Below are 114,680 nucleotides of genomic sequence, written 5' to 3' on the forward strand. Positions count from 1 at the left end.
CGCCGGGGCTCTTCCGGGCGTGAGCTGGTGTCGGCCGTGCTTGCCTGGCGGTCGGTGTGGTGGGGGTTGTGTGTGATGGGGGGTGCCGCGTGACCGCCTCGCGTTCTCGTCTTCTCGTGCTGCGTGCCCTCGGGCTCGGGGACCTCCTCGCCGGGGTGCCCGCACTGCGCGCGCTGCGGTGCGGCTTTCCGGGTCACGAACTCGTGCTGGCAGCGCCCGCCGAACTGGGGCCGGTCGCGTCGGCCAACGGTGTCGTCGACCGGCTACTGCCCGCGTCGGCACCCGGCAGGGCCGTCCCCCACCGCATCGACTGGACCGGGCCGCCCCCCGACATCGCGGTCGACCTGCACGGCAACGGCCCCCCCAGCCACCGTCTGCTGATGGAGCTGCGCCCGCCGAGGCTGCTGGCCTTCGCGCACCCCGAGACGCCCGAGGTCGACGGCCCGCGGTGGTTCCCCCAGGAGCACGAGCGGGACCGCTGGTGCCGGCTGGTGCGGTGGTACGGCATCGACGCCGACTCCGCCGACCTGCGGCTGCCGCGTCCGCCGGGGCCGTCCCCGGCTCCGGGTGCCGTCGTCCTGCACCCCGGTGCGGGCGCACCCTCCCGCTGCTGGCCCACGGAGCGTTACGCGGAGGTCGCCCAGGCGCTGCGCGAGCGCGGGCAGCGGGTGGTGGTCACCGGGGGAGCGGACGAGGGCGACCTGGTGGCCGACCTCGCCAAGCGCGCCGATGTGCCCGACACGGACGTCTTCGGCGGCGGCCTTCCCTTCGACCGGCTCTCCGCGCTGGTCGCCGACGCCCGCGCCGTGGTCAGCGGCGACACCGGCATCGCCCACCTCGCGGTCGCCCACGCCACCCCGTCCGTCACCCTCTTCGGCCCGGTCCCGCCGAGCCGTTGGGGCCCGCCCGCGCACCCGCGCCACCGCGCCCTGTGGCATCCCGGCCCGGAGGGCGACCCGCACGCCGGCACACCCGACCCCGCCCTGCTGCGCATCCGCCCGGACGACGTACTCACCGCCGTCCACGAGCTACGAGGCACCCCTTGACCATGACCCAGGCCCCCGTCGGCGTCGTCATCGCCACCCGAAACCGCTCGGCCGGCCTCGCCGAGACGCTCGGCCGTCTTGGCGCCCTCCCCGAACGCCCCCCGGTTGTCGTCGTCGACAACGCCTCCACGGACGACACCCGCACCATGGTCGCCCGCGACTTCCCCGACGTCCGCGTGCTGGCCCTGCTGTTCAACCGCGGAGCCCTCGCCCGCACGCACGGCGTCCGCGCCCTCGACACCCCGTACGTGGCGTTCAGCGACGACGACTCGTGGTGGGCGCCGGGCGCGCTGAGCCGGGCGGCCGGCCTGTTCGACGGGCACCCGAGGCTCGGACTGCTCGCCGCCCGCACCCTCGTCGGCCCCGCCGGGGCCCCCGACCCGCTCAACGAGGTGCTCGCCGACTCCCCGCTCGGCCAGGCCGCCGACCTCCCCGGCACCCTGGTCCTCGGCTTCCTCGCCTGCGCCTGCGTCGTCCGCCGCAGCGCCTACCTCGACGCGGGCGGCTTCCACCGGATCCTGCTCATCGGCGGCGAGGAGACCCTGCTCGCCTACGACCTCGCCGCCCGCGGCTGGGGCGTCAGCCACAGCCCGGACGTGATCGCCCCCACCACCCGGACCCGGCGCCCCGCGTCCACCGCCGGGCCGTCATGCGCCGCAACGAACTCCTCACCGCCTGGCTGCGCCGCCCCCTGCCGTTACGCGCTGGCCCGCACCCGCGACCTGGCCGCCGACGCCGGCCACGACGGCCAGGCCCGGCGCGCCCTGCGCGAGGCGCTGGTCCGCCTGCCCACCGCACTGCACGCCCGCAGGACCCTGCCCCCGCAGGTCGAACACGCCGCCCGCCTGCTGGACGGCGCCCCGGGAGTCGCCGCATGACCGACCCGCGCACCACCGTCGTCGTCATCACCCACAACCGGTGCCCCGAACTCCTGCGCACCCTCGACCGACTCACACGATGCGGTCGTACGCGGGCACGGCGGCCTGCGCGGCGGGGCCCGGGCCGGCCAGACAGGCCGCGAGGGCGGCCGGCCCGGCCAGGAGCAGGCGTACGGCGTCGCGTCTCAAGAGGTCTCTCCTGATCACGGGGTGCGGGGCGGGGAGGCAGGTCAGGTCGTGGGCACGAGCCGCCACTGCTGGCAGTCGTTGTTCAGCCAGGTCCACAGCCGTACGTCGGTCCCGTTCGCGGTGCCGCAGTTCGCGACGTCGGCGACCTTCCCGCTGTTCTCGTTGACGATCCGCACGTAGTCACCGGTGGTCGTGTGGACGAGGCGGAACTTCTGGCAGTTGTTGTTCAGCCAGGACCACTGCCTGATGTCCGTGCCGTCGGCCGTCGCGCAGCTCGTGGTGTCCATGACCTTGCCGGTCGCGACGTTGACCAGCCGGCTGGTGTCGTTGCCGAGGTCCTCGACGCGCCACTTCTGGTTGGCGCCGCCGGTGCAGCTCCACTGGAAGATGTTCGTGCCGTCCGCGGTGTTGCCGCCCTCGACGTCCAGGCACTTGCCGCTGTTGCGGTTCACCAGGGTGTACGCGGTCGGGGTCGCCGCCGTCTCGCCCGCGGGGCCGGGCAGTGTCGTGCCGAGCGCGACCGGGGTGCCGAAGTTCGGCGTGCCGTCCGCGTTCCAGGTGAACTTCTGCGCCCGCGTCGTACGGGCGTTGCCGCAGCCGCCGGCCGCGGAGTTGTTGGCGTGGTAGACGATCCAGTTCTCGGTGCCGTCCGGCGAGCTGAAGAAGCCGTTGTGGCCGGGACCGTAGACGCCTGCCGCGTCGTTGCGCTGGAAGACCGGCGTGGACTTCTTCGTCCAGGAGGCCGGGTTCAGCGGGTCGGTGCCGGTCAGTTCCAGCTGGCCCAGCTTGTAGTCCGCGGTCCCGCAGGCACTGGCGGAGAAGGTGAGGAAGGTGCGGCCGCCGTGGTAGAGCGGTTCCGGTCCCTCGTTGACCGCGCCGCCCGAGGTCTCCCAGCTCGCGGTGGGGCTGGAGATGATCGTGAAGGTGCTGCTCGCCAGTGTGTACGGGTTGCTCATCGGCGCGATGACCAGGCTCTGCGTGCTGCCGTTGATGAAGCCGCTGCCGATCATGTACAGGCTGTTGTTCGCCTTCAGGACGGTGGCGTCGATGAGCCAGCCGCCGGGGGTGAGGTTGGAGCCGCTGAGCTGGTTCTTGTAGGTGTACGGGCCCATCGGGTCGGTGCCCGCGCTCTCCAGGACATGGGTGCGCTGGGAGTCGCAGCAGGCGACGCCGCTCTGTCCGGCGGAGTAGTACAGGTACCAGCGGCCGTCGAGGAAGTGCAGCTCGGGCGCCCAGATGTTGGTGTTGCGGGTGGCGGTGGTGTCGCTCCAGACCTGGACGCTGGGGGCCGTGGAGAGTCCGGCGAGGGTCGGCGACTTCCGCATGGTCAGGACGCCGGTGAAGGACGTGGTGACCAGGTAGTAGTTGCCGTCGTAGTACTCGAGCCAGGGGTCGGCGCCCTTGGTCGACTTGATCGGGTTGGTGTACGGGCGGCCCTCGGCGGCGGTGGCCGGGGTCGTCGCCGACACCATGGCGATCAGGACGGCGAGCACGCACAGGAGCAGGGATCTGCGGCGTCTGGCGGGGGGTATGGCGGGGGACTGCTCTGACATCTGCGGCATGCGCGGGACCGTCCCTGTCCGTGATTTCGAACGTGGTTCGTGAATTCGGTCAGAAGATAAGTGGGGGGCCTACCTGCGTCAACGGTTTGGTCACATCCGCTTTACACGCGCGACGCTCAGCGCGATCGCGACGACGACCGCACCGATGCCACCGATGCCCGCAGGTCACGTGGCGCGGCGCCGCGCACCCGGCCCCGGGGCCGTGATCGACCTGCCCCAGGCGTCCGTCGCCGGCCCAGGCGGCGCCGGCCCTGGCCGCCCGACGCGCCACGGAACGGCACCGGTTCGGCCGCCCGCTGTCCGGCTCGCCGACGGGCGCCGGTACGGGAGGCGTGACGCGGGTCAGGGCCCGCGGCGCACCGCGGGCCCTTCTTTCGTCGGCCTGCCGGCGAAGGCCGGCTCGCCAGGGAGGCCGGCTCCCGGACCGCCTCGGGGTGAGTGGCAGGCCGGTCCGGTCGCGCTTGAACCGCGCGGCCGTCTCCTCGACGCGTCCGGCAGGGTGCGCCGGGGGCCGCGAAACCGCGGAAGGGGGGCGAGCAGTACTCCCGCGACAGGCCCGCGACAGGCCCGCGGCGCTCCAGCGGCCCTCCCGGTGGGCAGGCGCCGCTGCTACCAGGAGGCCAGTGAGCCGTCGGTGTTGCGCCAGACGGGGTTGCGCCAGCGGTGTCCGCGTTCGGCGGCCGCGCGGACCGCGTCCTCGTCGATGGTGATGCCCAGTCCGGGAGCGGTCAGGCGGTCGATGTAGCCGTCGCGGAAGGTGAAGGGCTCGGTGTCGACGAGGTAGTCCAGCAGCCCGCTGCTGTCGCCGTACCCGATGCCGAGCGCCTGCTCCTGGATGAGGAAGTTGGGGGCGGCGAAGTCCAGTTGGAGACTTGCGGCCAGGGCGATCGGGCCGAGCGGGCAGTGCGGGGCGACCAGGACGTCGTACGTCTCCGCCATCGCCGCGATGCGCCGGGTCTCCGAGATGCCTCCGGCGTGGCTGATGTCCGGCTGCGCCACGGCGATGCCGTCCGCCAGCACGGAACGGAAGTCCCAGCGGGAGTAGAGCCGTTCACCGGTGGCGATGGGGATCGAGGTGGAGCGCACCACGGCGCCGAGGTCCCGGGTGAACTCCGGCAGCACGGGTTCCTCGACGAACATCGGCAGCAGGGGCTCCAGCAGCGGCAGGACGCGACGGGACATCGCCCCGCTGAAGCGGCCGTGGAAGTCCAGCGCGAGGTCGCGGTCCGGGCCGATCGCCTCGCGCACCGCGGCCACCTGCTCCACGATGGCGTTGATCGCGGCGGGCGTGTCGAGCGGTTCCAGCTGACCGCAGGGGTTCAGCTTGACCGCGGTCAGCCCCTTGGCGACCTGCTCGGCCGCCGACTCGCCTATCTCCTGGGGGGTTTCGCCGCCCACCCAGCCGTAGATGCGCACCCGGTCGCGGACATGGCCGCCGAGGAGTTGGTGCACCGGGACGCCGTGGGTCTTGCCCGCGATGTCCCACAGGGCCTGGTCGATGCCGGCGAGGGCACTGCTGAGAACCGGGCCGCCGCGGTAGAAGCCGCTCTTGGCGAGCACCTGCCAGTGCTCCTCGATGCGGGCCGGGTCCTGCCCCACGAGGTGGTCGAACATCTCCTCCACGCAGCGGGCGACGGTGTGTGCCTTGCCCTCGACGATGGGCTCGCCCCAGCCGGAGATGCCCTCGTCGGTGTCGACGCGCAGGAAGACCCAGCGCGGCTCGACGAGAAAGAGTTCGTACCCAGTGATCTTCATGGTGTGGACCTCCGGTCCTGGTGCACGGCCCGGAGGCCGACGGTGATGGTGTCGCGGGGGAGGGGGCGGGAGGGGAACGCGTGGGGGAGTGCCGGGCGGCCTACTCCTGGGAGCTGATGCCGCGGCCGCCGTCCACGAGCAGGTTCTGGCCGGTGATGAAGGAGGCGTCGTCGGAGGCGAAGAAGGCCACCGCGGCCGCGATGTCCTCGGGGGAACCGAGCCTGCCGACCGGTGTCCGCCCGATGGTCAGGGCCTTGTACTCCGGCGGGGTGTCCGCCCACAGGGCGGTGACGACGGCTCCGGGCAGGACGGCGTTGAACCGGATCTCCCCGCCGTACTCGACGGCGAGCTGGCGCACCAGGGCGCCGATCCCGCCCTTGGCCGCCGCGTACGCGGGGAAGCCGCGGAAGCCGAGGGCGGCGTGCACGGACGAGGTCACCACCACCGACCCCCGGGCGGCTCTGAGCAGCGGCACCGTGGCCCGGACGCCGTAGAACACCGAGTCGAGGGAGAGCCGCAGCTGGTCGTGCCAGGCGGCGTCGTCCAGCTCGTGGGCCGGGCCGGGCAGGTTCCGGCCGGCGTTGAGGTGCAGGACGTCGAGGCGTCCGGTCCAGGACGCCACCTCCTCGACGGCCGCGGTCCACTCCTCGGGCGAGGTGGCGTCGAGCCGGCGGGCCCGGGCGTGTCCCTGCTCGGCGCGGATCTCCTCGGCCACCCGGTGGGCGCCCTCGCCGTCCACGTCGGTGACGAGGACCGACGCTCCCTCCGCGGCCAGGCGGTGGGCGGTGGCCGCTCCGATCCCGGAGGCGGCCGCGGTGAGCAGGGCCGTACGGCCCGCGAAGCGGGCCGGCCCGGGTGCTGTCATGGCGTTCCTCCGGGTCTCGCGGTGGAGCCGCGCCGGACCAGACGCGGCCCGGTGGGCACCAGGACGTCCCCCACGGGCGCCCCCTGGATGGCGGCCACCAGGGCGTCCACGGCCGCGGTGCCCAGTTCGTACAGGGGCATCGCCACGGTCGTCAGCGGCGGGGAGAGGTGGGCGGCGACGGGCAGGTCGTCGTTGCCGACGATGGAGATGTCCTCGGGGATGCGCAGGCCGAGTCCACGGACCGCCGCCATCGCTCCTATCGCCTGCGCGAGCGAGCTGGTGTAGAGGGCGGTGACCGGCGGGCGGGTGCCGGCGTGGGGGCGGAGCAGTTCCAGGGCCGCTCTCACGCCGCCGTCCTCGGTGAAGTCCCCGGACGCGACCGGGGCGGCCAAGAGCCCCAGCGCGTCGGCGTGCCGCAGGAACGCGTGCTTGCGGGCATCACTGGGAGTGATGCCGGACGGGCCCGCGACATGTCCGATCGCCCGGTGGCCCAGCCCGTGCAGATGGTCGAGGGCGGTGACGCTGGACCGGGCCACGTCCATGGTGACGTTCCGTCCGGAGCCCTCGACCGACCGGTTGAGGAAGACATGCGGGATCGGGCTGCGGCTCAAAACGTCCAGCAGGGGGTGTCCGGGACGGGCCGAGGCGATCAGCAGTCCGTCGACCCGGCCCTCCTGCACCAGGTCGTTGAAGGACTCGTCGGCCTCCTGCCCCTCGAAGTCCTCGGCGAGCAGGGAGAGATAGCCCAGCTCGCGCGCCCGCCGGTAGGCGCCGCGGGCGATGGTGACGTAGGTGGGGTTGGCGAGGGCGGGCACCAGCAGGGCGAAGGCGTGCGTGCTGGCGCCCGCCAGGGCCCGCGCGCCGGAGTGGGGGCGGTAGCCGAGCGCGGTGGCGGCCTCGTGCACGCGCCGCCGGGTCTCCGGCCGTACGGACAGGTCCTCCCGACCGTTGAGCACCTTGGACACGGTGGCCTTGGAGACCCCCGCCTCCCGGGCGACGTCCACCAGCCTGGCCCGCACGGGCTGTTCCGGCACCGGGGCCCCCTCTCTCTTCGTATGACCGGAGATGGCTTGTTCCCGGCCTCTTGACACTGTCTGGCGGTGCAACCTAACGTTCGCGAAAGTTTCAGTCAACCGGTTTCCTCAGGCGGAAATAAGCGACATGTCTGAGCAGAGGCCTGGAAATCGGTCAGGCCACCCGCGGAAGTTTTCAGCCAACGCTGACGGCGGGTGACGTGTGCGCTGAAGCACCTTCACACGCCGACCGCGGACGCGACCACCGTCGCAACCGCGATCTCGTCATACGAGTGCCGACGTCCGCGTACGGAGACGGGTCCACACGTCCCGGTCCGGACGCCGCCTCCCGCCCGCCCTCCGCTCCGCACTCCTCGCTGTCCCGGCATGCCGGGACATCCGTCCGAAAGGCCGTGAACGTGCCCATCCCGGTACGGCCGCGGCCGGGTGCTGCGCGTCGAGGTGGACAGCCCCACGTACGCCACGGCGAGGTTCGGCGAGGTGCCGCTGCTGCACGCCACCGCCGTGATCGACGACGAGAGCGGCGACGTCACCGTCTTCGCCGTGAACCGCAGCCAGACCGACGTCCTGCCGCTGGAGATCGACCTGCGCGGGGTCGACGCCCACACCCTCGTGGAGCACCTGGTCCTGGCCGACGAAGACCCGGAAGCCACCAACACCGCCGACCGGCCCGACCGTGTCGTCCCGCACGCGCCGTGACCGGCACCCGCGTCACCGGGGGAGTCCTGCGCGCGGACCTCGAGCCCATGTCCTGGAACATGGTCCGGCTGTCCCGTCCGCAGAACTGACGCGTCGTCAGAGGCGCGGTGCGGTCCCGGAGGTGGGGCTTGCCGGTGTGACACGCCGCCGGATGGCTCATCCGGCCCGTCCGCGGGACCCCGGACGTAATGTCCAGAATATGACGAAATGCCATATTCTGCGCCTGGCGTGCTCCGTAACGGTCGTCGGGGCGGTGCTCGGGGCCGCTCCGCCGGCCGTCGGTCACACGACCCACGTGGTCCGCCCGGGCGAATCGATCCAGCAGGCGGTGGACGCCGCCGGACCCGGCGACACCGTCCTCGTCACCCCCGGCACGTACCACGAGAGCGTCAAGGTGAGCACGCCCGGGCTGACCCTGCGCGGCGTGGGCCGCCACACGGTGATCGCACCGGGCACGGACAAGGCCGCCAACAGCTGCGCCGAGGCAGGCAACGGCATCTGTGTGGCCGGGACGGAGGACCGCAACGTCGAGGGCGTCACCGTCGCCTCCCTGACCGTGTCCGGCTTCGCCAGGTCCGGAGTGTTCGCCACCGAGGCGGACGGGCTGACCGTGCGGAACGTGACGGCCGTGAACAACGGCGTGTGGGGCATCGCCCAGGAGGAGTCGGTCCGGGCGGTGTTCCGGGGGAACACCGCCCGGGACAACGGCGACGCGGGCCTGTTCCTCGCCAACACCATCAGCAAGGAGCGGGGCGCCGAGGACACCGAAGGCACGGTGGTCGAAGGCAACCGACTGGAGGGCAACCGCATCGGCGTCACCGTCCGGCGCCTGCGGAATCTCGTCGTCGAGGACAACTACCTCACCGGCAACTGCGCCGGGGTGTTCGTCGTCGGTGACGAGAACAAGCCGCGGGCCGGGAACCTGGCCGTGCGGGACAACCGCATCACGCGCAACAACAAGTCCTGCCCGAAGACCGCCCGGCTGGCCGCCCTTCAGGGCTCGGGCATCGTCCTGACCGGCGCCGAGGACACCCTGGTGACCCGGAACCTGATCACGGACAACGTCGGCACCTCCCCGCTCTCGGGCGGCATCGTCCTGTTCAAGAGCATGGTGGGCACCGCCAGCGAGCGGAACCGCATCAGCGACAACGAGCTGGCGGGCAACGCCCCGGCCGACCTCGTCAACACGGACACCGCCACGAACAACGTCTTCGAAGGCAACCGTTGCGGGGCGTCGAAGCCCCAGGGCCTGTGCTGACCGACCGGCCGTGACGACCCGTGGACCCGAGAAGGCCAAGAAGGAAGGAAGGCGGCACATGACGACCGCTCAGACCACCCCACCGCCGCCCATGCGGCTCAGGGAGCTCGTGTTCGGGGCGGCGTGTGCCGCCGCCCTCCGCGCGGCCGCCCGGCTGGGGGTCGCCGACGCGCTCGGCGACGGCCCCATGACCGTGGAGGACCTCGCGGCCGCGGTGAAGACCGAACCCCGGCCCACGCGACGGCTGCTGAGGGCCCTGTCCTGCTACGGCGTCTTCGCCGAGCAGCAGGACGGGACGTTCACGCACACCGAGATGTCCCGGCTGCTGCGCGAGGACGACCCGCACAGCCTGCGTGACATCACGCTGTGGTGCACCGAACCGTGGACCTGGGACGTGTGGCCGAAGCTGGACGAGGCGATGCGCACCGGCCGCAACGTCGTCCAGGACCTGTACGGCAAGGAGTTCTTCGCGTACCTCAACGAGGACGCCCCCGAGTCGGCCGCGGTCTTCAACCGTGCCATGACGACCTCCAGCGAGCAGTCTGCGCGGGACGTCGCGGCGTTCCTGGACCTGTCCGGCAGCGCGTCGGTCGCCGACATCGGCGGCGGCCAGGGCCACGTGGTGGCGAGCCTGCTGGACAAGTACCCCGCCATGCACGGCTCCCTGCTCGACCTGCCCCGCGTCGTCGAGAACGCCGTGCCACGGCTGCGCGGCTCAGGCGACCTCGCGGACCGCGTACGCATCGTCCCCGGCGACGTCCGCGTGGCCGTCCCGGTCAGGGCCGACACCTACATCATCAAGAACATCCTCGAGTGGGACGACGAGAGCACCGCCCGGACCCTGCGCAACGTCATCGAGGCGGGCGGACCGCAGACGCGGATCGTGGTCGTCGAGAACCTGGTCGACGACACGCCTTCCATGCGGTTCAGCACCGCCATGGACCTGCTGCTGCTCCTCAACGTGGGCGGGGCGAAGCACACCACCGAGAGCATGGCCGCCCGGCTCACCGACGCCGGCCTGGTCATCGAGGACGTCAGCCCGGTCAACCCCTACCTGCACGCGTTCGACTGCGTCGTCCCCGGCTGATCACCCCGGAGCGCGTCCCACCGCGGAATCCCACCGCAGACCGGTCGCCGGGCCCGAGACACTCGCGGGCCCGGCGACCGGTGGCCGGGGGAGGGGAGGCCGGTTCAGCCGGTGGAGTCCCGCTCCCAGCGGTAGAAGCAGTGCGCCATCGCGTCCTTAGGCGAACGCCAGGTCGAGGGGTCGTACGCCGTGACGTACGCCGACAACCGCTCGCTGATGTCGCGGAACTCGGGGTGTCCGGCCATCTTGGCGATGGCGGGCCCGGGATCCCGCTCGGACTCGATGAGATGCAGGTACACGTCACCGAACTCGAAGAGACTGCGCCGGGAGACGCCCACGAGGTGCGGGAGTTCCCCCCGGTCCGACTCCTCGAACAGTTTGGCGATGTCCGGGGCCGACCCCGGAGACATCCGGGCGACGATCAGGGCTTGGTGCATGATCCCGTCCTCCGTCCCGCTCAGTCGGTCAGCGTCGGCACGTGACCGCGTTCCGCGGCGGCCTTTTCGAGACGGTCCCGGATCAGGGCCATCTGGGTCTTGGAGTTCCGGTTGATGTTGTCCGTCATCCAGGCGTCGTCGACCGGTGCGTCCGGCTTCATCTCGAAGTCCTGCGTCCACACCATCCGGGTGCCGCCCGGCACCTCCTCGTACTGCCACCGGATGTCCATGTGGGCGAAGGGCCCGGTCTCCACACGGCGGGCCTTGACGCTGAGCGTGTCGCGGTCCGGCTCCCGTTCCGAGACCCAGCTCCACACGGTGCCGTTCTCGTCCGGGTGCATGGTCAGCCGGAAGGTGGTCTTGTTCCCCTCCCGCGACAGGACCTCGACGGACGCGTACTCGCTGAACAGCTGCGTCCAGTTCTCGAGGTCGTTGGTCATGTCCCAGACCAGGTCCAGCGGAGCGGCGACGGTGATCTCGTTCTGCGTGTGTCCGGCCATGTCACGCTCCTGCCGGCAGGGCGCCGTTGACGAGATCGAGGAACTGCCGCGGGGTCTTGCAGCGCTCCGCGTCGGGAGGCATCGGCGCGCCGTACCGGTTCTCCAACTCGCCCACGATGCCCAGCAGGCCCAGCGAGTCGATGCCGAGGCCGTCGAAGCCGGAGTCGCGCTGCTGCTCCAGTTCCTGTGGGGCGACGGTGACTCCCGCGGCCTTCTTCATCAGCTCGGCCAGTTCTTCCACGGTGATGCGGTCACTCATGCGGTTCCTCTCCTTTGTTCCGGGGCGCCCCGCTAGCTACGAGGCGTCGACGGCGCCGTGCCGCAGCACCAGCGCCGAGTTGGAGCCCATGAGCCCCCGGCTGAGGACCAGCGCCGTGCGCGGCTCGGCGGCACGGGCGCGTCCGGTCACCAGATCGAGGTCATGGCAGACGTCGAAAACATTGGGGGTGGGCGGGATCAGACCGTGCTCCATCGCGAGCACCGCCGCCGCGGCGTCCAGCACGGGCGCCGCGCAGTAGCCGCGGCCGATGCCGGTCTTCGGGGCGGTGACCGGCACCCGCCTGCCGTGCGCGCCGAGGGCGTCGGCGATCGCCAGCGCCTCGGCACGGTCCGCCTCCGGTACGCCGAGGGCGTCGGCGAAGACCACGTCGATCTCCTCGGGGGCACAGCCGGCTTCGTCCAGCGCCCCGCGGATGGCCTGCGCCAGGCCCTCCCGCGACTGCTCCCAGCGCGAGGCGCCGGTGAACGTCGCCGCATGCCCGGCGAGCGTGGCCCGCACGCGCGCGCCCCGTTCCCGGGCCGAGGTCTCCTCCTCCACCACGAGCATCGCGCCGCCCTCGGCCGGCACGAATCCACACGCTCCGTCGGTGAACGGGCGGTAGGCGCGCGCCGGGTCGTCGGCGGTGCTCAGCTCCGCGTAGCCGAGCTGGCACACCACCGAGTAGGGGGCGAGCGGTGCCTCGGTCGAGCCGGCCACGATCACGTCGGTGCCACGCCGTACGGCACGCGCCGCGTGCGCGAGGGCGTCCAGGCCGCCGGCCTCGTCGGCGGCGACGACCGAGCAGGGCCCCTTGAAGCCGCGGCGGATGGAGATCTGGCCGGTGCTGGCGGCGTAGAACCAGGCGATCGACTGGTACGGGCCGACGAAGCGACTGCCCTTGCCCCACAGCTGCTGCAGCTCCCGCTGCCCGAACTCGCCGCCGCCGGAACCGGCCGCGGTGACCACGCCCACGGAGAACGGCACCTCACGGGTGTCGGCCTGGCCGAGGCGGGCGTCGTCCAGCGCGAGGTCGGCCGCGGCCATCGCGAAGTGCGTGAACCGGTCGGTCTGCACGAGACAGCGTTCCTCCACCGCCTCCGTCGGCTCGAAGCCCCGGACTTCGCCGGCCACCCGCAGCGGCAGGTGCTCACAGCCCTCGCGGGTGACCCGGTCGAGGACGCTGATCCCTTCCTGGGTGGACTTCCAGAAGGACTCGGTGCTGGTTCCGTTGGGCGCGACCACACCGATTCCGGTGACGGCGGCGCGCCGTGGACGGCTTTCGCTCATCGTGTCCTCTCCCTCGGCCGGGTCAGGACCACCGCGGACTGGAAGCCGCCGAACCCGCTGCCCACGGAGAGCACGCTGTTCAGCTTCCGCTCGCGAGCGACGCGCGGCACGTAGTCCAGGTCGCACTCGGGGTCCGGCGTCTCGTAGTTCGCGGTGGGCGGTACCACCTGGTGGGCCAGGGCCAGTACGCAGGCGACGACCTCGATCGCCCCGATCGCGCCCAGCGAGTGGCCCACCATGGACTTGATGGAGCTCATGGGCGTGTCGTAGGCGTGCGGTCCCAGGGCCCGTTTCACCGCGGCGGTCTCGTGACGGTCGTTCTGCTGGGTGCCCGACCCGTGCGCGTTGACGTAGTCGATCGCGGTGCCGTCGAGCCGGGCGTGATCGAGCGCGTCCCCGATGGCCCGGGCCATCTCCAGGCCCTCGCTGGTCAGGCCGGTCATGTGGTAGGCGTTGCCGAAGGTCGCGTAGCCGCTCAGCTCGCAGTAGACCCGCGCGCCGCGGGCCCGGGCGTGTTCGAGTTCCTCCAGGACGAGTACGGCGCCGCCCTCGCCCATGACGAACCCGTTGCGGTCGGCGTCGAAAGGACGCGAGGCGTGGGCGGGGTCGTCGTTGTTCGGGGACGTGGCCTTGATCGCGTCGAAGCACGCCATGGTGATCGGGGAGATCGGGGAGTCCGAGGCGCCGGCGATGCACACGTCGGCCCTGCCCTCCTCGATCGTGTGGAAGGCGTACCCGACCGCGTCGAGGCCCGAGGTGCAGCCCGTGGAGACGGTCTGCACCGGCCCGCGTGCCCCCACCTGCTCCGCCACCGTCGAGGCGAGCGTGCTGGGTGAGAACGCGCGGTGCAGATGGGGGTTCGCCTCCTGGTGGTCCACGTCCCAGCGCTGCCCGCCGTGGCTGACCAGGACGTAGTCGCGCTCCAGCCGGGTGGTCCCGCCGACCGCGGTGCCCAGGGAGACCCCGACCCGCCAGGGGTCCTCCCGGGCGAGGTCGAGGCCGGAGTCCCGTACCGCTTCCTCGCCGGCGACCAGCGCGAACTGGATGTACCGGTCGCAGCGTGCGACCTGTTCCGCGTCCAGCCCGTGGGCCGCGGGGTCGAAGTCGCACTCGGCGGCGATCCGCGACCGCAGGCTGCTCGGATCGAAGAAGGTGATGCCCCGCGTCGCGGTGCGCCCGCCCGCCAGCAGATCCCAGAACGCCGGTACGCCGATGCCACCCGGAGCGACGATGCCTATACCGGTGACCGCCACGCGCCTGGTCATGACCGGACCTGACGTCGCTCGGCCACCCGGCCCGAACCGGCGTGGGCCCCCTCCTCCGCGACCGGGACGGCGTCGCTCTCCTCGGTGTCGACGTGGCCCTGCGGCGGGGTGGGCGCGAGCGGGCCGAGGTGGAAGACGATGCGGGCCTCCACGTTGCCGACGTTGCGGAACCGGTGCCGCACGTGGGCGGGGATCATGAGCCCCTGCTCGGGCCGCAGCGGGTGGGGATCGCCGTCGAGGTCCACCTCCAACTGCCCGCACAGGACGTAGATGAACTCCTCGGAGTACGGGTGGTAGTGCTCGGCGATGCGGTCGCCGGGCTGCACGATGGCCACGCCCATGAAACCGCTGGTGGACCCGACCGTGGTCGGAGTGAGCAGGGCGCGCAGATCGCCGCCGCGCCGGGTGTTGGGCTCGATCTCGCTGAGATCCACGATTCTGGGACGGGGTTTGATCACGACGTTGCTCCGATCGTGTGCTGTGTCGACGTGCGGGCCGTGGCCGCCGCGACCCGCTGGGGGAGGGATCAGGCGTCCGGCGAGCGGCGGTCGGTGACGAGTTCCATCCGGGTGAGTTCGAGGAAGCGCGTGAGATCGCCGTCCGTCGGCGCGCCAGCGTCGGCACAGACGTCGCCGTCCAGGAGCCTCGTCAGCTCGGCCCCCTTACCGGGGTCCCGGAGGCCGAGGGACAGGGCGAGACCGCCGGCGTCGAGGCCGCCCCGTACGTCGATGAGCCGCACCACGACGTCGTCGCGCTGGAAGATCGTGCTGCGCAGGACCGGGCTGCGCGGATCGTCCGCCGCCGCCTCGTCCTGCTGGGCGAGCAGCTGCGCCAGCCGCAGGCCGCAGCCGGACCGGACCGGGTAGCACAACGCGAGCCGCTGCCCCGCCGGGTCCTCCTGATCGGCCGTCACATGGTGGACGGCGGGCAGCGCGGCCCGGGTGAAGAAGACCCGGGCGGACTCGGGGTCGTTGAGGTCCCGGTCCTGCTCCAGGTAGGGGTTGATGGCCTCCTCGACGGCCCGCACCTCGGGCTGCCTCGAGACGTGACGCAGCGCCGCGAGCAGGTCGCCCCGCACCTCGATGGCCCGCACCACCCGGTTGCCGTGCATGAACAGGGAGGTGCGGCACAGCCGGGTGGTGTCGTCGACCCGCGGCTCGGGCGAGGCGTAGTCGGAGAGGATCTTCGCGACCGTTTCCTCGCTGCCCGGCTTGACCGTGAAGGTGAGCGCGTGGCGGATGACGCCGTCCCCGATCCGGGGTGCCGCCTGCAGCCCGCGGGTGCCGGCCGCGGCGTCCACCGCCGGGCCGCCCGTCTCGCGGACGACGTGGAAGCGAAGCGACCTGGTGTCCCGGACACAGCTGTGCAGCGGCTCCACCATCCGCACGTGGTCTTCGCTGTTCACCCAGGTGAGGAAGGGCGGAGCGCTCTCCCACTCACTGGTGATGAGCCATTGGGAGGGATTCTCGATCGACTGGCACAGCTGATCGCTGACATGCCCGGGAACGGACGCGACCTGGTTGCAGAGTTGCTCGTACGCCTCCAGGAACTGCTGCTGGGCTCCGTCGTAGACGTCCACCAGCAGGACGACCCGGAGCCTGGAGCCGTCGAACACAGACTGGGAGACACGCGGCGACACCTTCTGGGTCAGCGGCTGGGAGGCAGGTGCAGACGTGGTGGTCATCCTGGGGCACATCTCCTTCGCGGAAAGGGGAACGGCGACCTTCGGTCGCGGCGCTCCGAGGGGGGCGTGAGTCGATCCTGATCAGGTCCTCACCGGCGCGCGATTCGTATGGACTACGCGGGTGACTTGCCTTGGGGCGGAGCGAGGTCAGGTGAGGTGGGCGAAGACCACCAGGTTGTCCGTGTAGTCCCTGGCCGTGCGGTCGTAGTCGCCCGCACAGGTGATGAGCCTGACCTGGGCATCGGGGGTGTCGTCGTACACGCGACGGCTGGGGAAGTCGTCCTTGGCGAAGGTCTCCACGCTGTCGACGACGAAGGTCGCCTCGCGCCGGTCGGCCCGCAGGACCCGGAAGGTGTCGCCCTTCTTCAGCTCACCGAGCCCGGCGAAGACGGCGGGTGAGGTCGCCGTGTCGACGTGTCCGGCGATGATCGCGGTGCCCCTCTCGCCGGGGGAGACGCCCTTCGCATGCCAGCCGACGAGGTTGATGTCGTCGGCGGGCGGGGCTTCGAGCTGACCCGTGGGGCCGATGGCGAGGTCCGTGAAGGGGGCGTCCACGTAGATCTTCGGGATGAGCAGGCGTACGGGCCTCGAGCGCGGCAGTTGCCTTCCCGTCGCGGGGCCGGAAGGCGAGGCCGGCGCCGCGGTGTGCGCGGCTTGCGGGGCCTGCTGGGCCTGCGCGGGGAGGGACGCGCCGGTCGACGTGTCCCGGCCGCCGATCAGGCTTACCGCGACGACCAGGAGAGCCACGGCGCACAGCACCATCAGGCCTCCGCGTGAGCCCTGGCCGGTGGGCCGGGGCTCGTCGTCGGTGGGGGAGGAAGGAGGGACTGCCATCGGGAACCACCTCTGTGGGGCACGGGAGCAGGACGGACGGGACGGGCCGGGAACCGGCCGGGGCGGCCGCCACACGATGCACCGGTGGCGGCCGCGGTCGCTATCGCGTCCGGCACGGGTCAGGCCAGGCCGTGGGACTTCTTGCGGCGCACGGCGTACAGACCGGTCCCGGCGACGGCCAGGACCGCCAGACCACCCGCGGTCACGCCGGGCGCCGCCAGCGCGCCGCCTCCGGTGTGCATCCCGCCGCTGGGCTTGTCGTGACCGCCGTTCCAGGACTCCTTGCCGTCCTTGGTCCAGCCGGAGTCCTTGCCGTGCCCGCTGTCGCGGGAGTCGCCCGAGTCGTCCGCCGTCACCGCGGTCAGCGCACCGCCGCCCGTGTGCATCCCGCCGTCGGGCTTGTGGTGACCGCCGTTCCAGGACTCCTTGCCGTCCTTGGTCCAGCCGGAGTCCTTGCCGTGCCCGCTGTCGCGGGAGTCGCCCGAGTCGTCCGCCGTCACCGCGGTCAGCGCACCGCCGCCCGTGTGCATGCCACCGTCGGGCTTGTGGTGGCTGCCGCCCTTGTCGTGTTCCTTGCTGTAGGAGGATTCGTCGTGGTCCCAGTCACCCGCGGCTGCGTAGGCGCCGGGTGCGGTGACGGCGAGGACGGCCGAGGCCGCCGCGGTGGCCAGGAGGATGCGAGCAGAACGCATGCGAGAGTCCTTTCGCCACGACAGGGCAGCTGGCGCTTCGTCAGCTGTGGTGACCCGGTCCTGACGTGATCCACCGTCAGTCAGCGATCCGTATCCCACCACTCCAGCCACTCAGCCGGGTGATCGACTCGGGCCGGGCGGTGCCGCGGTCCGGTGGGTTCCGGCACACGAACGGTCGGCCGGCAGCATGGCTGCCGGCCGAGGTCACGCGCCGCTGGTCGCGGTCGGTCAGGGCAGTGCCAGCACCGTCGTCACGACATGACGCAGGGTCGATTCGGCGTCCGGGTCCGGACCTTGGGACCGCCAGGCCACGAACCCGTCGGGCCGGACGAGTACGGCACCTGAGCGTGTCGTGCCGTGGCGTTCGGCCCAGTCCGCACCCTCCTCGGGGATCAGCTCGGCGTCCGGCCCGGCCCCCACCCGGTAGGAGACCAGCGGGAGGGACATCCGTTCCGCGAGACGGGTGGCGGACTCGTGCCATCCGCCCGGCTCGTCGGCGTCGCTCAGCAGGACCAGGGACCGTTCGTAGAGGTCCAGGGTGGAGATGCGCTCGCCCTGGTGGCGTACCCACAGGTGGGGTGCCCTGCTGCCGGGCTCGCCGCTCAGGGCGAGTTTCTCCGGTACCACCGCGGCCGAGGGATCGGTGCCGACGACGGCGCCGGTCGGATAGCGGTAGCCGAGGGCCACGTTGAGGATGCCGCGCTGGGGTGCGCCGCCGGGGCCGGGCGGCGGAGCGAACCCGGGGTGGCTGTGCTCGGCGGACCGGGCGGCCGCGCGGGCGCTGGTCGCCTCCGCCACCGGGCGCCGTTCGGCGTCGTAGCTGTCGAGCAGGCCGTCCCCGGCCCGGCCGCCGAGCACCGCGGCCAGCTTCCAGGCGAGGTTGTGCGCGTCCTGGATACCGGTGTTGGAGCCGAACGCCCCGGTGGGTGACATCTCGTGCGCCGAGTCGCCGGCCAGGAAGACCCGCCCCGCCCGATAGGTCCGTGCGACCCGTTGGGCGGCGTGCCAGGGAGCCTTGCCGGTGATCTGCACGTCGAGGTCCGGGTCCCCGACCGCCCGGCGGATGTGGTCGACGCACCGCTCGTCGGTGAACTCCTCCATCGTCTCCCCGCGTTCGGGGTGCCAGGGGGCGTGGAAGACCCAGTTCTCGCGGTTGTCCACCGGCAGCAGCGCACCGTCGGCGTCCGGATCGGTCAGGTAGCAGACGATGAAGCGGCGATCCCCCACCACCTCGGCCAGGCGACGGGAGCGGAATGTGACGCTGATGTTGTGGAACAGGTCGCCGGGACCGCTCTGACCGATGCCGAGCTGTTCCCGCACGGGGCTGCGCGGACCGTCGGCGGCGACCAGGTAGTCGGCGCGGACGGTGGTGTGCTCGCCCGTCTCCCGGCTCTTGACCACCGCGGTGACACCGGTGCCGTCGCTGTCGAACGAGAGCAGTTCGGTGGAGAACCGCAGGTCGCCGCCGAGCCCCGTGGCATGGTCGAGCAGGACCGGCTCCAGGTCGTTCTGGCTGCACAGACACCACGCGCTCGGGCTGAACCGGGCCAGTCCGCCGCCCGGATCGATGTCCCGGAACAGCCACTCGCCCGCGTCACCGACCAGCGTGGGCGTCTGCAGGATGCCGTGGTTGTCCGCCAGGGTGGCCGCGGCCTCCTGGATCGCCGGCTCCACGCCCGCCGCCCGGAACAGCTCCATCGTGCGTACGTTGTTGCCGCGGCCCCGGGGGTGGATGGAGGTGCCGGCGTGGCGCTCCACCAACGTGTGCCGCACCCCCAGCCGGCCCAGGAACAGCGAGGTCGACAGTCCCACCAGGGAACCGCCGACGATCAGGACCGGGACCTTGTGGATGGTGTCGCCGGCCTGGCCGACTCTTTCCTTCATCACTCGCCTCCAGCACGTCGTGTCCGCCGACTCGGCCGGTACGGACGGGATCTTCATGCATGCCCCGCACGGCGGACGGCGGCTCAGGCTTCACCCGCTTCACCCGCCCGGCACGGCCTCGACGCGGCCGTGCCCTCCATTCGGCCCGGCCGGCATGCCGACCCCGGCGGGCCGGGGGATCCTGGAGTCCCAGGCCGTGGTGCGGACCGCCGAGTCAGGCGGGCAGGAGCCGGCGAAGGCGAAGCGCCGGCACCTGCGCACCACGGCCGGCGACCGGGAAGTGATCCGCCGGACGGGTGGATTCCCGGCACCGGAACGCCCACTTCCCGCCGCAGATCGGCCGGCGCGCGATGGTCGGTACCGGCTGTCACGCTGATGGCACACAGGATCTGCGAAAGGGAATCGCCGTGATCACCACTGACCTCACTCCCGGCTCCCCCTGTTGGCTCGACCTCGGCGCCCCCGACGTCCGCGCCGCCGCGGCCTTCTACGGCGCGGTGCTCGGCTGGGAGTACCAGTCCATGGGCGAGTCGCAGGACATGCAGGGCGGGATGTTCCAGAAGGACGGCAAGACCGTCGCCGGGCTCGGCAAGCTCACCGAGGAGGGCGCGCGCTCGGCCTGGATGGTCTACTACACCGTCACCGACGCGGACGCCACGACCCAGGCCGTCGAGCGCGCGGGCGGCACGGTGCGGGTGGCCCCGAGGGACCTCGAGGACTGGGGCCGGATGGCGCAGTACAGCGACCCGTCCGGGGCCCAGTTCGCGGTCTGGCAGCCCGGGAAGAACGCCGGCTTCGAGCTGGCGGACGAGCCGGGTTCGCTCTCCTGGACCGAGCTGCTCACGACCGACACCGCGGCCGCCAAGGAGTTCTACGGCGAGGTCTTCGGCTGGCAGTTCGGTGAGATGGAACTGCCGGGCGGCGCGGGCGCGTACTCCCTCATCACCCCTGCCGGGCTTTCCGAGGAGCGCATGCAGGGCGGCCTCATGCAGCTGAGCGAACAGGACCTCGCCCTGACCGACGGGCGGCCGTACTGGCACCCGGTCTTCGCCGTCGCCGACTGCGACGCCGCCGTCGCCGCGGTCACCGGGAACGGCGGCAGCGTGCAGATGGGACCCGAGGACGTGGAGGGCGTCGGTCGGCTGGCCGTCTGCCTCGACCCGTCGAACGCGGACTTCGTGGTCCTCGCGGCGGCCGGCGGCTGATCCTCGCCGGGCCGACCCGAGGGCCGGTCCTTTCCACTGACGGCACCGAGCGCGACGACCAGGCCGTGTTCCGCGGCCGCTGCGTCCTTCGAGCGGCCCGTGGCGCCGTCGCCGAACGGCATCCCGTCCTCGCGGCCCGGTCCCGGACGGTCCCGGGCACGGTCTACGCCTACCTCGTCGAACGGCTCCGGGACCGGTCGCCGCCGGACCCGGACGCGCACGCCGACAAGATGCGGGGTGCCCAGCGCGGGCTACCGCAGGGATGGGAGGAGATCCGTACCTCGTTCACCGGCCCGAAGGCCGTCAACCCCACCCGCCGGCACAGGGCGGGCGGCGACACCTCCACGTACTTCCCGACCCGCGCGGCGACATCGCGGACAGCACGTGTCCGCAAGCCTGACTACCGTACGCGGCATGACGAAGACGACGACCGCGAGCTCAGCGGCCCCCGTGCTCGGCAACCGCGCCCTCAACCGCGCCACTCTCGACCGGCAGTTGCTCCTGCGCCCCGCGCCGCTGTCCGCCGAGGCGGCCGTCGAACACCTCGTCGGCCTGCAGGCGCAGAACGTGAAGCCGCCTTACTACGCTCTCGCCGCCCGCCTCGACGGCTTCGCGCCGGAGGAGCTGTCCGGCCTGATGGCCGAGCGCCGGGTCGTCCGTATCGTCAGCATGCGCTCGACCATCCACACCCACACCGCCGACGACTGCCTCACCCTGCGGCCGCTCGTGCAGCCCGCCCGGGACCGGGAACTCACCTTGTTCCGCAAGGGACTTGAGGGCGTCGACCTCGACCGGCTCGCCGCCCTGGCCCGCGACCTCGTCGAGACCGAGCCGCGCACGATGAAGCAGTTGCGCGAGGCGCTGCTCGTCGAGTGGCCGCACGCCGACCCGCAGGCCCTCGCGATCGCCGCCCGCTGCAGACTCCCGCTCGTCCAGGTCACCCCGCGGGGACTGTGGGGCAGGAGCGGTCAGGTCGCCCTCACCACCGCCGAGCACTGGCTGGGACGGCCGGCCGAGCCCACCCCCGCCGCCGACGCGACGGTGCTGCGCTACCTCGCCGCCTTCGGGCCCGCCTCGGTGAAGGACATGCAGACCTGGGCCGGGCTGACCCGGCTGCGCGACGCCTTCGAGCGCCTGCGCCCGCAGCTGGTCACCTTCCAGGACGAGAAGGGCGTCGAACTCTTCGACCTCCCCGACGCGCCGCGCCCGGACGCGGACACCCCGGCCCCGCCCCGCTTCCTGCCCGAGTTCGACAACCTGCTCCTGTCCCACGCCGACCGCACCCGCGTGGTCCCGCCCGATTACCGGGGCAGCGCCTGGCAGGGCAACCTGGCGCACCGCACGCTTCTGGTCGACGGCTTCCTGGCGGGCGTGTGGAAGCTGGAGGCGGACGCGCTGGTCGTCGAGCCCTTCGGCAAGCTCACCAAGGCGCAGCGGGAGGAGGTCGCGGCCGAGGGGGAGCGGATGCTGACGGTGATGCACCAGGGATCGCCGTACGACATCCGCTTCGGGACCGTACTGCGGTGACGGGACCGTAGTGAGGTCAGGCCATGGAGAGGGGGCGCTGCGGGCCGCTCGTGGAGGCCCGCAACGCCCCCTGGTATGTCACCTGAGGGGTGGCTCAGGAGTCTTTGGCCGGGTTACGAGTTGACCTGTGTGGTCACCAGGCTGGAGAAGGTGGTCAGCCGGGTGTAGACACCCGGGTAACCGGCCTCCGCGCAGCCCTCGCCCCAGGAAGTGATCCCTGCCAGGACGCCCCCGATGAGCAGGGGACCGCCGCTGTCGCCCTGGCAGGTGTCGACGCCGCCGGAGGTGTATCCGGCGCAGACCATGTCGCCCGCGACGAAGTCGGAGCCGTAGGAGCCGGCGCAGCTGGAGTCGGAGACGGTCGGCACGGTCGCGGTGCGCAGCTGGTTGGAGGAGCTGCCGCCCGCGGAGGTGGTGCCCCAGCCGACGATGCGGGCGGTGGTGCCCGCCGCGTACACGCCCGTCTGGGAGGACGTGACGTACGACGCCTTGGTGTACGGCATCGACGTCGACAGGGTCAGGACGGCCACGTCATCGCCGTTGGTGGCGTCCGTGTAGCTCGGGTGGATCCAGATCTTGCTGACCCGGGCCACCGTGCCGTTGGTGCCGTTCAGATAGGTGCGGCCGCCGACGACTCTGACGCTGCTCGTGGTCTCGCCGACCATGCAGTGGGCCGCGGTGACGACCTTGGTGGCCGAGACCAGGGTGCCGCCGCAGAACTGGTTCTGCGAGGCGTCCGTGATCTGCATCATGAACGGATACGCGGTCGTCGTGGTCGTCGTACCGCCGACGATGGGCTGAGGGGCGGCGACGGCGGCGGGGGCGCCGATCAGAGCGGTCGCGGCGGCGGCGGTGGCCGCGAGGGCGGCGGCGGTCTTCTTGGCGCGGTCGATCCCGAACATGAGTCTCCTCATTGGGTGTTGCCGGTGGGGGGGTCGCACGGGTGTGGGGGGCGGTGCACGGGGGCCGCGGGACCGGCCCCCGTGTGCCCGGGCGAGCGGCACGCCCCTACGCTAGAACCCGGAACATGCCCTTCCCAATGAGGGAAGCCCCTAGGTGAGTTGGGCAGGGAAAACCCTCGGTCGGCCGCCGGTAGACCCACGCGGGCGGTGAACCCGCGGGGTTCTCAGCCGATCCGCGTGGTGGTCACTTGGTACGACGGCCCGCCGCGAGTCTGACGATGTCGACCCGCGATCGGATCCCGAGCTTGCGGTAGACCCGGGTCAGGGTCGCCTCGACCGTCTTGACGCTGATGAACAGCCGGCCGGCTATCTCCCGGTTGGTCGCGCCCTCCATGACGAGCGCGGCGACCTGACGTTCCATCGAGGCGAGCCCGTCCAGCGCGTCGAGCGTGGGGGTGGGGGAGACGACCGGCTCGGGCGGCTGTGCCACGGCGGTCGCCTCCGCCTGGCGCAGCCAGGGCAGCGCCCGGCAGCGCCTGAACAGCCGGGCCGCCTCGTCGTAGGACGTCGGCCCCGGCCGGCGCGTGCGCAGCGCGGCCAGCGCGAAGGCGGCGCGGGCCTCCTCCAGGCCGTAGCCCAGTTTGCCGAGCCGCTCCTGCGCGGACGTCAACTGGCCGAGGGCGGCATCGTGCTGACCGCGCCTGGCCCGTACCAGCGCCTCCGCCCGGTCCACCACGGCGAGCACACTCTCGCGGCCCAGCCGCAGCGCCTGCTCCCGGGTCACGTCGATGACGTCCTGCGCCTCGGTGACCTCGCCGACCTGGACCAGGGCCTCGGCGAGGTCGCCGTGCCAGCGGCCGCGCGCCGGGTCGGTGATGCCGAGCCCCTGCTCCAGCTCCCGCACCCGGCGCAGCGAACGCACCGTGCCCGGGGCGTCCCCGGCCACGAACTGGGCATGGCCCAGGGCGGCCAGGGCGCGGGAGACGTACATCTGGTCACCGTCCTCCTCGGCGTGCTCCAGCGCTTCCCGCGCCAGCGCCAGCGCCCGGTCCACGTCGCCGCCCGACGCCTCGGCGAACGAGGTGAGCAGGGCGGAGGCCACCGTGCCGATGCCGGTGTCCCGGGCCATCCGCAGGCTCTCCCGGGCCAGGTCGAGGGCCCGCCCGCAGTGCCCGGAGCGCAGCTCGGTCTCGGCGAGCAGGCGCAGGAAGTGCACCTCGCTCTCGACCATGCCGCGCCGCCGCACCTCGCGCAGCAGCGCGGTGACGGTGGTGCGGGCCTCGGCCAGCTGGTCGCTCATCAGCAGCCAGCGGAACCGGGCCAGGCCCGGGCCGTTGTGGTGGCAGGCCACCTGCGGGTCCTGGGGTTCCCTGAGCGCCCGCTTGATCGTGGCGGGGGCTTCCGCGTGGCCCATCAGGGCCTCGGTCTGCGCCTGGAAGGCGAGGGCGAGGATCTCGGTGCGCCGGTCACCGGCCCGGGCGGCCAGCTGCGCCGCGTGCGCGGCCTCCTCCCGGCCCTGCGCGAAGTCGCCCTGGACGACCAGGCCCCGCCAGGCGAGCTGATAGTGGACCAGGGCCAGCAGCCGGGGGTCGTCGCCCGCGTCGGCCAGCGCCTGCGGGAAGACGGCGTCGACGTCGCCGAGGGCGTGCCCGGCCGACTCGATCACCACCATCCAGGCCCGCACCCGGTCCGCGGGCACGGTGGCCCGGGTCAGCACCTCGCGGGCGATGTCCCTGGCGAGGTCCACCTCCCCGGCGGTGATCGCGTCCTCGGCGGCCTGCAACCGCCGCTCGTCGGGGCCCGGCACGCCGTCGGCCGGGGTGTGCCGGGCGGCGAGCAGTCCGAGCGAGGCGGCCACCGAGGGCGCGCCGCGGTCCCGGGCCTGGGCGGCGGCCTCGGCGAGCTGTGCCGCGACCCGCGGATCGGCGCCGGAGACCGCGAGCGCCAGGTGCCGGGCCCGTTCGATGGGGTCGGAGGCGGCCGTGGACAGCGCGGCGTGCGCGGCCCGCCGCTCCTGCGCGGGTGCCTCCGCGTAGAGCGCGGCCGAGATCAGCGGGTGCGCGAACCGTACGGCGGGACCCTCGGGCTCCGTCGCGAGCAGTCCGAGGGCGGCCGCCTGGGCGGTCTCCGACTCGGCGTTGTCCCGGCCGGCAGCGTGCAGCAGGGCCAGCGTGGGCCGGGCGCCGGCGCTGGCCACGAGCAGGGTGCGGCGCGCCTCGTCCGACAGCATCTCCAGGCGGTTGAGCACCAGGACCCGCAGCGAGGTCGGTACGCGCAGCGGCTCGCCCGGCCGGGGCGGGCTGGGGTCCTCGGCCAGGGCACGGCCCAGTTCGAGGGCGAAGAGCGGGTTGCCACCGCTGGTGCGGTGGATGTCCCGGACGGTGGAGCGGGGCAGGCCGGTGTAGCCGCGGTGGTCCAGGAGCGTGGACACCTGGGTGCGGGTGAGCGGGTTGAGGCGCACCGCGAGACTGTCCGGGGGCAACGCGCGTAGATGCCGGTCGTACTCCTGCCCTTCGGTCCGCACCGCGCACAGCAGCTGGACCGGCGTGTCGCCGAGGCGGCGGGCGGCGAAGCCGAGGAGTTCCGCGCTCGCCGGGTCGAGCCATTGGAGGTCGTCCGCGACGACCAGTACGGGACCCTCGGCGGCGAGCGCGCGCAGCACCGACAGGACGGCCAGCCGCAGCGCCAGTCCGTCGCGCTGGAGGGTGGACTCGCCGCGTCCGGTGAGCGCCGACTCCAGGGCGGTGCGCTGGGCGGCGGGGAGCCGGTCGGACACCTCGCCCACGACCAGCCCGAGCAGGTCGGCGAGCGCCAGGAACGGGAGATGGGATTCGGACTCCGTCGCCGAGCAGCGCAACACGGTCCGGGTCGCGGCGGCGTTATCGGCGGCCAATGCCCGCAGCACGGTCGATTTTCCAATTCCGGCCGGGCCGTGGAGCAGCACGCTGCCGCCGCCGGCCAACTGCTCACGTGCTCCCGCGAACAGCTCCTCCCTGCCGATCACCAGGTCGGGGCGGCATCTGGCAGGCTCCTCGAAGTCCCGTCGCACGGTCACCGCTCCCCTCCGTGTGTCGTGTCCTGGCCAATATTAGGCAACGGGCTTTGGAATTCGGCGGGGCCGCGTCGTGAGGGAAATAACAACGGCCCGCGCAGAAATTCACCAAGGCGGTGCATGAAGGGGGGCGCCGACGGAAATCAGGGCAGGAACCCCGCCCGACGCGCGGCGACGACCGCCTCCCCACGGGTCCGGGACCCCAGCTTGCGCATGGCGGAGCGAAGGTATCCCTTGACCGTCTCGGCCCGCACCCCCAGCCGCTCGGCGGCCACCGCGTTCGTCGCGCCCGCGGCCACACACGCCAGCACATCCACTTCACGGGCCGCCAGAGTCACCCCGTCCGCCGACGGGACGTCCGAGGTCAGCAGCCCGCACGCGGCCAGCAGTTCGGCCCGCAGCGCCTCGTCGGCGATCCGCGGCGCGAGCGCCCGCAACGCCGCGTGCGCCTCTCGCACCTGCTCCCACGCGGAGCCGTCCGCCGGGGCCCGGGCCGGTTCCGCCCGTCCCGCGGCCACCAGGTCCCGCGCCTCCTCCCGCAGGACCAGCGCCTGTTCCACGTCCCGCGCCGCCGCCACCGCCGCGGTCAGCATGCGGTCGCCCAGCGGCCGGGCATCACGCAGGGCGCCGTACAGCACTCCGCGCACCCGGCGGCGTACGACCACGGGCACCGCCACCACCGAACGCAGCCCCTCCGCGGCGACCGCGGCGTCGTACTCGTGGCTGATCTGCCGCGAGGAGGAGTAGTCGGCGACGGCGCACGGGCGGGCCAGGGCCACCGCCTTGCCGCCGAGGCCGTTGCCGGAGATCACCGCGAGGGCGCTCAGGGCGGGGGTGGACGTGCCGTTCAGTTCGCTGATGCGGATCCGCGGCCGGCCCGGCTCCACCAGGCCGCCGAAGGCGACCGGAAGCCCGGTCGTGTGCCGCAGCCGTACCAGCGCGCGCCGGATCTCCACCGACGCCGACCCCTCTGCTGCCACGCACACGCTCCTTCGTCCACGGCACACACCCCCGTTCGGGGGTAGTGAGACCCGCATCACGCATTACACGATGGCAGAGAGCCGCCCGGCAATGGTGCCGGTACCGAGGAGGACAGATGACGACCGCGACGGAGCTCTTCCGCAGCGCGCGGGACTTCCTGCTGGAACACCGTGAGGACTACGCCACGGCGTACGAGGGTTTCGACTGGCCGCGCCCGCAGCACTTCAACTGGGCGCTGGACTGGTTCGACGTCATCGCGGACGGCAACGACCGCACCGCCCTGCACATCGTCGAGGAGGACGGCTCCGAGATCCGGCTCTCCTTCGCCGAACTGTCCGAGCGGTCCAACCGGGTCGCCAACCTGCTGCGCGAGCGCGGAGTGGGTGCCGAGGACCGGATCCTGGTCATGCTGGGCAACCAGGCCGAGCTGTGGGAGACGGCGCTGGCCGCCATGAAGCTGCGGGCCGTGGTCATCCCGGCGACCCCGCTGCTCGGCCCCGCCGACCTGCGCGACCGGGTCGAGCGGGGACGCGTACGCCACGTCCTGGTCCGGGCCGAGGACACCGCCAAGTTCGACGACGTGCCCGGCGACTACACGCGCACCGTGGTCGGCGGTTTGCCCGAGGGCTGGCAGCCGTACGAGGACGCGTACGCCGCCTCCGCCGAGTTCCTGCCCGACGGGCCGACCATCGCCGACGACCCGCTGATGCTGTACTTCACCTCCGGCACGACGGCCCGCCCCAAGCTGGTCGAGCACACCCACGCCTCGTACCCGATCGGGCACCTGGCGACCATGTACTGGATCGGGCTGACCCCCGGTGACGTCCACCTGAACATCTCCTCGCCCGGCTGGGCCAAGCACGCCTGGTCCAACCTGTTCGCGCCGTGGAACGCGGAGGCGACCGTCTTCATCCACAACTACACGCGCTTCGACCCGGCCCGTCTGATGGCCGAGATGGACCGTGCGGGCGTCACGACGTTCTGCGCCCCGCCCACCGTGTGGCGCATGCTCATCCAGGCCGACCTCACCCAGCTGCGCACGCCGCCGCGCGAGGCCGTGGCGGCCGGTGAACCCCTCAACCCCGAGGTCATCGAACAGGTCCGCCGCGCCTGGGGCGTGACCATCCGGGACGGCTTCGGGCAGACCGAGACGGCGGTGCAGATCGCCAACAGCCCCGGCCAGCCGCTCAAGACCGGCTCCATGGGCCGCCCCGGCCCCGGCTACCGCGTCGAACTCCTCGACCCGGTCAGCGGTGCGCCCGGGGCCGACGAGGGCGAGATCGCGCTCGACCTGTCGACCCGCCCGGTCGGCCTGATGACCGGCTACCACGGCGACCCCGACCGTACGGCGGAGGCGATGGCCGGCGGTTACTACCGGACCGGGGACATCGGCGCGCGCGACGCCGACGGCTACATCACCTACGTCGGGCGGGCCGACGACGTCTTCAAGGCCTCCGACTACAAGATCAGCCCCTTCGAGCTGGAGAGCGCGCTGCTGGAGCACGAGGCGGTCGCGGAGGCGGCCGTCGTGCCCGCGCCGGACGAGCTGCGGCTCGCCGTCCCGAAGGCCTACGTGGTGCTGGCGGAGGGCTGGGAACCCGGCCCCGACACCGCGAAGGTCCTCTTCGAGCACGCCCGGCAGGCGCTGGCGCCCTACAAGCGCATCCGCCGCCTGGAGTTCGCGCCCCTGCCCAAGACCGTCTCCGGCAAGATCCGCCGCGTCGAACTGCGCGAGGCCACGGCGGCCGGCTCGGACGCCGAGTACCGCGAGGAGGACTTCCGGTGAGCAAGCTGTCGTACATCCACGGAACGAGCGGGACGGCCCTGCTCGGCGACACGATCGGGGCCAACCTGGACCGGGCGGTGGCCACCTGGCCGGACCGCGAGGCGCTGGTCGACGTGCCCTCCGGGCGGCGCTGGACCTACGCTCGATTCGGCGCGGACGTCGAGGAGTTGGCGTACGCACTGCTCGCCGCCGGCGTGGCCAAGGGCGACCGGGTGGGCATCTGGGCCGTCAACTGCCCCGAGTGGGTGCTCGTCCAGTACGCCACCGCCCGCATCGGCGCGATCATGGTGAACATCAACCCGGCCTACCGCACGCACGAGGTCGAGTACGTCCTGAAGCAGGCCGGGATCTCCCTGCTCTTCGCCTCCCTCGGGCACAAGAGCAGCGACTACCGGGCGATGGTCGAGCAGGTGCGGGGCAGCTGCCGGGAGCTGCGTGACGTCGTGTACATCGGCGACCCGAGCTGGGACGCGCTGACCGGACGCGGAGCCCCTGCTCCCCACGAGGACCTGTCCTGCGACGACCCGATCAACATCCAGTACACCTCGGGTACCACGGGCTTCCCCAAAGGAGCCACGCTCTCCCACCACAACATCCTCAACAACGGCTATTTCGTGGGCGAGTTGCTCGACTACACCGAGCAGGACCGGATCTGCATCCCGGTGCCCTTCTACCACTGCTTCGGCATGGTGATGGGCAATCTGGCCGCGACCTCACACGGCGCCTGCATGGTCATCCCGGCCCCGTCCTTCGACCCGGAGGCGACCCTGCGCGCGGTCCAGCAGGAGCGCTGCACCTCCCTGTACGGCGTCCCGACCATGTTCATCGCGGAGCTGAACCTCCCCGACTTCGCGACGTACGACCTGACCTCCCTGCGCACCGGCATCATGGCCGGCTCGCCCTGCCCGGTGGAGGTCATGAAACGGGTCGTCGCCGAGATGCACATGGCGGAGGTCTCCATCTGCTACGGCATGACGGAGACCTCCCCGGTGTCCCTCCAGACACGGACGGACGACGACCTGGAACACCGCACGGCCACGGTCGGGCGCGTCCTGCCGCACATCGAGGTCAAGGTCGTCGACCCGGCCGACGGCGTCACCCGGCCCCGGGGAGAGGCAGGCGAGTTGTGCACCCGCGGGTACAGCGTGATGCTCGGCTACTGGAACGAGGCCGCGAAGACCGCCGAGGCCGTCGACCCCGCCCGCTGGATGCACACCGGCGACCTGGCCGTGATGCGCGAGGACGGCTACGTCGAGATCGTCGGCCGCATCAAGGACATGATCATCCGGGGCGGCGAGAACATCTACCCCCGCGAGATCGAGGAGTTCCTCCACGCCCATCCGAAGATCGCGGACGTCCAGGTCGTCGGCGTACCCCACGAGCGCTACGGCGAGGAGGTCCTGGCCTGTGTCATCGCGCGGGACCCGGCCGACCCGGTGACGCTGGAGGAGCTGCGTGCCTTCTGCGACGGGCGGTTGGCGCACTACAAGATCCCCAGCCGGCTCCAGGTCATGGACTCCTTCCCGATGACGGTCTCCGGGAAGGTGCGCAAGATCGAACTGCGGGAAAAACACGCGGCGGGCAGCTGACGGGTCCGTCAGACTGTCGCGATGATCGGCAGACGCAACACCTTCCGCATGGCGGACGGCATACGAGTACCCGGGACCTGGCGGCACGTCTTCATCCGCAACGGCGACTACCACCTGACCGACCTGTTCATCTACGCGGACGGGCTGATCGACTGCTGGGAGCTGGTCACGCTGGCGGAGTTCGAGGAGAAGCTGCGCCGCGGATGGGTCGCCACCGACCTCCCGGAAGGCGCCAGGGCGTCCGGACACGAGCTCGCCGCATGGAAGTTCAGCGAGCCGCGCAGCTGGCACACCCCCGAGCTGCTGCTCGCCGAGGTGCGCGACACCGTGGAGCAGCTGAACGGGCGCCCGGACTCGACGGACCGGTGCCTGGACGCCGTCGACGCGTTCCTCGCCGACCGCACCGAGGAGAGGAGGGCCGTGGCACGCGCCGCCTACCTCGCCATCCCCGAGACGCAGCGGCACTACGCGCTCGGCGACATGGACCGCCAGGACTGGCCGCTCCAGGTCCTGGTGGCCGGACCGGGCGGGCGCGTGGAGGCCCGGCCGTACGGCGGCGAGGACCCGGTCACGCAGGAGGAGTACGACGAGGCCGTCGACTACTTCGAGGACCGGGCGGAGTGGTTCGAGCAGCGGTCCTCACAGGTGCCGGCGGACGGGCCGGTGACTCCGGTCGCGCCCGCGATCAAGCTCTCCGAGAGCTACCCGCTGAAGTCGTCCGACGACCCGGACACGCGGGCCCTGCGCAACAACTACCCGGCCCCCGTGGACGTCGACGGGGTCACCTACCCCTCCGTCGCACACGCCTACTGGGCGTTGTCGACCTCCGACGCCGACACCCGGGCCGCGATCGCCGCGGCGGACCGGGCTCACGCCGCCCGGAATCTGGCCGCCGAAGCCCCCCGGCGCGAGGGCTGGGAACAGGCCCGTACGGCCGTCATGACCCGGCTGATGCGGGCCAAGTTCGCCCAGCACCCGCCCCTGGCCCGGGTCCTGTTGGGCACGGACGACGCGACGATCCTCTACGACGACGGCGACTCCGGCTACTGGGGCGACAACGGCGGCCGCGGCCGCAACTGGAGCGGCCGCCTCCTCGAACTCGTCCGCTCCGAACTGCACGCCGAGCGCGCCGGGATCGGCATTGGTCCTAGCAGCCGTCGGGCAGCCGCATGCACACCCGTGGCCGGCGGTCGAGGCCCAGCTCCCTCTCATGGGCGCGGATCTCGCGCAGGCCGGGGGTGAGTTCGGCCTCGTCCAGCACGCGGAAGCCGAGGCGGGAGTAGTACGGCGCGTTCCACGGCACCTCGGCGAAGGTGGTGAGCGTGAGCCCGGCCAGGCCTTCCTCACGGGCCCGGTCCGCCGCGTACGCGAGGAGGGCCCGGCCCACGCCCCGGCGGGCGGAGTCGGGGTGGACGGAGACCTGCTCGACGTGGAGCGCGCCGTCCACCGGTTCGCAGAGGAGATAGGCGACCGGGCGGTCACCCTCGTCGACGGCGACCCAGGCGCGACCGGCCCGGCGGTACCGCTCCAGGACGTCCACAGCGGGCGGCTCGTCCTCGGCGACCGATGCCATGCCGAGGTCCCTGAAGGGGGCGCCGGCGGCGCGTTCGATGTCCTGGAGGAGGGGGAGTTCGGCAGCGGTGGCGGGGCGGATGCGCATCCGCCGAGTGTCGGACGGCGGGCGTGCCCGGCGCGACTGGTTAAGGACCCCTGAGCCGGGCTACGCCCCCGCCGCGTCCAGCTCGTCGGCGTGGCTGTTCACCGCCTGCGGGGTGCCGGTGAGGTCGAGGACGAACAGCGGGACGGCCAGTGCCTCGGCGCGGGTGCGGGCGTCGGGGGAGAACCCGGCGAGGGAGAAGTACACGCAGGCCGTGGACTCCGTCATGGCCGTCAGCCACAGGCACTCCACGTCCCGCAGGGACGCGGGGCGCACGGTCGGGTCGACCTGGGCCAGCAGCCCGCGCGCGGCCAGGCCCACGCCGGCCGGGGGCCGCTGGTCGGAGCGGCGGATGTCCCGGTAGCCGAGCCAGCGCAGATAAAGGGCCGCGGCCGTGACCGCGTCGCGAGCGGTACGGATCGTGACGGGCTGGAAGGCGAGGCGCCCGGCCGGGGCCGCGGCTCGGGGACTCGCCGCGGCGGAGGCCGCGGCCACCGGGATGCGCAGCACCGTCCCGCACGCGCAGCCCAGCTCCGGATACGGCCACTGGTTCCGGCGCCCGCAGGCGTCGCACCGCACGACGACCCAGTCCTCGTCCCAGGCACGGTGGGCGACCGCGGTGGCCGTCCCGTGCTCGTCGAGCGCGGGGGCGACGGGCGCCCCGCACACGCACGGGTACGACGGCGCCTCGTAGAAGTGCTCACGTGTGCAGGCCGGGCAGCGCACCGGCACGCTCTCGGACATGGCACTCATGGTCCTCCAGACCGCCCCCGCTTGTCCGTCTCTTGACGGCCTTCGTCCACCCACCTACATTACTTCCAGATAGTAGAAATAAATTTCCGTAATGCGGAAGTAATGGGAATACGGAAAGCGAAGTCAACGGGAAGTGCTCACCGCGGGGCGCGACGGGAGTGCGGATCCGACAGCCGAAGCAGGAGTACTCGATGGCTCGAATGACCGCTGCCCGCGCGGCAGTTGAGATTCTCAGGCGCGAGGGCGTCACCGACGCGTTCGGCGTCCCCGGCGCGGCGATCAATCCCTTCTACGCGGCGCTCAAGGCGTCCGGCGGCATCCGCCACACCCTCGCCCGGCACGTGGAGGGCGCCTCGCACATGGCCGAGGGCTACACCCGCACCCGCCCGGGCAACATCGGCGTCTGCGTCGGCACCTCCGGGCCGGCCGGCACCGACATGATCACCGGCCTGTACTCGGCCATCGGCGACTCCATCCCGATCCTGTGCATCACGGGCCAGGCCCCGACCGCCGTGATCCACAAGGAGGACTTCCAGGCCGTCGACATCGCCTCCATCGCCAGGCCGGTGACGAAGATGGCGGTCACGGTGCTGGAGGCCGCGCAGGTCCCCGGCGTCTTCCAGCAGGCATTCCACCTCATGCGCTCCGGGCGCCCGGGACCGGTCCTGATCGACCTGCCGATCGACGTCCAGCTGACGGAGATCGAGTTCGACCCGGACACGTACGAGCCGCTTCCCGTCTACAAGCCCGCCGCGACCCGCGCCCAGGTCGAGAAGGCGCTCGGGATGCTGAACGCCTCCGAGCGCCCGCTGATCGTCGCGGGTGGCGGTGTCATCAACGCCGACGCCGCCGAACTGCTGGTGGAATTCGTCGAATTGACCGGAGTTCCGGTCGTCCCGACCCTCATGGGCTGGGGGGCGCTCCCCGACGACCACGAGCTGAACGCCGGCATGGTCGGCCTGCAGACCTCGCACCGCTACGGCAACGCGACCTTCCTGGAGTCCGACTTCGTCCTCGGCATCGGCAACCGCTGGGCCAACCGCCACACCGGCAGGCTCGACGTCTACACGGCCGGCCGGACGTTCGTCCACGTCGACGTCGAGCCCACCCAGATCGGCAGGATCTTCGCCCCGCACTACGGCATCGCCTCCGACGCGAGGGCCGCACTGGAACTGTTCGTGCAGGTGGCGAAGGAGCTGAAGCCCGCCGGCCGGCTGCCCGACCGCTCCGCGTGGGCGGCCGCCGCACAGGAGAAGAAGGCCACGCTCCAGCGCCGTACGCACTTCGACGACATCCCGATCAAGCCCCAGCGGGTCTACGAGGAGATGAACAAGGCCTTCGGCCCGGAAACCCGGTACGTCTCCACCATCGGTCTCTCGCAGATCGCCGGCGCCCAGATGCTGCACGTCCACCGGCCCCGCCACTGGATCAACTGCGGCCAGGCCGGCCCCCTCGGCTGGACCATCCCGGCCGCGCTGGGCGTCGCCAAGGCCGACCCCGAGGCGCAGGTCGTCGCCCTCTCCGGCGACTACGACTTCCAGTTCATGATCGAGGAGCTGGCGGTCGGCGCGCAGCACAGGATCCCGTACGTCCATGTCCTGGTGAACAACGCCTACCTGGGCCTGATCCGCCAGGCGCAGCGGGCGTTCGACATCGACTTCCAGGTCAACCTGGAGTTCGAGAACATCAACTCTCCGGAACTGGGCGTCTACGGCGTCGACCACGTCAAGGTCGTCGAGGGCCTCGGCTGCAAGGCGATCAGGGTGACCGACCCGGCCGAACTCGGCGCCGCCTTCGAACAGGCGAAGAAGCTCGCCGCCGAGTTCCAGGTGCCGGTCGTCGTCGAGGCCGTCCTGGAGCGCGTCACCAACATCTCCATGTCCACCACCAACGACATCAGCAACGTCGTCGAGTTCGAGGAGATCGCGACCGAACCGGGGCACGCCCCGACCTCGATCAGAACACTGAAGGTCTGACGCCGGGCGGCAGCACTGCCGTCAGCCACTCAGGGGCGGCCCGGGCCCGGGATGGCCGCCCCTCGCGTTGTCGGTGGCGACCGTCGAGTCACTGGGTCTCTCGTTTGGGGAGGCATCGACGACCGTGTAGTTCACTCGTTCTGGTCATCGATCTCGAACGGGCAGCTGTGTCTCGCACGGATGCGTACATTCGGTGCTTGTGAAGCTGGTTGTGCAGGTGAAGCTGCTGCCGACGCCCGTGCAGGCGGCGGCGCTTGAGGCGACCCTGCGTGCCTGCAACGAGGCGGCCTCCTGGGTGAGCGAGGTCGCCTTCGCGCGCGGGGAGTTCAAGAACTTCACCCTGCGCAAGCAGGTCTACGGCGAGGTTAGGTCCCGCTGGGGCCTGGGCGCGCAGGCCGCCCAGCACACGATCAAGAAGACGTGTGACACCTACGCCGTCCTGAGGGCACACCTGAGGGCCGGAAACCTGGGCAGGCCGGGCTCGAAGCGCTACCGACGGGCGACCGAGAAGCCGGTCTGCTTCCGGTTCGAGGGCGCGCAGCCGTACGACGACCGCATGCTCTCCTGGCAGATCCCCGAGCGCACGGTGTCAGTCTGGACGGTGCGCGGGAGAGTGAAGGGGGTGGCCTTCGCCGCTGGCCCGGAGCAGTTGGCGATACTGGCGCTGTACCGCAAGGGCGAGTCAGACCTGCTGTACCGGGATGGCATGTGGTTTCTGAGCGCCACCTGCGAAGTTCCGGAAGCGCCGCTGAACACCGACCCGGTGGACTTCCTCGGCATCGACCTGGGCATCGTCAATATCGCCACCACCAGCGACGGCGAGATCATGGCCGGGCGCGGACTGAACCGCATCCGGTCGCGGGAGCGCAAACTCCGCAGCAAGCTGCAGAAGAAGAACACTCCGTCCGCCAGGCGCCGGCTGAAGAAGCGGAGGCGCAAGGAAGCGCGGCGGGCCAGAGACATCAACCACAAGATCGCGAAGCATGTGGTGGCCGAGGCAGAACGCACCGGTCGCGGAATCGCCCTGGAAGACCTGACGGGCATCCGCGAGCGGGTACGGCTTCGCAAGCCCCAACGGGCCACTCACTCCAGCTGGGCCTTTGCCCAGCTGAAGCAGTTCATTGCGTACAAGGCCCGCCGGGCGGGTGTGCCGGTGGTGTACGTCGATCCGGCGTACACCTCGCGCACTTGCGCCGAATGCGGGCACATCGACAAGGCGAACCGGGTCAGTCAGGCTTGGTTCGCGTGTCGGTCCTGCGGATTCGTTGATCACGCGGACCGATGGGGGCACCTCCCGCTCGAGCGAAGCCGAGAGTGGGGGAGGCTCGCGCAACATCCGGGCCTGTGCCTGGGAGTTGTGGCGACGCGGGGCCCAGTCAACGGCCCCTCTTCCACCCCGAACACCTCGGGGTGGGGCTGGACGCAAACGCAGCATCACCGCCAGTGATGCCCGTTGTGCAAGCCCGGCGCTTGGCGCCGTGTAGTTGGCAGGTTCATTTGAGGGTTCCGTAGCCCGCCTACGACCGGTGGCGTACGTGGGTCGTACCGGGCTGCGCGGGCTCACTGCTCGTGGTGCTCGGAGAGTCCCGGCCAGTCGTCGGGGCCGCCGCCCTGCCACTCGATGATGTCGCTCTCCTCGACCTCGACCTGGTCGAGGTCCGCGAGGCGCAGGAACTCGACCACGTCGTCGAGGTGCGAGGCGACGCCGAGGTTCTCGTCGTCCCAGGTCACGCGCCGGGAGCCGTCCAGTGCGGGGGCGTGGACCACGATGTGCGGATGCTGCGTGGGGTGTGCCGGAGGTGCCATGCCTTCAGGCTCCTCGGGGCGGGACGGATCCGCACCCCGGAGTGCCCCCGCCCGTCCCGGAAACGCCGGTGAGCGCCGGATGCGGGACCGTCCGCATCCGGCGCTCACCGGAAATCCTGGGACCGCGGCGGTTGCGACGGAGCCCGGGACGCCCTTCCCTCAGGTCGAGAAGAGGGTCCCCGGTCCTTCACCACCGCACTGGCTCGCACACCGCCGCGGTCCCGGCCCTGCCCGCGCCCGTATGACCGGTCGACCACCCTCATCCGGGTCGCCGACGGCCGGGCGCGGCCAGGGAGTTGTGGGCACGCTGGAGTGGATTCCGGGCGGCGCCGACGCCTGGGCGCGACAGGACAGTTGTCAGCGCCGACGCCGCCCGGAGCTTGGGGGAGAGTGTCGAGGAGGAGCGTCAGACCCGGGCGCCGGACAGACGCTCCACCGACCGCAGCAGCGCCGAGTGGTCGAGGCCGCCGTCGCCCTGCGTACGCAGACTGGCGACCAGCTGGGCGACCACGGCACCGACGGGCAGTGCCGCGCCGACGTTGCGGGCGGCGTCCGTGACGATGCCCATGTCCTTGTGGTGCAGGTCGATACGGAAGCCCGGCGTGAAGTCGCGGTTCAGGAAGTTGTCCTTCTTGCGCGTCAGCACCGTGGAGCCGGCCAGTCCGCCGTTGAGGACGTCGAGGGCGGCCTTCAGGTCCACGCCCGACTTCTCCAGGAAGACCACGGCCTCGGCGCACGCCTGGATGTTCACGGCGACGATCAGCTGGTTCGCTGCCTTCACGGTCTGCCCCGAGCCGTGCGGGCCGCACAGCACGATCGTCCTGCCGAGCACGTCGAAGACCGGCTCCGCCTCGTCGAAGTCGGCCTGCTCGCCGCCGACCATGATGGACAGCACGGCCTCGACGGCACCGGCCTCGCCCCCGGAAACGGGCGCGTCCAGGACCCGGATGCCCTTCTTCCCGGCGGCCTTCGCGAGCTCCACGGAGGTCTGCGGGGTGATCGAGGACATGTCGATCAGCAGCGCCCCGGACCGCGCGTTCTCCAGGATGCCGTCCGGGCCGTACGCGACGGCCTCGACCTGCGGGGAGGCGGGCACCATCGTGATCACGACGTCGGCGTCCCGGACGGCCTCGGCGATCGAGCCGGCCGCGGTGCCGCCGGCGGCGGCCAGCCGGTCGAGCTTGTCCTGCTCCAGCGTGAAGCCGGCGACGTCGTAACCCGCCTTGATCAGGTTCTCGGACATGGGGGAGCCCATGATCCCGAGGCCGATCCAGGCGATCTTGGGGAGGTTCGTGGTCATGAGGATGCCTCTCTCACTGCTTTGCTACGTCTGACAGTTGCCGCTCAGCGGGCGGCTCGGGCCCCGGCCGGCAGCCAGTCGAACGCCTCCGCGCTCGGACGGTCGCCCGGCTTGTACTCCAGGCCGACCCAGCCCTCGTAACCGGCCTTGCCGAGCTGGTCGAGGAGGTCTTCGAGGGGGAGCGAGCCCGTACCCGGCGCACCGCGCCCGGGGTTGTCGGCGATCTGCACATGGCCGGTCCTCGCGGCGTACCGCTCGATCACCGACGGCAGGTCCTCGCCGTTCCTCGACAGGTGGTAGAGGTCCATCAGGAAGCGTGCGTTGCCGAGCCCGGACGCCTGGTCGACCTTGTCGACGATCCCCACGGCGGCGGGTGCGCTCACCAGCGGGTACAGCGGCGACTCGGGCTTGTTGAGGGCCTCGACCAGCAGGATCGCACCGATGTGGTCGGCGGCCCGGGCCGCGAGCACCAGGTTCTCCAGGGCGAGCGCGTCCTGCTCGGCCGGGTCCACGCCCGCGACACGGTTGCCGTACAGCGCGTTGAGGGCCTTGCAGCCCAGTGACTCGGCGAAACCGGCCGCCACGTCGATGTTGGCGCGGAACCGTTCCGACTCCTCGCCGGGGACCGACAGGGCGCCCCGGTCCGGGCCGGGCAGCTGTCCGGCGTAGAAGTTCAGCCCGGTGAGCTGGACGTCCGCGTCCTCGATCGCCTTCTTGAGGGCGCCGAGCTCGGACCGCCCGGGGGTGGGGGAGTCGATCCAGGGCCACCAGAGCTCGACCGCGGTGAAGCCGGCCGCGGCGGCGGCCGCGGGACGCTCCAGCAGCGGGAGTTCCGTGAAGAGGATCGACAGGTTGACGTTGAAGCGCTGGTCTGCGAAGCCCATCGGGGTGGCGCCCCCTTGCTCATTCGTAATTTCGTATTGTGGAAACTTATTTCTGCTTAATGGAAGATTGCCTGGAGTCGCGGAGGGCTGTCAAGAGCCGTCCACGAAAAAGCACCCCCTGCCGGAGCCTTGTCGGCTCCCCGTCGGAGTACTTGTCGGCGCCCCGCCGATCGCCGCGGGTACGTCCGTTAAGGTCGTCTCGGAGCGACCGGGGCAGCGCGCTGCGCACGGTGTCCCGGATGTGCCCCGTAGGTGCCCTCTCTCTTGGAGAGGTGAGAGAACATGCAGGTCGGAGCCGCTATGGGGGCACAGTGCGATTGAGAGTCGAGTTCACGACCGAGCCCTTCGACCTCGACGAGGCGCCCGCGCACGCACTGGTGGCCCGCGAGGTCGTCGAGGCGGCCGAACTGGACGCGGTGGACGTCGGGCCGTTCGGCAACACGGCGGAGGGCGGCGCCGACGCCGTGCTGACCGCCGTGGAGGCCCTGCTGCGCCGGACCCTGGAGTCCGGCGCCACCCGGATCTCTCTCCAGCTCAACGTGATCGGCGAGCGCGAGGCCGGCGAGAGCGTCACCGGGAAGGGCCAGAAGTGACCGGCACCGGGGACGAACCCTTCATCGCGGCAGTGAAGCCGCTGGTCGACGCGATGGGCGGCGAGCTGGTCCCGCCGGACGAGGCCGGCCCCGACGACGTCGTGCTCGCCTGGGAGGGTGCCGAGGTCGTCGCCGTGCGCCTGCCGCAGCTCGCCGACTCCCTCGACCACATCCTGGCCGCCATGGAGCGCAAGAAGGGCAAGCCCCTCGCCGACCTGGACCGCAAGGCCAAGCAGGAGGTCGTACGCATACTGGAGGCGCGCGGCGCCTTCTCCGTACGGCACGGCGTGGAGACCGTGGCGAGCGCGCTCGGCGTGAGCCGCTTCACGGTCTACAACTACCTCAACCGTGAGAAGGGGAGCTGAGGCCGGGATGAGGCCGGGCTCGCGGGGCAAGGGTCTGATCGGCCGGCTCGCAGGGCTCTGTAACCCGGAATTTTCAACAAAGTGTTGACGCGCTCTTCCGGAGGGCGTTAGCTGGCGGCAGCCCGATCAGTACGAAGGCCGTTCGCGGCCACGGAGGCTCCCGTGACGTCGACTTCCACGCCCCCGGGCCTGGCCCGGTTCAACGCCCTGGAGAAACACGCGGCCTTCGCCGCCCTCCACGAGGCGTGCGCCTCCACGGCATGGGCCGAGCGGCTGCTCGCCGCCCGCCCCTACGCCACCGCCGAAGACCTCTACACCGCCAGTGACGCCGCGATGGCCGAGCTGAGCGCCCAGGACCTCGCCGAGGCCATGGCCGGGCACCCGCCGATCGGCCGTCCGAAGCCGGGCGACCCGACCTCGGCGCGGGAACAGCGCGGCATGGCCGGCGCCTCCGAGGAACTCAGGGCGCAGATGCTGGAGCTGAACCTGGCCTACCAGGAGAAGTTCGGCCATGTCTTCCTGATCTGTGCCACCGGCCGGACCGGCGAGCAGATGCGCGACGCGGTCAAGGAGCGGATCGGCAACGCGCCGGAGCAGGAGCGGGAGATCGTCCGCACCGAGCTGGGCAAGATCAACCGTATCCGGCTGGCCCGCATCGTCGAAGAAGACTGACGAAGACCGAAGAGGACTGACGCAGCATGAGCACCAGCACCACCGCCTCGGTGTCGACGCACATCCTCGACACCAGCATCGGCCGCCCCGCCCGGGGAGTCGCCGTCCAGCTCTCCGCCCGGCAGGGGCGCGAGGCGGACTGGCAGGCGCTCGGCGGCTCCGCGACCGACGCGGACGGACGGTGCAAGGACCTGCCGGCGCTGCCGGAGGGCACCACACACGTACGGCTCGACTTCGCCGTGGAGCCGTACTTCGAGACCCGAGTCGAGAACCAGCAAGCCGATGCGCAGCAGGACGCCCCCGCGAATCGGGACAGCGGCCCTGGGGTGTTCTTCCCGGAGGTGGCGATCACGTTCGCCGTCAGTCCCGGCGAGCACTACCACGTACCGCTGCTGCTCAACCCGTTCGGCTACTCCGTTTACCGAGGGAGCTAGCAGAAGATGACAGACGTTTCCCGCCCTGCCCGCCCCGTGCTCCTGGGACAGAACCAGTACGGCAAGGCCGAGAACCGCGTCGTGAAGATCACGCGGGACGGCGCCACCCACCACATCAAGGACCTGAACGTCTCCGTGGCGCTCTCCGGCGACATGGAAGAGGTCCACTACTCCGGCTCGAACGCCAACGTGCTGCCGACCGACACCACCAAGAACACCGTGTACGCCTTCGCCAAGGAGCACGGCATCGAGTCCGCCGAGCAGTTCGGCATCCACCTGGCCCGGCACTTCGTCACGAGTCAGCAGCCGATCAAGACGGCGCGCATCCGCATCGAGGAGTACGCCTGGGAGCGGATCGAGCACTCCGGGAAGGGAGCGCACTCCTTCGTACGCAAGGGCCAGGAGACCCGGCTGACCCAGATCACGTACGACGGCGAGTCCTGGGAGGTCGTCTCCGGCCTCCAGGACCTCGTCGTGATGAACTCGACCGACTCCGAGTTCTGGGGCTACGTCAAGGACAAGTACACGACGCTTCCCGAGGCGTACGACCGCATCCTGGCCACCCAGGTCGCCGCCCGGTGGCGCTTCGACTGGTGTGACGACGAGCAGCGGATGCCCGACTGGGAGACGTCCTACGAGCAGGTGAGGAAGCACATGCTCCAGGCCTTCGCCGAGACGTACTCGCTGTCGCTGCAGCAGACCCTGTACCAGATGGGCTCGCGGATCATCGAGAGCCGCAGCGAGATCGACGAGGTCCGCTTCTCGCTGCCGAACAAGCACCACTTCCTCGTCGACCTCGAGCCCTTCGGGCTGAAGAACGACAATGAGGTGTACTTCGCGGCCGACCGCCCGTACGGCCTGATCGAGGCGACCGTCCTGCGGGACGGCTGCGAGGCGAAGATCCCGGTGGACCTCACCAACCCCTGATCGTCGCCATCCGCGGCACCCGCGGCCCGCCTGTGCGGGCCGCGGCACTCAAATCCCCGGGTCCTGCCGTGCCCACTCCCTTCAGCGAAAAGGACGAACCATGGCAGCAACCCAGCGCATCGTCATCGAGAACTGTTCGATCGCGACGGTGGACGCCGACGACACCGAGTACGCGAACGGCCACGTGGTCGTCGCCGGCAACCGCATCGAGGCGCTGGGCGCCGGCCAGGCCCCCGAGGGCCTGGAGAACGTCGTACGCAGGATCGACGCCACCGGCCACCTCGTGACCCCCGGCCTGGTCAACACCCACCACCACTACTACCAGTGGATCACCCGGGGCCTGGCCACCGACCACAACCTCTTCGACTGGCTCGTCGCGCTGTACCCGACGTGGGCGCGCATCGACGAGCAGATGGTTCGCGCGGCAGCACAGGGCTCGCTCGCGATGATGGCCCGCGGCGGTGTCACCACCGCCATGGACCACCACTACGTCTTCCCGCACGGCTCCGGCGACCTGTCCGGCGCGATCATCGGTGCGGCCCGCGAGATGGGCGTGCGCTTCACCCTCGCGCGGGGCTCCATGGACCGCAGCGAGAAGGACGGCGGCCTGCCCCCGGACTTCGCCGTCGAAACCCTGGAGGGTGCCCTCGCCGCGACCGAGGAGACCGTGCGGCAGCACCACGACGCCTCCTTCGACGCGATGACCCAGGTCGCCGTGGCGCCCTGCTCGCCCTTCTCCGTCTCCACCGAACTCCTCACGCAGGGCGCCGCGCTGGCCCGCCGCCTCGGGGTACGGCTGCACACCCACGGCTCGGAGACCGTGGAGGAGGAGCAGTTCTGCAAGGAACTGTTCGGCATGGGCCCGACCGACTACTTCGAGTCCACCGGCTGGCTCGGCGCGGACGTGTGGATGGCGCACTGCGTCCACATGAACGACTCCGACATCGCCGCCTTCGCCCGCACGAAGACCGGTGTCGCCCACTGCCCGTCCTCCAACGCCCGGCTGGCGGCGGGGATCGCGAGGGTCCCGGACATGCTCGCCGCCGGCGTCCCGGTCGGCCTCGGCGTCGACGGCACGGCGTCCAACGAGTCCGGCGAACTCCACACCGAACTGCGCAACGCCCTGCTCATCAACCGCCTCGGCGCCCACCGCGAGGCCGCCCTGAACGCCCGGCAGGCGCTGCGCCTCGGAACGTACGGCGGCGCCCAGGTCCTGGGCCGCAGCGCCGAGATCGGCTCCCTGGAACCCGGCAAGCTCGCCGACCTGGTGCTGTGGAACCTGGACACACTGGCCCACGCCTCCATCGCCGACCCGGTGACCGCCCTGGTCTTCGGCGCGGCGGCCCCGGTCACCGCCTCCTTCGTGAACGGCCGCCAGATCGTCGAGAACAACCGGCTGGTCACCGCCGACGAGGACGCGATCGCCCGCTCCACGCGCACCGAGGCGCGGCGGCTGGCGGAGATCGCCGGACGCTGACACCGGACCGGCGTACGGCACCTGATCTCCGGTCGAGAGGGACGGCTCCCGACCGGTGGCCGTGGACCCGAGCGGGGTCCACGGCGGCCGTGTCCGGGGCGCGCATGGACGTGCGCGCCCCGGAACGGCCATTGGTCCCGGTCCCGGTCCCGGTCCCGCGCGACCGTGCGCGACCGTGAGAGCCTCACCCCCGGCGGAACGCCTGGCAGGGCTGGGGGTCCGGCAGCCGTCCGGTGAAGTACGACCTCGGCGGCACCCCCATCAGGGTGCGGAAGTCGGACGTCATGTGCGACTGGTCGTAGTAGCCGGTGGCGGCGGCCAGTTCCGCCCAGGCGGCCCCGGGTGCCTCGGTCAGCACCTGACGCACGCGGTCGATGCGGGCGTAGTGCTTGGGGGACAGGCCCACGCCCTCCGTGAAGAGGTTGCGCAACTGCCGCTCGCTGACGGCGAGTTCCCGGGCCACGTCCTTGACCTGTGCGGGGGCGCGGCCGGGCCGCGTCGACAGGGCGTCGACGGCGGATCGCAGCAGGCGGGTACGCGAGCGGTCGGCCACCGGCAGATCCGGCAGCAGCTCCGTCAGATACGCCACCATCTCCTCCGGCGCCAACCCCGTGATCTCCGCGGCGAGTTGCCGTGCCGTTCCGGACGGCAACGAGCCCAGCGGCACGGCTCGCCCGACGAGGTCGACCGCCGGTGTGCCGAGCAACGGGCGCATGGTGCCCGGCCCCAGGCTCACCTGGACGCAGGACGCCACGCGACGGCCGCCGTCCGTGTAGTACGCGGCCCGGGTGCGGGGCCCGACGACCAGGGCGTCACGCCGGCCGTCCGCCTCGACCCGTACGACCAGCTTCGTCGCCGTGTCCGGCACATGGGCGAACGACGGCGGCAACTCCTCCCCGGCGCCCACCGACTCGATACCGCTGATCCAGGGACGCAGGGCGGCGGGTACGGTCACAGCGCGCTCGGCGAGGGCATTCGTCACCCTCCCCACGGTAGGCGCAGGCCCCCGTCGCGCGGGCCTCGCAACCGTGCCGGAATTTCCTAGCGACCGGGGGCGGCCGACCGTCAGCGTTGACCCCATGATCCTAGTGACCGGTGCCACGGGCACCATCGGCAGTGAAGTCGTACGACAGCTCGCGGCGCATGGCGAGAAGGTGCGCGCCATGACCCGTGACCCGGCGAAGGCCCAGGTGCCGGCGGGTGTGGAGGTGGTGCGCGGGGACTTCCTCGACCCGCGGTCCGTGGACGCGGCGCTGACCGGGGCGGCGGCCGTGTTCCTGGTGGCCGTACTCGGACCGGCCGACGGTGGGCGGGACGCCCGGCTGGTCGAGCGAGCGCGGACGGCGGGCGTCCGCCGGATCGTGAAACTCTCCGCCATCGGTACCGGCGATCCCGACTACGGCCCCTTCGGCACCTGGCATCTTCCGGGTGAGCAGGCACTGCGCGCGGGTGGCTCGGAGTGGACGATCCTGCGGCCGTCCTCCTTCGCCTCGAACACCCTCGGCTGGGCGGAGGCGGTGCGGGCGGGCCGGCCTGTGCCCGACATGACCGGGGACGGCCGACAGGGGGTCGTGGACCCGCGTGACGTCTCCGAGGCGGCCGTCGAGGCGCTGACCGGCTCCCGGCACTCGGGGCGGACCTACACGCTGACCGGGCCCGAGGCGATCACCGTCTCCGACCAGGCCGCCGAGGTCGCCGCCGTCGTGGGACGCCCGGTCACGACGCTCCGGCTCTCGCCGGACCGGATCCGCGAACAGCTGGCGGCCTCGGGGCTGGACGCGGCGGCCGTGGAGAGCGTCCTGGGCGGCCTCCTGTTCGCCCGGGAGGGCGGCAACGCGCAGGTCACCGACGACGTACGGGAGGCACTGGGGCGGCCGGCGCGGTCGTACCGGCAGTGGGTGGAGGACCACAAGGGCGTCTTCACCGGAGCCTGATGGGCAGGCGGCGGCGGGAGACGCACGGGCTCGTCCCAGTTTCTCAGAGCCCGAACAGGCTCGGGTCGGACGCCAGCTCCTTGAACTGCTCGCGTGGATCCGCCACCAGCTTGCGCTTCTCGAGGTCCATCAGGCCACCGACCGCCGTGATCTCGGCCGCCACCGTGCCGTCGGTCCTGCGGATCGTCTGCTCGATCCGGAACGTCTTGCCCTCGCCCCAGTGGAAGTCGCAGGTCACCTCGACCTCGTCGCCCGCCAGTAACTCGCGCCGGTAGCGGATGGTGGTCTCCAGGGCCACCGGGCCGACACCCTTGCCGATGAGACCGGCTTGGCTGATTCCGGCGGCCTGGAGCAGTGACCAGCGCGCGTGCTCCGCGTAGTTGAGGTACACGCTCTGGTTGAGGTGACCCTGCACGTCCGTCTCGTACCCGCGGACGGTCACCGGGACGGAAAACGGTTCGGTCACGGCTCCCCCTTCTCGTTGTGCTCGTCGTGGACGACCTGATCGACCGATCTTGGCATGTTCATCAGGTTCGGCGGGGGGACGCCAGCAGATACCGGTCTCTCGTCCGCGGCTCCGTGTGCTCGCCGACCTGCCAGCCCGCCCCTTCCAGTGTGGCGGCGCAGGCCCGCAGCTGCCCGGCGTCCGGCGCGTGCACGGCGACGGCCTCCGGCTGCGGGGTCGCCCGCACCCGGTAGCCCTGCGCGTCCTGCCCCTGCGGAGGGTGCCCCGCCGCTTCCAGGGCGAGCGCGGCGGCCTGCACCAGATGCGCGCGTTCCCAGCCGCAGGGCCGGTCCGTCGCACCGTCCTGGTTGGTCATCCGGCGCAGTTCCAGCAGCCCCTGCCAGGCGCTGTGGACCTCGCGGACGCGGCCGGGGCCGGTGTCCGGCTCCTCGTCGCCGCCGATGCGGGCGGTGAAGACGCCGGCTGACGGGGGTGGCTCGACGGAGGGCCCGGCAGAGGCGGCGGGGGTTTCCGGGGGCGCCTCCCGGATCCGGTGCCCCGCCGGTGTCAGGAAGTGGTCGTGGGGCGGCCGCGGATGCCGGAAGGCGAGCCCTCGCTTCACCAGCGCGGCGAGCTGCGTCTCGGTGCCCTTCAGCCGGCCGGTCACCGGATCGGCGGCGCCGATGACACGCCGCTGCGCGGCGGTGGGCGGTCTTGTCACGGCGTGCTCCTCCCCGTCGAACAGCCTGGTCGAAAGGGCTCCCGCCCCGCCGCGGCCGGCAGTCCGATCAGCCCGTTCGAAGACTACGACCCGGGTCTGACATTCCACCCGGCGATCACCGGCCGCCCGTGTTCGGTGCTCAGCCGGCACAGGGTCCCGGTCGCCAGCTGGAACAGGGCCCCGCCCGACGGCGGCAGCCCCAGCCGCCGGGCCGTGAGCACCCGCAGGAAGTGACCGTGCGCCACCAGCACCACGGCCCCCTCGGTGTCGGCCAGGGCCGCGTCCACCTTGGCCAGGATCCGGTCGGCCCGTTCGCCCACCTGCTCCGGACTCTCCCCGGGGTGGTCGGGCGGTCCGGGCACGACCCCGTCCGTGAACAGGAACCAGTCCGGCCGGGTGCGCCGGATCTCGACGGTGGTGACGCCCTCGTAACCGCCGTAGTCCCATTCGCGCAGGTCAGTGTCGACCCGGACGTCGTGCAGTCCGATGAGTTCGGCGGTCTCCCGGGCCCGTTGCAGCGGGCTGACGAACGCGGCCCCGATCCGGTGCGAGCGGATCAGCGGCACCAGGCCCCGTGCCTCCTGCCGGCCGCCTTCGGTCAGCGGGACGTCCGTCGAGCCGGTGTGCCGCCCGGACCGCGACCACTCGGTCTCGCCGTGCCGGACGAGGAAGAGATCACCCATGCGTCACAGGTTACGAGCCCACCGCTCCGGCCTCGCCGACCCGCGCTGGCCCGGCTCCTCAGTAGCTGGTCAGGACGACGAGTTGCCGGGTCGCCCTGGTCATCGCGACATAGTGGTCGACCGCTCCCTCGATGCCGTCGCCGAACTTCTCCGGGTCGATGAGGACGACCAGGTCGAACTCGAGCCCCTTCGACAGTTCCGGGGTCAGTGACCGGACGCGGGAGGCCGTCCGGAAGGTGGGATCGCCGATGACACAGGCGATCCCGTCGGCGTGTGCGGCGAGCCAGGTGTCGAGGACCGAGTTCAGCTCCGAAGCCGACCCGTGGACGACCGGGACGCCGCTGCTGCGGATGGAGGCCGGCACGTTGGCGTCCGGGAGCGCGGCCCGGATGACCGGCTCGGCCTCCGCCATGATCTCTTCCGGTGTCCGGTAGTTGACGCTCAGCGAGGCCAGGTTGATCCGGTCGAACCCGACCCGCTCGAGCCGTTCCTGCCACGACTCGGTGAACCCGTGCCTGGCCTGGGCCCGGTCCCCGACGATGGTGAAGCTCCGGGAGGGGCAGCGCAGCAGCAGCATCTGCCACTGGGCGTCGGTCAGCTCCTGGGCCTCGTCGACGACGATGTGCGCGAACGGGCCGGCGAGCAGGTCCGGGTCGGGTCCGGGCAGTGCGGTCTCGTCTACCAGGGCGTCCTGCAGATCCTGCCCGTGCAGCATCGTCACGGCGCCTTCGCCGTCGTCGTCGGCCGAGAGCAGCATGTCGACGACCTTGGCCATCTGCTCGCGTTCGGCGGCGACGGAGGCCTTGCGCCGCCGCTCACGCAGTGCCGCCTCCGGGTCGCCGAGCCGCTGCCGTGCCGCGTCCAGGAACGGCAGGTCGGAGACCGTCCAGGCCTGGGCGTCCGCGCGCTGCAGCAGCCGGACCTCGTCGGGATCGAGCCAGGGAGCGCACCTGCGCAGGTAGGCGGGGACCGACCACAGGTCTCCGACGAGGTCGGCCGCTTCGAGCAGCGGCCACGCGCGGTTGAAGGCCGTGAGCAGCTCCCTGTTCCGGCGCAGCGACTTGCGCAGCAGTTCGGGCGGGACGTCGTCGCCCTCGTGCTTGTCCACCAGGATCGTGAGCAGTTCCTCCAGGACCTGGTCGCGCGCGTCGTTGTGCGGAGTGCCGGGTTCCGCGCCCTCGAACGCGACGGCCCAGTCCTCGGCGCTCAGCTGGATGTCGGACCAGTGGGTCGTGACCGTCATCCCCTTGGCGGGCGGTTCCTCGTAGAACCGGACGGCCGCCTCGATCGCCTCCACCAGGTCCGCGGACGACTTCAGAAGGGCCACGTCCGGGTCGGCCTCGACCGCCGCCGCGGCTCCCTCGGCGACGAGGTCCCGCAGGGTGCAGGTCTGCACGCCCTCCTCGCCGAGGCTGGGGAGGACGTCGGCGACGTAGGCGAGGTAGGGCCGGTGCGGGCCGACGAACAGCACGCCGCCCCGGCGGTGACCGAGGCGGGGGTCGGCGTAGAGGAGGTAGGCGGAGCGGTGCAGGGCGACGACGGTCTTTCCCGTACCGGGGCCGCCGTCGACGACGAGGGCGCCGCGGGATCCCGCGCGGATGATGGCGTCCTGGTCGGCCTGGATGGTGCCGAGCACGTCGCGCATCCGTGAGGACCGGTTGCTGCCCAGGCTGGCGATGAAGGCGGACTGGTCGTCGAGCGCGGCGTGCCCGACCAGCCCCCCCGGGGTGAACACCTCGTCCCAGTAGTCGCTGATCCGGCCGCGGGTCCAGCGGTACCTGCGGCGGCTGGTCAGGCCCATCGGGTTGCCGTGGGTGGCTCCGAAGAACGGCTCGGCGGCGGGGGAGCGCCAGTCGAGCAGCAGCCGACGGCCCTCGCTGTCGGTGAGGCCGAGGCGGCCGACGTACACGGGCTCGGAGTCGTCGGCGCCGACCATGTGTCCGAGGCACAGGTCCAGCCCGAAGCGACGCAGGGCGCGCAGCCGCGCGGTCAGCCGGTGGATCTCCGTGTCCCGGTCCATCGCCTGCCGGCCCACGCCGCCGGGCGCCCTGCGCTCCGCGTCGAGGCGGTCGGACACTTCGGCGATCGACTGCTCCAGGCACTGGGCGACGGCCGCGAAGTGCTGCTCGTCGCGGGCGATCAGCGCCGGGTCCGCCTTGGCGGAAAGCCGGTCGGGAAGGTCGAACGCGCTGGTGGTCAGGGGGTTCATGTCATCACTCCGCTATGAGGTCGCTTGCGACCAGTGCGCACGGCAAGGCGTCCGGACCGGCACGAACCTGGTGGCCATGACGAGCGGCGCTCCGCTGCGGCGTGGACCCCATGGCCATTGTCGGTTCAGGTCGCCAGGGTGCGCAGATTCTCGTGTTCCGGGTCCTGGCTCGACGATCCCGCACGCTTCACCCGGACATGGACGGCCTTTCTCGGCTGACCGCGTCGAGCAGCAGCTTGGCGGCCACCGTCGCCCCGTCGGTGCGGATGGTGCCGGCCACGGCCCTCGCCCGTGCACCGGTCTCGGGAGCCGGGGCCGTGGTGACCGCGTCCGACTGGGCGGCGATCACCTCGGCCGGGCGCCGGGGCAGGGACGACGGCGGCGGCGCCGCCGTCGTCAGCGCGCGCGCCGACGGGCCGACGGACAGCAGCGGCACGCCGACACCGGCGAGCGGCTTCGCGAACTCCTCGTCCGCCGGCGCGCACACCCGGACCTCAACGCCGAGTTCCCGCAACCGCACCGCGAGTCCCGCCATCGGTCGCACGTCCCCGCGCGACCCGTACGTCGACAACAACACGCGCACTTCGCGGCTCCCAGTTTTCCGTGAATTTCCGGCCCAGGTCGGCGATTCTGCGGTACGACCGGGGCCTTGCCGCAAGCCCCCCTGTGCGCTATACGTTGTAAGTGGCGGGGAGTGCGTCGCGCCTCCAGGGGCAGGCGCGGATGGCGCCACGCCGGCGGCGCTACTGCCGATACCCGCTCAGGAACCGCCCGATCCGCCCGATGGCCGCCTCCAGGTCGTCCGCGTAGGGGAGGGTCAGGATGCGGAAGTGATCGGGGGCCGGCCAGTTGAAGCCGGTGCCCTGCACCACCTGGATCTTCTCCCGCAGCAGCAGGTCGAGGACGAACTTCTCGTCGTCGTGGATCTTGTGGACCTTGGGGTCGAGACGCGCGAACGCGTACAGCGCGCCCTTCGGCTTCACGCAGGACACACCGGGGATCTCGTTGAGCTTCTCCCAGGCCACGGTCCGCTGCTCGTGCAGACGTCCGCCCGGCTCGGTCAGCTCGCGGATGGACTGCCGGCCGCCGAGCGCGGCCTGGATGGCGTACTGGGCCGGAGCGTTGGCGCACAGTCGCATGGAGGCCAGCATCGTCAGGCCCTCCAGGTAGTCGCGGGCGTGCTGCCGGGGACCGGTGACGACCATCCAGCCCGAGCGGAAGCCCGCCACCCGGTACGTCTTGGACAGGCCGCAGAAGGTCAGGACGACCAGGTCGGGGGCGAGGGCCGCAGCCGAGTGGTGCACGGCGTCGTCGTACAGGATCTGGTCGTAGATCTCGTCGGCGAAGACCAGCAGGCCGTGCCGGCGTGCCAGGTCGAGGATGCCCTCGACGATCTCCTTCGGGTAGACGGCACCGGTCGGGTTGTTCGGGTTGATGATGACCACGGCCTTGGTGCGGTCCGTGATCTTCGACGCCATGTCGTCCAGGTCCGGGTACCAGTCGGCCTGTTCGTCGCACAGGTAGTGCACGGCCTTGCCGCCGGCGAGGGTCGTCACCGCGGTCCAGAGGGGGAAGTCCGGGGCGGGGATGAGGACTTCGTCGCCGTCCTCCAGCAGCGCCTGTACGGCCATCGAGACCAGCTCGGAGACGCCGTTGCCGAGGAAGACGTCGTCGACGCCGACCTCCAGCCCGAGCGTCTGGTAGCGCTGGGCGACCGCCCGGCGGGCGGACAGGACACCGCGCGAGTCCGTGTAGCCGTGCGCCTGCGGCAGCATCCGGATCATGTCCTGGAGGATCTCCTCCGGCGCCTCGAAGCCGAACAGCGCGGGATTGCCCGTGTTCAGCCGCAGCACGCTGTGGCCCGCCGCCTCCAGCGCGTCGGCGTGCTCGATCACCGGACCGCGGATCTCGTAACAGACCTCGCTCAGCTTGCTCGACTGCCGGAACTCCATGCGCTTACGCCCCTCCGGTTGTGGTGTTGCTTGGTTTTACCAAGTTCGAGCTTGGAAAGTCCAACAACTTGTTTACACTGCGTCGCATGTCACCTCGCCGAAGCTACGACCAGTACTGTTCCGCCGCCCGGGCGCTCGATGTCGTCGGCGACCGCTGGACACTCCTGATCGTCCGGGAGCTGCTCGCCGGTCCGCGCCGCTACACCGACCTGCACGCCGACCTGCCGGGCGTCAGCACGGACGTACTCGCCTCGCGGCTGAAGGACATGGAACGGGACGGCCTCACGACCCGGCGCAGGCTGCCGCCGCCCGGTGCGGCGTTCGTGTACGAACTGACCGCACGGGGACGCGAGTTGCTGCCGGTGCTCCAGGCGCTGGGGCACTGGGGGCAGGCCGAGCTGGGCGAGCGGCGGCCCACCGACGCCGTACGGGCGCACTGGTTCGCACTGCCGCTCCTGCGGGCGCTGGAAGGCGAGGGACTCGTCGAAGTACGGCTCGATGAGGGTGAGTTCCATCTGCACGTCGGCGCCGGGGACGGTCCCGTGTACGGCGACGGGCCCGCTCCCGCGGAGCCCGACGCGCGGCTGGTCCTGGACACCGGCACCTGCCTGGCGGTCGGCCGGGGCGAGGTCGGCGTGCCGGAGGCGGTGCGCGCCGGCCGTATCGAGGTGACGGGCGAGGGCACTCTCGCGAAGGCGCTGCGCGAGGCCTGAGCGCGCCAAAGCCCGCCGTGCCGAAGCACGGCGGGCCTCTGACGCTTCGATCAGGCGCCTGGCGGCACCCGCGACGGCCGCCCCGACCCGCGCGTCAGCGAGTACCCGCCGACCCCCGCGAGCGCGGCCAGTACGCCACCGAGCGCGGTCCACACCCACCGGTCGGACCACCAGCCGGAGGACCAGCCGTCGTCCGGCTCGATGCTGGACAGCACGGCGGAGGCGGACGCGTCGTCCTCGTCGGTCCCGGAGGTGACCGCGATGCCCGGCACCAGGGGTTCGCCGAGCGAGCCGTCCACCGCGGCCGAACCGCCGATGTCCTTGGAGCCGACCCGGAGTTCGGTCTCGACCGGCAGGCCCAGGTCGGCCGTCGTGAGGCCGACGGCCGTCAGGCGGACGTAGTACGTCCCGGGCAGCGGGTCGTTCGCCCACGGCTCCGACCAGGCGCGGACCGTGCGCAGGACGCAGGCCAGCTCCACGGAGGCCGCCTCTGCCCCCGCGGTACGCGTCTGCGCACCGTACTGGCAGGCCTGGCGGCGGCGCAGACCGTCGTACACGTCGATCTGCCAGGTCTCGGCGGCGTGCGTCTCGGGCAGTTTCACCGTCGCCTCGACCGTCGGGCGCTGCCCGGCGTCCGCGGGGAACGACCAGTACAGGTAGTCGCCCGCGGAGCCGTTCGCGGTGGCCGTGTGGCCCTGCTCGATCTCGGTCGCCGTACGGAAGGAGGTGCCCGCCTCGGTGGGCGCCCCGCCGTCCTTCGAAGCCGAGGGAGTGGGCGAGGAGTCGGCCGCGGCCGGCGCGGCCGCGAGGCCGAGCATCAGCAGGCAGGCGCTGAACGCGCGGGTGATCCGCATCAGTTGGTCCTCCAGACCGCGAGCCGCCAGCGTGACAGCCAGCCCCAGACCAGACCGGCCAGGAAGCCGGTGAGGATCAGCGCGCCGAGCAGCCACCAGCCGCGCCCGAGGCCGAAGGAGGCCACGTCGCTCGCCGGCGACGGCCCGTCCACCACGTCGACGGTCAGCTCCAGCGGCAGACCCGGCGTGGTCTGCACCCCGGAGGCGGCGGAGAAGGAGTGGGTGACCTGGAGACACACCGTCTCGGCCGGCGCGTCATCCTCGCCGCTCTCCGCCTCGGGGTACCGCAGCCCCGTCGAGACCACGTCGGTGCGGCCGTCACCCGCGGCCTCCCCGCGCACGATCTCGCGGCCGTGCACCGTGACCGCCCGCAACAGCACCCCGTAGGAGGGGTTCACGGCCCGGTCGGCGCCCACGCTCACCGAGGCGCGCAGCTCCTGGCCGGGCTCGACGTCCACCCGGTACCAGCGCTGCTGCCCGAACTCCTCGCGGTCGGTGTACAGGCCGGACTTCACGGCCGGCGCCTCGGCGCACCGGGCGGCGCCCTCCACGGCCACCGGCACCACCACCGGATCGGCGGCACGGTCCACCAACTGGTTGACCCGGTCGGTGAGTTCGTCGGTGTGCTCCACCGAGGTGTACGTCCCGCCGGTCGCCTCGGCGATGCAGCTGAGCTGCTGCCGCATCTTGGCGTTCGGGACCAGGCCGAGGGTGTCGATGGTCAGCCCGATGCCCTTGGCGGCGATCTCGCGGGCCACCTCGCACGGGTCGAGCGGGGCGCAGGTGTCCTCGCCGTCGCTGATGAGCACGATCCGCTTGGAGCCGTCGCCGTCGAAGTCGCCGGCCGCCTTGAGGAGGGCGGGGCCGATCGGCGTCCAGCCGGTGGGGGCGAGGGTCGCCACCGCCGTCTTGGCCTCGGTGCGGTCCAGCGGGCCGACCGGGTAGAGCTGCGCGGTGTCCTTGCAGCCCGTCTTCTGGTTGTCGCCGGGGTAGTTGGCACCGAGGGTCCGGATGCCCAGGTCGACGTCCTCGGGCGTGGCGTCCAGTACCTCGTTGAACGCCTGCTTCGCGGCCGCCATGCGCGTCCCGCCGTCGATGTCCCGGGTCCGCATGGAGCCGCTGACGTCGAGGACGAGGTCGACCTGGGGGGTGGTCTCGCCGGTCGGTTCGCCGGCGAGGGCCGCGACCGGGAAGGCGATCCCGGCCGTCAGGGCGGCGAGCAGGGCGCACACTCCCGCCGCCAGCCGTTTACTTGTGATCATCGGCGGATCCTATTGATCAGGAGTGCCGGCCTCCAAAACGGCCCGTCAGAGCAGCGGACCGGGCAGCTGGGTCCACTGGTCGCCGGGAGCCCCCGGCGACAGCCGCATCAGCGTCAACGCCTTGGCCGGCAGCGGCTCTTCGAGCAGCGCGGCGAGATCGGGGGTACGCGGAAGGTCTCGTACGGCCGTCCCCATCGCGCCCCGCAACGCCGCCCCCGACCCCGCCGTACCGGCCAGCGCGCCGGCCACCAGTGAACCGAACAGCTTGCGGCGCAGGGTCGTCTCGTCGTCCGTGACGATCCGTCCGGTCAACTCCGGGGCCGGGATGCCGTGCCGGGCCAGCCGGGCCGGGCTGACCCGGATGTCGGCGAGGTCGCGGTAGACCAGGCGCAGCGGGTCGCCGGTCGCGGACAGGACGACGAGGAGGTTCTGGCCGTGCGCCTCCAGGGCCACGCCCAGCTCCAGGAGGCGCAGGCCCACCGTGAGGGCGAGGCGGGTGAAGTCGGCCAGCCAGGCGGGGGAGCCGGGCAGTCCGGTGGCGGCGAGGGCGGCCACCGGCAGGACCCGTTCGCCGAGCTCGCTCGCCGCGTAGTCCTGCGGCGACTGGCGCAACACCGCCGCCAGGTCGGGGGAGTTGGCGGTGACCGCGCCCAGGGTGCGGGTGATGTGCAGCAGGCCGTCCAGGCGGGCGGCCAGCGCCTGGGCGAACGCCGACAGGGTCGCGGACAGGGTGATCGAGTAGACGGAGATGTCCCGCACCGAGGAGGTCAGCCGGGCGCTCAGCGCGGTCTTGACGTGCGGCCCGTCCGGCAGCGCGAGGGTGCGCAGGGCCATCAGGGGGTGAGCCGGGAGCCCTTCCTCGCTCGGACGTTTGAGCACATGCTCCGCCTGCCATGGGTGCACCGGCACCAACAGCCGCCCCCCGTCCCGCATTCCGTCCGGCCAGTCACCCGTCACCAGGCACTCGCCGGCCGGAACCGGCACCAGCCCCAGCCGTACCACCGGCGCGTGCTCGGGCCCGTAGGCGAGCTGCTCGGCCACCGAGAAACCGGGCCGGGAACGGCAGCCCGGATGAAACGGATGCCCGTCGACCAGCCGCTGCTCCCACTCCCAGTCGTATACCGGCCACTCTTGCGAGTGGGCCGGCGCACCGGCCCGAGACAGCGCCAACGACGCCACACTGTGGCCGAGTTCGGCCGCGAAGTCCCTGCCGTGCGCGACGGTGAGGTCGCTCATCAGCCGCGCCGGTTCGTCGTACGACAGGTGGTCGAGCCGCACCTCGGTGACGTACGCGGCCGTGGAGTACGGGTCCGGGTGCGGGCCGTCCAGCCGGCGGCCGTCCGAAAGGCGCACCGTGAGCCCGTCCCGGCCGGCGGCGCGGCCCGCGACCCACGGCAGCGGCTCATGGGCGAGCGCACGCCACAGCCGGGTCAGCACGGCCGCACGGGCGCCCGGCAGCTCGGCCGTGTACCGCGGCACGAGGTCGGGACGTACGGCGGCCAGCTCGCCGGCGACCTCGGCCTCGGCGGAGAAGGGACGGTGCACGGGCGGGCTCCTCGGGTACGGAAGGGATGTCACGACAGGGGGTGACGACAGACATACTGATCGTCTCCGCCCGAACGGACCGTAGAGAACGAGTGGAACGCGTGGATCTCATCCCCCCGCCCGCCGACGACGCCGCACCACGCGACGACGTGGCGGACCGCGCCGACGCGTACGCGGCGGCGCCCCTTCTGAACTGCCTGCTGCGGGAGGTGGCCGAACCCCTCCCGCGAACCGGCGAACCCGGCGCACACCGGGTGCACCGGCTGCCGGGAGGCAGACTGCTGCGGGTGCGCGGGCAGCGGCGGCCCGCCGCACCCGAGGTGTGCGCGGCGGACGGCTGGCAGCCCGTCAGCCATCCCGAACTCGTCAAACTCGTCGCCGAGGAACTGGTCCGCCACACCGGACTGTCCAACCACGAACTGCCCGCGGAGATGCTCGACAGCCGGGACGCGGTGGCCGCGCTGCTCACCGCCCGCGCCCGGGCGACGCCGCCCGAGGACCCGTACCTGCTCTCCGAGCAGTGCCTCATCACCGGCCACCCCCACCACCCGGCGCCCAAGGCCCGCGGCGGCGGCCCCGCCGCCGGCTGGCTGCCGTACGCCCCCGAGGCACACGCCCGCTTCCCGCTGACACTGCTCGGGCTGCGCGCGGACAGGGTCGTCGAGGAGGGCGACACCTCGGCCCTCGACGCGCTCGGCGAGGCCCCGCCCGGCTACCGGCTGCTGCCCGCCCACCCCTGGCAGCTCGACCTCGTCGCCCGCGACCTCGCCCCCGCCTTCGCCGACGGCCGCCTGGTCCACCTGGGCACGACCGCCCGCGCGACCTGGCCGACGGCCGCGATCCGCACGCTGTACGCGCCCGAACGCGACCTCTTCCTGAAGTTCAGCCTCGACGTGCGCATCACGAACGACATCCGCCGGCTGTGGCGTCACGACCTGCTGAGCATGCGCCGCACGGACACGGCGGCACGCGAGGCGTTCGCCGCGATCGCCGGCCCGGCGGCCTGGCTTGGCGACAACGGCTACCGCACCGCGGACTTCGCCTTCGAGGAGCTCGCCGTCCTGGTCCGCGACGGACTGCGCGACCGGGTGGTGCCCGGCGCGACCCCCCTGCTGGCCGCCGGCCTCGTGGAGGGCTTCGACGGCAGTCCGCTCGCCGCCGCCGAAGACCCGGCGGCATGGTGGGAGGCCTATCTCGCCCAGGTCGTGCCCCCGGCCCTGGCGGCCTTCGCCGACCACGGCGTCGTACTCGAAGCACACCTGCAGAACACACTGGTCGCCGTGGACGCCGGGGGAACACCGGTGCAGGCGCTGTTCCGTGACGCCGAGGGCGTGAAGCTGCTGCCGGACGTGTCCCGGGCCGCGGGCTGGGAGCGGCTGGTGTACTGCCTGGTCGTCAACCACCTCTGCGAGGTCGCCGGGGCCCTGGCCGAACACCACCCCGGCCTCGACCCCTGGCCCGCCGCCCGCCGCGAGCTGTCCCGGCACCACCTCCCCGAGACCGCCGCCCTGCTCGCCTCGCCCACCCTGCCCGGCAAGACCAACCTCCTGCTGCGCTGGACCGGCGCGGACGGCGCCGACGCCCGCTACCTGCCGCTGCCCAACCCGCTCGCAGGGCCTTCGCGGGGCGAGCACTGACATACCCTGGCCGGTGTGCTGCGCGATGTGACTGCTGTCCGATACGTGAACCCGCTGCGGTCCGGCGGCTCCGTGCCCGGAGTCGTCGAGGCCGACGACCTGGGGACGTACGTCGTCAAGTTCACCGGCTCCGCCCAGGGCCGCAAGGCGCTGGTCGCCGAGGTGATCGTGGGCGAACTGGCCCGCGCCCTCGGACTGCGTTTCCCCGAGCTGGTCCTCGTCCACTTCGACCCCGCGATCGCCGACCACGAGCCGCACCAGGAGGTGCGCGAACTCCACGGGGCCAGCACCGGACTGAACCTCGGCATGGACTACCTGCCGGGAGCCGAGGACTTCACACCCGAGGTCGCCAAGACCTTCCGCGTCGACCCGCTGGAGGCCGGCCAGGTCGTCTGGCTGGACGCCCTGACCGTCAACGTGGACCGCACGGTGCACAGCTCGAACCTCATGATCTGGCCCACCTTCGGGACCGTACCGCCGCGTCTGTGGCTGATCGACCACGGGGCCGCGCTCGTCTTCCACCACCGCTGGGACGGATCGGATCCCGGGAAGGCGTACGACTTCCGGCACCACGCGCTCGGCCACTACGCGCCGGACGTGCGGGCGGCGGACGCGGAGCTGGCGCCCCTGGTCACCGAGACGCTGCTGCGCGAGATCGCGGCCGAGGTCCCCGACGCCTGGCTGGCCGAGGAGCCGGGCTTCGCCACCCCGGACGACGTCCGCCAGGCGTACGTCGACTACCTCCACGCGCGCGTGCGGGCATCCGCGTCCTGGCTCCCCACCGACTTTCCCACCCGGGACGAACTCGCCGCCGAGGAAGCCCTCCGCGCGGCGAAGACACAGCGAGGCCGGCCGGACTGGCTCAAGCGGGTCCCCGACCTGCACGGCAAACCGGCGGCGGAACAGGATTGGTCGGTGCACCTCCAATGAGTGACCTCCAGCGCGTCGAGATCGAGTACTGCACCCAGTGCCGCTGGCTGCCGCGGGCCGCCTGGCTGGCGCAGGAACTCCTGACGACCTTCGAGACCGAGCTCACGGAACTGTCCCTGAAGCCCGGCAAGGGCGGGATCTTCGTGGTCAGGGTCAACGACGAGGTCGTCTGGGACCGCCGCGAACAGGGCTTCCCGGAGCCGACCGCGGTGAAGCAGGCCGTACGCGACCGAGTGGCCCCGGGAAAGTCCCTGGGCCACTCGGACAAGTGAGGTCCTAGCCGCGCAGCTGCTCGTACGCCGGCAGCGTCAGGAAGTCCGCGTAGTCCTCGTCGAGCGCGACCTCCAGAAGCAGGTCGTGGGCCTGCTGCCAGTGACCGGCGGCGAAGGTTTCCTCGCCGAGCTCGCTCCTGAGGTTCCGCAGCTCCGTGGCGGCGACCTCGCGGGCCAGCTCCGGCGTCGCCTTCACGACGTTCCCCGCGTGCTCGAACTCGACGCCGGCGTTGATCCACTGCCAGATCTGCGAGCGGGAGATCTCCGCGGTCGCCGCGTCCTCCATCAGGTTGAAGATGGCGACCGCGCCGAGACCGCGCAGCCAGGCCTCGATGTAACGGATGCCGACCTGGACGGCGTTGACGAGACCGTCGTACGTCGGCCTCGCGTCGAGGGAGTCGACGGCGATCAGGTCGGCCGCCTTGACGTCGACGTCCTCGCGCAGCCGGTCCTTCTGGTTCGGCCTGTCGCCGAGGACCGCGTCGAAGGAGGCCATGGCGATCGGCACCAGGTCCGGGTGGGCCACCCACGACCCGTCGAAACCGTCGTTCGCCTCGCGGTCCTTGTCGGCCTTCACCTTCTCGAACGCGACCTTGTTGACCTCCTCGTCGCGCCGGGAGGGGATGAACGCCGCCATGCCGCCGATCGCGTGCGCGCCCCGCCTGTGGCAGGTGCGGACGAGGAGTTCGGTGTACGCGCGCATGAACGGGGCCGTCATCGTCACGGCGTTGCGGTCCGGGAGGACGAACTTGGCGCCGCCGTCACGGAAGTTCTTGACGATGGAGAACAGGTAGTCCCAGCGGCCGGCGTTCAACCCCGAGGCGTGGTCACGGAGTTCGTAGAGGATCTCCTCCATCTCGTACGCGGCCGTGATCGTCTCGATGAGCACGGTGGCGCGGACGGTGCCCTGGGGGATGCCGACGTAGTCCTGCGCGAAGACGAACACGTCGTTCCACAGGCGGGCTTCGAGGTGCGACTCGGTCTTCGGGAGGTAGAAGTACGGGCCCTTGCCGAGGTCGAGCAGCCGCTGGGCGTTGTGGAAGAAGTACAGGCCGAAGTCGACGAGGGCGCCGGGGACCGGGCTGCCGTCGCTGTCGACGAGGTGCCGCTCGCCCAAATGCCAGCCGCGGGGCCGCAGGACGACGGTGGCGAGCTCGGCGTCGTCCTTGAGGGCATACGACTTGCCGGACCCCGGGTCGGTGAAGTCGATGTTCCGGGTGTACGCGTCGACCAGGTTGATCTGACCGAGGACGACGTTCTCCCAGGTCGGCGCGGAGGCGTCCTCGAAGTCCGCGAGCCAGACCCTGGCGCCAGAGTTGAGGGCGTTGATGGTCATCTTGCGGTCGGTGGGGCCGGTGATCTCGACCCGGCGGTCGTTCAGGGCCGCGGGGGAGGGGGCCACCCTCCAGGAGTCGTCCGCGCGGATCGCGGCGGTCTCCGGGAGGAAGTCGAGCGTGGAGGTACGGGCGATCTCGGCGCGGCGCTCCGCACGGCGGGCGAGGAGTTCGTCACGCCGGGGCGTGAACCGGCGGTGCAGCTCGGCCACGAAGGCGAGGGCCGCGTCGGTGAGGACCTCCTCCTGCCGGGGCAGGGGCTCGGCGTCGACGATGGCCAGCGGGGACGGCGCTGGTGCGGACATGAGCTGTCACTTCCTTCAGCGAGCGTGGCACCGGGTGCCAGTCGACCACGGTACGGCGGGGGACGCCCGGGCAGCGGACGGGCGCTTCTGGACAATGGATACTAGTTTCCTCATCGTGGAACTTCAATGGTTTGTTGATGTCGAGATTCTTCGAGTCGAGGGAAGGTGGCGCTCGGTGCCACCCCGCTCACTCAAGGTGCTTCAGGTCCGCGGCCGTGTCGATGTCGTACGGCTGAGCCACGTCCCCGCACTCGACGAGCGTGATCGCCTCCTCGTGGGCCTTCAGATAGGCGCGTGCCCCCCGGTCGCCGGTCGCAGTCCCGGCGATCCCCGCCCAGTGGGCGGCGCCGAAGAGAACCGGGTGGCCGCGCACACCGTCGTAGGCGGCGGAGACCAGTGACTGCTGTGACGTGTGAGCCGCGAGCACGCGGCCTGCCGCCTCCGCCCCGATGCCGGGCTGGTCGACGAGCGAGACCAGAGCAGCCTCCACGCCCGTACCCGCGAGCGAGTCGAGCCCCGCCCGCAGGGACGAACCCATGCCGTCGGCCCAGTCCGGGTTCTCCACGAGTACGCAGTCGCCGAGCTCCGCCCGCTCCCGTACGGCGGCGGCCCCGGCGCCCAGGACCACGTGGATCCGGGTGCAGCCGGCCGCGCGCAGCACACCCACCGCGTGCTCGACCAGCGGCCGCCCCCGGTGTTCGAGCAGCGCCTTGGGGCGTCCGCCGAGCCGGCGCCCGCCACCCGCGGCGAGAAGCAGCCCGGCCACCTGCCGTGTGTTGTCGGTCATGCGTCCTGCATACCTGACGCCCCGGCGGACACCGGGTTCCCCTGGGCTGAATTTCGGTCCGCGCAGTGGCGCACCCGGCGCGGGGTGGCGTTTACTGATCCGCGTTCCCCGGCGCCCGACCAGCGCGCAGTAGGGCGCGGCGGGAGCGGAGAAGGTGCGGGCGCACAACGGCGCGCGAGGGGGGAAGCTGTGTTGCGGAGCTTGGGGCAGAGACCGGTGAGCGGCAGCGACGAGGACCTGAGAGTGGCGGAACTGCGGACCGCGGTGTCCCGGCTGCGCCGCCAACTCGCCGCGCACCCCGCCGAGTTCCCGGACCGTGGCATCGCCGAGGACGAACTCGCCGCGCTGGCCGCGATGACGATCGAGGGGGCGCCCGAGATCCCACGGATGCGGCGGTCCCTGTTGGTGATCGCGGGGGCGATCGGGTCGGTGAGCGCGCTGTCCCGGGGGTTGTCCGAGGTGCGCGACGCGGTGGAGGGATTCGGGCAGCCGCCGCGGCGGTGAGGGCGCTCGGAACCCGCGGCGAGTCGCGCGTCCATCTCCTCGTCGGTGCGGGACCGGACCGTCCCCGCGGTTCGAGGCCGGGCGGAGGGATCTCGCGGCTCCGGCCGACGGCGACGAGTCGCGCGAGGGGAGGGGGGAGGGGGCGGGCGCCGGACGGCATGGGGTGCGGTGGACCCGGCGTGAAGCGGGCGGTCTCGGCGGCCTCGGCCAAGGGAGTGGACCGCGTCGCGAGGACCTGGCCGCCGTCCCGGACGGGGCGCCCGTCCTCGGTGTGAGGTCGCCGCTGCCCGGCGGCCGAGGCCGTACCGTCGTCTGCCCGCCGGGCTCGACTGCCGTTCGGCGGCGCGGACCGGCCGTGTGCGGGGACGAGCGCCGGGCCGCCGGTCCCCACCTCCCTGCGCCAAGGCCTGGAGCGGGCGTCGGCCGGTCCTCGGAGCGGTGATGGCCGCGCCGCTCGGCGCCCAGGCGGCCCGGCCGTCGGGTGCGGTCAACGCGCTGTCCGGTCGGTGCCGTCGGCGGACCGTCAGGCGGCCGGACCGCCCGAACTCGCCAGCACCTCCGACAGCTCCGCCGCCACCTGCTGGAGTACCGGCACGATCTTCTCCGTCGCCGCCTCCGTGACCCGGCCCGCCGGGCCCGAGATGGAAATGGCCGCCAGTGTGGGGGAGTTGGGAACGGACACCGCGAGGCAGCGGACGCCGATCTCCTGCTCGTTGTCGTCGACCGCGTAGCCCCGTCGCCGCACGTCCGCCAGCGCCGCGAGGAAGCCCTCCGGTGTGGTGATCGTCTTCTCCGTCGCGGCCGGCATGCCGGTGCGGGCCAGCAGGGCGCGCACCTCGCCGTCCGGGGTGTTCGCGAGCAGGGCCTTGCCGACGCCCGTGGAGTGCGGCAGGACGCGCCGGCCGACCTCGGTGAACATGCGCATCGTGTGCTTCGACGGCACCTGCGCCACGTAGACGATCTCGTCGCCGTCCAGCAGCGCCATGTTCGCCGTCTCACCGGTCTCCTCGACCAGCCGGGCGAGGTGAGGGCGCGCCCAGGTGCCGAGCAGACGGGAGGCGGACTCGCCGAGGCGGATCAGCCGCGGGCCGAGGGCGTAGCGGCGGTTGGACTGCTGGCGTACGTATCCGCAGACCACCAGGGTGCGCATCAGGCGGTGGATGGTCGGCAGGGGCAGCCCGCTGCTCGCGGAGAGCTCGCTGAGACCGACTTCGCCGCCCGCGTCCGCCATCCGTTCCAGCAGGTCGAAGGCGCGCTCGAGGGACTGGACTCCGCCGCTGGCGGACTTCGCGGAGTCGGTGGTGCTGGCGCTGGACGTCGGCACGGCGCGTTCCTTTCGGGACAGGCGGGAAGGGCAGAAGCCTACCCGTGGGTCGGTTGACTCCCCGTTGGTGCGTAGCTACGTTCTGCCTGTCGGAATGTTAATTCCGTCTTGTGGAAACGTCCAGAGTGAGCGCCTTTGTGGTCCCCTGGGGAAGTGTGCCCTTGACGGCGTGAGGGCGGGAGTGAAGACTCCTTCAACAGAACGTTGAATTCCGTTACGTGGAAGTAAATCCCGTTTCCCGGAAGTAAAACGGCACACACGCAGCGTGAGAGGGGCACCGGGTGTCCGACGAAGAACTGGTACTGCGCTCGACGCGCGTCATCACCCCGGAAGGGACCCGCGCCGCCTCGGTCGCGGTCTCCGCCGGGACGATCACGGCCGTCCTGCCGTACGACGCCGAGGTGCCGGCCGGTGCCCGCCTGGAGGACGTCGGCGAGCACGTCCTGCTGCCCGGCCTGGTCGACACCCACGTGCACGTCAACGACCCCGGCCGCACCGAGTGGGAGGGCTTCTGGACCGCCACCCGCGCCGCGGCCGCCGGTGGCATCACCACGCTCGTCGACATGCCGCTCAACTCCCTCCCGCCCACCACGGCGGTCGACCACCTCCGTACGAAGCAGGACGTCGCCGCCGGCAAGGCCCACATCGACGTCGGCTTCTGGGGCGGCGCCCTGCCCGACAACGTCAAGGACCTGCGCCCGCTGCACGAGGCCGGCGTCTTCGGCTTCAAGGCCTTCCTGTCACCCTCCGGCGTGGACGAGTTCCCGCACCTCGACCAGGAGCGGCTCGCCCGTTCCCTCGCCGAGATCGCCTCCTTCGGCGGCCTGCTGATCGTGCACGCCGAGGACCCGCACCACCTGGGCGCCGCCCCGCAGCAGGGCGGGCCCAGGTACGCCGACTTCCTGGCCTCCCGCCCGCGGGACGCGGAGGACACCGCGATCGCTCAGCTCATCGCCCAGGCGAAGCGCCTCGACGCGCGCGTGCACGTCCTCCACCTGTCCTCGTCCGACGCGCTCCCGCTGATCGCGGCGGCCAAGGCGGAGGGCGTCCGCGTCACGGTCGAGACCTGTCCGCACTACCTCACCCTCACCGCCGAGGAAGTCCCGGACGGCGCCAGCGAGTTCAAGTGCTGCCCGCCGATCCGCGAGTCGGCCAACCAGGACCTGCTCTGGCAGGCACTGGCGGACGGCACGATCGACTGTGTGGTCACGGACCACTCGCCGTCGACGGCGGACCTGAAGACCGACGACTTCGCGACGGCGTGGGGCGGCATCTCCGGTCTGCAGCTGAGCCTGGCGGCGGTGTGGACTCAGGCGCGCAGGCGCGGCCACGGCCTGGAGGACGTGGCCCGCTGGATGTCGACGCGGACGGCCGCCCTGGTCGGCCTCGATCGGAAAGGCGCCATCGAGGCGGGCCGCGACGCCGACTTCGCGGTCCTCGCGCCCGACGAGACGTTCACCGTGGACCCGGCCGCCCTCCAGCACCGCAACCCCGTCACGGCGTACGCGGGCAAGACCCTGCACGGCGTCGTGAAGTCCACCTGGCTGCGCGGCGAACGCATCGTCGCGGACGGCGAGTTCACCGAGCCGAAGGGCGCACTGCTCACCCGCACCCCCTGATCCACCTCTCTCGCTTCCGCTCCCGCACCCGCAGCGGCCGACTCCTGAAAGGCACCATTCGTGACGGCGCAGCCCGCATCCCCTCCGGCTCGTTTCACCGGCGACGCGAACCCCTACGGAGGCGGTGACCCGTACGCGGACTACCGCACCGCCGACTTCCCCTTCACCCAGTACGCCGACCTCGCCGACCGGCAGCTCGGCGCCGCGGTGATCGCCGCCAACGACGAGTTCTTCGCCCAGCGGGAGAACCTGCTGCTTCCCGGGCCCGCCGAGTTCGACCCCGAGCACTTCGGGCACAAGGGCAAGATCATGGACGGCTGGGAGACCCGGCGCCGCCGCGGAGCATCCGCCGGCCACCCGTGGCCCACGGCCGAGGACCACGACTGGGCGCTGGTCCGCCTCGGCGCCCCCGGCGTCATCCGCGGCATCGTCGTCGACACGGCCCACTTCCGCGGCAACTACCCGCAGGCGGTGTCGGTCGAGGGCACGTCGGTTCCGGGGTCCCCCTCGCCGGAGGACCTGCTGTCCAAAGACGCGAAGTGGACGACGCTGGTCCCCCGCACGGCGGTGGGCGGCCATGCGGCGAACGGCTTCGCGGTGTCGGTCGAACAGCGCTTCACACACCTGCGCGTCAACCAGCACCCCGACGGGGGCATCGCGCGCCTGCGCGTGTACGGCGAGGTCGTCCCGGACCCGACGTGGCTGGAGGTCCTCGGCACCTTCGACGTGGTCGCCCTGGAGAACGGCGGCCAGGCCGAGGACGCCTCCAACCTCTTCTACTCACCGGCCACCAACACCATCCAGCCGGGCCGCTCGCGCAAGATGGACGACGGCTGGGAGACGCGCCGCCGCCGCGACCAGGGCAACGACTGGATCCGCTACCGCCTGGCCGCGCAGTCCCGGATCCGCGCGCTGGAGATCGACACGGCGTACCTGAAGGGCAACAGCGCGGGCTGGGCGTCGGTGTCCGTGCGGGACGGAGCGGACGGCGCGTGGACGGAGATCCTTGCGCGCACCCGCCTCCAGCCCGACACCAACCACCGCTTCGTCCTCCCGGAGCCGGCCGTCGGCACACACGCGCGCGTGGACATCTATCCCGACGGCGGGATCTCCCGGCTGCGGCTGTTCGGCTCGCTGACGGAAACCGGCGCGGCGGCGCTGGCGGCACGCCATCAGGAACTGGGCGGCTGACACAGGGGGTTTTCGCCCCCGCCGCCCCTTCCCTTTCCCGTCCTTCTGGGGCTCCGCCCCAGACCCCGCTCCTCAAACGCCGGAGGGGCTGATGTCAGCCCGTCCGGCGTTTGAGGACGAGACCCTTCGGGCCGAAAGCGGGGGTCTGGGGGCGCAGCACCCAGGGACGGGACCGGAAGGGGCGGCGGGGGCGAAACCCGCCGTCCACCGACCGCCCGCAGATCGGGACGAGGGGACTCACCGCCGGCCGATGAGTTGCGGGTGCCGGTGGGGTCTGTCCTCATGACAACAGACCCCGCTCGCGACAGGAGGCCCCGCCATGGGCAAGCTCGTCCTCACTTCCTTCGTCACCCTCGACGGCGTCCACCAGGCCCCCGGCGGCCCCAAGGAGGACACCCGAGACGGCTTCCGGCAGGGCGGCTGGACCGTCCCGTACTGGGACGACGACTTCGGCCGGTTCGTCAACGGCGTCTTCGGCCGCGTCGGCGCCTTCCTCCTCGGCCGTCGTACGTACGACATCTTCGCCGCGTACTGGCCGAAGAACACCGACCCGGCCGACCCGGTCGCCTCGAAGCTGAACGCCCTGCCGAAGTACGTCGCCTCCGCGAGCCTCACGGACCCCGGCTGGTCCGGGACCACCGTGATCGGCGGCGACCTGGCCAAGGAGGTCACGGCTCTCAAGGAGGGCACCGACGGCGAGCTCCAGGTGCACGGCAGCGGTGCCCTCGCCCGGTCGCTGCTCGCCCTCGACCTCGTCGACACGGTCCACCTGCTGACCTTCCCGGTCGTGCTGGGCGCCGGTCGTCGCCTGTTCGCCGAGGGCGCCGTACCGACCGCCTTCCGGCACACCGGCGGGCAGATCACGGGCGCGGGCGTCTCCATCCAGTCGTACGACGTGGCCGGTCGTCCGGAGTACGGCACCTACGAGCTCCCCGAAGGTTAACTCCCCGAAAACTCCTCGGACTTGACGGGAAAATCTCCGAAGTTGTCATTGACATGCCATCATCTACGCGCGTCATCATGGGGTCATGAGATTCCCCCCACGCGCCACCCGGATCGGCGCCGCCGCCGCTCTCCTGTCCGCCCTTCTCGTGGGCGGCACCGTCACCGCCACCTCGGCGAACGCGGCCGCCACGGCGGTCGGCAGCATCTGTTACAGCGACCTGCCCTCCCAGGCACACGACACGCTCGACCTGATCGAGCAGGGCGGCCCCTACCCCTACTCGCAGGACGGGACGGTCTTCCAGAACCGGGAAGGCGTCCTTCCGGGCCGGTCGACCGGCTACTACCACGAGTACACGGTCATCACCCCCGGCTCGTCCACGCGCGGAGCGCGCCGCATCGTCACCGGTGAGGAGTACCAGGAGGACTACTACACGGCCGACCACTACGCCTCGTTCGACCTGGTCGACCACGACTGCTGAGCCGGGGTGTCATCGCCGGCTCTCGGCCACGGCGAACAGCGCGAACGCCAGCACGACCAAGGTGACGCTCGCGTAGACCTCGTAGCCGTCGAGGAATCCGATCCGTTGCACGAACCCCACGTGCCAGTCGGTGAACTCGTGCAACAGGCCCATCGCGCCCTGCACCAGGGCAAGAAAACCGAGTAGCTCCAGCAGCTGCTTCATGGAAAAGACCCTCGCCCCGCGGACCCCCCACCCACATCGGCCGCGGGGCGAGGCACGTCCGACGGAAGTCCCCGATCCGGCCGGGCCGGCCGCGCCGAAAGTCTCCGGTGCCGCGACTTTGGTCGCGGAACCGGTGCATCCGGAGGTGCCACGGGCCGCCCCCGCATAGATTCGTCGACCGTGAGCAGTGACGAGACGGCTTCCGAAACGACTGCCTTTCCCGGGCGGCGCTGGATGCTGCCCTCCGCCGTGATCCACGAGCTCGACCCCGAGGCGGGGCGGGCCGGGCGGCCGCCCCGGCGGACCGCGCGCGACTGGGTCGTCGACTTCTTCGTCTTCCTGCTGGCCGCCGTCATCGGCCTGGCGGTCGCGGACACGCTCTCCGACGACCCCGGCCTCCCGCACGCCGTCGTGGTGACCGACCAACTGCTGGGCGCCCTTGCCTGCGCCGCGGTATGGCTGCGCCGCCGGTGGCCCCTCGGTCTCGCCGTCGCGACGATCCCCCTCGCCTTCGTCTCGACCACCTCGGCCGGCGCCGGCATCGTCGCCCTGTTCACGCTCGCCGTGCACCGGCCGTTCCGGTACTCGGCCTGGGTCGGCGGCGTCCAACTCGCAGCGGTTCCGCTCCTGTTGTGGGTGCGCCCCGACCCCGACCTGTCGTACGTGCCTGCGGTGGTGTTCACCCTGCTCCTGACCGCGGCGATCACCGGCTGGGGCATGCTCGCCCGGTCCAAGCGGCAGCTCATGCTGAGCCTGCGCGACCGGGCCCGGCGTGCCGAGACGGAGGCGCGGCTGCGCGCGGAGCAGGCGCAGCGGCTCGCCCGCGAGGCCATCGCCCGGGAGATGCACGACGTGCTCGCGCACCGGCTGACCCTGCTGAGCGTGCACGCGGGCGCCCTGGAGTTCCGGCCGGACGCACCCCGCGAGGAGGTCGCCCGGGCCGCCGGTGTCATCCGGGAGAGCGCGCACGAGGCCCTGCAGGACCTGCGGGAGATCATCGGCGTCCTGCGGACGGGCGACTCCGACGACGCGGGCCGCCCCCAGCCGACGCTGGCCGCCCTGGACACGCTGGTCGCCGAGTCCCGTGAGGCCGGGATGAAGGTCACGCTCGACAGCCGTGTCGCCGACCCCGCCGCCGTCTCCGCCTCGGTCGGACGCACCGCCTACCGCATCGCCCAGGAGGGCCTGACCAACGCCCGCAAGCACGCCCCCGGCGCCGAGGTCACGGTGTCCGTCACCGGCGCCCCGGGGGAGGGCCTGACAATGTCGGTGCGCAACCCGGCGCCCGACGGGGACGTCCCCCCTGTCCCCGGTTCCGGCCAGGGGCTGATCGGCCTGACCGAACGCGCGACGCTGGCCGGGGGCAGCCTGGAGCACGGGCCGGAGGAGGGCGGGGGGTTCGCGGTGCGGGCGTGGCTGCCGTGGCGGTGACTCCCGCGGGGGGTGCCGCCACCCCCAACTCGCCCGGTACAACGGTGATTCGCCCGCCGCGCAACCGTGATTACGTAGCCCCCATGACTGCCATCAGACTGCTCCTCGTCGACGACGACCCGCTGGTCCGGGCCGGCCTGTCCCTGATGATGGGCGGCGCCGACGACATCGAGATCGTGGGCGAGGCCGCCGACGGGGGCGAGGTCCAGGAACTCGTCGACCGCACCCGTCCGGACGTCGTCCTGATGGACATCCGGATGCCGTCGGTGGACGGCCTGACCGCCACCGAGCGGCTGCGCGGCCGGCCCGAGGCCCCGCAGGTCGTGGTCCTGACCACCTTCCACGCCGACGAGCAGGTCCTGTGGGCCCTGCGCGCGGGCGCCGCCGGGTTCGTCCTCAAGGACACCCCGCCCGCCGAGATCGTCGCCGCGGTGCGCCGCGTCGCGGCAGGCGACCCCGTCCTGTCGCCCACCGTGACCCGCCGGCTGATGCAGCACGCGGCCGGAACCGCCGCCGACACCCGCCGCACGCGCGCGCGTGCCCGCATCGCCGCCCTCAACGACCGCGAACGCGAGGTCGCCGTCGCCGTAGGCCGCGGCCTTTCCAACGCCGAGATCGCCGCCGCGCTCTTCATGAGCGTCGCCACGGTCAAGACCCACGTCTCCCGTGTCCTGGCCAAGCTCGACCTCAACAACCGGGTGCAGATCGCCTTGTTGGCCTATGACGCGGGGCTGCTGGAGGAGGAGGCGGAGGAGGACGGACGCTAGCCGCGGTACCCGCGTGTCGTCCCTGGGAGGGGAGTGCCGCGGGAAGGCGGGAGTGCCGGGGGAAGGCGGGAAGGCCGGGGGAAGACGGGAAGGCCGAGAGGAAGACGGGCGCCGAAGGGCAGCGCCCCGTCACGGCACCGTCGCGCCGGCCGCGCCCGCGATCTCCGCGAGCCCCACGACCCGCCGCTCGCGCCGGGACACCTCGCACGCCTCGGCGATCCGCAGGGCCTGCAACGCCTCGCGTCCGTCGCACGGGTTCGGCCGCCCGCCCCGCACGACGTCGACGAACTCGATCAGCTCCGCCTCGTACGCGGGTCCGAACCGCTCCAGGAACCCCGTCCAGGGCTTGTCCGCGGCCGGCGGGCCGGTCGGCTCGGTGGACGCGATGGGCGTCCGGTCGTCCAGGCCCACCACGATCTGGTCCAGCTCCCCGGCCAGTTCCATGCGCACGTCGTACCCGGCCCCGTTCAGCCGCGTCGCCGTCGCCGTGGCGAGTGTGCCGTCGTCCAGGGTGAGCAGGGCCGCTCCCGTGTCGATGTCGCCCGCCTCGCGGAACATCGCGGGGCCCGCGTCGGATCCGGCCGCGTACACGTCGGCGATCTCGTGCCCCGTCACCCAGCGCAGGACGTCGAAGTCGTGGATCAGGGTGTCCCGGTACAGCCCGCCGGACTGCGGCAGGTACGCGGCCGGCGGCGGGGCCTGGTCGGAGGTCAGTGCCCGCACGGTGTGCAGCCTCCCGAGCCGCCCCGAGCGCACCGCGTCCCGCGCGCCCCGGTAGCCCGCGTCGAAACGACGCTGGAACCCCATCTGCAGGATCGTTCCGGCAGTCTCGACCTCGCCTATCGCCTGTAATGTGCCCGCCAGATCCAGCGCGATGGGCTTCTCGCAGAACACGGGGAGCCCCGAGCGTGCTGCCCGACCGATCAGTTCGGCGTGAGCCGACGTCGCCGTCGTGATCACCACCGCGTCCACGCCCCACGTGAAGATCTCGTCCACTCCCGGCGCCGCCGTCTCACCCAGCCGGTACGCGAGATCCTGGGCCCGCGCGGGGTCCACGTCCGTGAGGATCAAGGAGCCGACCTCCCGGTGCCGGCTGAGGGTGTTCGCATGGATGGTGCCTATGCGACCCGTACCGATGACTCCGATGCGCATGTGACCAACCTGCGTGCCGACCCGGCACGCTGTCAATGCATATGTCCGGACAATCGAACTACACAACTTCCCGTCAACCACTCACGGAGCTACGCTCGGCCCCGTGCCGAAACCAGGAGTGGACCCGACCGTGACGCTCGAGCTCAGTGTGGACCGCAGCAGCCCGGTGCCGTTGTACTTCCAGCTGTCCCAGCAGCTGGAGGCCGCCATCGAGCACGGAGCCCTGACCCCGGGCAGCCTGCTGGGCAACGAGATCGAGCTCGCGGCCCGGCTCGGCCTGTCCCGGCCCACCGTCCGCCAGGCCATCCAGTCGCTCGTCGACAAGGGCCTGCTGGTGCGCCGCCGCGGTGTCGGCACCCAGGTCGTGCACAGCCAGGTCAAGCGTCCCCTGGAGCTCAGCAGCCTCTACGACGACCTGGAGGCGGCGGGCCAGCGCCCCGCGACGAAAGTCCTCGTCAACACCATGGTCCCGGCGACCGCGGAGATCGCGGCCGCTCTGGGCGTGGCCGAGGACAGCGACGTGCACCGGGTGGAACGGCTGCGGCTGGCGCACGGCGAGCCGATGGCGTACCTGTGCAACCACCTGCCGCCCGGGCTGTTCGACCTGGACACCGGGCAGCTGGAGGCCACGGGCCTGTACCGCATGATGCGGTCCGCCGGGATCACACTGCACAGCGCGCGGCAGTCCATCGGCGCCCGCGCGGCCACCGCCGTCGAGGCCGAGCGGCTCGCCGAGGAGGCCGGCGCCCCGCTGCTCACCATGCAGCGCACGACCTTCGACGACACCGGCCGCGCCGTCGAGTTCGGCAGTCACACCTACCGGCCGACCCGCTACTCCTTCGAGTTCCAGCTGCTCGTACGCCCCTGAAGGCAGGATTCCGGTTCGTCGCATTGTCCGGACAAGCGACCGGGTGGCGCCCCGGTCGCCGGATGTGAGATCACTGTGGCCCCACGCCGGCCCGGTGGGAGACGGATTCGGGATGCCGAAGCGGGGCACGATGATGGGCAGTCGCACACGACCCGCGCCCGGCACGTCACAGGAACCGCCCCTTTGCTCCCCCGCACGGCACCCACCGCAACCGTGAGGCAGAATCAGGGCCGATGAGCACCTACGGCAACTTCAGCGCCCCCATCGGCTCCCGCCGCGCCCCAGCGCTCCGCACGGTCGGCACGAGGGAGCGCCGATCGCACCTGACCGCACCCCGCGTGCCCACCGTCGGCATCGACATCGGCGGCACGAAGGTGATGGCGGGCGTCGTCGACGCCGACGGCAACATCCTGGAGAAGCTGCGCACGGAGACCCCGGACAAGTCCAAGAGCCCGAAGGTCGTGGAGGACACGATCGTCGAACTGGTCCTGGACCTGTCCGACCGCCACGACGTGCACGCGGTCGGCATCGGCGCGGCCGGCTGGGTCGACGCCGACCGCAACCGCGTCCTGTTCGCGCCGCACCTGTCCTGGCGCAACGAGCCCCTCAGGGACCGCATCTCCAGCAGGCTGTCCGTGCCCGTCCTCGTCGACAACGACGCCAACACCGCCGCCTGGGCGGAATGGCGCTTCGGCGCGGGCCGCGGCGAGGACCACCTCGTCATGATCACGCTCGGTACCGGAATCGGCGGCGCGATCCTGGAGGACGGCCAGGTCAAGCGCGGCAAGTACGGCGTCGCCGGTGAGTTCGGCCATATGCAGGTCGTGCCCGGCGGCCACCGCTGCCCGTGCGGCAACCGCGGCTGCTGGGAGCAGTACAGCTCCGGCAACGCGCTGGTCAGGGAGGCGCGCGAACTGGCCGCGGCGGACTCCCCGGTGGCGTACGGCATCATCGAGCACGTCAAGGGCAACATCGGCGACATCACCGGCCCGATGATCACCGAGCTGGCCCGCGAGGGCGACGCCATGTGCATCGAACTGCTCCAGGACATCGGCCAGTGGCTCGGCGTCGGCATCGCCAACCTCGCCGCCGCCCTCGACCCCTCCTGCTTCGTGATCGGCGGCGGTGTCTCGGCCGCCGACGGCCTGCTCATCGGCCCCGCCCGGGACGCGTTCAAGCGGCAGCTCACCGGCCGCGGCTACCGACCCGAGGCCCGGATCGTCCGCGCCCAGCTCGGCCCCGAGGCCGGCATGGTCGGCGCCGCCGACCTGTCCCGCCTGGTCGCCCGCCGCTTCCGGCGTGCCAAGCGCCGCCGGGTGGAGCGCTACGAGCGGTACGAGCGGTACACGGAGGCCCGCCGTACGTCCCAGGACACGGCGTGACGGCGTCGTTGCCGCGCCAGGCGATGCCCCCCGACGAGCCGGAGGACCGCCGGCACCGGAACCGGCGCCGGGCCCTCACGCTGCTCATCATCGTGCTGCTCATCGGCGTCCCGGCCGGCTACCTCGTGATCTCCGCGAACCAGAGCCGCAACAGTGGCAAGGACAAGGAGGCCAAGTACTCGGCCACCGGCCTCACCGAGGGCTGGCCGTCCAAGGTGCAGCGCCGCCTCTACCAGGTGCCGGTCCCGCACCCGGCGGACCACATCGCCTACTACGAGACCAACAACTGGAAGACCAGCCGCCTCTACGTCCAGTTCCGGACCAGCGCCGCCGGCCTCGACGCCTTCCTCACCGGTGTGGGCGTCAACCGGGATGCCCTGGAAGAGGGCGAGATCACCATCAGCACGCGTGACCAGAGCGTCAGCGGCTGGTCGTTCAAGGGCCCGGGCCCGTGGCTCGGCCTCGTCCACACGCAGAAGAACCCCGCCCCCACCCAGGACGTCGTCGTGAACCTGTCCAACCCGGTCTCGCCCATGGTCTACGTCGTCTCGCGCACGGTTCCCTAGAACGACGGGCCCCGCCGGTCGCCGGAGCCGATTGTCAGACCCCGCCCGTAGAGTCGAAGACGACTGATCCGGCACAGGGGCGGGAGGTGACAGGACGTATGAGCGACATGGCGGCGGTGCCGCCCGGCAGCCCGGGCCGAGCGGTCGCCTCCCCGGCGCGGGAGGACCGGTCCGTCCCCGTCCGACTCGCGGCCGTGTTCCTGCCCGCGCCCCTTCCGCGCGAGGGGCGGATGGCCTTCTGGGACCCGGAGGACGGACAGCCGGCCGCAGCCGACACCGAGCTCACCGTCGTACGGCGACATGGTGGCGCGGTGCGCCGCAGGACCACCCCCGCGCTGTCGCTGCCCCTCGGCGAGGCCCTGCCGCTCCTCGTCCGCGCCCGGCGTGATCCCGCCGCCCACCCCGCCACCGCCTGCTGGGGTGCCGCCGCGCTGCACGCGCTGCGGCTCACCGCCCGCGGCCGGCTGCTGCCCGGCCTGACGGCCACCGGCCACGACGCCTGGCGGGCCGGCCCCCTCGACCCCGACGACATCGCCCACCTGCGCGCGGTCGCGGCCGCCCTGCCCTACGAAGGGCACGCGGTCCCCCTGCCCGGCCCGGGCGCGATCCGGCTGCCCGAACCGGAAGCGCTGATGCGTTCCTTCCTGGACGCCGTCGCGGACACCCTGCCCCGCACCCCGGCCGCCGCGTACGCCTGTGGCAAGCCTTTCGCGGCGCGCGAGCCGCAGCGCCTGCCCGACGCCGCCGACTGGGCCGCGGAGGTCGCCGCCGGCATGGACGCGGGCGTGCGGATCTCGCTCCGCCTGGACCTGTCGGCGTACAACCTGTTCGACAGCAGCGGCGACGGGACGCGCCACGCGGGCGCGGCGATCGTCCAGGTGCACAGCCTCGCCGACCCGACCCTCGTGGTCGACGCGGCGGCCCTGTGGGCGGGTGACGCGGACGCGGCCTTCGGCACCCGCGCGCGTGTGGACGCGGCCCTCGCGGTGCGGCGCGCGGCCCGTGTGTGGCCGCCGCTCGACCGGCTCTCGGAGCAGGACGTGCCCGACGTACTGGCACTGTCCGACGAGGAGTTGGGCGACCTGCTCGGCGTGGCGGCGACCCGGCTCGCGGCGGCCGGAGTGGCCGTGCACTGGCCGCGGGACCTGGCGCAGGACCTGACCGCGGCGGCCGTGGTACGACCCGCGCCCGGCTCGGCGACCGACGGCACCGGTTTCTTCGAGAGCGAGGAACTGCTCCAGTTCCGCTGGCAGTTGGCGCTCGGCGGCGATCCGCTCAGCGAGGGCGAGATGGACACCCTCGCCGAGGCGCACCGCCCGGTCGTCCGCCTGAGGGACCAGTGGGTGCTGGTCGACCCCGCCCTCGTCCGCAAGGCCCGCAAGCGTGAACTGGGCCTGCTCGACCCGGTCGACGCGCTGTCCGTCGCCCTCACCGGCCACGCGGAGGTCGACGGCGAGACGGTCGAGGCGGTCCCGGCCGGCGCCCTGGCCACCCTGCGTGACCGCCTGACGGCCGGCGTACGACCCGCGGAGCCGCCTCCCGGCCTGCACGCCACCCTCCGCGACTACCAACTGCGCGGCCTGGCCTGGCTGGACCTGATGACCTCCCTCGGTCTCGGCGGCTGCCTCGCCGACGACATGGGACTCGGCAAGACCATCACCCTCATCGCCCTGCACCTGCGCCGAGCCCGCCCCGAACCCACGCTGGTGATCTGCCCGGCCTCCCTGCTCGGCAACTGGCAGCGGGAGATCACCCGGTTCGCGCCCGGCGTCCCCGTCCGCCGCTTCCACGGCCCGGACCGCAGCCTGGACGACCTCGACGGCGGCTTCGTCCTCACCACGTACGGCACCATGCGGTCGGCGGCACCCCGACTGGCCGAGCAGCACTGGGGCATGGTCGTCGCGGACGAGGCACAGCACGTCAAGAACCCGTACTCGGCGACCGCGAAGGCCCTGCGCACGATCCCGACCCCCGCGCGCGTGGCCCTCACCGGCACGCCGGTGGAGAACAACCTCTCTGAGCTCTGGGCCCTGTTGGACTGGACGACACCGGGCCTCCTGGGCCCCTTGAAGTCCTTCCGCGCCCGCCACGCGCGCGCCGTGGAGAACGGCGAGGACGACGAGGCGGTCGCCCGGCTGGCCCGCCTCGTGCGCCCCTTCCTCCTGCGCCGCAAGAAGTCCGACCCCGGCATCGTGCCCGAGCTGCCGCCCAAGACGGAGACCGACCGCCCGGTCCCGCTCACCCGCGAACAGGCCTCCCTCTACGAGGCGGTGGTGCGCGAGTCGCTGCTGGCCATCGAGACCGCGCAGGGCATCGGCCGCCGCGGCCTGGTGCTCAAGCTGCTCTCCGCGCTCAAGCAGATCTGCGACCACCCGGCGCTCTACCTGAAGGAGGACGTCCCGGCCACGGCCACCGACCGGCTGGCCGCCCGCTCCGGAAAGATGGCCCTGCTCGACGAACTGCTGGACACACTGCTCGCCGAGGACGGCTCGGCGCTCGTCTTCACGCAGTACGTCGGCATGGCCCGCCTGATCACCTCCCACCTCACCGCCCGCGCGGTCCCGGTGGACCTCCTGCACGGGGGCACACCGGTACCGGAGCGCGAACGCATGGTGGACCGCTTCCAGAGCGGGGCGACCCCCGTCCTGGTGCTGTCGTTGAAGGCGGCCGGCACCGGCCTGAACCTCACCCGCGCGGGCCACGTCGTCCACTTCGACCGCTGGTGGAACCCGGCCGTCGAGGAGCAGGCCACCGACCGCGCCTACCGCATCGGCCAGACCCAGCCCGTCCAGGTCCACCGCCTCATCACCGAGGGCACCGTCGAGGACCGCATCGCCGAGATGCTGGAGGCCAAGCGGGCACTCGCCGACGCGATCCTCGGCTCCGGCGAGTCGGCCCTCACGGAGCTGACCGACCGCGAACTCACCGACCTGGTCTCCCTCCGGAGGACCCAGTGACCCCCCACCCCGCCGACCAGGCACGCCGCGCACTCCAGGAGGCCCGGGAGCGCGCCGCCGGCCGCGGGGCGGCCGGGGCGGCGCCGGAACACGAGGAGGCTGGAGAACACGAAGCCACGGCACCTGCGGACACCGGAGCGCTCGGGACGGGGGCCGTGCCCGCGGCGGAGACGGTTTCCGGGGCGGAGCCGGCGCCCGAGACGGAGCCGGAGCCCGAGAAGGCTCGTGAGGCTCAGGCCCGGCCGGGTGACGTGGCCCGCGAGGCGCTGCGGAGGGCGATCGCCGCCAGGCGCGACGGGACCGCGGACACGGGGGACGCGGAGGCCGATGACCCGGGCACGGATGACCGGGACACGGATGACCGGGACACGGATGACCGGGACACCGATGACGCGGGCAGTGCCGACGACAGGCCGGCGGTGGAGGCGGCCTCCGGCCGCGCGTCCGACAGCGACGTGGATGCGCCGGCCCTGGAGGCGTCCGCCGCTGCCGACGGCGGTACGCCGGGCAGCTCGACGCGGGAGGCATCAGCCGGTGCCGGTGCCGGGCCCACATCCGGTGCCGAGGCCCGCTCCGCCGCCCCCGAACCTCAGCCCGGCTCGCCGGCCCAGACCGGTGGCGAAGCGGACCGTCGGGGCGGGCGTCCCGCGGACGTCGCGCGCGAGGCGCTGCGTGCGGCCCGTGACACGGCCCGGCGGGCTCGGGCGGACGCCGTGGCCCAGGAGGCCGGGACCGCACGTCGAGCGAGCCGTCCCACGCCGCCCATCGCCTCCCCGGCTCGTGGCGCCACGTCCGGCCGGTCGGCCGACCGCCGGGCGCGTGACGTACGGGAGTTGCTGGCCGACGCCTTCCGGATGCCTGACGAGGAGCCGGGAGACAGCGCCGCCCGGGAAGGGGGGATCGACAGCGCAGGACCCCCCTCGCCCCCGACCTCACCGGACGAGACCGGCACCGGCCCCGAGACCGGCACCCCCAGTGGCACCAGCACGGCGAGCCCCGCCCCGACCATGACCCCGACCCCGCCCCCGACCACGCCCGCGCCACCCCGCCGGCCCTCTTCCATGGCCGCCCCCGGCCGCGACGGCGACCTGCGTCGTACCTTCCCCGCCTTCCCGCCCCGGCCGTCGGACGGCACCGGCTTCGCCGAGACCTGGTGGGGCAACGCGTGGGTGACCGCGCTGGAGGAGGGCGCCTTGGACGCCAAGCGGCTGGCGCGCGGGCGGACGTACGCGGAGCAGGGGAACGTGGACGCCATCACGGTGACTCCCGGACTGGTGCTCGCCTATGTCCAGGGGAGCCGCCCGCGGCCGTACCGCGTGCAGGTGCGGTTGCGTACGCTCGACGACGCCGACTGGGACCGGTTCCTGGACAGTGCCGCCGAGCGGCCGGGACACATCGCCGCGCTGCTGGACAGGGAGATGCCCCAGGCGCTCGCGGAGGGCGGCGTCCCGCTGCTCCCCGGTCCAGGCGACCTGGAACCGCAGTGCAGCTGCCCCGACCGCGGTCACCCCTGCAAGCACGCCGCCGCCCTGTGCTACCAGACCGCCCGGCTGCTCGACGCCGACCCCTTCGTCCTGCTCCTGCTGCGCGGCCGTGGCGAACGCGACCTGCTGGACGCCCTGTCCCGGCTCAGCGCCACCCGCGCGGCCCGCGCCGCCCAGGACCAGGCACCGGCCCGGCCGCCCGGCGTACGGGCGAGCGAGGTCCTCGCACCCCGCGCCCTCCCGCCTCTGCCGGCGCCCCTGCCCCCGCCCCCGCATCCCGAGCAGCCCCCGGTGTACCCCGCGGCCCCGGGCGGCCCGGACCCCTTCGCGCTTGACCAGTTGGCGACCGACGCGGCGGCCCGCGCCCACGCCCTGCTCGTCACCGGCCGCGACCCGGTCGGCGAACTGACCCTGTGGCAGGACGCGGTGCGGCTCGCCGCGGCCCGCCCCGGTTCCGGCCTCACCGCCGGCACCCGCGCCCTGTACGCCGCACTCGCCTCCGCCGCCGGCCGCACGCCGGCCGAACTGGCCCGCGCCGTCGCCGCCTGGCGTCAGGGCGGACCGGAGGGTCTCGCCGTCCTCGAAGAGCCCTGGGACCCGCCGGCCGGCCGCTTCGACCGTGCCCGCCCCCTTCTCCTCGCCGCCGACCTTCCCGCCTTCCGCCCCTGGCACAACCACCTCACCCACCCCCGAGGCCATGTCCAGCTCCGCCTCGGCCTCGACGGCCTGTGGTACGCCTACGAGTCCGAACCGGGCCACGACGACTGGTGGCCCCGCGGCACCCCCGACCTGGACCCGGTCGGCGCCCTCACGGGTCTCGGCTCCGGCGGCGAGTTCTGAGACGTCACTGTTGTTGATCTTCTTCCCGTATAGGCGGTGTGAGAGTTCCCCGCGAAGAATCTTTCCGACCTCGTAGTCGATGGCCTTGTATCTGCAGACCTTCGCCTGCCGAGGTCGTCCAGGGCTGCGAATGCGGCAGCGCGGCCAGTGCCGGTCGGTGGCCAACGAACAGGGCGAGGCCAACCGCTGGAGGAACGGCTCCTGGTGACCGGTCTTCCCACAGGGGGAGTGACCGGCACGGCCGCACAGGCTGGTGTTAGCCTCATGCGGCTGTGCTTGGGGGGACGGCCGGGGGGCCGGGGACATTCCACCGTTCATGTGACGCGCGCCTGTTGGGCCGCCGTCGTCCCGTCATGCTCTGCCTTTGTTCCGAACCAGAGGCCCAGGAGCCGACGTTGGCCAGACGTACCACTGCCCGCGGGGTCATAGCCGCACTGGCGGTCCTCGCCACGACCGCCGGAGGGATCACCGGCGCGGCCACCGCCTCCGCCGGCACCGCCCTGCCGGTGGAGAAGGTCTTCCAGTCCAACCGTTACGCCCCGCGCGCGGACCGGATCCGCAGCGCGGGGCACAGTGGCTACCTGCATGCCCAGGAGGGCCGTTCCGGCTACTTGTGGACGTCGTACGCCACTGGCGCGACGACCGAACTGGGCGAACTGCCCTCCTTGGAGATCCCCGGGTACCTGGGCTCGTCGTCCGACATCGTTGCCGAGGTCGTCTCGCCCACCGAGAAGGTCGTCCTCAGAGACATGGCCGCCGGCACCAGGACGGACGTCGCCCTCACCCACGGCACCTACCAGGCCACCTTCGGCACCCACGTGCTGACCCAGGCCCGGGACACCGACGGCAACCGCACGCCGTGGCTCTACGGCGCGGGCGCGCCCGCCGACGGCACCCCCGTCGAGGGATGGCCGACCGGCGTCACCACCGACTTCACCGTCCTGGGCGGCGACAGCACCACCGCCGTCCTCAACTACGCGCAGCCGAACGGTGTGCAGCACCTGATGCTGGTCGACCTGGCCACCGCGAAAGTCACCGGCGACGTGACCCTGAACGTCGTGCCGACCGGCGTCGCGCTGAGCGCGGACCGGCTGGTGTGGTGGTCCGGTGCCTGGTCCGCCCGCGTCCTGGACCGCGCCGACCTCTCCGCCCCCGCAACGGCGTTGAGGCTGCCCGGCACGGAGGGCACCCCGTCCGTGGGCATCGCCGGGAACTGGCTGGTGGTGGCCCGTTCCGTGCCGGCGAGCCCGCAGGACTGGGTCGACAAGTCCGGCGAGCGGCTGATGGCCGTACCCCTGACGGGCGGTGACCCGGTCACCCTGCTCCGGCACGCGAACACCTCCCTCGTCAGCGCGCCGGACGGCGGCCTGCTGGCCGTGGGCGGCACCGACTCCGGCGCCTGGGCGGTGCGCCGGGTCGCCGACACGGGGGCGGCCGCCCCGACGCTGAGGGAACTGACCGCGGTACCGCCGGTCGCCGCGAGGATCGACCGGCTGTCGCTGCAGAACGGCACGCTGGCCACCGACGAGGCCGACGCCAGCTTCATGGGTGCGTACTACACCAGGCCGATCGCCGCCGACGGCACGCCGGGCGCACCCACCTGGCAGGGCTGGGACGGCCACAACGTGGGCCCGTACGCCACCGGGGACGGCCGCGCGGTGACGTTCACCGCCGACTCCGACCCCACCAGTGGCTCGTACGTCCAGTCCGTCTTCAAGGACGACGCGGCGGGTTTCTTCCGGATGCCCTCCGCCTCCGGAGCCCTCCTCGACGTCACCGGCCGCTACGCGATCGTCAACGGCTCCTCCCCGGCCAAGCAGTACGTCGGCGACCTCGGCGTGTACTCCGACCTCCAGCCCATCGTGACCCGCTCGGTCACGGCCGCCTCCGTCTGGGGCACCAAGTTGTGGACGCCGGGCTCCGGCACGGGTGTCGTCACCGCGAAGGACCTGAAGACCGGCAAGGTCACCGACACGATCGCCACCGGCGCCCCGTGCGTCCCCAAGGAGCTTCAGGCGGTGGGCCGTTGGATCCACTGGTCCTGCGGCCCGACCTCGACGCGGGCGGCCGGGGTGTGGGACCGTACGGCGAAGAAGAACATCCCCGTCCCGTCCGGCGAGGCCCTGCTCGGCGACGGCTATGTCGTACGGCACGACACCGCGGCCGGCGCGCTCCTGCTCACCTCCTTCGCCGACGGCACCGCAGCCACCCGGAAGATCGGCGACCTCGCGGCGGGCGGCTCCAGCCGGCGCGGGGTGACCTGGACCGTGGACAAGTTCGGCGGTCCCGTGGCCTATGTCGACGCGGACCGGCGGATCCACCTGGTGCCCAGCGGGACCGCCACCCAGGCCCTCGGAGTGATCGAGTCCGAGGTGACGAGCAGCTTCGGCGGCGACCCGTGGTGGCAGTGGCGCGGGTTGCTCTCCAAGCCCGCCGACTCCTGGAAGGCCACGCTCACCAGCAAGGCCACCGGCACGGTGGTCCGTACGCTCTCCGGCGGCGAGGTGTCGGGCAACCTGACCGCGGAGTGGGACGACCGCGACGGCAAGGGCGTTTACGTCCCCAACGGCACGTACACCTTCAGGCTGACGGCCCAGCCCGCCGACGGGTCGGGGCCCGCGCTGACGGTCACCCAGACGGTGCGCGTGTCCTACGGAGCCGTCGTACGCCGCGACTTCACCAACTACGACACCTGGACGCCCGACGGGATCGGCGACGTGATGACCCTCAGCCCGTCCGGTGTCATCAGCTACCGTCCGGGCAACGGGACGGGAGGCCTCGGCAAGGCCATGTCCGCCTCGGGCTGGCCCTCCTCGGTGACCCTGGTCCCGTTCGGCGACCTGAACGGCGACCGCCAGAACGACGTCCTCGTCCGCTTCAGCAGCGGTGAACTGAGGGCGTACCGGACCTGGCGCGGCCAGGCCTTCCTCACGGACACCCCGCGCACCTCGCTCGGCAGGGGCTGGAACCAGTACGACGTCCTGACCTCGCCGGGGGACGTGAACGGCGACGGGCGGCCCGACCTCATCGCCCGCAACAGCTCCACCGGCGCCGTGTACCTCTACAAGGGCACGAGCGCGGGGAAGCTGTCGGCGCGAGTGAAGCTCTACGACAACTGGAAGACGTACAAGAAGATCGTGGGCGTCGGCGACTTCAACGGCGACGGCCGCGGCGACCTGTTGGCCCAGGACAAGTCGAACACCCTGTGGCGGTACGACGGGAACGGCACCGGCGGCTTCAAGGCGCGGGTGAAGCTCGCCGCGAACTGGGGCTCGTCGTACAACGTCATCGTCGGCGTCGGCGACATCACCGGCGACGCCAGAGGGGACATCATCTCCCGGGACACCTCGGGCGCGGTGTGGCGCAACACCGGTAACGGCAAGGGGTCGTTCGGGGCCCGTACGAAGATCGCGACCGGGTGGCAGGGGTACAAGAGCGTGTTCTGACCGGACTTCAGCCGAGGCCCGTCGACTCCCGGGCGACCACCGTGCGGAAGTCGTGCGGCGGCCGCCCGGCGAGGCGCCGCACCACGTTCGGTCGTGCGGTCCCCGGCGCTCTCCGCGATGGCGCGGTATCTCAATACTGGCGGGTGATGTGGATCGCTTCGCCGCTCATCGGCTCCGCCCCTTTCCGGCTGTCTGTGCTCGGTCACCCACGGGCACAGCGGCGGTCTGCGGCACAAACCCAGGGAGGGCGGCTGTCGGGGCGGTGAGCCTTTGCGGGGAGCGGGTTGCCGCTGCCTGTGCGATGGGGGTGCGCCGCTCCATCAGCTCCTCGGGGCGTGGAGCCGGGCCGCGGTGCTACGCGTGGGTCGTCTGTCCGGAGACGACGGGCGGCCCGGAGGCGTCGGTGCGGGCGCACGTGTAGCCGATGAGTCGGGACGGGTCGGCCTTGGCGGGGCACGGTGGAAGCGTCGGAGCGGACGAACGTGCTCGCTCTGGGGGAGGCGTACACGGTGTCGGGCCACGAACTGGCGCATGAGGCGGGCGACGCCTTCACGATCAAGCAACTTCGCCGACGCGCGTACCGGCTCATGGAGCTTCTCGAGCCCCGTCGCGTCAGGCTCTACGAGCGACTTGCGCGCCGTACGGCCTGCAGGATTGGGGCGAGGTGGCTTCGGAGTCCGCTTGCTGGTTCTGGACCGGTGGCTGTAACTCGGAGCGTCCGGCTACGACCAAGCCTTCCACCAAGCGTTCACCGTGTGGTGTTCGAGCTGCTGTTGGGCGGGATTTCGGAAGATTTCCAGGTGGATCACACCGAGCCTCGTTCGTGGCACCACACTCGATGCTGCTTCCTGAACCGCCTGGAGCCCGTGATCAAAGAGGAAAGCGTTGCTCGTAGCGACTGAAGGAGGGCACGCGCCCGGAGGGCCCACTGCCGACACGGCCACGAGTACATGCCGGAGAATGTATACCTGGTTCTCGTCGCCAGGACCGGAGCGGGGCAAGGCCCGCCAGGTCCACCCCGGCGATGTGACATCTCGTGACAGATGAGAGGCTCAGACGGGTGAGCGAGACACCACCGAACACCCTGCAATACCGCTTTGACGGGCCAGAAGACGCCCCAGTCCTGATCTTGGGACCCTCCCTGGGTACCACCTGGCACATGTGGGACCGGCAGGTTCCCGAGCTGGCCAAGCAGTGGCGTGTCTTCCGGTTCGACCTGCCCGGACACGGCGGCGCCCCCGCCTACCCGGCCGGCTCGGTCGCCGACCTGAGCACCCGGCTGCTGGCCACGCTCGACGCACTGGGCGTGCAGCGCTTCGGCTACGCGGGCTGCGCGCTCGGTGGCGCGATCGGTATCGAGCTGGCCCTGCGCCACCCCGAGCGGGTCGCCTCGCTCGCCCTGATCGCCGCCTCGCCGCGCTTCGGCACGGCCGACGAGTTCCGGCAGCGCGGGGTGATCGTCCGGACCAACGGGCTCGACCCGATCGCCCGCAGCTCCCCGGACCGCTGGTTCACCGGCGGGTTCGCCGCCGCGCAGCCCGCGATCACCGAGTGGGCCGTGCAGATGGTGCGCACCACCGACCCCGGCTGCTACATCGCGGCCTGCGAGGCGCTGGCCTCGTTCGACGTGCGGCCCGAGCTCGGCCGGGTCGGTGTGCCGACCCTGGTCCTGGTCGGCTCGGACGACCAGGTCACCGGCCCCGCCGAGGCCCGCACCCTGGTCGCGGGCATCCCGGACGCCCGGCTCGCCGTCGTCCCCGGCGCCTCCCACCTGGTGCCGGTCGAGCAGCCCGCCGCCGTCACCGACCTCCTGGTGAGACATTTCTCCACCGCCTGGCAGCCCGCCTTCGACTCCACCACCGGCCAGATGGCGGCCATCGTGGCGTCACCGGTCAAGCCGGTGCTGTCGGCCGCGCCGCCGCAGCCCGCGCCCCGCGCCGAGATCGCCGCGGCCACGGCGCAGCCCCAGGTCATGGGCCGCCCCGACCCCTACGACGCCGGCCTCAAGGTCCGCCGCGAGGTGCTGGGCGACGCGCACGTCGACCGGGCCCTCGCCCAGGCCGACGAGTTCTCCGGGGACTTCCAGGAGTTCATCACCCGCTACGCCTGGGGCGAGATCTGGGACCGGCCCGGCCTCGACCGCCGCTCCCGCAGCTGCGTCACCCTCACCGCCCTGGTCGCCGGCGGTCACCTGGACGAGCTGGCCTTCCACATCCGCGCCGCCCTGCGCAACGGCCTCACCCCGGCCGAGATCAAGGAGGTGCTGCTGCAGGCGGCCGTGTACTGCGGCGTACCGGCGGCCAACAGCGCGTTCAAGGTGGCCCAGCAGGTCATCCGCGAGGAGACCACCCCGACCGAGTGAGCCCCCTGCCGTGGCCGGGGCAGGATGGAAGCCATGAAGCTCACGAAGAAGTCGCACGCCTGCGTCCGCCTCGAGAAGGACGGACACACGCTCGTCCTCGACCCCGGCGGATTCAGCGAGACGGACGCCGCGGTCGGCGCGGACGCCATCCTGATCACGCATGAGCACTCCGACCACTTCAACGAGGCGCGGCTGCGGGTCGCCATGGAGGCCAACCCGGCCGCCGAGATCTGGACCCTCAGGTCGGTCGCGGAGAAGATCTCCGCCGCCTTCCCGGGCCGCGTCCACACCGTCGGCCACGGCGACACCTTCACCGCCGCCGGCTTCGACGTCCAGGTCCACGGCGAACTGCACGCCGTGATCCACCCGGACATCCCGCGCATCACCAACGTCGGCTACCTCGTGGACGACGGCCGGGTCTTCCACCCCGGCGACGCCCTCACCGTCCCGGACCGGGCCGTGGAGACGCTGATGCTTCCGGTGATGGCCCCGTGGAGCAAGATCTCCGAGGTCATCGACTACGTCCGCGAGGTCGGGCCGCAACGCGCGTACGACATCCACGACGCCCTCCTCACCGACCTCGCCCGCCCGGTCTACGACAACCAGATCGGCGCCCTCGGCGGCTCGAAGCACCTGCGGCTGGCGCCGGGGGAGTCGGCCGAAGTGTGACGGCCCCGGCCCCCGGCACCCGGGCGGGCCGGGTTGTCAGACCCTCCCGGTAGGTTGTCAGGCATGCGCATCGCCACCTGGAACGTGAACTCGATCACCGCCCGCCTGCCGAGGCTGCTGGCCTGGCTGGAGAGCAGCGGCACCGACGTGCTGTGCCTCCAGGAGGCCAAGGTCGCCGAGGAGCAGTTCCCGCTCGACCAGCTGCGCGAGCTGGGCTACGAGGCGGCGGTGCACGCCACCGGCCGGTGGAACGGCGTGGCGGTGCTCTCCCGCGTCGGTATCGAGGACGTGGTCAAGGGCCTGCCGGGCGACCCCGGCTTCGACGGCGCCCCCGAGCCCCGGGCCATCTCCGCGACCTGCGGCCCGGTCCGCGTCTGGTCGGTGTACGTGCCGAACGGCCGCGAGGTGGACCACCCGCACTACGCCTACAAACTGCTGTGGTTCGAGGCCCTGAAGGCGGCCGTCGCGGGTGACGCGGCGGGCAGCCGCCCGTTCGCGGTGATGGGCGACTACAACGTGGCCCCGACGGACGACGACGTGTACGACAGGTCGGCCTTCGAGGGCTCCACCCACGTCACGCCGGCCGAGCGGGCCGCCCTGGCCTCCTTGCGCGAGGCGGGCCTGTCTGACGTGGTCCCGAGGCCCCTGAAGTACGAGCACCCGTTCACGTACTGGGACTACCGTCAGCTCTGCTTCCCCAAGAACCGTGGCATGCGCATCGACCTGGTGTACGGCAACGAGCCGTTCGCCAAGTCCGTCACCGACGCGTACGTGGACCGCGAGGAGCGCAAGGGCAAGGGCGCGTCGGACCACGCGCCGGTCGTGGTGGACCTGGACGTGTAGCCGCCTCCCGAGAGCAGTCGCGACACCGGCACCGGCACATCCCGCGCGGCCGCGCCCGCCGCCTGTACCGCCACCGTCGCGCTCCCGACGCGTACCGGTGCCGCGGCGAAGGTGTTGTCGTACCGCAGCCGCAGCCGCAGCCGCAGCCGCAGCCGCAGCCGCAGCCGCAGCCGCAGCCGCAGCCGAGGCCCGCCCGCCGTCGTGTGCACGAGCCGGAGCGTCCGGTGGGGCCGGTGCCCCAGAGCCGGGTAGCCGGAGGTCGCGGCCGCCCAACTCCCCCTCCAGCCGGGCGTGCCGGGCCTCACCGACAGGGCGAACACGTGCAGGCCGGCCGTGTCCGGCAGCCGTACCGAGACGACCCGGCGCCCCGGCGAAAGCGGCTCTGTCACGACGTACAGCCGGGCCTGTTCGGTGAGTTGGCCCTCGGCTGTGTTGAGGTGTGGGAGGGTCACCGCCTCGGTGGCGAGCGGGCCGCGGTGCCAGTCGGGGGCGGTCAGCCGGTACGGGGAGCGGGTGCCGTCCGCGTGCGCGACCGTGCCGCTCGCCTGGTCCCCGGCCGTGCCCGCGACCTGGAAGGCGAGCCCGTCACCGCGGCCGCCCAGCCGGACGTTCTGACCGGCGGCCCGCACGTTGTCAGGTTCGCCGCCGCTCGCCTCGGCAGGGTCAGCCGGGCTCCCTGCACGGTGATCGTGCGGCCGGGCGTCCAGCCGGCGGCTGTGAGGTCCCGTGCCGACAGGGAGGCGCCGGACCCGTCGAAGTCCGCCTCGCCGGGCCGGGCGTCGTCGCTGACCGCCGTGTTGTCGAGGAGCCGCTCCAAGGGGAGGGGGTCCGCCCTGCCTTCGGGGACCGCTGTTGCGGTGCTCTGCGGCAACAGGGCCGCGCACAGGGACAGAACGACCGCACAACCCCGGACCCGTCGGCGCACGACCGACTCCTCCCGATCACGACCCGCTCGCGACCCGCTCACGACGAGACGGAAGACGCATCGTGGAGCCAGTGCCGCGACAGGCAACGGCAACCCCGTCGCGACGTCCGGCACGCACTGTCGCCGCACCGGCCGAAAGCCCACGTACGTCCAGTACGAGGATTCCGGCCGGTACGCCGAGAGCACGCACCGGACGCCGCTCCCTGACGGGCAAACGTTGCCTGCCGCGGCACTGGAGAGACGCCGGTGACGCGTCAACGAGCCATGCGCGAACGCGGCGTGAAGTCGGCCGGAATCGACGGCCCGCGCGCCTGTGGTGCGCACGGGGGTGCGGATGACACGCTGGGCGTATGAAGATCCCTTTTCTGGGCAACCGGCGTGACAAGCCCGGCGCCCCCGACCCCGAGGGCATCGCCGAACTCCTCTCCGAATGCGAACTGCTGCGTTCCCAGGCGTCCCGAGAGGGCGTCCAACTCGACGACACGGTCGCCTCGTTGGAGGCGCTGGACCAGCTGGTGCCGCGCTGGCGCGACGACGAGGAGGTGCTGCCGTGGCTCGGCAACGACGCCGGGCTCTATCTCGGCACGGTCATCGTGCGCACGGTTCCCGGCGCCGCGTGGGACCTGTGGCCCGACGGCCAGCCCGTCATCCGGCTGGCCTCCGGCCGCGAGTTCGACGTCGTGGCCGCAGGGCACGAGTGGGCCGGCAGCGGGGTGCCCGAGCTCTCGCAGCTGTACGCCGAGGTCGCCGAAGCGTGAATCCCCGGCCCCCAGGCCGGCGTAAATACGGCTAATGCCCGGAAAGTGCGTGTCGTGCCGTGGCTGCGATCTTGCCCGGATAGGTTGCGGCGACTACGACACAGCTGAGAGTGAGTAGGGCTGGGCATGGCCGTCGATCCGTTGATCGAACTGCGTGACGTCAACAAGTATTACGGGGAGCTGCATGTCCTGCAGGACATCAACCTCACCGTCGGCAAGGGGGAGGTGGTCGTCGTCATCGGGCCCTCGGGGTCCGGGAAGTCGACCCTGTGCAGGGCCATCAACCGGCTGGACACCATCCGCTCCGGTTCCATCACGCTGGAGGGACAGCCGCTGCCGGACGAGGGCAAGGCCCTCGCGCGCCTTCGGGCCGACGTCGGCATGGTCTTCCAGTCCTTCAACCTCTTCGCCCACAAGACGGTCCTGCAGAACGTCTCCCTGGCCCAGATCAAGGTCCGCAAACGCAGTAAGGAGCAGGCCGACAAGCGCTCCCGCGACCTCCTGGACCGCGTCGGCGTCGCCGACCAGGCGGACAAGTACCCGGCCCAGCTCTCCGGCGGGCAGCAGCAGCGCGTGGCCATCGCCCGCGCCCTCGCGATGGAGCCCAAGGCGCTCCTGTTCGACGAGCCGACCTCTGCCCTCGACCCGGAAATGATCAACGAAGTTCTCGAGGTCATGCAGCAACTGGCCCGTGACGGCATGACGATGGTCGTCGTCACCCACGAGATGGGCTTCGCCCGCTCGGCCGCCAACCGCGTCGTGTTCATGTCCGACGGCCGTATCGTCGAGGACCGCTCCCCCGAGGAGTTCTTCACCAACCCGGAGAGCGAGCGGGCCAAGGACTTCCTCTCCAAGATCCTCAAGCACTGAGCGGGGGAGTACGAACCGTGTTCCGTACCACCTGTGTGCCCTTCGCCCCGGTCGTGGGAATCCCGACGAACACCGCCCCCGCGCTCCGCGACTTTCCCGGGCCGACGGCCCGTCGGCACGACCACGTGTACGGTGGCCTGTCCACCTACGTGACGGCCGAACCGATGACGCTGCTGCCGGGTGGGGGTCCCCCCACGGCCCGGAAACCGTAGGGGGGTGGCAGCTCGAGAGCCCATACCCGCCCGGCAGCAGCCGGAGATCACTGCTCGCGCAGCGGAATCGACACGTACGACGGGTCGGTGGCCGGCGAGGAGAAGGTCAGCTGCGCGCCGGACGGGTTGTGCTCGATGTAGAGCGGGTCGACCGTGTCGACCACCAGGGCCAGTCGGTGCCCCGCCGGGACGTCGTAGGCCGTGGAGAACAGCTCCAGGTCGACGGCGAACGGCTTTCCGGGGGTCTGCCCGTGGAAGGTGTACGGCGCGTTGCTGACCAGCTTGCCGAGGCCGAGCGGCCCCACGTCGTACAGGTACGCGACGAGGGTGCCGCTCTCCTTGGCCGGGGTGAGGGTGGTGTGCAACTTCGCGGTGCCACGTACCCGTTGGGCCTTGGCGTACTTCTCCGACTGCCACACCGCGGCCCAGCGGCGGGGGAGCAGCGGGATCGAGGCGACCGGGGGCAGCTGGGCGACCTGGTCGAGGATGCTGGACAGGAAGACCACCCCGCCGTTGGCGCCCGAGTCGACGTTCGCGCGGATCGTGGTCGTGCCGGCGAGGGAGATCTTCTTCTGCGTCGCGCCCACCGACTTCCAGTCCGGATAGCCCTCGTAGCCGCCCGTGGAACGGGACTTGAGCCGGACGGGCTGCTCGCGGTCGATGCCGTTGTCCTCGCCCTGGAGGTAGTGGTCGAACCAGCGCTCGGTGTCCGTCCACACGTCGTTGGGCAGCCCGAACAGGCCGGTGACCTCGGCGGTCGCGTGGTCGCCGGGGCGCAGCTCCAGCCTCTTCGGACCGGTCAGCTTCTCGTAGAAGTCCGCGTACTGGTTGGGCGGGAAGACCGTGTCGCCCCACGCGTTGGCCATCATGACCGCGGTGCCGTTGCTGTTCAGCTGGTCGACATAGCTCGCAGCGGAACGTTTCTTCCCCCAGGCGACGAGCTCCGGCTCCTTGGCCAGGTTGGAGGCGTAGAAGTCGTCGAAGACCTGCCGGACTTCGGCGCCCTGACGGCCGGTGATCACACTCGCGCCGTCCAGGAGCCCGGCGGCCTGGACGTGCTGGGTGCGGCCGGAGTAGATCGAGCCGATCAGGTCGGCCCAGCCGCTGAGGGCGGCGACCGCCTTGACGCGCTTGTCGTGGGCGGCGGCGAGCAGGCTGATGCCGGCCCCGTACGAGACGCCGGCCATGGCGACCTTCCGGGCGTCGGCCGGGGTGTTGGCGAGCGCCCAGTCGATGACCTTGGACGCGTCGGCCGTGTCGGGCGGGCCCGCGACTTCTATCTCGCCGCCGGACTGCCAGAAGCCGCGCACGTTGTAACTGACCACCACATAGCCCGAGTTCGCGAGCTTCTGGGCCTGGGCGAAGTACTCGACCTGGGGCAGACCCCAGCTCGTGGGCATGACGAGCAGGGGGTAGCGGCGCGTGCCGTCGGCGCCGGCGGGCGTGATGACGTTGGCCTTGAGGACGGTGCCGCCGTCGCCGGCGATGTCGACGAAGCGGATGGCGGCCGCCGCCTGGGCGGTCGGGGCGAACCCGAGGGCGCTGCCGGCGATCAGCGTCGCCGAGACGGCACCCACGGTGGTGGTGCGCAGGGCCTTGCGATGATGTCCCACGGTTCACTCCATCACTCGGTCACTCGTGTAAGTGCAAAGTGACCCGACGGTAACGTCAGCCTCTTACCGTAGGTAACCCGTCGGTAAGTTACGTGGGAGTAACGATTGGTGGAATGTGCTGAAACCTAGGAGGCCCGGTGGGAATTGCGCGGAGCCGCCGGGGTCGGGAGGGGTGCCTGTGCCTCCCGGGTGACATCCGCGACCAGTTCGACGACGTCGGGGCCGTACGCCTGCGAGTTGACCACCTTCAGCAGCAGGACGAAGGCCGAGTTGCCGTACTTGCGCGTCAGCCGTTCGTGGTTGCGGGCGAGATACCGCGTGGTGGCCTGGTTGGTGATCGCGGTCTGACCGCAGAAGAGGAAGACGGGGCGGGTGCCGTGGCTCTCGTCGACGGTGAGCCGGGCCAGGAGCGTGTACTCGGTCCTGCCGACGTCCACGCGGTAGCGCTCGGAGCCGATCTGGAAGGCCCCGCGGTCCGGGGTCGGTTCAGCGTCCACGTTCACCCGCACGCCGGGGAGCAGGGAGGACAGATGCGCGGCCATACGGCGGTTGGACGCCGGGCCGCCGACGCAGAACTCGGTGCGCTCACCGAAACCCTGTCGGGCCGCGTCGTGCGGGACGACCTGGGCGTGGGCGTTGCAGTCCTTGATCAGTGCGGCCAGTTCGAGGAGCGCGAACACGTCGTAGCGCATCACCGCCAGGTCGGGCCCGCCGGCGCCACGGTTGACCACCAGCAGCGACTCGGAGTTGTCGGGCAGCCCGAAGAAGGCCTGCTGGCGGCGGAGCTTCCGCTTCCACAGGTAGGTCCGGGCCAGCCAGCCGAGCGCGGCACTGATGCCGGCGGCCAGCACACCCAGGACGATGTTGCGCACGTCGTCATTCATGGGCGCGCATGTTAGCGGGCGAACGCAAACCGGTGTTCGAGACCGGCTCCTCGCGCCTTCCTGACGAGGCCATGGCGATCGCATAGGCTGCGCGAACGGTCTTCTGACTGGAGGTTCGGATGCGTCGCCCTGTCGCTCGGAAACTGTCGGTTCTCGCGGTCTCGGCCGCCGTGGTGTCGGTGGGGGCGGCGCCACCGACCGGTCACGGTCCAGCCGTTGCCAAGGTTCCCGTCGCCGTCGGCTACGGCGGCGCCGTGGCCAGCGTCGACGCGGACGCCTCCGCCGCCGGCATCGAGGTGCTGAGGAAGGGCGGCAACGCGGTGGACGCGGCCGTCGCCACGGCCGCCGCGCTCGGCGTCACCGAGCCCTACTCCGCCGGCATCGGCGGTGGCGGCTACTTCGTCTACTACGACGCCAAGTCCCGCACGGTGCAGACGATCGACGGCCGAGAGACCGCCCCGCTGACCGCCGACTCCGGACTGTTCCTGGAGAACGGCAAGCCCCTCGCGTTCGCCGACGCCGTCAGCAGCGGCCTCGGCGTCGGCACCCCGGGCACGCCCGCCACCTGGCAGCGGGCGCTCGACAAGTGGGGCAGCAGGGGACTCGGCAGCGTCCTGAAGCCCGCCGAGCGGATCGCCCGCGAAGGATTCGTCGTCGACGACACCTTCCGCTCGCAGACGGCCTCCAACGAGACCCGGTTCCGCTACTTCCCGGACACCGCCGAGCTGTTCCTGCCGGGCGGACGGCTCCCCGTCGTCGGCTCCACCTTCAAGAACCCCGATCTCGCCCGCACCTACGCCGAGTTGGGCAGAAGGGGCGTCGGCGCGATCTACCACGGCGACCTCGGCGAGGACATCGTCGACACGGTGAACAAGCCGCCCGTGGACCCCGCTTCGGGCTGGAACGCCCGCCCGGGCGACCTCTCCCGGAAGGACCTCGCTGCCTACCGCGCCAAACTCCAGGCGCCCACCAGGACCTCGTACCGCGGCCTCGGCGTCTACTCCATCGCACCCTCCTCCTCGGGCGGCACGACGGTCGGTGAAGCGCTCAACATCCTGGAGAACACGGACCTGTCCAAGGCGAGCGACGTCCAGTACCTGCACCGCTACATCGAGGCGAGCCGGATCGCGTTCGCGGACCGGGGGCGCTGGGTCGGCGACCCGGCCTTCGAGGACGTACCGACGAAGCAACTGCTGTCACAGAAGTACGCCGACTCGCGGGAATGCCTCATCAAGGACGACGCGGTGCTCACCAGCCCGGTCGCGCCCGGCGACCCGCGGAACCCGGCGGCCTGCGGCGCCGCAGGGACGGCGGCGCCGACGACGTACGAGGGCGAGAACACCACGCATCTGACGGCGGCCGACAAATGGGGGAACGTCGTCGCCTACACGCTCACCATCGAGCAGACCGGCGGCAGCGGCATCACGGTGCCCGGCCGCGGGTTCATCCTCAACAACGAGCTGACGGACTTCTCCTTCGCCCCGGCGAATCCGGCCGTCCACGACCCGAACCTGCCCGGTCCGGGCAAGCGGCCGCGGTCGTCGATCTCGCCGACCATCGTGCTGGACCAGCGCGACAGGCCGGTGGTGGCGCTGGGTTCGCCCGGCGGCGCGACCATCATCACCACCGTGCTGCAGACCCTCACCCAGTTCCTCGACCGGGGGATGCCGCTGGTCGACGCGATCGCCGCGCCGCGCGCCAGCCAGCGCAACGCCGCCCAGACCGAGCTCGAACCCGGGCTCCACGGCAGCGAGACGGCCAGGCAACTGGAGGCCATCGGGCACTCCTTCAGGCTGAACCCGGAGATCGGCGCGGCGACGGCCGTGCAGCGGCTGCCGGGCGGGAAGTGGCTGGCCGCCGCCGAGAAGGTACGACGCGGCGGCGGCTCGGCGATGGTCGTGCACCCGGCGCCGTAGGGGTCACAGCTCAGGGGCGGGCGGCACGTCCCCCGTACGGAACGCGAGCCGTCCGCCCTCGGCGTCCACCGTCACCCGGCCGCCGTTCGCGACACGGCCGTCCAGGAGCAACCGGGACAGCTGGTTGTCGACCTCGCGCTGGATGGTCCGGCGCAGCGGCCGGGCACCGTACTCCGGCTGGTAGCCGCGCTCGGCGAGCCAGCCGACGGCCGCGTCGGTGAAGTCGACCGCGACGCCCTGCGCGTCCAGCAGCCGGCGGGTCCGCTCCAGCAGCAGGTGGGTGATCTGCCGCAGCTGCTCGGCGGTGAGCTGGCGGAAGACGACGATCTCGTCGATCCGGTTCAGGAACTCGGGCCGGAAGTGCTCCCGCAGCGGGCGCAGGATCTGCTCGCGCCGCGCCTCCTCGTCCGCCTCGGCGCCGCCCGCCCCGAAGCCGATGCCCGCGCCACGCCGGGTGATGGCCTCGGAGCCGAGGTTGCTGGTCATGACGATGACGGTGTTGGTGAAGTCGACCGTGCGGCCCTGGGAGTCGGTCAGCCGCCCGTCGTCGAGGACCTGGAGGAGGATGTTGAAGACGTCCGGGTGCGCCTTCTCCACCTCGTCGAGCAGGAGCAGCGAGTACGGGTGCCGGCGCACGACCTCGGTGAGCTGGCCGGCCTCCTCGTGCCCCACGTACCCGGGCGGGGCGCCGACCAGGCGGCTGACGGTGTGCCGCTCCTGGTACTCGCTCATGTCCAGGCGGACCATCCGCTCCTCGCTGCCGAACAGGGCCTCCGCGAGCGCCCTGGCCAGCTCGGTCTTGCCGACCCCGGTCGGGCCGAGGAAGAGGAAGCTGCCGATCGGCCGGTCGGGGCTGGCGAGCCCGGCGCGGGAGCGCATCACCGCGTCGGCGACCACACGGACCGCCTCCTCCTGACCGACGACCCGCTCGTGCAGATGCTGTTCCAGGCCGAGCAGCCGGTCCTTCTCCTCCTCGGTGAGGCTGCTCACCGGGATACCCGTCTGCCGCGACACCACCTGGGCGATGGCCTCGGCCGTGACCTCCAGATGCTGGCCCTCGTCCACCTCGCCGTCCCCGCCGGCCTCGGTGATCCGCTGCTTCAACTCGACGATCCGGTCACGCAGTTGCGTGGCCTGCTCGTACTGCTCGGCCGCGACCGCCTGGTCCTTGTCGGTGATCAGCTGCTCGACCTCGCGCTCCAGGGCCCGGACGTCCGTGCCCTTCGTCCGGGCGCTCAGCCGCACCCGGGCGCCGGCCTGGTCGATCAGGTCGATGGCCTTGTCCGGCAGGCGCCGGTCGGAGAGGTAGCGGTCGGACAGTTCGACGGCCGCGACCAGCGCCTCGTCGGCGTAACGGACCTGGTGGTGGGCCTCGTAACGGTCCCGTAGCCCCCGCAGGATCTCGATCGCGTCCGCGGGTGTGGGCTCCGGGACGAGGATCGGCTGGAAGCGGCGGGCCAGCGCCGCGTCCTTCTCGATCCGGCGGAACTCCTCCAGCGTGGTGGCGCCCACGATGTGCAGCTCGCCCCGGGCCAGGGCCGGCTTGAGGATGTTGCCGGCGTCCATGGACCCGCCCTCGCCGCCGCCCCCGGCGCCGACCACGGTGTGCACCTCGTCGATGAAGACGATCAGCCGGTCGGAGTTGGCGCGGATCTCGCCGACGATGTTGTTCAGCCGCTCCTCGAAGTCACCCCGGTAGCGGGTGCCGGCGACCACACCGGTCAGGTCCAGGGCGAACACCCGCCGCCCGACGAGCACGTCCGGCACGTCACCGTCCGCGATGCGCTGGGCGAGCCCCTCCACGACGGCCGTCTTGCCGACGCCCGCGTCACCGATGAGCACCGGATTGTTCTTGCCGCGCCGGGAGAGCACCTCGATGGTCTGCTCGATCTCCTCGTCCCGCCCGATCACCGGGTCGATACGGCCCTTGCGCGCCAGGTCGGTCAGATCGCGGCCGTACTTGTCCAGGGTGGGCGTGGACGCGGAGCGCGGCCGTTCGATGCTGGTCTGCCCGCCGTCCGGGGCCGACTCCGGGGGGAGACCGGACGGGGCGAAACGGGCCGAGTTCAGGATGTGCCCGGCCGCCGAGTCGGGGTTGGCCGCGAGGGCGCTGAGCACGTGCTCCGGGCCGATGTAACCGGTGCCGCGGGCCCGGGCCAGGTCGTGCGCGTCCAGCAGGGCGCGCTTGGCGGCCGGGGTGAGCGACAGCGAGGTCGGCGGCGGCACCTCTCCCGGCGGGTGCTGGACCGGGCCCGAGCGCTCGTCGATCTCCGTCGCGAGGGAGTCGGGATCCGCGCCGGCGCGGGTGAGCAGACTCCTGGTCGGCTCGGCGGACAGCGCGGCCCGCAGCAGGTGCTGGGTGTCCAGGTCCCGGCTGCCGTGTTCGGCGGCGTACTGGGCGGCGCCCCGCACCAGTTCCCGGGCGGGCTGACTGAGCAGCCGCCCGATGTCGATCTGCCGGGGACCGGGGCGCGGTCCGCCGAAGAATCGGGCGAGGAATTCTCCGAAGGGGTCGTAGCCTTCTGAGCCGGTGAAGCCGCTGGTCATGGCGTTCCCATCCGGCGTCCCTGCGCGGGCCGGGGACGCCCTCGCTGATCGACGTGCCGGAGTCGGGTAACCCACGTGACAGGTGGTTACACCCCTGGGCGCGCTCGTAGAACACCTTCGCACGAACGAGGGGAGGGGGCACCTTCAGAGAACTCCGCGGGGCCCTTCCCGGGACCCGGCGCTCCTCCCGGCCGCCTCCCTCCCCGGGCCCGTCGCGGCCGGGGCGCCCAGCGACGAGCGGCGTCGGTCAGCGTGCGGTCAGAATCCGCGGTCCCGCGTCCGTGATCGCCACCGTGTGCTCCACGTGGGCCGCGCGCGAGCCGTCGTCGGTCCGCAGGGTCCAGCCGTCCGGCGCCTCGTGATAGCCGTCCGTGCCGCCGCCGATGAGCATGGGCTCGAGGGCGAGGACCATGCCGTGCCGGAGCGGGAACCCGCGCCCGGGGCGGCCCTCGTTGGGAACCGGGGGGTCCTCGTGCATGCGGCGGCCGATGCCGTGGCCGCCGAAGCCCTCCGGGATGCCGTAGCCCCCGGCGCGGCACACCGTGCCGATCGCGTGCGCGATGTCGCCGATGCGGTTGCCCACGATCGCCGCCTCGATGCCCGCCGCCAGCGCCCGCTCCGCGGTCTCGATCATCGTGACGTCGGCCGGACGCGGCTCGCCGACCACGAAACTGATCGCGGAGTCGCCGGCCCACCCGCCCAGTTGGGCGCCGAAGTCGATGGAGACGAGGTCGCCGTCGCGCAGCCGGTAGGGGGTGGGGATGCCGTGCACGATCGCGTTGTTCACCGAGGCGCAGATGACGCCGGGGAAGGGGGTGGGGGCGAACGAGGGCCGGTAGCCGAGGAAGGGCGAGCCCGCGCCCGCCCGGCGCAGCACGTCGTGCGCCACCTCGTCCAGCTCCAGCAGGGAAACGCCGACGTCAGCGGCTTGTCGTACGGCCGTCAGGCCCTGCCCCACGACCTGGCCGGCCTCGTACATGGCGTCGATGGATGTGTCCGTCTTCAGCTCTACCATGCCAATTACTATACCGGTATTACAATGACGGCATGGTACGCACCCCCCTCACCCCCGAAGAGCGCGAACGCGGCGAACGGCTCGGCCGGCTGCTGCGTGAGGCTCGTGGTGGTCGCAGCATGACGGCGGTCGCGGCCGACGCCGGGATCTCCGCGGAGACCCTTCGCAAGATCGAGACCGGCCGCGCGCCGACGCCCGCGTTCTTCACGGTGGCCGCGCTGGCCCGGGCGCTCGGTCTGTCCATGGACGAGCTGGCGGGGCTCTGTGCGTTGGCGCACGTGTGACGGGCTCCTCGGGCAGCCGCCGCGCAGCCGTCAAGATCGCGCAATGAGAGTCATGTCCAGCCCCGGAAAACTGCCCGTAGCCGTCCCGTAACACGACTGGTGTTGCCTACGGACCGGAGTGTTCCGGTCTGGAGGGAGTTGGGCGATGACTCTGGATCAACTCCCCGGCAGGGTCCGGGAGTTCGCGAACTACCTCGACGACCTGCTGGGCCGCCTGGACCAGAGCGCCGGCTGGTGCGGCGTGTTCTGGCAGCGCGACCCCGACGGCATGCAGGCCTGCCTCGACGGCCGTGAGATACCGCCCTGGGACGTCGTCGAAGCCCTCCTCCAGGACCTCGCCACCGAGTACGGTGCCGCCTTCGCCGCCCCGGAGGCGGACCGCGCCCGCGCCCTGCACGCCGCCGCGCTCATCGCCCACGACGCCCGGCCCGGCGGCCGCGACGCCCTCGGCGACCGCTTCGACGTCATGCTCCGTGAACAGCGCTACGCGGCCGAACGGCAGGCGGAACTCGGCCGGTTCCTCGCCTCCGCGACCACCCGGCAGGAGGCCGACGCCATCCGCCTCGACCTCGCCTGGGCCCGCGACGACCACGAACGTGCGACCCGCCGCTGCGCCGAACTCCGGGCCCGCATCGAGGACTTGGAACGACGGTCGGTGGGCGGGAAGGCCGAGGAGATCCGGCGGGCGCGGGCGGCGGGGGGCGGCGCCGTGTTCCGCATCGGCGAGACGGACGCGCGCACGGACGGGCGCGGGGCGTCTGGCCTCCGGCCGGATGGACGGGATGGGTACGGGGCGCCGTCGGGTGGCCGGGAGGCGTACGGGGCGTCGTCGGGCGGGCGTGAGGGGTTCGGTGCTTCGTCGGGTGGCCGGGAGGCGTACGGGGCGTCGTCGGGTGGCCGTGAGGGGTTGGGTGCGTCGTCGGGCGGGCGTGAGGTGTACGGGGCGCCGTCCGGTGGCCGTGACGCGTATGGCACGCCGTCGGGCGGGTGGGACGGGCACGGCACTCCGTCCGGGGGGCGTGAAGCCTTTGCCGCGTCACCGGACGGGCGGGACGCGTACGGAATGTCGTCGGACGGTCGCGAGGCCCACGCCGGGCCGTCGGACGGCCGTGGTGGCTCCTACGGTGCGCGACCGGACGGGCGTGAGGGGCGCGACGGCTCGTACGGCGACGGATTCCCCGGCATGCCGCAACAGCGTGACCTGCGGTTCGCGGCCGCCGTGGAAGACGATTTCGACACCGGTCACGCCGGTCACGCCGGGTACGACCTTCACTCGGGCCCTGAGCGGCAGGACCCCGCCTTCGAGGAGCCGTCCGTCCCGAAGGAGCAGCCCGCCGCCGCCCCGAAGCAACGCAAGCGTCGGCGCGGCAGCGCCCGCTTCGCCGGGCTGGCGGACGAGGAGGCCGCCCCCGTCGTCGTACCGCCGACCGCCGTGCCGGACGTGCCCGCCGCACCTGTCGCCACCGGCCGCGGCCTGCGCGGAGCCCGGTACGCCGGGGCCGCGGCGGACGCGCGGTCGCAGCCGCGGACCGAGTCGCTGGACGCGGCGTCCCGGCGCGAGGCCGCCGGGACGGTCGAGCGGCTGGTGCGGCTGCGGGGCGAGGGCCGCAGCGGCGAGGCGCACGCGCTGCTCGCCGAGCTGGCCTACTGGCCCGCCGTCCGCTACCCGCTGCTCGCCGCCGAGATGCAGCGCGCCGGGCTGGGCGCCGACTGGGCGACCCTGCTGTGGGAGGCGGCCTCGCTGCCCCCCGACCGGCTCGTCGCCGTGGCCGACGCCCTGGCCTCCGCGGGGCTCGGCACCGACGGGGAGCAGATCCTGCGGCAGGGCGTCGTGCGGCCCGCCGACGAGCTCGGCCGGGCCGTGCTGGAGCTGACCGCCCAGGGACGGCGCGGCGACGCCCGCGCGCTCCTGGACGCCTACGTCCGCGTCCGCACCGCCGAGGAGGCCGTCCGCAGCGTCGAACCGGACCCCCAGACCCTCGTCCCGCTCCTGCTGGAGGCCGCCCGGGACGCCTCGGCCGAGCTCCACCGGGACCTGGTCCACGCGCTCCGGGTGGCGGGCTTCAGCGCCTGACCGGGCCGGGCCGGACGGACCCGTCACGGCGCGGCAGCGGTTCCTGGCTCACGCCGCGCGGCCGCTCGGCGAGCGATCGTCGTCCTCGCGATCGACACCGGCCGGGTTGGAACCAGCCCGGTTACATCGACGTAAGGAGAACCCTGCACGCTGGTGCTCGCGGCATATCGGACGCGATTCACCCGGTCGAGTGGGCGGGCATCCTTCCCGGCGGGGACTTTGCCCTCTACCGTCGGCGTACACGCGCGTAGACGCCTCTGACGTCACCGTCGAAGGAGCAGCTCATGGCCAACGTCGTACGTGCCGCCCTCGTCCAGGCCACCTGGACCGGCGACACCGAGTCCATGGTGGCGAAACACGAGGAGCACGCCCGCGAGGCGGCCCGCCGGGGTGCCAAGATCATCGGCTTCCAGGAAGTCTTCAACGCCCCCTACTTCTGTCAGGTCCAGGATCCGGAGCACTACCGCTGGGCCGAGCCGGTGCCGGACGGGCCGACGACGCGTCGTATGCAGGAGCTCGCGCGCGAGACCGGCATGGTGATCGTCGTCCCGGTGTTCGAGGTCGAGCAGTCGGGCTTCTACTACAACACCGCCGCCGTGATCGACGCCGACGGCACCGTCCTCGGCAAGTACCGCAAGCACCACATCCCGCAGGTCAAGGGATTCTGGGAGAAGTTCTACTTCAAGCCGGGCAACGTGGGCTGGCCCGTCTTCGACACCGCCGTCGGCAAGGTCGGCGTCTACATCTGCTACGACCGGCACTTCCCGGAGGGCTGGCGGCAGCTCGGCCTGAACGGCGCCCAGCTCGTCTACAACCCGTCCGCCACCCACCGCGGACTCTCCTCCCACCTGTGGCGCCTCGAACAGCCCGCCGCCGCCGTCGCCAACGAGTACTTCATCGCCGCGATCAACCGGGTCGGCATCGAGGAGTACGGCGACAACGACTTCTACGGGACGAGCTACTTCGTCGACCCGCGCGGACAGTTCGTCGGGGACACAGCCAATGACAAGGAAGAGGAACTCGTCGTACGGGACCTCGACTTCGACCTCATCGAAGAGGTACGGCAGCAGTGGGCGTTCTACCGCGACCGCCGTCCCGACGCCTACGACGGGCTGGTGCAGCCGTGACCAAGGACCTGCTGGGCCGCCACCGCTCCGTCCTGCCGGACTGGCTCGCCCTCTACTACGAGGACCCGCTGGAGATCACCCACGGCGAGGGCCGGTACGTCTGGGACGCCGAGGGCAACAAGTACCTCGACTTCTTCGGCGGCATCCTGACGACGATGACCGCGCACGCCCTGCCCGAGATCACCAAGGCGGTGAGCGAGCAGGCCGGGCGGATCATCCACTCCTCCACGCTCTACCTCAACCGGCCGATGGTCGAACTGGCCGAACGGGTCGCCCAGTTGAGCGGCATCCCGGACGCCCGCGTCTTCTTCACCACCTCCGGCACCGAGGCCAACGACACCGCCCTGATGCTGGCGACGACGTACCGCCGGAGCAACACCGTCCTGGCGATGCGCAACAGCTACCACGGCCGTTCCTTCAGCGCGGTCGGCATCACCGGCAACCGCGGCTGGTCACCCACGTCGCTGTCCCCGCTGCAGACGCTGTACGTCCACGGAGGCGTGCGCACGCGCGGCCCCTACGCCTCGCTCAGCGACGCCGACTTCATCGCGGCCTGCGTCGACGACCTGACCGACCTGCTCGGCCACACCCGCCCGCCCGCCGCCCTGATCGCCGAACCCATCCAGGGCGTCGGCGGCTTCACCTCCCCGCCGGACGGCCTGTACGCGGCCTTCCGCGAGGTGCTGCAGGAGCGCGGCATCCTGTGGATCGCGGACGAGGTGCAGACCGGCTGGGGCCGCACCGGCGAGCACTTCTGGGGCTGGCAGGCACACGGACAGAACGGTCCGCCGGACATCATGACCTTCGCCAAGGGCATCGGCAACGGCATGTCCATCGGCGGGGTCGTCGCCCGCGGCGAGATCATGAACTGCCTGGACGCCAACAGCATCTCGACGTTCGGCGGCACCCAGATCACCATGGCGGCGGGCCTGGCGAACCTGACGTACCTGCTGGAGCACGACCTCCAGGGCAACGCCCGACGCGTCGGCGGACTGCTCATCGAGCGGCTGCGGGCTGCCGCGGCACACGTTCCGGCCGTGCGGGAGGTGCGCGGGCGCGGCCTGATGCTCGGCATCGAGGTGGTCAGGCCCGGCACCGACCAGGCCGACCCGCAGGCCGCGGCCGCCGTACTCGAGGCGGCCCGCGAGGGCGGGCTGCTCATCGGCAAGGGCGGCGGCCACGACACCAGCGCCCTGCGCGTCGCCCCGCCGCTGTCCCTGACCGTCGCGGAGGCCGAGGAAGGCGCCGCGATCCTCGAAGAGGCTCTGAGGAGCATCCAGTAGCAGCACTCCGAACAAGGGAAACGCCGCCATGACCACCACCTTGGAGACCTGGGAGCAGGTGCAGCCGACCCTGTCGGTCCGCCAGGTCCTGACGCTGGAGCGGGTCCTCGCCGGGGAGCCCGAGGTGGTGGCAGGTGCCGGTCAGCTCGACCGGGCCGTGCGCTGGGTGCACGTCGCCGAGGCCTGCGACGTGGGCGTGATGCTCAGCGGCGGCGAGATGGTCCTCACCACCGGAGTGCTGCTCGCCGGCGACGAGGGCGCGCAGGCCGAGTACATCCAGTCCCTGCACCGCGCGGAGGCCGCGGCCGTCGTGCTGGGCCTGGGACGGGCGTTCCCCACCCCGCCGGACGTGATGCGCCGCGCCGCCGAGCGGTGCGGGCTGCCGATGATCGTCCTGCACCGGCCCTTTCCCTTCGCCGAGTTGACGGAGGAGGTCCAGTCCCGGCTGGTGCGGCGGAAGTTCGCCGCCGTCAGCCTCTCCGAGGCGGTACGGACCGCGCTCACCGGACTCATCACCGCGGGCGCCCCGCTGCAGCGTCTGCTCGACGAGGTCGCCCAGCACAGCGGCTGTCCCGTCGTCGTCACCAACCTCGCCCACCGCGTCCTCGCCACGGCGGGGGAGCGGCCCGCCGTGGACGACGTGCTGCGGGACTGGGAGCGCATCGCCCGTCAGGCCGGCGGCAACGAGGTCGACGGCTGGATCCGCGCGGAGCTGGCCGGACGGGGAGAGCGGTGGGGCCGGATCACGCTCTGCGGCTACCGAGGCGACACCGCCGGCGGGCGACTGCTCGCCGACCGGGCCGCCGAGGCCCTCGTGCTGCACCGCATGCTCGGCGGCAACTCCACGCACAGCTGGGAGGAGCAGTCCGCGCAGGGTCTGCTGACCGACCTGGTCAGCGGGATCGTCCCGGCACGGCAACTGCTGCCGCGGGCCCGCGCGGCCGGACTCCCCGTCAACCGGCGCAGCTTCGTCCCGCTGGTCGTACGCGACGGCGAACCGGCCCAGCTCGACCGCGTCCTGCGCATGGTGGGGATGCCCGGACTCGTCGCCGAACTGGCCGACGGAGCCGTCGCCGTCCTGCTGAGCCTCGCCCGCGACCAGGACGCGACGGCCCTCGCCGCGCACTTCGCGGCCCGGCTGCGCACCGAGTCCGGGTCCTCGAAGGCCGTGGTGGCCGCGGCCGACGCGCGCACCGACTGGGACGACGTCCCCGCCGGGCTGCGCGAGGCCCTGCACGTCGCCGACGCCGTGGCGGACTCCTCGGCCGTCCTGGACCTCCCGGCCGTCGTACGCCTGAAGGACGTCCACCTGCGCGGTCTGATACGGCTGCTGCGTGACGACCCGCATGTGCAGTCCTTCGCGGAGCGCGAGCTGGACGGGCTGCTGTGCGGGGCCGGGGAGGACCTGCTCGCCGTACTGCGCACCTATCTCGCCACCGGCCGCAACAAGTCCCGCACCGCCCAGCTCCACCACGTCTCCCGCCCGGCGCTCTACCGCCGGCTGGAGTCCATACAGGGGCGGCTCGGCGTGGACCTCGACGACTTCGAGCAGGCCGCCTCGGTGCACATCGCGCTCCTCGCGCACGACGCGCAACAGGCTTGAAACATGCGACGACCTGGGAAAACGGCGGTGAAACATGGGCCCACAGCAGGGTGACACCGTGCCACGCCGCACGCCCGCAGACGTGACACCGTGCAACTCAAACCGGCCATGCGGACTTCCTAAGCTCCTCGCACACCGAGTGACCGGAGGTCCCGATGAGCACAGTGATCCGAGCCGCCCTCTTCCAGACCGCCTGGACCGGCGACAAGGAGTCGATGATCCAGGTGCACGAGCAGGCGGCCCGCGACGCCGCCGCGCAGGGTGCCCAAGTCCTGTGCTTCCAGGAGCTGTTCTACGGACCGTACTTCTGCCAGGTCCAGGACAAGGCGTTCTACGAGTACGCCGAGCAGATCCCGAACGGCCCGATCGTCAAGCGCTTCCAGGCGCTCGCCAAGGAACTCGGCCTCGTCCTGGTCCTGCCGATGTACGAGGAGGAGCAGCCCGGCGTCCTCTACAACACGGCCGCCGTGATCGACGCGGACGGCTCGTACCTCGGCAAGTACCGCAAGCACCACATCCCGCAGGTGCCCGGCTTCTGGGAGAAGTTCTACTTCCGTCCCGGCAACAGCGGCTGGCCGGTCTTCGACACCGCCGCCGGCAGGATCGGTGTCTACATCTGCTACGACCGCCACTTCCCGGAGGGCTGGCGCGCACTGGGGCTGGAGGGCGCCGAGATCGTCTTCAACCCGTCGGCCACCTCGCGCGGCCTGTCGTCCTACCTGTGGCAGCTGGAGCAGCCGGCCGCGGCCGTCGCCAACGAGTACTTCGTCGGCGCGATCAACCGGGTCGGCGTCGAGGAGCTGGGCGACAACGACTTCTACGGGACGAGCTACTTCGTCGACCCGGAGGCCCAGTTCGTCGGCGAGGTGGCGAGCGACAAGGAGACCGAACTGGTCGTCCGCGACCTCGACCTGGCCAAGCTCCGCGAGGTCCGAGACCGCTGGCAGTTCTACCGCGACCGCCGACCCGACGCGTACGGCCCCCTGACCGCTCCGTAACCGGGCCGGGTACGTCCGCCGGTCCGGCGCACGGGGGGCCGGACCGGCGGCACCGACCGACCCGCACCACACCAGTGTTGAACACGGCAGGAGAGGGATCATGAGCAGCCGTACCGTCATCCGTGGTGGCCTCGTCATCACCGCGTCCGACGAGATCCACGCCGACGTCCTGATCGAGGACGGCCGCATCGCCGCCCTCGCCGCCTCCGGCACCTCGGCCGCCGAGGCCTGGACGGCCGAGCGCACCATCGACGCCACCGGGAAGTACGTCATCCCGGGCGGGGTCGACGTCCACACGCACATGGAGCTGCCGTTCGGCGGCACCTCCGCCTCCGACACCTTCGAGACCGGTACCCGGGCCGCCGCCTGGGGCGGCACGACGACCATCGTCGACTTCGCGGTGCAGAGCGTCGGCCAGTCCCTGCGCGAGGGCCTGGACGCCTGGCACGCCAAGGCCGAGGGCAACTGCGCGATCGACTACGGCTTCCACATGATCGTCTCCGACGTGAACCAGGACACGCTCAAGGAGATGGACCTGCTGGTCGAGGAGGGTGTGACCTCCTTCAAGCAGTTCATGGCCTACCCCGGCGTCTTCTACAGCGACGACGGCCAGATCCTGCGCGCCATGCAGCGCTCCGCCGAGAACGGCGGCCTGATCATGATGCACGCCGAGAACGGCATCGCGATCGACGTGCTGGTGGAGCAGGCGCTGGCACGCGGCGAGACCGACCCGCGCTTCCACGGGGAGGTCCGCAAGGCGCTGCTCGAAGCCGAGGCCACCCACCGGGCCATCAAGCTCGCTCAGGTCGCGGGCGCCCCCCTGTACGTCGTGCACGTCTCGGCGATGGAGGCGGTCGCCGAGCTCGCCAGGGCGCGCGACGAGGGCCTGAACGTCTTCGGGGAGACCTGCCCGCAGTACCTGTTCCTGTCGACGGACAACCTCGCCGAGCCCGACTTCGAGGGCTCCAAGTACGTGTGCTCGACGCCGCTGCGGCCCAAGGAGCACCAGGCCCACCTCTGGAAGGGCCTGCGCACCAACGACCTCCAGGTGGTCTCCACCGACCACTGCCCCTTCTGCTTCGTGGGCCAGAAGGAGCTCGGCCGGGGCGACTTCTCGAAGATCCCCAACGGTCTTCCGGGCGTCGAGAACCGCATGGACCTGCTCCACCAGGCCGTCGTCGACGGGAACATCTCGCGCCGCCGCTGGATCGAGATCGCCTGCGCGACCCCGGCCCGCATGTTCGGCATGTACCCGAAGAAGGGCACCATCGCCCCCGGCGCCGACGCGGACGTCGTCATCTACGACCCGGGGGCCGAGCAGATCGTCTCCGCCGAGACCCACCACATGAACGTCGACTACTCGGCGTACGAGGGCAAACGCCTCACCGGCCGCGTCGAGACCGTTCTCTCGCGCGGCGAACTCGTCATCACCGAGCGGGAGTACACCGGGCACGCCGGACACGGCACGTACACCCCCCGCTCCACCTGTCAGTACCTCAACTAGGAGTGGCGCCCATGGACTTCGGACTCGTCCTGCAGACCGACCCGCCGGCCTCGAAGGTCATCAGCCTGATGAAGCGGGCCGAGCGCAACGGCTTCACCTACGGCTGGACCTTCGACTCCGCCGTGCTGTGGCAGGAACCGTTCGTCATCTACAGCCAGATCCTGTCGAACACGAGCAAGCTGAAGGTCGGCCCGATGGTCACCAACCCGGGCACCCGCACCTGGGAGGTCACCGCCTCCACCTTCGCCACGCTCAACGACATGTTCGGCAACCGCACGGTCTGCGGCATCGGCCGCGGCGACTCCGCGATGCGTGTCGCCGGCCGCAAGCCCAACACCCTGGCCCGCATCAGCGAGGCCATGAAGGTCATCCGGGCGCTGGGCCGCGGCGACGAGGCCGACCTCGGCGGCACGGTCGTCAGGTTCCCGTGGATCAGGCCGGGCGCCGAACTGCCCGTGTGGATGGCCGCGTACGGCCCCAAGGCCCTGAAGATGACCGGCGAGGAGGCCGACGGGTTCATCCTCCAGCTGGCCGACCTCTACCTGACCGAGTACATGGTCAAGGCCGTGAAGGACGCGGCCGTCGCCGCCGGACGCGATCCGTCCGAGGTGAAGATCTGCGTCGCCGCCCCCGCCTACGTCACCGAGGACGACTCGCCCGAGGCGCTGGCCCACGCGCGCGACCAGTGCCGCTGGTTCGGCGGGATGGTCGGCAACCACGTCGCCGACCTGGTCTCCAAGTACGGTGAGCACTCCGCAGCCGTACCGGACGAACTCACCGACTACATCAAGGCGCGCGAAGGCTACGACTACTCCCACCACGGGCGCGCCGACAACCCCGACACCCAGTTCGTGCCCGACGAGATCGTCGAGCGGTTCTGTCTGATCGGCCCGGCCGACAAGCACGTCGAGAAGCTGAACGCCCTGCGTGAGCTGGGCGTCGACCAGTTCGCCGTCTACGACATGCACGACGCGCAGGAAGCCACCATCGACGCGTACGGGTCGACGGTGATCCCGGCCCTCAACGGCTGACCCGCATCCCCGCTCACCTCCCCATCCCCCCACTCCAGTTCTCCCCTCCCCCTCCCCGGGGAGGGGGAGGCGGGGCCGGGGAAGGGAGGACACGCCCCCACGCCGCCCGGCACGCACTCTCGCCGCACCGGCCGCAGGCCCAAGCAGCTCCGCTACGAGGGCCTACGTCCGGCACACCGAGAGCACGCACCGGCTGTGACAACAGCCGCTGCCGCGGCGGGCGCGGGAACGCACCCTCCCTTCCCCGGCCCCGCCGGCCCGCACGGCCTTTCCGGATCCGCCCCTCGTTTGATTGGCCTGCCCATGACCGACACCGCTCCCACGGCCATACCGCCGTCCCCTCAAGTCACCCTCGCCGACGGCCGGGTGGAGCTCGCCCCGGGCAGCCCCGCCCCGAGCGGCCGCTACGCCAACGAGGACCTGCTGCCGGTCCCGGTGGAGAAGCGCACCTGGACCACGTACAACTTCTCGGCGCTGTGGGTCGGCATGGCCCACAACACGGCCTCCTGGACCCTGGCCTCCGGTCTGATCGCCGTGGGCATGGACTGGAAGCAGGCGGTGCTCACCATCGCCCTGGCCAACGTGATCGTGCTGGTGCCGATGCTGCTCACCGGGCACGCGGGGCCGAAGTACGGCATCCCCTTCCCGGTCTTCGCGCGCGCCTCCTTCGGCATCCGCGGCGCCAACCTTCCCGCTGTCGTACGGGCGTTGGTGGCCTGCGGCTGGTTCGGCATCCAGACCTGGATCGGCGGCGAGGCGATCTACTTCCTCGCCGGGAAGCTGATCGGCAACGGCTGGAGCGACGCCGGACAGTTCGGCGGCTATCCCTGGACCATGTGGCTGTCGTTCGCGATCTTCTGGGCGATCCAGGTCGCGATCATCTACCGGGGCATGGAGACGATCCGCCGCTTCGAGAACTGGGCGGCGCCCTTCGTCCTGGTCGGCGCCTTCGTGATGCTGATCTGGATGAGCAACAAGGCGGGCGGCTTCGGCCCGCTGCTCGACCAGCCCTCCAAGCTCGGCTGGGGCGGCGACTTCTGGAAGCTGTTCTGGCCGTCCCTCATGGGCATGATCGGCTTCTGGTCCACCCTGTCCCTGAACATTCCGGACTTCACCCGCTACGGCAAGAGCCAGAAGTCGCAGATGTGGGGCCAGGCGCTCGGTCTGCCGACCACCATGACGCTCTTCGCGCTGCTGTCGGTGATGGTCACCTCCGGTTCGCAGGCCGTGTACGGCGAGACGATCTGGAACCCGGTGGAGCTCGCCGCCAAGACGGACAACGTCGTGGGCCTGCTGTTCGCGCTGGTCACCGTACTGGTGGCGACCCTGTCGGTGAACATCGCGGCCAACCTGGTCTCGCCGGCCTTCGACTTCTCCAACATCGCGCCCCGCAAGATCACCTTCCGGGCCGGCGCGCTCGCCACCTGCGTCCTCGGCGTACTGATCTTCCCCTGGAAGCTGTACTCCGACCCGCAGGGCTACATCTTCACCTGGCTCGGTCTGGTCGGCGGTCTGCTCGGCACGGTCGCCGGCATCCTCATCGCCGACTACTGGATCCTGCGCCGCGGCAAGCTCGACCTGACCGACCTGTACCGCGCGGGCGGCCGCTACTGGTACGACGGCGGCTGGAACTGGCGGGCCGTCGTCGCCTTCGTCACCGGCGGTGTCCTGGCCATCGGCGGCGCGAGCTTCAAGCCGCTGATCGACGGGCGCCCCGTCCCGGCCCTGGAGCCGCTGGCCGACTACGGCTGGGCGGTGGGCCTGGGGACGTCGATGGTCCTGTACGTGGTGCTGATGCTGCTGCGCGGAAGGGACCGCCTGGAGGCGTAAGGCGGCCCGGTTGCGGAGGACGGACCGGAGGGCGGTCGAGGGCGGTCAGCCCTGCCGGCCGTCCTCCAGCGCCGTGACCGCCTCCTTGGCGGCCTTGATGGCGCCCTTGTTGATCTCGTCCGTGCTCGGCGCCTTCTTCGACTCGAAGTCACTGCCGTTGTACGTGATGGTCACCAGCGCGTTGGACGCGCGCACCACGACCACGCCCTCGCGGGTCTGCTGCTTGTCCTCCGTGGTGAGGTTCACGACGGAGTACGCCGAGTCGCCGAGACCGGGCACGTCCCCGCCGCCGCTCTTCTCCGTGACGGTGCCCTGGTAGGACTTCTTCGCCGCCTCGTCCGTGTCCATGACCTCGAAGGAGACGTCGAGCCAGCGGTAGTCGTACCCCTTCAGCGCGTTCCACGAGCAGGTGCGGCGCAGCTTCCTGTCCGTCGACGGGATCTCCTTGCCGGCCGCCTTCACGCCCGGCACCAGCGAGGTGATCGTCTTGCCGGCGAGGCTGTCGCACGGCGCGGGCGCGGCGGCGTACGTCTTCGACGCGGCGGCCGTCGACGGAGCGGAGGCGGACTGCGTGCCGGTCTGCTGCTCCTCCTTGTGCTCGGCGGCCGGTGTCGCGGCGAACGGACCGGACGTCAGCGCCCAGCCCGCCGCGGCGAGTACGACGACGGGCGACAGGCGCGCGGTGAGGGCGAGCGGCAGGGGAAGAGAGCTGGAACGCACGGCGCACTTTTCGTGGGGGACGGTGCGGAAGGAGTCCGCACTGCGGACGGGGCGCCAGTTTCACACGACTGACTGTGGGACGGAAGTGCCAACTCGCTCCGTACCTGTGCGGTCACAGCGCCCCGCCACTGATGGGTCGTGTGCCCTGTTATGTCCTCGCGGTGGGCCGGTTGAACGCCGTCTCGATCCGGTCGACGGCCGCGAACGCCCCGTAGGAGACGAGGTGCACCAGACAGTGGTCGGTGTGCTCCGGCCGACGCCAGGCCGCGACGTCCTCGTCCGTGATGCGGTACGGGGCGAGGGCGGCCAGCAGCGCCAGACGTGCGCCGGGGTGCTCCCGCCGGTCCGGGAACCCGCTCGGATCGAGTGGCGGATGTGTTCCGTCCCAGTCCCACAGGGTTTCTTCGACGAGGGCCTGCTCTTCGGCGTCGAGGAGACCGGAACCCGCCATGGCCGCCCTGATCAGTGCCGCGTACGCGAGGCCGACGGGCGTGCCGTCCGCCCACCCGGGGGCTTCGCCGGGGTCGGGGAGGTCGAGGAGGGCAAGCGCCTCGCCGGGCACGGCGGGGCGGCGTACGGTCCGGGAGAGCGTGCGGCCCGCGAGAGAGCGGACCACCCGGAACCGCTGGGCGTTGCCCGGCAGCAGGTTCTCGGTCAGCAGGGCGGACACGATCCGGTTGATGAAGTGGAACGCGAGCGCGGTGCCGAGGTAGCCGGGGGCGTGCTCGCGCGGGAAGGGGTACGGCTCGGGGCCGAGGCCGCCCGGTACGCGGGTCAGCTTGCCCCACTCCAGCACGCGCGCGTGCTGCTCGTTCTTCGGCCGCTCTCCTCGGGCCAGGCGTTCGGCGAGCGCGTGGTCCCCGGTGGCGTGCAGCAGCACGGTGTGCGCGTCCACGCAGAACGGGCACCTGTTGGCGAGCGACACCCCGAGCGCCGCCAGCTCCTTGCCGGTACGGCTGCCGGGTCCCGCGATCAGCGACTCGCGCATCAGCGCCCAGACGGGCGCGAGGATCTCGGGTGCGGAGGACAGGACCACGAAGGTGACGGGCTCGTCGATGCCGAAGTCGCGGGAGAGCTGGGCGTAGACCTCGGCGACGCGGCCGGTGGCCGCCTCGGGCGGCAGGGGCTCGGTGTAGCGGAAAGGTGTGGGCATGGGCAGCAGCGTGCGCCGCGGGGACGGGTGCGGTCGTCGTACGGCCGAAGACAGTCCGCGCTGCGCCGAGGGGCCCAGGCGAGGCCGCTTTCTACTGCGCGGGGAGTAGTCGGGGAGTTGTCCACAGGGCTGACGCCGGTGTCGGCGCCGGCGGCTACTGTGCGGGCATGAGCGGGCACTTGGTCAGATCCAGGGTTCTCGCCGACGCGGCTCTCGCGGTCGTGGTCGGCGCCCTCGTCGTGACCACGGCCGCCTTCGACGGGGACACGACGGCCGTCGACCACGCCCTGATCGTGCTCGGTTCGGCCGCCCTGGCCTTCTACCGGACGGCCCCGCTGGCGGTGCTGGCCGCGGCCACCGCGACCGGCGCGGCGTACGTCCTGCACGCCCACCCCGGTCTGCTCGCCGCCCTCCCCGTTCTCGCCGCCGTGCACACCGCGGCCCGGGTGGGACACCGGGGCTGGGCCGCCGCGGCGAGCGCGGTGTACCTGGCGGCGTACGTGACGACGGGCCCGACGACGGGGGAGGTCGTGGAGAAGGCCGCGCTGCTCACGGGCTGGTTCCTGTGCGCGGTCGTGACGGGCCTCGCCGACCGCAACTGGCAGGCGTATCTGCGCCAGACCGAACAGCGCGCCCTGGAGGCCGAGCGCACCCGCGAGGAGGCCGCGCTGCGCCGAGCCGGCGAGGAACGCCTCCGGATCGCACGGGAGTTGCACGACTCCCTCACCCACAGCATCTCGATCGTCAAACTCCAGGCCGGCGTCGCGGTCCACCTGGCACGCAAGCGCGGCGAGGAGGTGCCGCCCGCCCTGCTCGCCATCCAGGAGGCGGGCGGCGAGGCCATGCGCGAGCTCCGGGCCACCCTGGAGATCCTGCGCACCGACGAACCGACCGGCACACCCGCGGTGCTCGTGGAGCGCGCACGGGCGGCGGGCCTCAGCGTCGAACTGTCGGTGACCGGCGAGGAGCGGCCCCTGCCTGCGGCCCTCGACCGGGCGGTGTACCGCATCGTCCAGGAGGCCCTGACGAACGCGGCACGGCACGCGGGCCCGGCCAAGGTGCACGTGCGACTGGAGTACGGCGGGGAGGAGTTGGTGATACGGGTGGACGACGACGGAACAGCCGAGGCCACCCGGCCCCCGACCCCGGGCATCGGCCTCACCGGCATGCGCGAACGCGTCACGGCCCTCGGCGGCGCACTGCACACCGGTCCGCGTGCGGAGGGCGGCTTCTCGGTGCGGGCGGAGCTGCCCTGGGAGGCTGCCGGATGATCAGGGTGGCACTCGTCGACGACCAGGCGCTGATGCGCGCCGGGTTCCGTGCGCTGCTGGAGGCCGAGGACGGCATCGAGGTGGTGGGGGAGGCGGCCGACGGGAAGCAGGGCCTGGCCCTGGTCCGTGCCGAGGCCCCCGACATCGCGCTGATCGACGTACAGATGCCGGTGATGACGGGCATCGAGGCGACCCGTCACATCGCCGCCGACCCGTCCCTGGCCGCCGTATGCGTCGTCATCCTCACCAACTACGGCTTCGACGAGTACGTCTTCGAGGCGCTGCGGGCGGGCGCGAGCGGCTTCCTGCTGAAGGACACCGAACCGGCCGACCTCCTCCAGGCCATCGAGGTGGTGGCCCGTGGCGAGGCCCTGCTGTCCCCGTCGGTCACCCGCACCCTCATCGGCGAGTTCGTCTCCCGTCCTCCCGACCGGTCCACGGCCCCCGGCCTGGAGTGTCTGACCCGCCGCGAACGCGAGGTCACCGCCCTGGCCGCCCGCGGCCTCACCAACGAGGAGATCGCTGCGCACATGGTCATCAGCCCGTTCACGGCGAAGACGCACGTGAGCCGGGCGATGACGAAGCTGGGGGCACGGGACCGGGCCCAACTGGTCGTTTTCGCCTACGAGTCGGGACTGGTGACGGCCCGCGCCGACTGACCCGCGCGACAAATTGGTTGCACACCGTGGTCGCCGCTCAGCAGTCTGAGGCGGTGACCGAGACGACACACGAGCAACAGCCCGCCCTCCGTGAGGAGATCCTCGACTACTACGCCCGGGGTGAGGAGGACGCCCGCCTCAGGGAAGGCGGGGCGCCCGCCGGGCGGCTGGAGTTCTGGCGTACTCAGGACGTGCTGCGGTGCCTGATGCCGGCGGCGCCCGCGCGGGTCCTCGACGTCGGCGGCGGCAGCGGGGTCCACGCGGAGTGGCTCGCACGCGACGGGTACGAGGTCGACCTCGTGGACCCCGTACCGCTCCACGTGGAGCAGGCCGCACGGCTGCCCGGCGTCACCGCCCGCCCCGGAGACGCCCGCGCCCTGCCCGCCGCCGACGCGGGGTACGACGTGGTACTTCTCCTCGGGCCGCTGTACCACCTTCCCGAACGGAGCGACCGGGTACGGGCGTTGGCCGAGGCGTACCGGGTGGTCCGGCCGGGCGGGCTGGTGGTCGCGGCCACCATCAACCGGTTCGCCGGTCTGCACGACGTGCTGCGCGAGGAGCGTTACTTCACGCCCCTGCACCGCGAACGCACCGACGCCGTCACGGTGGACGGCCGGCACCATCACCACGCCGAGGACGGCCTGTTCACCGTCGCCTACTTCGCCCGCCCCGAAGAGGCGCCGGCCGAGTTCACCGAGGCCGGGTTCACCGTCGGGCGCCAGTACGGCGTCGAGGGCGTGGCCTGGCTCATGGGTGGCGTCGAGGACTGGCTGGACGACCCGGAACGCCGCGAGGCCGTCCTGGCGGCGACCCGGCGCATCGAGTCCGAGCCGACGCTGCTCGGAGCCAGCGGGCATCTGCTCACGGCGGGCCGGCGGCCCGGTGCCTGAGGGGCCGGCCCGTCAGGGGCGGCTGGTCAGGTAGCCGCCCATGGAGGTGAAGTACTCCGCCGCGGGCAACTCCCGGCCGTCCTCGGTGCGTACGCGCGTGATGGCGAGGCCCTTGTTGCGGCCCGTGCGGGCATCGGCTCCGGCGACGATCACCACGCCGTCGCCCTCGCGATAGAAGATCCGGCCGGGCGTACCGCCGTAGTGGCCCTGGGAGACCACGGCGGCAAGGACCTCGAGCCGCTTGCCCTTGTGGAAGGTGTAGGTGCTGGGGTACGGCTCGGACTGGGCGCGGACCAGGCGTTCGAGGTCCGCGGCCGGCCAGGTCCAGTCGATGCGGCTGTCCTCGATGGACCGCTTGTGGAAGAAGCTCGCCTGGGACCGGTCCTGCCGGGTGAACTCGGTCTGCCCGGCGGCGATGAGGTCGAGTGCGCCGATGGTGACCGGGGCGATGAGGTCGACGGTCTTGTGGAAGAGGTCGGTGGCGGTGTCGGTCGGTCCGACGGGCACCGCCTCCTGCCGGACGATGTCGCCGGCGTCGAGTTCGTCGTTCATCATGTGCGCGGTGACGCCCACTTCGGGCTCGCCGTTGATCAGGGCCCAGATCAGCGGGGAGAAGCCGGCGTACTTCGGCAGCAGCGAGTCGTGCACGTTCAGGGTGCCGTGGCGGGGCAGGTCGAAGATGCGCGGGGGGATCCACGTCCGCCAGTTGTTCGCCACGATGATGTCCGGGTCGGCCTCCTTGAGACGCTCGAACAGCTCGTCGTCGTCGGGGCGGTTGCGGATCAGCACCGGCACGCCGTGCTCTTCGGCGAGGTCGGCGACGGAGTCGCTCCAGATCTTCTCGTACGCGTGCTCGCTCTTGGGATGCGTCACGACGAGTACCACGTCGTGGTCGGAGTCCAGGAGGGCTTGCAGGGTGCGGTGCCCCCACGTCTGGTAACCGAGCATGGCGACCCGCATGGGGGGTTCCTCCTCAGAGCAGGGATTGACCTGAGTAGTAAAGCAAGGCTTACCTTAGTTTGCAATAGTCTTGTGTGGCAGCCGAGTTGGCGAGACGGATCGGCTCCCCGTTGTCCGTTTCGCCCTATCGACACCCCCGCGGGTTTAGCTTAGGCTCACCTAAGTTCTCGGCAAGTCGCTCCGTCGGCGTGCCACTTTTCGTGCTTTCCCCACGCCCGGCAGGTGACTGCCCCGCACGATGGGAGTGACATGTCGCAGGTTCTTCCTGGTGACGTACCACCCGTCCACGACCTCCTTGGTATCGGCTTCGGACCGTCCAATGTGGCCATGGCGATCGCGCTCAGCGAGCACAACGCACGCGTCGGCGGGCAGGAGGCGATCACCGCTCACTTCTTCGAGCAGCAGCCCCGCTTCGGCTGGCACCGAGGCATGCTGATCGACGACGCGACCATGCAGGTGTCCTTCCTCAAGGACCTGGTGACGCTCCGGAACCCGGCCAGCGAGTTCAGCTTCCTGTGCTACCTGCAGAGCAAGGGACGGCTGATCGACTTCATCAACCACAAGAACCTCTTCCCCCTGCGGGTGGAGTTCCACGACTACCTGGAGTGGGCCGCCGCCAAGGTCGACGACATGGTTTCCTACGGCCACGAGGTCGTCGGCGTCGCGCCCGTCGTCCGTGACGGAGCCGTGGAGTACCTGGACGTGACGGTCCGGTCGGGGGAGGGGCTCGCGGTGCACCGGGCCCGCAACCTCGTCATCGGCACCGGCCTGCGTCCCCTCATGCCCGAGGGCGTGGAACGCGGCGACCGCGTCTGGCACAACTCCGAACTGCTGGC

97 protein-coding genes and 4 pseudogenes (1 of these 101 cut by a window edge) are annotated in these 114,680 nt (G+C 71.9%); 56 read left to right on the forward strand and 45 right to left on the reverse strand.

The features are described from left to right. The first annotated feature begins 59 nt into the window (after positions 1–59). The gene (locus ACZ5XS_RS13235) at positions 60–1,046 is read left to right on the forward strand and encodes a glycosyltransferase family 9 protein (protein ID WP_468650675.1); all 987 of its coding nucleotides are present in this window, start codon (positions 60–62) and stop codon (positions 1,044–1,046) included. Between the two features lie 2 nt (positions 1,047–1,048). Further along, a pseudogene (locus ACZ5XS_RS13240) lies at positions 1,049–1,924 on the forward strand (glycosyltransferase family 2 protein). A gap of 230 nt (positions 1,925–2,154) precedes the next feature. On the opposite strand, the gene ACZ5XS_RS13245 reads toward ACZ5XS_RS13240, so the two are convergent. The 4 genes from ACZ5XS_RS13245 to ACZ5XS_RS13260 form a co-directional block, all read right to left on the reverse strand. Next, positions 2,155–3,585 (reverse strand): family 43 glycosylhydrolase, encoded by a 1,431-nt coding sequence (locus ACZ5XS_RS13245; RefSeq protein WP_468650925.1) that lies wholly within the window; start codon positions 3,583–3,585, stop codon positions 2,155–2,157. A 699-nt stretch (positions 3,586–4,284) separates the two neighbouring features. Further along, positions 4,285–5,430 (reverse strand): galactonate dehydratase, encoded by a 1,146-nt coding sequence (gene dgoD, locus ACZ5XS_RS13250; protein WP_468650677.1) that lies wholly within the window; start codon positions 5,428–5,430, stop codon positions 4,285–4,287. 100 nt (positions 5,431–5,530) lie between these two features. Then, the gene (locus ACZ5XS_RS13255) at positions 5,531–6,295 is read right to left on the reverse strand and encodes an SDR family NAD(P)-dependent oxidoreductase (protein ID WP_468650679.1); all 765 of its coding nucleotides are present in this window, start codon (positions 6,293–6,295) and stop codon (positions 5,531–5,533) included. Continuing rightward, a complete protein-coding gene (locus ACZ5XS_RS13260; protein WP_468650681.1) occupies positions 6,292–7,329 on the reverse strand; it encodes a LacI family DNA-binding transcriptional regulator in 1,038 nt (345 codons plus the stop codon). The genes ACZ5XS_RS13255 and ACZ5XS_RS13260 overlap by 4 nt, the downstream gene beginning before the upstream one ends. Before the next feature lie 405 nt (positions 7,330–7,734). Here ACZ5XS_RS13260 and ACZ5XS_RS13265 point away from each other — a divergent pair. The 3 genes and pseudogenes from ACZ5XS_RS13265 to ACZ5XS_RS13275 all read left to right on the forward strand — a co-directional run. Further along, positions 7,735–8,117 (forward strand): annotated as a pseudogene (locus tag ACZ5XS_RS13265) (alpha-L-arabinofuranosidase C-terminal domain-containing protein); the annotation flags it as partial. A 110-nt stretch (positions 8,118–8,227) separates the two neighbouring features. After that, entirely contained in the window at positions 8,228–9,286 is a 1,059-nt protein-coding gene (locus tag ACZ5XS_RS13270; RefSeq protein WP_468650683.1) for a right-handed parallel beta-helix repeat-containing protein, read from the forward strand. A gap of 58 nt (positions 9,287–9,344) precedes the next feature. Further along, the gene (locus tag ACZ5XS_RS13275) at positions 9,345–10,373 is read left to right on the forward strand and encodes a methyltransferase (RefSeq protein ID WP_468650685.1); all 1,029 of its coding nucleotides are present in this window, start codon (positions 9,345–9,347) and stop codon (positions 10,371–10,373) included. A 104-nt stretch (positions 10,374–10,477) separates the two neighbouring features. Here ACZ5XS_RS13275 and ACZ5XS_RS13280 read toward each other — a convergent pair whose 3' ends face one another. The 10 genes from ACZ5XS_RS13280 to ACZ5XS_RS13325 form a co-directional block, all read right to left on the reverse strand. Then, on the reverse strand, positions 10,478–10,810 hold the full coding sequence (locus ACZ5XS_RS13280; protein WP_217237539.1) for a TcmI family type II polyketide cyclase: 333 nt from the start codon (positions 10,808–10,810) through the stop codon (positions 10,478–10,480). Between the two features lie 20 nt (positions 10,811–10,830). Beyond that, positions 10,831–11,310 carry an SRPBCC family protein gene (locus tag ACZ5XS_RS13285; protein ID WP_468650687.1) on the reverse strand — a complete coding sequence of 160 codons (480 nt, stop codon included), beginning with the start codon at positions 11,308–11,310 and terminating at the stop codon, positions 10,831–10,833. Position 11,311: 1 nt separating this feature from the next. After that, the gene (locus tag ACZ5XS_RS13290; RefSeq protein ID WP_468650689.1) at positions 11,312–11,569 is read right to left on the reverse strand and encodes an acyl carrier protein; all 258 of its coding nucleotides are present in this window, start codon (positions 11,567–11,569) and stop codon (positions 11,312–11,314) included. A gap of 36 nt (positions 11,570–11,605) precedes the next feature. Beyond that, complete coding sequence (locus ACZ5XS_RS13295; RefSeq protein WP_468650691.1) at positions 11,606–12,856, reverse strand: ketosynthase chain-length factor; 1,251 nt, start codon at positions 12,854–12,856, stop codon at positions 11,606–11,608. After that, complete coding sequence (locus ACZ5XS_RS13300) at positions 12,853–14,121, reverse strand: beta-ketoacyl-[acyl-carrier-protein] synthase family protein (protein ID WP_468650693.1); 1,269 nt, start codon at positions 14,119–14,121, stop codon at positions 12,853–12,855. Before ACZ5XS_RS13300 ends, ACZ5XS_RS13295 begins: the two co-directional genes overlap by 4 nt. Beyond that, entirely contained in the window at positions 14,118–14,579 is a 462-nt protein-coding gene (locus ACZ5XS_RS13305) for a cupin domain-containing protein (protein ID WP_468650695.1), read from the reverse strand. The genes ACZ5XS_RS13300 and ACZ5XS_RS13305 overlap by 4 nt, the downstream gene beginning before the upstream one ends. A gap of 68 nt (positions 14,580–14,647) precedes the next feature. Continuing rightward, on the reverse strand, positions 14,648–15,805 hold the full coding sequence (locus ACZ5XS_RS13310) for a SchA/CurD-like domain-containing protein (protein ID WP_468650697.1): 1,158 nt from the start codon (positions 15,803–15,805) through the stop codon (positions 14,648–14,650). A 147-nt stretch (positions 15,806–15,952) separates the two neighbouring features. Next, positions 15,953–16,639: a class F sortase gene (locus tag ACZ5XS_RS13315; protein ID WP_468650699.1), complete on the reverse strand. Its 687-nt coding sequence runs from the start codon at positions 16,637–16,639 to the stop codon at positions 15,953–15,955. A 119-nt stretch (positions 16,640–16,758) separates the two neighbouring features. Further along, positions 16,759–17,331, reverse strand: a complete 573-nt coding sequence (locus ACZ5XS_RS13320; protein WP_468650701.1) for a hypothetical protein — start codon at positions 17,329–17,331, stop codon at positions 16,759–16,761. A gap of 228 nt (positions 17,332–17,559) precedes the next feature. Then, positions 17,560–19,215 carry an FAD-dependent oxidoreductase gene (locus ACZ5XS_RS13325; protein WP_468650703.1) on the reverse strand — a complete coding sequence of 552 codons (1,656 nt, stop codon included), beginning with the start codon at positions 19,213–19,215 and terminating at the stop codon, positions 17,560–17,562. 407 nt (positions 19,216–19,622) lie between these two features. Here ACZ5XS_RS13325 and ACZ5XS_RS13330 point away from each other — a divergent pair, with 407 nt between their 5' ends. Then, a complete protein-coding gene (locus ACZ5XS_RS13330; protein WP_468650705.1) occupies positions 19,623–20,420 on the forward strand; it encodes a VOC family protein in 798 nt (265 codons plus the stop codon). A gap of 414 nt (positions 20,421–20,834) precedes the next feature. Beyond that, positions 20,835–21,947 (forward strand): winged helix DNA-binding domain-containing protein, encoded by a 1,113-nt coding sequence (locus ACZ5XS_RS13335; RefSeq protein ID WP_468650707.1) that lies wholly within the window; start codon positions 20,835–20,837, stop codon positions 21,945–21,947. Between the two features lie 113 nt (positions 21,948–22,060). On the opposite strand, the gene ACZ5XS_RS13340 is transcribed toward ACZ5XS_RS13335, so the two are convergent. The 3 genes from ACZ5XS_RS13340 to ACZ5XS_RS13350 all read right to left on the reverse strand — a co-directional run bounded on the left by ACZ5XS_RS13340 (position 22,061) and on the right by ACZ5XS_RS13350 (position 26,881). Beyond that, on the reverse strand, positions 22,061–22,849 hold the full coding sequence (locus ACZ5XS_RS13340; RefSeq protein ID WP_468650708.1) for a S1 family peptidase: 789 nt from the start codon (positions 22,847–22,849) through the stop codon (positions 22,061–22,063). A gap of 244 nt (positions 22,850–23,093) precedes the next feature. Further along, positions 23,094–25,904: an AAA family ATPase gene (locus ACZ5XS_RS13345; protein WP_468650710.1), complete on the reverse strand. Its 2,811-nt coding sequence runs from the start codon at positions 25,902–25,904 to the stop codon at positions 23,094–23,096. 140 nt (positions 25,905–26,044) lie between these two features. Continuing rightward, positions 26,045–26,881 (reverse strand): response regulator transcription factor, encoded by an 837-nt coding sequence (locus ACZ5XS_RS13350; RefSeq protein WP_468650712.1) that lies wholly within the window; start codon positions 26,879–26,881, stop codon positions 26,045–26,047. Between the two features lie 116 nt (positions 26,882–26,997). On the opposite strand from ACZ5XS_RS13350, the gene ACZ5XS_RS13355 reads away from it, so the two are divergent. The 3 genes from ACZ5XS_RS13355 to ACZ5XS_RS13365 are packed head-to-tail and all read left to right on the forward strand — an operon-like array spanning position 26,998 to position 31,499. Next, positions 26,998–28,668: an AMP-binding protein gene (locus ACZ5XS_RS13355; protein ID WP_468650714.1), complete on the forward strand. Its 1,671-nt coding sequence runs from the start codon at positions 26,998–27,000 to the stop codon at positions 28,666–28,668. Next, positions 28,665–30,257 carry an AMP-binding protein gene (locus tag ACZ5XS_RS13360; RefSeq protein ID WP_468650716.1) on the forward strand — a complete coding sequence of 531 codons (1,593 nt, stop codon included), beginning with the start codon at positions 28,665–28,667 and terminating at the stop codon, positions 30,255–30,257. The genes ACZ5XS_RS13355 and ACZ5XS_RS13360 overlap by 4 nt, the downstream gene beginning before the upstream one ends. 21 nt (positions 30,258–30,278) lie before the next feature. Next, a complete protein-coding gene (locus tag ACZ5XS_RS13365) occupies positions 30,279–31,499 on the forward strand; it encodes an NADAR family protein (protein ID WP_468650718.1) in 1,221 nt (406 codons plus the stop codon). On the opposite strand, the gene ACZ5XS_RS13370 is transcribed toward ACZ5XS_RS13365, so the two are convergent. Beyond that, positions 31,405–31,917 carry a GNAT family N-acetyltransferase gene (locus ACZ5XS_RS13370; protein WP_468650720.1) on the reverse strand — a complete coding sequence of 171 codons (513 nt, stop codon included), beginning with the start codon at positions 31,915–31,917 and terminating at the stop codon, positions 31,405–31,407. The genes ACZ5XS_RS13365 and ACZ5XS_RS13370 overlap by 95 nt on opposite strands. A gap of 60 nt (positions 31,918–31,977) precedes the next feature. Then, positions 31,978–32,667: a hypothetical protein gene (locus ACZ5XS_RS13375; RefSeq protein ID WP_468650722.1), complete on the reverse strand. Its 690-nt coding sequence runs from the start codon at positions 32,665–32,667 to the stop codon at positions 31,978–31,980. A 191-nt stretch (positions 32,668–32,858) separates the two neighbouring features. On the opposite strand from ACZ5XS_RS13375, the gene gcl reads away from it, so the two are divergent. Next, on the forward strand, positions 32,859–34,643 hold the full coding sequence (gene gcl, locus ACZ5XS_RS13380) for a glyoxylate carboligase (protein ID WP_468650724.1): 1,785 nt from the start codon (positions 32,859–32,861) through the stop codon (positions 34,641–34,643). Between the two features lie 199 nt (positions 34,644–34,842). Next, positions 34,843–36,127, forward strand: a pseudogene (locus tag ACZ5XS_RS13385) (RNA-guided endonuclease InsQ/TnpB family protein). 76 nt (positions 36,128–36,203) lie between these two features. On the opposite strand, the gene ACZ5XS_RS13390 reads toward ACZ5XS_RS13385, so the two are convergent. The 3 genes from ACZ5XS_RS13390 to ACZ5XS_RS13400 form a co-directional block, all read right to left on the reverse strand. Next, on the reverse strand, positions 36,204–36,449 hold the full coding sequence (locus ACZ5XS_RS13390; RefSeq protein ID WP_217238932.1) for a hypothetical protein: 246 nt from the start codon (positions 36,447–36,449) through the stop codon (positions 36,204–36,206). A 406-nt stretch (positions 36,450–36,855) separates the two neighbouring features. After that, positions 36,856–37,749: a 2-hydroxy-3-oxopropionate reductase gene (locus tag ACZ5XS_RS13395; RefSeq protein WP_468650726.1), complete on the reverse strand. Its 894-nt coding sequence runs from the start codon at positions 37,747–37,749 to the stop codon at positions 36,856–36,858. Positions 37,750–37,793: 44 nt separating this feature from the next. After that, positions 37,794–38,633 (reverse strand): TIM barrel protein, encoded by an 840-nt coding sequence (locus ACZ5XS_RS13400; RefSeq protein WP_468650728.1) that lies wholly within the window; start codon positions 38,631–38,633, stop codon positions 37,794–37,796. A gap of 311 nt (positions 38,634–38,944) precedes the next feature. Here ACZ5XS_RS13400 and ACZ5XS_RS13405 point away from each other — a divergent pair, with 311 nt between their 5' ends. The 6 genes from ACZ5XS_RS13405 (at position 38,945) to ACZ5XS_RS13430 (ending at position 43,101) form a co-directional block, all read left to right on the forward strand. Further along, on the forward strand, positions 38,945–39,226 hold the full coding sequence (locus ACZ5XS_RS13405) for a YkoF family thiamine-binding protein (RefSeq protein ID WP_468650730.1): 282 nt from the start codon (positions 38,945–38,947) through the stop codon (positions 39,224–39,226). Beyond that, positions 39,223–39,591: a helix-turn-helix domain-containing protein gene (locus tag ACZ5XS_RS13410; RefSeq protein ID WP_468650732.1), complete on the forward strand. Its 369-nt coding sequence runs from the start codon at positions 39,223–39,225 to the stop codon at positions 39,589–39,591. The genes ACZ5XS_RS13405 and ACZ5XS_RS13410 overlap by 4 nt, the downstream gene beginning before the upstream one ends. Before the next feature lie 162 nt (positions 39,592–39,753). Next, complete coding sequence (uraD, locus tag ACZ5XS_RS13415) at positions 39,754–40,263, forward strand: 2-oxo-4-hydroxy-4-carboxy-5-ureidoimidazoline decarboxylase (protein ID WP_468650734.1); 510 nt, start codon at positions 39,754–39,756, stop codon at positions 40,261–40,263. Between the two features lie 26 nt (positions 40,264–40,289). Continuing rightward, positions 40,290–40,697 (forward strand): hydroxyisourate hydrolase, encoded by a 408-nt coding sequence (uraH, locus tag ACZ5XS_RS13420; protein WP_468650736.1) that lies wholly within the window; start codon positions 40,290–40,292, stop codon positions 40,695–40,697. Positions 40,698–40,703: 6 nt separating this feature from the next. After that, positions 40,704–41,624: a factor-independent urate hydroxylase gene (gene pucL, locus ACZ5XS_RS13425; protein ID WP_468650738.1), complete on the forward strand. Its 921-nt coding sequence runs from the start codon at positions 40,704–40,706 to the stop codon at positions 41,622–41,624. A gap of 100 nt (positions 41,625–41,724) precedes the next feature. Beyond that, positions 41,725–43,101, forward strand: a complete 1,377-nt coding sequence (locus ACZ5XS_RS13430; RefSeq protein ID WP_468650740.1) for an 8-oxoguanine deaminase — start codon at positions 41,725–41,727, stop codon at positions 43,099–43,101. A 184-nt stretch (positions 43,102–43,285) separates the two neighbouring features. On the opposite strand, the gene ACZ5XS_RS13435 is transcribed toward ACZ5XS_RS13430, so the two are convergent. After that, positions 43,286–44,083 (reverse strand): helix-turn-helix domain-containing protein, encoded by a 798-nt coding sequence (locus ACZ5XS_RS13435; RefSeq protein WP_468650742.1) that lies wholly within the window; start codon positions 44,081–44,083, stop codon positions 43,286–43,288. Between the two features lie 97 nt (positions 44,084–44,180). On the opposite strand from ACZ5XS_RS13435, the gene ACZ5XS_RS13440 reads away from it, so the two are divergent. Further along, the gene (locus ACZ5XS_RS13440; RefSeq protein ID WP_468650744.1) at positions 44,181–45,035 is read left to right on the forward strand and encodes an NAD(P)H-binding protein; all 855 of its coding nucleotides are present in this window, start codon (positions 44,181–44,183) and stop codon (positions 45,033–45,035) included. A 43-nt stretch (positions 45,036–45,078) separates the two neighbouring features. Here ACZ5XS_RS13440 and ACZ5XS_RS13445 read toward each other — a convergent pair whose 3' ends face one another. The 6 genes from ACZ5XS_RS13445 to ACZ5XS_RS13470 all read right to left on the reverse strand — a co-directional run bounded on the left by ACZ5XS_RS13445 (position 45,079) and on the right by ACZ5XS_RS13470 (position 51,045). Next, positions 45,079–45,501 (reverse strand): acyl-CoA thioesterase, encoded by a 423-nt coding sequence (locus ACZ5XS_RS13445; protein ID WP_468650746.1) that lies wholly within the window; start codon positions 45,499–45,501, stop codon positions 45,079–45,081. A 61-nt stretch (positions 45,502–45,562) separates the two neighbouring features. Next, positions 45,563–46,201 (reverse strand): hypothetical protein, encoded by a 639-nt coding sequence (locus ACZ5XS_RS13450; protein ID WP_468650748.1) that lies wholly within the window; start codon positions 46,199–46,201, stop codon positions 45,563–45,565. 83 nt (positions 46,202–46,284) lie between these two features. Further along, positions 46,285–46,884 (reverse strand): histidine phosphatase family protein, encoded by a 600-nt coding sequence (locus tag ACZ5XS_RS13455; protein WP_468650750.1) that lies wholly within the window; start codon positions 46,882–46,884, stop codon positions 46,285–46,287. Between the two features lie 58 nt (positions 46,885–46,942). Continuing rightward, entirely contained in the window at positions 46,943–49,093 is a 2,151-nt protein-coding gene (helR, locus tag ACZ5XS_RS13460) for an RNA polymerase recycling motor ATPase HelR (protein ID WP_468650752.1), read from the reverse strand. Positions 49,094–49,280: 187 nt separating this feature from the next. Then, positions 49,281–49,628, reverse strand: a complete 348-nt coding sequence (locus ACZ5XS_RS13465; protein WP_468650754.1) for a hypothetical protein — start codon at positions 49,626–49,628, stop codon at positions 49,281–49,283. Between the two features lie 208 nt (positions 49,629–49,836). Beyond that, positions 49,837–51,045 carry a pyridoxal phosphate-dependent aminotransferase gene (locus ACZ5XS_RS13470; protein WP_468650756.1) on the reverse strand — a complete coding sequence of 403 codons (1,209 nt, stop codon included), beginning with the start codon at positions 51,043–51,045 and terminating at the stop codon, positions 49,837–49,839. A gap of 86 nt (positions 51,046–51,131) precedes the next feature. Between ACZ5XS_RS13470 and ACZ5XS_RS13475 the strand changes: the two genes are divergently transcribed. Then, positions 51,132–51,758, forward strand: coding sequence for a winged helix-turn-helix transcriptional regulator (locus tag ACZ5XS_RS13475; RefSeq protein ID WP_468650758.1), 627 nt, complete (start codon positions 51,132–51,134; stop codon positions 51,756–51,758). A gap of 50 nt (positions 51,759–51,808) precedes the next feature. On the opposite strand, the gene ACZ5XS_RS13480 is transcribed toward ACZ5XS_RS13475, so the two are convergent. Genes ACZ5XS_RS13480 through ACZ5XS_RS13490 form a run of 3 tightly spaced genes read right to left on the reverse strand, consistent with a single transcriptional unit; the run spans position 51,809 to position 55,419 of the window. Beyond that, positions 51,809–52,612, reverse strand: coding sequence for a hypothetical protein (locus ACZ5XS_RS13480; protein ID WP_468650760.1), 804 nt, complete (start codon positions 52,610–52,612; stop codon positions 51,809–51,811). Further along, positions 52,612–53,874, reverse strand: a complete 1,263-nt coding sequence (locus tag ACZ5XS_RS13485) for a VWA domain-containing protein (protein WP_468650762.1) — start codon at positions 53,872–53,874, stop codon at positions 52,612–52,614. Before ACZ5XS_RS13485 ends, ACZ5XS_RS13480 begins: the two co-directional genes overlap by 1 nt. Before the next feature lie 45 nt (positions 53,875–53,919). Next, the gene (locus ACZ5XS_RS13490) at positions 53,920–55,419 is read right to left on the reverse strand and encodes an IucA/IucC family protein (RefSeq protein ID WP_468650764.1); all 1,500 of its coding nucleotides are present in this window, start codon (positions 55,417–55,419) and stop codon (positions 53,920–53,922) included. 92 nt (positions 55,420–55,511) lie between these two features. Between ACZ5XS_RS13490 and ACZ5XS_RS13495 the strand changes: the two genes are divergently transcribed. From ACZ5XS_RS13495 to ACZ5XS_RS13505, 3 genes are read left to right on the forward strand one after another with little or no spacing between them, the layout of a single operon-like run. Continuing rightward, positions 55,512–57,056: an IucA/IucC family protein gene (locus tag ACZ5XS_RS13495; protein ID WP_468650766.1), complete on the forward strand. Its 1,545-nt coding sequence runs from the start codon at positions 55,512–55,514 to the stop codon at positions 57,054–57,056. Between the two features lie 15 nt (positions 57,057–57,071). Further along, positions 57,072–57,986, forward strand: coding sequence for a HipA family kinase (locus ACZ5XS_RS13500; protein ID WP_468650768.1), 915 nt, complete (start codon positions 57,072–57,074; stop codon positions 57,984–57,986). Further along, positions 57,983–58,258: an Rdx family protein gene (locus tag ACZ5XS_RS13505; protein ID WP_468650770.1), complete on the forward strand. Its 276-nt coding sequence runs from the start codon at positions 57,983–57,985 to the stop codon at positions 58,256–58,258. The genes ACZ5XS_RS13500 and ACZ5XS_RS13505 overlap by 4 nt, the downstream gene beginning before the upstream one ends. A 4-nt stretch (positions 58,259–58,262) precedes the next feature. Here the strand turns inward: ACZ5XS_RS13505 and aceB are convergent, their stop codons facing one another. Together aceB and ACZ5XS_RS13515 are read right to left on the reverse strand one after the other, a co-directional pair. Next, positions 58,263–59,897, reverse strand: a complete 1,635-nt coding sequence (aceB, locus tag ACZ5XS_RS13510) for a malate synthase A (protein WP_468650772.1) — start codon at positions 59,895–59,897, stop codon at positions 58,263–58,265. Between the two features lie 187 nt (positions 59,898–60,084). Next, on the reverse strand, positions 60,085–60,684 hold the full coding sequence (locus ACZ5XS_RS13515) for a nucleotidyltransferase family protein (RefSeq protein WP_468650774.1): 600 nt from the start codon (positions 60,682–60,684) through the stop codon (positions 60,085–60,087). Positions 60,685–60,873: 189 nt separating this feature from the next. Between ACZ5XS_RS13515 and ACZ5XS_RS13520 the strand changes: the two genes are divergently transcribed. Then, entirely contained in the window at positions 60,874–61,188 is a 315-nt protein-coding gene (locus ACZ5XS_RS13520; RefSeq protein ID WP_468650776.1) for a DUF5955 family protein, read from the forward strand. A 523-nt stretch (positions 61,189–61,711) separates the two neighbouring features. On the opposite strand, the gene ACZ5XS_RS13525 is transcribed toward ACZ5XS_RS13520, so the two are convergent. Then, positions 61,712–62,512, reverse strand: a complete 801-nt coding sequence (locus ACZ5XS_RS13525) for an IclR family transcriptional regulator (RefSeq protein ID WP_217238959.1) — start codon at positions 62,510–62,512, stop codon at positions 61,712–61,714. 281 nt (positions 62,513–62,793) lie between these two features. Here ACZ5XS_RS13525 and allB point away from each other — a divergent pair, with 281 nt between their 5' ends. The 4 genes from allB to ACZ5XS_RS13545 all read left to right on the forward strand — a co-directional run bounded on the left by allB (position 62,794) and on the right by ACZ5XS_RS13545 (position 66,746). Continuing rightward, a complete protein-coding gene (allB, locus tag ACZ5XS_RS13530) occupies positions 62,794–64,131 on the forward strand; it encodes an allantoinase AllB (protein WP_468650778.1) in 1,338 nt (445 codons plus the stop codon). 60 nt (positions 64,132–64,191) lie between these two features. Further along, on the forward strand, positions 64,192–65,322 hold the full coding sequence (gene alc, locus ACZ5XS_RS13535) for an allantoicase (RefSeq protein ID WP_468650780.1): 1,131 nt from the start codon (positions 64,192–64,194) through the stop codon (positions 65,320–65,322). Positions 65,323–65,641: 319 nt separating this feature from the next. After that, positions 65,642–66,265: a dihydrofolate reductase family protein gene (locus ACZ5XS_RS13540; protein ID WP_468650782.1), complete on the forward strand. Its 624-nt coding sequence runs from the start codon at positions 65,642–65,644 to the stop codon at positions 66,263–66,265. 85 nt (positions 66,266–66,350) lie between these two features. Next, a complete protein-coding gene (locus ACZ5XS_RS13545; protein ID WP_468650784.1) occupies positions 66,351–66,746 on the forward strand; it encodes a guanyl-specific ribonuclease in 396 nt (131 codons plus the stop codon). A gap of 9 nt (positions 66,747–66,755) precedes the next feature. Here ACZ5XS_RS13545 and ACZ5XS_RS13550 read toward each other — a convergent pair whose 3' ends face one another. Then, positions 66,756–66,950 carry a hypothetical protein gene (locus ACZ5XS_RS13550; RefSeq protein ID WP_468650786.1) on the reverse strand — a complete coding sequence of 65 codons (195 nt, stop codon included), beginning with the start codon at positions 66,948–66,950 and terminating at the stop codon, positions 66,756–66,758. A 234-nt stretch (positions 66,951–67,184) separates the two neighbouring features. Here ACZ5XS_RS13550 and ACZ5XS_RS13555 point away from each other — a divergent pair, with 234 nt between their 5' ends. Both ACZ5XS_RS13555 and ACZ5XS_RS13560 read left to right on the forward strand, forming a co-directional pair. After that, complete coding sequence (locus ACZ5XS_RS13555; RefSeq protein ID WP_468650927.1) at positions 67,185–68,381, forward strand: sensor histidine kinase; 1,197 nt, start codon at positions 67,185–67,187, stop codon at positions 68,379–68,381. Positions 68,382–68,464: 83 nt separating this feature from the next. After that, on the forward strand, positions 68,465–69,148 hold the full coding sequence (locus tag ACZ5XS_RS13560; RefSeq protein ID WP_468650788.1) for a response regulator transcription factor: 684 nt from the start codon (positions 68,465–68,467) through the stop codon (positions 69,146–69,148). A gap of 129 nt (positions 69,149–69,277) precedes the next feature. On the opposite strand, the gene ACZ5XS_RS13565 is transcribed toward ACZ5XS_RS13560, so the two are convergent. Then, positions 69,278–70,300 (reverse strand): Gfo/Idh/MocA family protein, encoded by a 1,023-nt coding sequence (locus ACZ5XS_RS13565; protein WP_468650790.1) that lies wholly within the window; start codon positions 70,298–70,300, stop codon positions 69,278–69,280. Between the two features lie 130 nt (positions 70,301–70,430). On the opposite strand from ACZ5XS_RS13565, the gene ACZ5XS_RS13570 reads away from it, so the two are divergent. From ACZ5XS_RS13570 to ACZ5XS_RS13610, 9 genes are all read left to right on the forward strand, one after another. After that, positions 70,431–71,168, forward strand: coding sequence for a GntR family transcriptional regulator (locus ACZ5XS_RS13570; RefSeq protein ID WP_468650792.1), 738 nt, complete (start codon positions 70,431–70,433; stop codon positions 71,166–71,168). A gap of 233 nt (positions 71,169–71,401) precedes the next feature. Continuing rightward, on the forward strand, positions 71,402–72,550 hold the full coding sequence (locus ACZ5XS_RS13575; protein WP_217238968.1) for an ROK family glucokinase: 1,149 nt from the start codon (positions 71,402–71,404) through the stop codon (positions 72,548–72,550). Further along, a complete protein-coding gene (locus tag ACZ5XS_RS13580; protein WP_468650794.1) occupies positions 72,547–73,116 on the forward strand; it encodes a sugar kinase in 570 nt (189 codons plus the stop codon). Before ACZ5XS_RS13575 ends, ACZ5XS_RS13580 begins: the two co-directional genes overlap by 4 nt. A 98-nt stretch (positions 73,117–73,214) precedes the next feature. Beyond that, complete coding sequence (locus ACZ5XS_RS13585) at positions 73,215–76,073, forward strand: DEAD/DEAH box helicase (protein WP_468650796.1); 2,859 nt, start codon at positions 73,215–73,217, stop codon at positions 76,071–76,073. Further along, positions 76,070–78,397 (forward strand): SWIM zinc finger family protein, encoded by a 2,328-nt coding sequence (locus ACZ5XS_RS13590; RefSeq protein WP_468650798.1) that lies wholly within the window; start codon positions 76,070–76,072, stop codon positions 78,395–78,397. The genes ACZ5XS_RS13585 and ACZ5XS_RS13590 overlap by 4 nt, the downstream gene beginning before the upstream one ends. Before the next feature lie 395 nt (positions 78,398–78,792). Further along, positions 78,793–81,843 (forward strand): FG-GAP-like repeat-containing protein, encoded by a 3,051-nt coding sequence (locus ACZ5XS_RS13595; RefSeq protein ID WP_468650800.1) that lies wholly within the window; start codon positions 78,793–78,795, stop codon positions 81,841–81,843. Positions 81,844–82,903: 1,060 nt separating this feature from the next. Beyond that, complete coding sequence (gene pcaDC, locus ACZ5XS_RS13600; RefSeq protein WP_468650802.1) at positions 82,904–84,205, forward strand: bifunctional 3-oxoadipate enol-lactonase/4-carboxymuconolactone decarboxylase PcaDC; 1,302 nt, start codon at positions 82,904–82,906, stop codon at positions 84,203–84,205. Between the two features lie 33 nt (positions 84,206–84,238). Further along, the gene (locus tag ACZ5XS_RS13605; RefSeq protein ID WP_468650804.1) at positions 84,239–84,874 is read left to right on the forward strand and encodes an MBL fold metallo-hydrolase; all 636 of its coding nucleotides are present in this window, start codon (positions 84,239–84,241) and stop codon (positions 84,872–84,874) included. 63 nt (positions 84,875–84,937) lie between these two features. Next, a complete protein-coding gene (locus ACZ5XS_RS13610) occupies positions 84,938–85,717 on the forward strand; it encodes an exodeoxyribonuclease III (RefSeq protein ID WP_468650806.1) in 780 nt (259 codons plus the stop codon). 20 nt (positions 85,718–85,737) lie between these two features. Here ACZ5XS_RS13610 and ACZ5XS_RS13615 read toward each other — a convergent pair. Further along, a pseudogene (locus ACZ5XS_RS13615) lies at positions 85,738–86,642 on the reverse strand (SGNH/GDSL hydrolase family protein); the annotation flags it as partial. Positions 86,643–86,992: 350 nt separating this feature from the next. On the opposite strand from ACZ5XS_RS13615, the gene ACZ5XS_RS13620 reads away from it, so the two are divergent. From ACZ5XS_RS13620 to ACZ5XS_RS13630, 3 genes are all read left to right on the forward strand, one after another. After that, positions 86,993–87,400, forward strand: a complete 408-nt coding sequence (locus ACZ5XS_RS13620; protein ID WP_217238998.1) for a DUF6278 family protein — start codon at positions 86,993–86,995, stop codon at positions 87,398–87,400. 126 nt (positions 87,401–87,526) lie between these two features. Beyond that, positions 87,527–88,270 (forward strand): amino acid ABC transporter ATP-binding protein, encoded by a 744-nt coding sequence (locus ACZ5XS_RS13625; RefSeq protein ID WP_468650808.1) that lies wholly within the window; start codon positions 87,527–87,529, stop codon positions 88,268–88,270. A 17-nt stretch (positions 88,271–88,287) separates the two neighbouring features. Beyond that, entirely contained in the window at positions 88,288–88,482 is a 195-nt protein-coding gene (locus ACZ5XS_RS13630; protein WP_468650810.1) for a hypothetical protein, read from the forward strand. A gap of 47 nt (positions 88,483–88,529) precedes the next feature. Here the strand turns inward: ACZ5XS_RS13630 and ACZ5XS_RS13635 are convergent, their stop codons facing one another. After that, positions 88,530–90,095 (reverse strand): CocE/NonD family hydrolase, encoded by a 1,566-nt coding sequence (locus tag ACZ5XS_RS13635; protein WP_468650812.1) that lies wholly within the window; start codon positions 90,093–90,095, stop codon positions 88,530–88,532. A 125-nt stretch (positions 90,096–90,220) separates the two neighbouring features. Beyond that, positions 90,221–90,979 carry a hypothetical protein gene (locus ACZ5XS_RS13640; protein WP_468650814.1) on the reverse strand — a complete coding sequence of 253 codons (759 nt, stop codon included), beginning with the start codon at positions 90,977–90,979 and terminating at the stop codon, positions 90,221–90,223. Positions 90,980–91,098: 119 nt separating this feature from the next. On the opposite strand from ACZ5XS_RS13640, the gene ggt reads away from it, so the two are divergent. Continuing rightward, positions 91,099–92,895, forward strand: a complete 1,797-nt coding sequence (ggt, locus tag ACZ5XS_RS13645; protein ID WP_468650816.1) for a gamma-glutamyltransferase — start codon at positions 91,099–91,101, stop codon at positions 92,893–92,895. Positions 92,896–92,898: 3 nt separating this feature from the next. Here the strand turns inward: ggt and ACZ5XS_RS13650 are convergent, their stop codons facing one another. Both ACZ5XS_RS13650 and map read right to left on the reverse strand, forming a co-directional pair. Continuing rightward, positions 92,899–95,442: an ATP-dependent Clp protease ATP-binding subunit gene (locus tag ACZ5XS_RS13650; protein WP_468650818.1), complete on the reverse strand. Its 2,544-nt coding sequence runs from the start codon at positions 95,440–95,442 to the stop codon at positions 92,899–92,901. Between the two features lie 247 nt (positions 95,443–95,689). Continuing rightward, on the reverse strand, positions 95,690–96,457 hold the full coding sequence (map, locus tag ACZ5XS_RS13655; RefSeq protein ID WP_468650820.1) for a type I methionyl aminopeptidase: 768 nt from the start codon (positions 96,455–96,457) through the stop codon (positions 95,690–95,692). A 32-nt stretch (positions 96,458–96,489) separates the two neighbouring features. Between map and ACZ5XS_RS13660 the strand changes: the two genes are divergently transcribed. The 9 genes from ACZ5XS_RS13660 to ACZ5XS_RS13700 all read left to right on the forward strand — a co-directional run bounded on the left by ACZ5XS_RS13660 (position 96,490) and on the right by ACZ5XS_RS13700 (position 108,191). Further along, complete coding sequence (locus tag ACZ5XS_RS13660) at positions 96,490–96,741, forward strand: helix-turn-helix domain-containing protein (RefSeq protein ID WP_468650821.1); 252 nt, start codon at positions 96,490–96,492, stop codon at positions 96,739–96,741. 145 nt (positions 96,742–96,886) lie between these two features. Continuing rightward, positions 96,887–98,815, forward strand: a complete 1,929-nt coding sequence (locus ACZ5XS_RS13665; RefSeq protein ID WP_468650823.1) for a hypothetical protein — start codon at positions 96,887–96,889, stop codon at positions 98,813–98,815. A gap of 284 nt (positions 98,816–99,099) precedes the next feature. After that, entirely contained in the window at positions 99,100–99,942 is an 843-nt protein-coding gene (locus ACZ5XS_RS13670; protein WP_468650825.1) for a nitrilase-related carbon-nitrogen hydrolase, read from the forward strand. Continuing rightward, the gene (locus tag ACZ5XS_RS13675) at positions 99,939–101,225 is read left to right on the forward strand and encodes an aspartate aminotransferase family protein (RefSeq protein ID WP_468650827.1); all 1,287 of its coding nucleotides are present in this window, start codon (positions 99,939–99,941) and stop codon (positions 101,223–101,225) included. Before ACZ5XS_RS13670 ends, ACZ5XS_RS13675 begins: the two co-directional genes overlap by 4 nt. 28 nt (positions 101,226–101,253) lie before the next feature. Then, positions 101,254–102,828, forward strand: coding sequence for a PucR family transcriptional regulator (locus ACZ5XS_RS13680; protein WP_468650829.1), 1,575 nt, complete (start codon positions 101,254–101,256; stop codon positions 102,826–102,828). Positions 102,829–102,983: 155 nt separating this feature from the next. Beyond that, positions 102,984–103,826, forward strand: coding sequence for a nitrilase-related carbon-nitrogen hydrolase (locus ACZ5XS_RS13685; protein WP_468650831.1), 843 nt, complete (start codon positions 102,984–102,986; stop codon positions 103,824–103,826). Positions 103,827–103,926: 100 nt separating this feature from the next. Next, on the forward strand, positions 103,927–105,330 hold the full coding sequence (hydA, locus tag ACZ5XS_RS13690) for a dihydropyrimidinase (RefSeq protein WP_468650833.1): 1,404 nt from the start codon (positions 103,927–103,929) through the stop codon (positions 105,328–105,330). An 11-nt stretch (positions 105,331–105,341) separates the two neighbouring features. Continuing rightward, positions 105,342–106,361: a TIGR03842 family LLM class F420-dependent oxidoreductase gene (locus tag ACZ5XS_RS13695; RefSeq protein WP_468650835.1), complete on the forward strand. Its 1,020-nt coding sequence runs from the start codon at positions 105,342–105,344 to the stop codon at positions 106,359–106,361. A gap of 303 nt (positions 106,362–106,664) precedes the next feature. Next, the gene (locus tag ACZ5XS_RS13700) at positions 106,665–108,191 is read left to right on the forward strand and encodes an NCS1 family nucleobase:cation symporter-1 (protein ID WP_468650837.1); all 1,527 of its coding nucleotides are present in this window, start codon (positions 106,665–106,667) and stop codon (positions 108,189–108,191) included. Between the two features lie 45 nt (positions 108,192–108,236). On the opposite strand, the gene ACZ5XS_RS13705 is transcribed toward ACZ5XS_RS13700, so the two are convergent. Together ACZ5XS_RS13705 and ACZ5XS_RS13710 are read right to left on the reverse strand one after the other, a co-directional pair. Next, a complete protein-coding gene (locus ACZ5XS_RS13705) occupies positions 108,237–108,911 on the reverse strand; it encodes a hypothetical protein (protein ID WP_468650839.1) in 675 nt (224 codons plus the stop codon). A gap of 148 nt (positions 108,912–109,059) precedes the next feature. After that, on the reverse strand, positions 109,060–110,064 hold the full coding sequence (locus tag ACZ5XS_RS13710; protein WP_468650841.1) for a carboxymuconolactone decarboxylase family protein: 1,005 nt from the start codon (positions 110,062–110,064) through the stop codon (positions 109,060–109,062). A gap of 167 nt (positions 110,065–110,231) precedes the next feature. Between ACZ5XS_RS13710 and ACZ5XS_RS13715 the strand changes: the two genes are divergently transcribed. Genes ACZ5XS_RS13715 through ACZ5XS_RS13725 form a run of 3 tightly spaced genes read left to right on the forward strand, consistent with a single transcriptional unit; the run spans position 110,232 to position 112,884 of the window. Next, positions 110,232–111,335, forward strand: coding sequence for a sensor histidine kinase (locus ACZ5XS_RS13715; protein ID WP_468650843.1), 1,104 nt, complete (start codon positions 110,232–110,234; stop codon positions 111,333–111,335). Then, entirely contained in the window at positions 111,332–111,994 is a 663-nt protein-coding gene (locus ACZ5XS_RS13720) for a response regulator (RefSeq protein WP_468650845.1), read from the forward strand. The genes ACZ5XS_RS13715 and ACZ5XS_RS13720 overlap by 4 nt, the downstream gene beginning before the upstream one ends. Positions 111,995–112,047: 53 nt before the next feature. Next, positions 112,048–112,884: a class I SAM-dependent methyltransferase gene (locus tag ACZ5XS_RS13725; protein WP_468650847.1), complete on the forward strand. Its 837-nt coding sequence runs from the start codon at positions 112,048–112,050 to the stop codon at positions 112,882–112,884. A gap of 12 nt (positions 112,885–112,896) precedes the next feature. Here ACZ5XS_RS13725 and ACZ5XS_RS13730 read toward each other — a convergent pair whose 3' ends face one another. Continuing rightward, positions 112,897–113,844: a methionyl-tRNA formyltransferase gene (locus ACZ5XS_RS13730; RefSeq protein WP_468650849.1), complete on the reverse strand. Its 948-nt coding sequence runs from the start codon at positions 113,842–113,844 to the stop codon at positions 112,897–112,899. A gap of 249 nt (positions 113,845–114,093) precedes the next feature. Here ACZ5XS_RS13730 and ACZ5XS_RS13735 point away from each other — a divergent pair, with 249 nt between their 5' ends. Then, positions 114,094–114,680, forward strand: partial view of a lysine N(6)-hydroxylase/L-ornithine N(5)-oxygenase family protein gene (locus ACZ5XS_RS13735; RefSeq protein WP_468650851.1) — the start only. Its footprint extends 769 nt past the window's final position; only the first 587 of its 1,356 coding nucleotides appear in the window; its start codon is at positions 114,094–114,096; its stop codon lies off the right edge, out of view.

It is taken from the genome of Streptomyces sp. NPDC033131 (assembly GCF_055578365.1).

Bases quoted from the DNA above. Each gene is read 5' to 3' on its own strand.
- ACZ5XS_RS13245 (WP_468650925.1), bottom strand. From the start codon at position 3,585: ATGGTGTCGGCGACGACCCCGGCCACCGCCGCCGAGGGCCGCCCGTAC.
- dgoD (WP_468650677.1), bottom strand. From the start codon at position 5,430: ATGAAGATCACTGGGTACGAACTCTTTCTCGTCGAGCCGCGCTGGGTC.
- ACZ5XS_RS13255 (WP_468650679.1), bottom strand. From the start codon at position 6,295: ATGACAGCACCCGGGCCGGCCCGCTTCGCGGGCCGTACGGCCCTGCTC.
- ACZ5XS_RS13270 (WP_468650683.1), top strand. From the start codon at position 8,228: ATGACGAAATGCCATATTCTGCGCCTGGCGTGCTCCGTAACGGTCGTC.
- ACZ5XS_RS13275 (WP_468650685.1), top strand. From the start codon at position 9,345: ATGACGACCGCTCAGACCACCCCACCGCCGCCCATGCGGCTCAGGGAG.
- ACZ5XS_RS13280 (WP_217237539.1), bottom strand. From the start codon at position 10,810: ATGCACCAAGCCCTGATCGTCGCCCGGATGTCTCCGGGGTCGGCCCCG.
- ACZ5XS_RS13285 (WP_468650687.1), bottom strand. From the start codon at position 11,310: ATGGCCGGACACACGCAGAACGAGATCACCGTCGCCGCTCCGCTGGAC.
- ACZ5XS_RS13290 (WP_468650689.1), bottom strand. From the start codon at position 11,569: ATGAGTGACCGCATCACCGTGGAAGAACTGGCCGAGCTGATGAAGAAG.
- ACZ5XS_RS13295 (WP_468650691.1), bottom strand. From the start codon at position 12,856: ATGAGCGAAAGCCGTCCACGGCGCGCCGCCGTCACCGGAATCGGTGTG.
- ACZ5XS_RS13300 (WP_468650693.1), bottom strand. From the start codon at position 14,121: ATGACCAGGCGCGTGGCGGTCACCGGTATAGGCATCGTCGCTCCGGGT.
- ACZ5XS_RS13310 (WP_468650697.1), bottom strand. From the start codon at position 15,805: ATGACCACCACGTCTGCACCTGCCTCCCAGCCGCTGACCCAGAAGGTG.
- ACZ5XS_RS13315 (WP_468650699.1), bottom strand. From the start codon at position 16,639: ATGGCAGTCCCTCCTTCCTCCCCCACCGACGACGAGCCCCGGCCCACC.
- ACZ5XS_RS13320 (WP_468650701.1), bottom strand. From the start codon at position 17,331: ATGCGTTCTGCTCGCATCCTCCTGGCCACCGCGGCGGCCTCGGCCGTC.
- ACZ5XS_RS13325 (WP_468650703.1), bottom strand. From the start codon at position 19,215: ATGAAGGAAAGAGTCGGCCAGGCCGGCGACACCATCCACAAGGTCCCG.
- ACZ5XS_RS13335 (WP_468650707.1), top strand. From the start codon at position 20,835: ATGACGAAGACGACGACCGCGAGCTCAGCGGCCCCCGTGCTCGGCAAC.
- ACZ5XS_RS13340 (WP_468650708.1), bottom strand. From the start codon at position 22,849: ATGTTCGGGATCGACCGCGCCAAGAAGACCGCCGCCGCCCTCGCGGCC.
- ACZ5XS_RS13355 (WP_468650714.1), top strand. From the start codon at position 26,998: ATGACGACCGCGACGGAGCTCTTCCGCAGCGCGCGGGACTTCCTGCTG.
- ACZ5XS_RS13365 (WP_468650718.1), top strand. From the start codon at position 30,279: ATGATCGGCAGACGCAACACCTTCCGCATGGCGGACGGCATACGAGTA.
- ACZ5XS_RS13370 (WP_468650720.1), bottom strand. From the start codon at position 31,917: ATGCGCATCCGCCCCGCCACCGCTGCCGAACTCCCCCTCCTCCAGGAC.
- ACZ5XS_RS13375 (WP_468650722.1), bottom strand. From the start codon at position 32,667: ATGAGTGCCATGTCCGAGAGCGTGCCGGTGCGCTGCCCGGCCTGCACA.
- gcl (WP_468650724.1), top strand. From the start codon at position 32,859: ATGGCTCGAATGACCGCTGCCCGCGCGGCAGTTGAGATTCTCAGGCGC.
- ACZ5XS_RS13390 (WP_217238932.1), bottom strand. From the start codon at position 36,449: ATGGCACCTCCGGCACACCCCACGCAGCATCCGCACATCGTGGTCCAC.
- ACZ5XS_RS13395 (WP_468650726.1), bottom strand. From the start codon at position 37,749: ATGACCACGAACCTCCCCAAGATCGCCTGGATCGGCCTCGGGATCATG.
- ACZ5XS_RS13400 (WP_468650728.1), bottom strand. From the start codon at position 38,633: ATGGGCTTCGCAGACCAGCGCTTCAACGTCAACCTGTCGATCCTCTTC.
- uraH (WP_468650736.1), top strand. From the start codon at position 40,290: ATGAGCACCAGCACCACCGCCTCGGTGTCGACGCACATCCTCGACACC.
- pucL (WP_468650738.1), top strand. From the start codon at position 40,704: ATGACAGACGTTTCCCGCCCTGCCCGCCCCGTGCTCCTGGGACAGAAC.
- ACZ5XS_RS13430 (WP_468650740.1), top strand. From the start codon at position 41,725: ATGGCAGCAACCCAGCGCATCGTCATCGAGAACTGTTCGATCGCGACG.
- ACZ5XS_RS13440 (WP_468650744.1), top strand. From the start codon at position 44,181: ATGATCCTAGTGACCGGTGCCACGGGCACCATCGGCAGTGAAGTCGTA.
- ACZ5XS_RS13455 (WP_468650750.1), bottom strand. From the start codon at position 46,884: ATGGGTGATCTCTTCCTCGTCCGGCACGGCGAGACCGAGTGGTCGCGG.
- helR (WP_468650752.1), bottom strand. From the start codon at position 49,093: ATGAACCCCCTGACCACCAGCGCGTTCGACCTTCCCGACCGGCTTTCC.
- ACZ5XS_RS13465 (WP_468650754.1), bottom strand. From the start codon at position 49,628: ATGGCGGGACTCGCGGTGCGGTTGCGGGAACTCGGCGTTGAGGTCCGG.
- ACZ5XS_RS13470 (WP_468650756.1), bottom strand. From the start codon at position 51,045: ATGGAGTTCCGGCAGTCGAGCAAGCTGAGCGAGGTCTGTTACGAGATC.
- ACZ5XS_RS13475 (WP_468650758.1), top strand. From the start codon at position 51,132: ATGTCACCTCGCCGAAGCTACGACCAGTACTGTTCCGCCGCCCGGGCG.
- ACZ5XS_RS13480 (WP_468650760.1), bottom strand. From the start codon at position 52,612: ATGCGGATCACCCGCGCGTTCAGCGCCTGCCTGCTGATGCTCGGCCTC.
- ACZ5XS_RS13485 (WP_468650762.1), bottom strand. From the start codon at position 53,874: ATGATCACAAGTAAACGGCTGGCGGCGGGAGTGTGCGCCCTGCTCGCC.
- ACZ5XS_RS13505 (WP_468650770.1), top strand. From the start codon at position 57,983: ATGAGTGACCTCCAGCGCGTCGAGATCGAGTACTGCACCCAGTGCCGC.
- aceB (WP_468650772.1), bottom strand. From the start codon at position 59,897: ATGTCCGCACCAGCGCCGTCCCCGCTGGCCATCGTCGACGCCGAGCCC.
- ACZ5XS_RS13515 (WP_468650774.1), bottom strand. From the start codon at position 60,684: ATGACCGACAACACACGGCAGGTGGCCGGGCTGCTTCTCGCCGCGGGT.
- ACZ5XS_RS13540 (WP_468650782.1), top strand. From the start codon at position 65,642: ATGGGCAAGCTCGTCCTCACTTCCTTCGTCACCCTCGACGGCGTCCAC.
- ACZ5XS_RS13545 (WP_468650784.1), top strand. From the start codon at position 66,351: ATGAGATTCCCCCCACGCGCCACCCGGATCGGCGCCGCCGCCGCTCTC.
- ACZ5XS_RS13550 (WP_468650786.1), bottom strand. From the start codon at position 66,950: ATGAAGCAGCTGCTGGAGCTACTCGGTTTTCTTGCCCTGGTGCAGGGC.
- ACZ5XS_RS13555 (WP_468650927.1), top strand. From the start codon at position 67,185: ATGCTGCCCTCCGCCGTGATCCACGAGCTCGACCCCGAGGCGGGGCGG.
- ACZ5XS_RS13560 (WP_468650788.1), top strand. From the start codon at position 68,465: ATGACTGCCATCAGACTGCTCCTCGTCGACGACGACCCGCTGGTCCGG.
- ACZ5XS_RS13565 (WP_468650790.1), bottom strand. From the start codon at position 70,300: ATGCGCATCGGAGTCATCGGTACGGGTCGCATAGGCACCATCCATGCG.
- ACZ5XS_RS13575 (WP_217238968.1), top strand. From the start codon at position 71,402: ATGAGCACCTACGGCAACTTCAGCGCCCCCATCGGCTCCCGCCGCGCC.
- ACZ5XS_RS13585 (WP_468650796.1), top strand. From the start codon at position 73,215: ATGAGCGACATGGCGGCGGTGCCGCCCGGCAGCCCGGGCCGAGCGGTC.
- ACZ5XS_RS13605 (WP_468650804.1), top strand. From the start codon at position 84,239: ATGAAGCTCACGAAGAAGTCGCACGCCTGCGTCCGCCTCGAGAAGGAC.
- ACZ5XS_RS13610 (WP_468650806.1), top strand. From the start codon at position 84,938: ATGCGCATCGCCACCTGGAACGTGAACTCGATCACCGCCCGCCTGCCG.
- ACZ5XS_RS13620 (WP_217238998.1), top strand. From the start codon at position 86,993: ATGAAGATCCCTTTTCTGGGCAACCGGCGTGACAAGCCCGGCGCCCCC.
- ACZ5XS_RS13625 (WP_468650808.1), top strand. From the start codon at position 87,527: ATGGCCGTCGATCCGTTGATCGAACTGCGTGACGTCAACAAGTATTAC.
- ACZ5XS_RS13640 (WP_468650814.1), bottom strand. From the start codon at position 90,979: ATGAATGACGACGTGCGCAACATCGTCCTGGGTGTGCTGGCCGCCGGC.
- ggt (WP_468650816.1), top strand. From the start codon at position 91,099: ATGCGTCGCCCTGTCGCTCGGAAACTGTCGGTTCTCGCGGTCTCGGCC.
- ACZ5XS_RS13650 (WP_468650818.1), bottom strand. From the start codon at position 95,442: ATGACCAGCGGCTTCACCGGCTCAGAAGGCTACGACCCCTTCGGAGAA.
- map (WP_468650820.1), bottom strand. From the start codon at position 96,457: ATGGTAGAGCTGAAGACGGACACATCCATCGACGCCATGTACGAGGCC.
- ACZ5XS_RS13660 (WP_468650821.1), top strand. From the start codon at position 96,490: ATGGTACGCACCCCCCTCACCCCCGAAGAGCGCGAACGCGGCGAACGG.
- ACZ5XS_RS13665 (WP_468650823.1), top strand. From the start codon at position 96,887: ATGACTCTGGATCAACTCCCCGGCAGGGTCCGGGAGTTCGCGAACTAC.
- ACZ5XS_RS13670 (WP_468650825.1), top strand. From the start codon at position 99,100: ATGGCCAACGTCGTACGTGCCGCCCTCGTCCAGGCCACCTGGACCGGC.
- ACZ5XS_RS13680 (WP_468650829.1), top strand. From the start codon at position 101,254: ATGACCACCACCTTGGAGACCTGGGAGCAGGTGCAGCCGACCCTGTCG.
- ACZ5XS_RS13685 (WP_468650831.1), top strand. From the start codon at position 102,984: ATGAGCACAGTGATCCGAGCCGCCCTCTTCCAGACCGCCTGGACCGGC.
- hydA (WP_468650833.1), top strand. From the start codon at position 103,927: ATGAGCAGCCGTACCGTCATCCGTGGTGGCCTCGTCATCACCGCGTCC.
- ACZ5XS_RS13695 (WP_468650835.1), top strand. From the start codon at position 105,342: ATGGACTTCGGACTCGTCCTGCAGACCGACCCGCCGGCCTCGAAGGTC.
- ACZ5XS_RS13700 (WP_468650837.1), top strand. From the start codon at position 106,665: ATGACCGACACCGCTCCCACGGCCATACCGCCGTCCCCTCAAGTCACC.
- ACZ5XS_RS13710 (WP_468650841.1), bottom strand. From the start codon at position 110,064: ATGCCCACACCTTTCCGCTACACCGAGCCCCTGCCGCCCGAGGCGGCC.
- ACZ5XS_RS13715 (WP_468650843.1), top strand. From the start codon at position 110,232: ATGAGCGGGCACTTGGTCAGATCCAGGGTTCTCGCCGACGCGGCTCTC.
- ACZ5XS_RS13720 (WP_468650845.1), top strand. From the start codon at position 111,332: ATGATCAGGGTGGCACTCGTCGACGACCAGGCGCTGATGCGCGCCGGG.
- ACZ5XS_RS13730 (WP_468650849.1), bottom strand. From the start codon at position 113,844: ATGCGGGTCGCCATGCTCGGTTACCAGACGTGGGGGCACCGCACCCTG.